The organism is Nitrosospira sp. TNL200 (assembly GCF_055386305.1).
In genome coordinates this window covers 2,128,386-2,243,728 of sequence record NZ_AP041003.1, presented here as the reverse complement: position 1 = coordinate 2,243,728, position 115,343 = coordinate 2,128,386, and the positions used below count along the sequence as shown (strand labels likewise).

Genomic DNA, 115,343 nt, shown 5'->3' with positions numbered 1-115,343 from the left:
AGCTCGCGCGAAGGAGCGCATATTTTCTTTCCGGGATGAATTTGGCCAGTGGGACCCGAAGAACCAGCGTCCCGAATTGTGGGATCTCTACAATACACGCGTGCATCCCGGAGAAAACATCCGTGTGTTTCCCATCAGTAACTGGACTGAGCTGGACGTCTGGGAATACATTGCCCGCGAAGGACTGGAGGTGCCGGAGATATATTTCGCTCATATGCGCCAGGTGGTCAGGCGCGGCAATGGACTGCTGCCGGTATCCCACCTCGTGCAGCTCAAGGAAGGAGAGCAACCGGAAAATCTGATGGTGCGCTTTCGAACGGTGGGTGATATGAGCTGTACCTGCCCGGTCGAATCCTCCGCCGCCAGCGTGGGCGAAATCCTCGCTGAAACCGCTACCACCCGGATTACCGAACGCGGCGCCACGCGCATGGATGACCAGACATCGGATGCATCCATGGAATTACGCAAGAAAGAAGGATATTTCTGAGGTGTCACTTCCGGGCCGGCCCGCAAGACTGGCACGGGAATCCTGAGGCAATCAGAAAATTTCACAAATATTTCCAGAAGGCTTGTAAATGTCGGCCATAGACGATATTTCATTCGATCACGCCGGATTGCTGCGATTTATCACTGCAGGGAGCGTGGATGATGGGAAGAGCACGCTCATCGGACGCTTGCTGCACGATTCCAAATCGATTTTCGAAGATCAGTTGAGCGCCATCACGCACACCACACGCCGGCGCGGAATGGAAGGCGTCGATCTGTCGCTGCTTACCGATGGCCTCCAGGCGGAACGGGAGCAAGGCATTACCATCGATGTCGCCTACCGTTACTTTGCGACCCCCAAGCGCAAGTTCATCATTGCCGATACGCCGGGTCATGAGCAATACACCCGCAATATGGTTACCGGCGCTTCCACGGCGAATCTTGCCATTATCCTGATCGATGCCCGCAAGGGTGTCCTCACCCAGTCCCGCCGTCACGCTTATCTTGCCAGCCTGGTAGGTATCCCCCATCTTGTGGTTGCGGTCAACAAAATGGATCTGGTGGATTATTCCCGGGAGATATTCGACAGCATCTGCAAGGATTTTGCCCGTTTTGCCGCGGGGCTCAAGCTGGGCAGCATCGCTTATATCCCCATGTCCGCTCTTCATGGGGACATGGTGGTCGATCGCGGGGATATGCTCGACTGGTACCAGGGATCCACGTTGATGGATTTGCTGGAAAACATACCGATCGACCATGACCTCAACCTCGAGGATTTTCGCTTTCCGGTGCAACTGGTATGCCGGCCGCAAACCGAGGAGCTACACGATTTTCGGGGCTACATGGGACGCATCGAATCCGGATCAGTCAGTGTCGGCGATGAGGTAAAGGTCCTACCCTCCGGATTGATTTCGCGCATCAAGGAAATCGTCACTTACGATGGCAATGTCGATCGTGCGGCCGCACCGCAATCCATCACCATCACTATTGAAGATCATCTGGATATTTCCAGGGGAGACATGTTCGTAAAGTCTGTTGCGGCTCCGAGAGTTACCAGGGAAATGAATGCGATGCTGTGCTGGTTGTCGGAACAGAGCCTCGATCCTCGGCGCAAGTATCTTATCAAGCACACCACGCGCACGGTGAAGGCGATGGTGAGCGGGATAGATTACCGGGTCGATGTGAATACCCTGGACCATGAAGCGGCGAATACGCTGAAAATGAACGATATCGGGCTGGTGGCGCTCAAAATGCAGCAGCCACTCGTTTGCGACCCCTACCAGCAGAACCATGCGACGGGGAGCTTTATCGTTATCGATGAAGTCAGCAATAATACTGTTGCTGCAGGCATGATCCTCGCGGAAACCGGTTGATCTTCCTCTTGATCGAGCGGTAAGGGAAGGGGAAGTCGTAGTGGTTGTGTTGCATGGGCGACAAGGGGACGAAAGGACCCTTGCCGCTTTTCTGTTTTTTAAAGGGAAAAAGCTTGTTTCCAGAAGGGTTATGAAGGGATCCTCCGTCACAGGCTGCCTTCGTGGAGTATCTTGAGATTGGGAGTTTAGGTCCGATTGCGATTCAACCTGAATTCGGTAGTTGTAGCGAACTCACCACGCAGGTAAACGCCGGGTATCGCGAAAGTCTTTGTGGATCATGGTTTCAAACTAAAAAATGGTCAATTGCCGGATTTGGGTTCAATGGCTTATAGCGAGCAAACGTTTTTGTTTCCTTTGATCATCTTTATTTTATCGATAGCGTTGATATGACAAGTTTACAGATGGCATCTCACACCCCGCCCCATGCCGCATCGGCCGCAGTCGCTTCTTCTCTTGATTTGGGATTCGGCATGGTTTTTGCCGATCTGTATCGTCGCGACGGGTTGGCGAGACTCGATCAGGCGTTCCTTAATTTCCTGCATGCGGGAGATCCGGTATTGCGCCTGCGCCTCGATCAGGCTCGCGCCAATCCCGCCAGCCTGGACCGCAAGGTGGAAGCCGCGCTGCTGATCGAGGTTGCGCCGTGGATGGAGGATTTCATCGGAGCGTTGTTTGGCATCGAAAAAGAAATTGGCGAGCTTGCCTCACGCCATCACCAGCTCGCCCCGCTCTATTCCTGCAAAAGACAATTCGTGCAGCGCCGGGCGATGAACAAAGTAACCGAGGCGGAAGCAGCCGCGGTGGATGGGCCCGCTCTGGAAGAGCAACTGGCGGTGGAGTTCGGGACGGATTTTTCTGAACTGGCTTTCGCCACCCATGTTACCGGCTGGCTGGGGGATGAGGCGGCAAACGAAGAACGGCTCAAGGCTGCGTTGCTCTATGCCGCCTGGGCGTTGAAAACACAGACGGGACGGAAGCGGAGCCAGGGGGGCATTCTGTTCAAGGCTCCCGCCAAGCTGGATTACTTCCATCTGTTATCGACGGATGTGGATCATTCTGCAGGCTATGCCGTTCACAAGCTTCATCATATACGCCGCAGGGAAGGGTTCGCGCTCACTGATCCTGGCACCGACCTGGTTGGCGCCCTGGATGAGGCAAATTACTGCATCTGGTGCCATGAGCAGGGCAAGGACTCCTGCTCGAAGGGGCTGAAGGAAAAACCGAAATCCGCGGATGAGGCGCCATCCTTCAAGAAAAGCCAGCTTGGCGTCCTCTTGACGGGGTGTCCCTTGGAGGAGCGGATTTCCGAGTTTCACAAGCTGAAGACACAGGGTGTCGCCGTGGGAAGCCTGGCAATGATCATCGTGGATAATCCCATGTGCGCCGGCACCGGTCACCGGATTTGCAACGATTGCATGAAGTCCTGCATTTATCAGAAACAGGAGCCGGTCGATATTCCGCAGGCGGAGACACGCACGCTCAAGGATGTGCTCGAGCTGCCCTGGGGTTTCGAAATTTATAGCCTGCTTACGCGGTGGAATCCGCTCAACCTGCACCGGCCGGTGCCGAAGGCGCCGACCGGCAGAAAGGTGCTCGTCGTCGGCATGGGACCCGCAGGATACACGCTGGCCCATCATCTGATGAATGACGGCCACGCGGTGGTGGGAATCGATGGTCTCAAGATCGAGCCACTCGAGCCCAGCCTGTCAGGAGTGAACAGCCAGGGCGAACGTGTGCCGTTCGCCGCCATCCGCCACGCCGCCGATCTTGATGAAAATCTGGATGAGCGCATGCCCGGCGGTTTTGGTGGCGTGGCGGAATATGGCATTACGGTACGCTGGAACAAGAACTTCCTCAAGTTGATCCGTCTGCTGCTGGAACGGCGGGAAGAGTTTGCGCTTTTTGGCGGGGTCCGTTTCGGAGGGACCCTGACGGCTGACGACGCGTTTGCCATGGGATTCGATCACGTGGCGCTTGCGGCCGGAGCAGGCCGCCCGACGGTGCTTGATCTTCCCAACGGGCTGGCGCGGGGCGTTCGCGCTGCGTCGGATTTCCTGATGGCGCTTCAATTGACTGGCGCAGCGCAGATCAATTCGGTAGCGAACATGCAATTGCGCCTGCCAGTAGTCGTCATTGGAGGAGGCCTGACGGCTATCGATACCGCTACCGAGGCGCTGGCTTATTACCCGGTGCAGGTGGATAAATTTCTCCGTCGTTATGAAATTCTCACTGCAGTGCAGGGCGAAGCGGCCATACGCAGCGCCTGGGATGAGGAGGAGCGGGAAATTGCCGAGGAATTCCTTGCCCATGCACGTTCTATCCGGGCGGAACGCAAACAGGCTGAAGAAGAAGGGCGGGCGCCGCGTATTCTGGAATTGCTTCAATCCTGGGGGGGCGCGACCATCGCCTATCGAAAACGGCTCATAGACAGCCCTTCCTACACCCTCAACCATGAGGAAGTCGAGAAGGCGCTGGAGGAAGGCATCTGGTTTGCCGAATGCCTCACGCCCTTGCGGGTTGAAACGGATAGATGGGATCATGCGAAATCCGTACAGTTTTCGGTGCAGTCGCTGGATGAAACGGGATCATGGCAGCAATCCGGACAAGTCGTCCTGCCAGCCCGAGCTGTTCTGGTTGCGGCAGGGACCCAGCCCAATACGGTTCTCGCCAGGGAAGACGACAAGCATTTCAAGCTGAACGGCCGTTATTTCTCCGCCTGCGATGAACACGGCAATCTGGTCAGCCCGGTGCGGGCAAACCCCAAACCAGAGGCGCCGATGGTGTTGCTGAGCCGGTGTGAAGATGGGCGTTTCATCAGCTTCTTTGGCGACTTGCATCCCTCTTATTCGGGTAACGTGGTCAAAGCGATGTCGAGCGCCAAACAGGGCTACCCGGTAGTAAGCAGTGTGCTTGCACGCCGCGCTCCCGCCTCTAACAATCCTGTGTGGCTATTTTTTGCTGAGATCAACGGACGCCTGCGCGCGACAGTGCATAAGGTCGAGCGGCTTACTCCCAACATCATAGAAGTGGTGGTGCATGCACCGATGGCGGTGGAACGCTTCCATCCCGGCCAGTTTTACCGCTTCCAGAATTTTGCCTCGCTTGCAACCACTGCCGGTGGAACGAAGCTGGCGATGGAAGGCATTGCCCTGACGGGAGCTTCAGTTGATGTTCCACGCGGGTTGGTATCGCTCATCGCCCTGGAAATGGGAGGGTCGGCCGATTTGTGCGCCAAGCTCAACCCGGGTGATCCCGTGGTGCTGATGGGCCCTACGGGTACGCCGACTGAGATTCTGCCGAATGAAACTGTCGTGCTGGTGGGTGGAGGGCTGGGTAATGCGGTGTTGTTTTCCATTGGCGCGGCAGCGCGAGCGGCCGGTTCAAGGATTCTGTACTTTGCCGGCTACAAGAAGCTGATCGATCGCTACAAGGTTGCGGAGATCGAAGCTGCGGCGGATGTCGTGGTGTGGTGCTGTGACGAGTCCCCGGGATTCCAGCCATCCCGCCCAGGCGATTTCAGCTACGTCGGCAATATTGTCGAGGCGATGGCGGCGTATGGCAGCGGTGCGCTAGGTTCGCAGAAGATACGGTTGGCCGATGCCGATCGTATCATTGCCATCGGCTCGGACCGCATGATGGCGGCAGTGGGTGCTGCCCGCCACAACAAGCTCCAGCCATATCTCAAAACGGATCACTTTGCCATCGGCTCGATCAATTCGCCGATGCAATGCATGATGAAGGAAATTTGCGCGCAGTGCCTGCAGCCGCACAAGGACCCCGAAACGGGAGAGGTTACCTATGTGTTTTCATGCTTCAACCAGGATCAGCCGCTCGATCAGGTCGATTTCGGAGGACTGGCATCACGTTTACGCCAGAATAGCGTGCAGGAAAAGCTGACCACGCGCTGGATCAGCCACTGCTTGAAGGAGTCCAGCCCGATACAGGCATAGGCCAATGCACCGGGATCGAAGCAATCATGCAATTCCCGGTGCACCAGGCGCAGGTTCATTTATAATCCGGGCTGCCCTGAACAAGGCTCATGCTGTGCTGGCTTCCAGGAGTGTTGTGGGTCGGGTTGCGGCATATGGCAAAGCAGCGGACGGATGCCCATTCCCTTTCCGTGCACCAGACGCGAAGGTGTGCATGGTCGTTCCCCGGCCGGGATGCTCCGGCAGTGTTGTTTGTTACGGTTATTTTTTTGTTTTTGGCCAGTTTTGTCTGCGACGCCTCCGAGGGAGAACTGATCAGAGGTTATCAGAGGTGGGTGAGGCGATTTGAAGTCTGCCAAAAAAGAGCGGTATTGAAGAGATAAGGAAGGGAGATATCGATGCAGATAGGCATACCCGCTGAGATTCGGGGGGGAGAAACCCGTGTTGCGGCCACACCGGAGACGGTAAAGAAATATGCAGCCAAGGGGTTGCATACCGTGCTGGTACAGTCCGGGGCAGGGAAGGGTGCGAGCATACCCGATGAGGCATACCGTGAAGCCGGCGCAAGTATTGTAGCCGATGCCTCAGCACTTTACGCTCAGTCCCGTATCGTGCTCAAGGTGCGCAGCCCGGAACCCGGCGAATTGGCAATGATGCAAAAAGATGCCATATTGCTGGGCCTTCTTTCGCCCCATCAGGCGGAAGGAATCGAGACGCTGGCCAGGCACGGCATTACCGCCTTTGCGATGGAAAAGCTGCCGCGTATTTCGCGGGCGCAAAGCATGGATGTGCTGTCTTCACAGGCGAATATTGCCGGCTATAAGGCTGTGCTGCTGGCCGCCAATATCTACCAGAAATTCTTTCCCATGCTCATGACTGCCGCGGGTACGGTAAAAGCAGCCAGGGTTCTGATCCTCGGAGCCGGGGTCGCGGGCTTGCAGGCTATCGCTACCGCGAAACGGCTGGGGGCCGTCATTGAAGCTTTCGATGTAAGGCCGGCCGCAAAAGAGCAGGTTGAAAGCCTCGGCGCGAAATTCGTCGAGGTACCGCTTAGCGAGGAAGAAAAGGCGCAGGCAGAAACGGCGGGTGGATATGCCCGTGAAATGTCCGACGACTACAAGCGGCGCCAGGGCGAACTGGTCCATCAGCGCGCTGCGGCAGCCGACATCATCATCACCACCGCGCTGATTCCAGGGCGCCCTGCGCCGGTGCTGATAAAGGCAGAGACGGTCGAGGCGATGAAACCGGGATCGGTGATCGTCGATATGGCGGTGGAGACGGGAGGCAACTGTCCTTTGTCGGAGCTGGACAAAATCGTGATAAAACATGGAGTACATCTGATCGGCATTGCGAATCTGCCGGGGCTGGTGGCGGCCGATGCCAGCGCCTTGTATGCGCGCAATCTCATGAATTTTCTCAATCTGATGCTGGATGCGAAGAGCGGGGAGTTCAATCTCAACCGTGAGGATGAGATTATCGCCGGTACACTGGTTTGCACCGCCGGAGAAGTCGTCAGGAAGGCCTGATTCAGGTTCAGGGTTTAATAATCGAAGTCTGGAAGGAGCGATCATGATTGGAGAAGTCGACCCGACAATCATCAATCTCACCGTGTTTGTGCTCGCGGTGTTTGTAGGCTATCACGTCGTATGGAACGTGACGCCGGCCCTGCACACGCCGCTCATGTCTGTAACCAATGCCATTTCAGGGATTATCCTGGTTGGGGCAATGCTGGCCGCCGGTCCCGCTGAAACGGATTGGGGGGTATGGCTGGGAGCGGTGGCAGTGACGCTGGCCGCAATCAACGTATTCGGCGGATTTCTCGTCACGCAGCGGATGCTTGAAATGTTCAGGAAAAAAGAGAAAAAAGGAAGCTAGTACATGTCAGCAAATTCAGTCGCATTCGCGTATCTGATCGCGTCGGTTTTTTTTATTCTCGCGCTAAAGGGCCTGAGCTCGCCGCTCACCGCCCGCCGCGGCAACCTGTTCGGCATGGTGGGCATGGCCATTGCGGTCGCTACCACTTTGACCGTTACCAGAAATTGGGCGCTGATACTTGTCTGCATCGCAATCGGCGGCACAATCGGCGCCATGGTCGCGCGGCGGGTCCAAATGACCGCGATGCCCGAACTCGTTGCCTTCATGCATTCACTGGTTGGTCTTGCAGCCGTATTCATCGCCATCGCGGCAGTCAACAACCCGGCCTCGTTCGGCTTGCCGGCCGTGTTGCCGATGGGAAGCAAGCTGGAGCTCTTTCTCGGCACTTTCATCGGGGCGATGACCTGGTCGGGTTCGGTCATTGCGTTCCTCAAGCTGTCCGGCCGCATGAGCGGCGCCCCCGTGACGTTTGGCGGGCAGCACATGGTCAACCTGATACTGGCGGTTGTCATGGTGGGTTTCGGCCTCTGGTTCTTTTTCAGTGAAACCACCAACTGGACCGCTTTCGTCGCAATGACGGCAATTGCGTTCGTGCTGGGCTTTCTGATCATCATTCCCATCGGCGGCGCGGATATGCCGGTAGTCATTTCCATGCTCAACTCGTACTCAGGCTGGGCAGCAGCGGGAATCGGTTTTTCGCTCGGCAACCCGATGCTTATCATCGCGGGGTCGCTGGTAGGCAGTTCCGGGGCCATTCTCTCCTATATCATGTGCAAGGCGATGAACCGGCCATTTCTCTCGGTCATACTTGGAGGTTTCGGCAGCGAGGGGGGGGCGGCCGCTGTAAGCGATGGGACACAGAAAACCTATCGCAGCGGCAGTGCCGATGATGCGGCATTTCTGATGGGCAATGCCGACAGCGTAATCATCGTTCCGGGTTATGGCCTGGCGGTGGCGCGTGCGCAGCATTCCGTCAAGGAGCTCGCGGAAAAATTGCACTCCAAGGGCGTCAACGTGCGCTTTGCCATACATCCTGTGGCCGGCCGCATGCCGGGACATATGAACGTGCTGCTCGCGGAAGCGGAAATACCGTACGAACAGGTGCTTGAAATGGATGAGATCAACAGCGACTTTTCGAATACTGACGTGGTGCTGGTACTCGGCGCCAATGACGTGGTAAACCCGGCGGCGAATGTGCCGGGCAGCCCGATATACGGAATGCCCATTCTGGAGGCGCATAAAGCCCGCACGGTCATGGTCGTCAAGCGCAGCATGGCCGCCGGTTATGCCGGCCTCGACAACGACCTCTTTTACATGGATAAGACCATGATGGTGTTTGGCGATGCCAAGAAGGTCGTGGAAGATATGGTAAAGGCGTTATAAGCGCCGGCTCGGACTGGCGGCACGGCAATGGCGGGCAGGATAGAGAGGTAGAGACCAAGGCAGTGCATCGGCTGAGCTAACGGAAGTCATTGTCACTGGGTGCAGGGACGACATGAGCGCCATCCGGACTTTTCGTGAGGAAATATTCTCAGCTGATGGCCGTTCGCTTACGCTTTTCAGAAAAGGAACAGGTCCGGCCGTTATTCTCCTGCATGAATTGCCGGGGCTGACTGCAGAAACAGTCGAGTTTGCGGAATTGATCGTGGAGGGTGGGTTTCACGTGGTGATGCCGCTTCTGTTCGGTGCGCCGCTGCAGAACCCCATGATCGGGCTCCTGAAATCCCCGGTAATGTGTATCCGGCGGGAGTTCAACAACCTGGCGGCGGATAAATCGAGCCCGATCACGGCATCTTTGCGGGTCTTATGCCGGAAGCTGCATGGGGAGCATGGCGGTCCCGGCGTGGGCGCTATCGGAATGTGCTATACCGGCGGCTTTATTTTTGCCATGATGGTGGAACGATCTCTTGTCGCGCCGGTAACCGCGCAGCCTAGCCTTCCGTTATTCCAGCCCGCAGCCCTGGATGTCGAACCCGAGAAATTGATGGCGGCATCTCACCGCGACGATGCGGCGCCCCTGCTCGGTCTTCGTTTCGAGGATGACGACCGGTGCCCCGCGGCGCGATTCGAATCATTGCAGGCTGCGCTGGGAGCCGGGCCGGGATGTGTCGGGCGCTTTCGTCCTGTCGTGATACCCGGAAGAGGGCATTCGACCCTGACGTTCGATTACCAGGCAGCGCTCGATAGGGGAGTCGACACCCGTGACCTCGTGCTCCAGCATTTGCGGGCGCGCTTGTTTCCCATTGATCACTCTGGGTTACCCTGATTGCCTTGAGCTCTCTTTCCTAAGGTATACTGGTGAAAAAATTTCCACCCGTTCTTTCAATCTGAATCGGGCAGTTGGACAGGGTGGAGTGTGCGGTTTTTGGGTGCAGAGCAAGGTGCTGCGACGCGTAATGGCCATTCCATTGCAAGGAGTTGCAATTGCAAATCCGCCTTGCAGCGAACTCGCCGTATAGATGAACGTCGAGCACCGTGGAAAGTCTTTGTGGGTCATAGCTCCAGACCAGAAATGAGCGCTTTCTTAGGTTCAACAAGTGAAATAGATATGGTCCTGAAAAATGCTGATTGGCCTTCCTAAAGAAACGAAGGATCACGAATACCGAGTAGGCCTGACCCCCAGCCTGGTCAGAACCTTGGTGCGGCGGGGACATCAGGTGCTGGTTCAGGCGGGAGCGGGGGAAGGCAGTTTTCTCTCCGATGAGGAATATCGCCTGGCCGGGGCCCGGATCGTTCCGCATGCGGACGACGCCTGGGCGGCGGAAATGGTGGTCAAAGTGAAGGAGCCCATCGCGTCCGAGTATCGGCACCTCCACCGGAATCTCATTCTTTTTACTTATCTCCATCTTGCTTCGGACAGGCCTCTTGCCAGCGCTCTGCTTGAAAGCGGCACCACGGCGATAGCCTACGAAACCGTCCAGACCGAGGGCGGGAAATTACCGCTGCTCACGCCCATGAGCGAGGTGGCGGGCCGTATGGCTACCCAGATCGGTGCAACCTATCTTCAGAGAACTTACGGTGGCCGCGGCGTATTGATGGGGGGCGTTCCCGGCGTGGCGCCGGCGAATGTCGCCATCCTGGGTGCCGGAATCGTGGGAACAAATGCCGCTCGCGTCGCGGTGGGATCCGGCGCGCAGGTTACCGTGCTCGATGTGAGCCATGATCGCCTGAAATATCTGGACGACATTTACCACGGGCAATTACAAACGCGTATCAGTGATGAGTATAATATAGAAGAGGTCGTCTGCAGCGCCGATCTGGTCATTGGCGCGGTACTGATACCCGGCGGCCGGGCGCCGTGGCTGATTACCGCCGACATGTTGCCAAACATGCGCAAAGGTTCCGTGATCGTGGATGTGGCGGTGGATCAGGGAGGATGCGTGGAAACCACCCACCCCACGACTCATAGCGATCCCATTTATGAAGTGGACGGCGTGGTGCACTATTGTGTCGGCAATATGCCCAGCGCGGTTCCCCGTACCAGCACGTTTGCGCTCAACGCCCAGACCGCGTTCTATATCTTTCTTCTTGCGGATGAAGGCCTGGATGCCGTGCGGAAAAATACGGCGCTACAATACGGCCTCAATACATACGGCGGATCGTTGACCTATCCCGCGGTCGCAAAGGAATTCGATTTGCCCCATGTCAATGCCGTACAGGCGCTTGTTTGAACAGATAATCAAAACCGGGAGAATGAAATGAAATTCACTTGTCATCATCTGTTTCTGGGAGCGCTGGTTGCCGCCGCCTCGCCGGTTTCAGCGAATATAGATATCCATTTTGATTATCGCTACGATAGCACCGGTTTTTTCACGGGAGCCAATAGTTCGCGGCAAAGCATACTGGAGGCCGCAGCTTCGACATTCGAGACGCGTTTCCAGGATAACCTGACTGCGGTCGTCTCGTCGGGCTCGAATAATTTCGATATACGGTTTTTCCAGCCGGATGCCGACAAGAATATTACCTTGCCGAACTTCAGCGTGCCTGCTGACCAGATCGTGGTTTTCGTCGGAGCCCATGATCTGGGGCGTTCGCTGGCGATAGGCGGCCCAGGAGGCTTTTCCAGCACCAGCAGTTCATCCGATTTCCTGGATAACGCAGCCAGCAGGGGGCAACCCGGCGCGCTTTCAGCGGCGCAAACCGATTTCGGCCCCTGGGGCGGCTCGATTTCCTTCAACAGTGCTTCCAGCTGGTATTTCGATCCCAACACTCGCACGGACGAGCCTTTTACAGGCTATGACCTGTATTCCGTAGCGGTGCACGAGCTTGGCCATGTACTGGGTTTTGGCGATGCGAAATCTTTCAATAATCTGGTCGTCAACAATGTTTTTACGGGCTCCGCAGTTCATGATCTGCTCGGCTACGACCCCACGGTAACCAGCGGACACTGGGTGGAAGGGCTGCAATATGGCGGGGTGGAAACGGCCATGGATCCCACGATTGCGCAGGGGGTGCGCAAGCATTTTACGGAGCTTGATTACGCTGCCATGAAAGATATGGGCTGGCAGGTTTCCGCCATTCCCGAGCCCGAGACCTGGGGGATGATGCTGGCCGGACTGGGATTGCTGGGATGGCGTCTTCGGATACGGCAGCATAAGGCACATAAGGCAGCATAGGCAATATAAGGCAGCATAACAGCCGGGAGTTCATGATAAAGCCGGATTCCCGGGACTTGAATCAGTCCTGGATGCGAGTGGATGACCATATCGCCATTCTGGCCAGATCAGGTTCTTTTCCAGTCGCTGCGCCTTCCTGAATCCCCGTCTCGCCCAGCCGCTGTCCCGCTCTTGCTGGTAAACTCGAAGACTGTTTCTTCATGTTTCAAGCGGCGAATACATGCCTCACAGCGTCACCTTAATCACGACCATCGCGGTGAGCCTGGGGCTTGCCCTGCTCATGGGGCTGCTGGCAAACCGCCTGAAGCTGCCGGTATTGGTCGGTTACCTGACCGCCGGCGTCATTATCGGAACACATACGCCGGGCTTCGTGGCCGATATGGAGCTATCGGCGCAACTTGCGGAGATTGGGGTAATCCTGCTGATGTTCGGCGTGGGGCTGCACTTCTCGCTGGAGGATTTGCTTGCCGTGCGGCGGATTGCCTTGCCTGGCGCCATCGTCCAGATAGCGGTGGCCACCGCCCTGGGAACCGCCGTCGCAATGGCCTGGGGATGGGGCTCCGGAGCCAGCATCGTGTTTGGCGTAGCGCTTTCTACTGCGAGCACCGTGGTGTTGTTGCGGGCGCTGGAACAGCGTCAGTTGCTCAAATCGGTCAACGGGTCGATTGCCGTTGGCTGGCTGATTGTCGAGGACCTTGCGATGGTTCTGGTTCTCGTGCTGATGCCACCGCTCGCCGACTGGTTGGGAACCGGCGGCATCGACAGCGCGGTGGCGGATCCCGATGCCTCTGGCCTCATGGCTACCCTGCTGATCACCTTCGGGAAGGTTTCTCTTTTCGTCGCACTCATGCTAATCGTCGGGAAGCGCGTGTTTCCCTGGCTGTTGTGGCATGTCGCGAGCACCAATTCCAACGAGCTTTTCATTTTGAGTGTAATTGCTGTTGCCATAGGCATCGCCTATGGCTCCGCAACCCTTTTTGGCGTTTCATTTGCTCTTGGCGCTTTTTTTGCCGGTATGGTGATGAGAGAATCCGCTTTGAGCCATCGCGCTGCCCAGGACTCTCTACCCTTGAGGGATGCGTTTTCCGTTCTGTTCTTCGTTTCGGTAGGGATGCTATTCGACCCGAATGTGTTGATAGAGCAGCCACTTCGGGTTCTTTCCACCCTCGCCATCATTATTATTGGCAAATCGGTGGCCGCCTTTCTGCTGGTGCTTGCATTCCGCTATCCACTCAATACCGCGTTGACGGTCTCCGCAAGTTTGGCGCAGATCGGGGAATTTTCTTTTATCATCCTTGCGCTTGGCGTTTCTCTCGGTCTGATGCCGGTGGAAGCTCAAAGCCTTATACTTGCCGGAGCATTTATCTCGATTACGCTCAATCCGCTTGTATTCAAGATTATCGAGCCAGCGCAGGCCTGGATACGTTCTCGTTCGAGTCTCGCCCGTGTTCTTGAACGGGTGGATGACCCGCTTGCGGAACTGCCCATGACGGTCGCTTCCAGCTATGTCACCAATCACGTGGTCGTTGTCGGATATGGCCGCGTGGGTGGGCGCATTGGCGAGGCGCTTGCGGAGCAGCGGGTGCCGCTGGTGGTAGCGGAACAAAACCGTGAAACGGTCGAAGGATTGCGCAAACGGGGAATTCATGCGGTGGCAGGGGATGCGGCAGATCCGGCAGTACTGATACAGGCCCATATCGCGCGCGCAGCCATGCTGGTGATAGCGGTGCCGGACACGCTGCGTGCAAGGCGAATGATCGAAACAGCACGTATTCTTAATCCTTCCATCCAGATAATCGTTCGCACTCACAACGACGAGGAAGCGGCATTGCTCCGGAAGGAAAGCGGGGGAGAAGTATTTGTTGGTGAGCACGAGCTTGCGCTCAGCATGCTTCGCCACGTGTTGAACAGCGTGGCGCCGGTGAAGTGATACCGATGGCGGATGACGTCTCCGTCTCCGTGCGGGGAACGACTACAGGAGAAATGGTATGAGTGATAAACTAGTCGTGTATCAGAAACCCACCTGCAGCAAATGCAGGGCGACTTTGGCGCTTCTCAAGGATAGCGGCGCTGAGTTCGACGCCATCAATTATTATGAAACGCCTTTGAGCGCCAACGGCTTGCGCGAATTGATCGGCAAGCTCGGCGTGCCGGTCCGCGATGTGCTTCGCGCCGACGAACCGTTGGCCCAGTCATTGAAGCTCGATGAACGGAACTTGTCCGATGATGAACTGATATCCCTGATGGCGGAGAACCCGGATCTGATCCAGCGTCCGATCGTTGTGCGTGGAAATGAGGCCGTATTGTGCCGGCCTCCCCAGAATGTAATGAAATTGTTGTGAAAACCTAGGGAAGCGCTGAACAAATCCTCGCTGAGCGCGTTGCTGGTAAAATCGGGATGATCATAAGGCGCGCGACGAAGGCCGTAGCTTGGACTACGATGCCAAGGAGCGCAACGCCATGAGCGCCCGATTTTACCGCAACCCTTATGGGACGGGGCTTTGCGGGTGGTCTGCCTTGTCAGGCTTCTAGCGAAGGGGATCAACCATTCGCGTCGTCGCCTTTCGCGCATCCCATCCCGCAAAGCCGCCGTCGCGCCAGCGGAGATTTATTCAGCGCTTCCCTATAGCAGCAACGGGAGTAGCGGAAGAAGGCGTGGACGTATTCCGCCCACCTCGTATCGCCTGCTGCAGCGCGTCTGATTCCTGGCGCAAACGGTATGCAAGGAAAAAGGAAGTACTGAATACCTAATGAAGAAGCCATTTTCATTTATATTATCGCTGGCTATCCTGTTTGCGCCTGCCAGCTTTCTCGTCCTGCCAGCGCTGGCCCAGGCAGGTGTGTGCTCAGGCTGCCTGTGTCCGGGAAATCCCTGCGGCTTATGCCCATTGCCCCCGGTGAAAGACGCTGCTCCGATTGCTGGTGAATCCGATACGTGCCGTAAAATTCGCGAGATCGTTGCGCCGGTATCCAAGAACACCGAGCCCAATGAATATTACGCCAGCAAGGATAAATCGATTCAGGAATGTGTAAGAAACGGGGGCGATGTCATTATCAACTCCGGCCGGAGCAAGGAATTTCCATCCAGGCATTATTGCAAACCTTATGACACCTCCCCCCGGGGTGGTGCGGAGCCAGTTCGTTCCCGGCAGAATTAGGCAGCGCCAGACCAGGTGCTTCCATGCGCAGGCTGAAGCAAACTGATTTTCCGGGGAGCCGGTCAACGGCCGGATGATGTTTATCCGTGAGCTGATTGTTCGGCGCCAACTGATCAGTTCCGCTCTTTGCCCGATGTGCGGGACGTCTACAGGAGCGGGAGCGTCGACGAAATCGTTCCGGTTCCTCGGCGATTGGTATAAGCTTCTGGTTTCAGACCGGGATCTTTTGTATCGGAGATAATCGGAGATACAAGTAGAGAAGAAAATGATTGCTCGCGCTGAAGCCCCAAGGCAGGAGAACGGGGTTGCTGCCGCTTCATTGTCGCGTTTGCAACGCAAGCCTAATTCCTTCCTGAAGCTGATTTTGCTCGGGTTTGCGCTTGTGGGCCTGCCGCTCATCATCGCACTGATCAACAGCGCGCTATCCATTGACCAATTGGCGGACCAGAGCCGCAAGGCTGTATATCAGGCTGCGCGAATCGCCCATAGCAGCCGTGCCCTGGCTGACGAAATTGCGACGATGGAGCGTGCGGTGCGGCAGACGCACATTCTCGGTGATTCTTCGCTGCTCGAAGGTTATTTTCGGGCCCATCAGCAGTTCGAACATACTGCGGCAAGTCTTTTCGAGCTTTCGCTGCACGCCGAGCAAAGGCAGCTATTGGTGCAACTGCAGGCGCAGGAAGCCTCGCTTTTTCTTAAAATCACCGCGGTGAGGCAGTCACCGGAGGAATTGCGGGACCTCATCGGCAGTTTCGTTACGCTTCGGGACTCGGCACGGGCGTTCTCAACCCTGGGATACGCGTTGATCGAGCGGGAGGTGAGTGAAATGCAGGATATGGCTGGATATGCCCGTTTTACCGTGGGGTGGCAGTTGCTTGCGCTCATTCCGTTTGCGGTGCTGCTGGCATTCATTTTTTCGGTGTGGGTGGCGCGGCCCATCCGGCAGATCGATGAGGCAATACGCAACATGGGCCAGGGCGAACTGTTCAAGGCCATTCGTGTGGAGGGGCCTCGAGACCTGGTATATTTTGGCGAGCGGCTGGATTGGATGCGGCGCCGGTTACTCAAGCTCGAAGAGCAGAAGACCCGGTTTTTGCAACATGTCTCGCATGAGCTCAAGACTCCTCTGACAGCAATGCGGGAAGGCGCGGACCTCCTTGCGGAAGGAGTGGCTGGCGAGTTAAGCGAAGAACAGCAGCGGATCGCAAAAATTCTCTATAGCAACAGCGTGCAATTGCAGCGCCGCATCGAGGATTTGTTAAGCTACAGCGCTCTTCAGGCAGAGAAGGCCGCGCTGGTAAAAACGGAAACGAATTTTGCAAAAATCCTGGAGGCGGTTTTGCATGACCAGCAGTTGATTATCAGGAGCAAAGCCTTGAAGACCGAGGTGTCCTGCCCTGACCTGCCAATCGAATGCGACGAACAGAAAACCAAGGTGATTATCGACAATCTGTTATCCAACGCGGTGAAATTTTCTCCCCCCGGCGGCCGTATCGACATTTGGGTGAGCAAGGGTGAGGACACCGTTGCGCTTGATATCCTGGATAGTGGCGAGGGGGTCGACGAAGCGGATCGGGACAGGGTATTCGATCCCTTCTACCAGGGGCGCCGCGTCCTCGATAGCCATGTGCGGGGCACCGGATTGGGATTATCCATTGCGCGCGAATATGCGCTGGCTCATGGCGGCAATGTAGAGCTGGTATCGGGTCCCGATGCAGGAGCGCACTTTCGTCTGACGCTTCCCATTCGCGATGCGGAGCGGGGGGCATGGGCATGATGTTCAGAAAGCCGGGTTTCATTTCAGCCGTGATAGTATGGATGCTGGGAGGCTGCGCAATCGTGCCGCATACCCCCTCCATCGAACCATCATCACAGCGGGAGATCGTTCTTACCGGCCAGATGGACGATATGATGGAATTTTACGAGTCTTTGCGTAAATTATCAGCGGCCGAACTTTCGCGGGTGTACGACAAGGTAAAACAGAATTTCGTACAGAACAAGAGCGATTCCAACCGCATCCGGCTGGTGCTGGTTCTCATCATGCCTCATACCTCCTTTCGCGACGTGAATTCCGCCCTCTATCTGCTCAATGAGTGGCCTCGAGGGGAAGCAAAGACTTTCAACCACCTCTTGAGCTTCAGAAATCTGCTGGCGGCCCAACTGGGGGAGCAGCAACGCCTGGGCAACAGCGTCGACGAATTGTCCCAAAAATTGAAGGATGAGCAAAAGCGCGTGGAAACGATGCAAAACCAGATCGACGCCATCAAGAGCATGGAAAAAAACCTTCTCAGAGAGCAGCCTTAACCCCACATAGATGCCTGATAACAAAACTAAAATTCTTATTGTCGACGACGATACGGATCTGCTCGAATTATTGGTGATACGGCTGACCGCGGCTGGCTACAAGACTGACGCGGTACAGAGCGCGGAGGCCGCGCTTAATTATCTGGCCGTGTCCTGCCCGCAACTGGTCATCAGCGATATGCAAATGAGCGGCATGGACGGGATGGCTTTGTTCGATCATATCCATCGCACGTTGCCTACCCTGCCGGTAATCATTCTCACGGCGCATGGAACGATTCCGGACGCGGTCGCCGCCGTTCAGCACGGCGTCTTCGGCTATCTTGCGAAACCTTTCGATAGCAAAACGCTTCTGGCGAATATCAATCAAGCTCTAAGGCTTGCCCCTGGCGCGTTGCCACAAAACGAAACATCGCAGGCGGATTGGCGCAAGAGTATCATCACCCAAAGCGCTGTAATGGAAAATCTTCTTACGAAATCGGGACTTGTGGCGGAGGGTGATGCCAGCGTGCTCATTTACGGGGAGAGCGGCGTAGGCAAGGAATTGTTCGCGCGGGCGATACACGAATTGTCCAAGCGCCGTCAGCATCCTTTTGTAGCGATCAATTGCGGCGCTATACCCGAGCAGCTGCTCGAGTCAGAACTGTTTGGCCACGTAAAGGGCGCTTTCACCGGCGCCATGCGCGATCATAAGGGTTTGTTCCATCTGGCGGAAGGCGGTACGCTGTTTCTGGATGAGATCGGGGACATGCCTCTTTTGCTGCAGGTGAAGCTGCTGCGCGTACTGCAGGAGCGTCAGGTGAGGCCGGTGGGTTCGACGCAGTCGATTCCCGTGGATGTGCGCATCATTTCCGCAACCCATCGGGATCTCAAGGCGGAGATAGCTTCGGGAAACTTTCGGGAAGACCTTTATTACAGACTGGATGTCGTGGCGCTGACGATTCCCGTACTATCCCAGAGGCGAGAGGACATTCCGTTGCTGGCCAAGCATTTTCTCGGCACATTTTCGACAAAGTACGAAAAAAATATCAATGGATTCGCTCCCGAGGCGATGGAAATGCTGATCAGTGCTTCATGGCCGGGGAATGTGAGACAGCTGATGAATGTCGTCGAGCAATGCATTGTCCTGAGCACCGCTCCGCTGATTTCGCCCATGCTGGTCTATGATGCGATGCATAAGGAGGAGGAGCAGCTTGTTTCATTTGAGGACGCGCGCAGGAGTTTCGAGAGAGACTACCTGGTGCGCGTGCTGAAGATAACGGGAGGGAACGTCACGCAGGCAGCGCGTCTGGCGAAACGCAACCGTACCGAGTTCTACAAACTTCTTCAACGATACCATCTGGAACCGTCGGCTTTCAAGCAATCCCAGACATAAGCGGGGATCGGGCAGCGGCGGGGGTGTCAGACCGCGTCAGGAATTCCATCCCGAAAAGTCCCCGTCGCGTCCCGCGAAGGCGGGTTCAGGGCTTCCCTGGGGCCAGGAAATCGCTGAAGCCGAACGTTTCGGCTGGAGCTGGCGTTCCTATGAGGAAACCCTGCGCGTAATCGACCTGCATTTTTTGCAGTATGGCGAGCGTGGCCGCATTTTCAACAAATTCGGCAGTGGTTGTTTTTCCAAACCCTCGTGCCACATCACACAATGCTTTCACGAGAATCTGGTCATCGGGACTGTCGGCGAGATTTCGTATGAATGAGCCATCGATTTTCACCACATCGATGGGAAGCTGCCTGATGTAATAAAAGGAAGAGAATCCCACGCCAAAATCATCCAGCGTAAACCTGCATCCAAGTTTCCTGATCGTTTCCATTAGCTCCCGTGCTGCGGGAAGATCTTCCAGCGCCGCGGTCTCGGTTATTTCAAACATGAAGCTCGATGGGTCCGCCCCATGTTCGGCGAAAGCTCCCTCGAGAGTGGGCAATAGCTCCGGGTCGTGAAATGCGTGAGCCGACAGATTTATCGAAAAACGAACCGCCCTGCCGTTGTGGCGCAGTTGCGCGGATTGAGCGATGGATTTTCGTAAAACCATGTGATCGATGGCATGAATAAGGCCGGTTTGTTCGGCAGCAGGTATGAAGAGATGCGGAACAAGTATTGTCCCGTCATGATCGAGCATGCGCAGCAGTACTTCATAGTGATCTATGCTCTTGTTTGCAATATGCATTATCGGCTGGAAATAGAACAGGAATTGCTCATGCAGGAGGGCATACTCAATTTTTTCCTTCCAGTACACCAGGGTGTGCATGCGTTCCCGTGTTTTCTCTTCATCCGAAAAAATATGCCAGCTGCCCCGGCCTGCCTCTTTTGCCTGATACATGGCGAGATCCGCGGCTGCCAGCAGATCGTGCACATTGTTTCCATGTTCGGGAAACAGCGCAATGCCAATACTCGCGGAAGCTTTGTGGGTTCGTCCATTTACCGTGATTTTCCCCTGGTTCAAGCCGGCCAGTGCATTTTTTGCGACCTCTATCGCTCCTTCAGGGCTCGTTTGGGGCAGAATCACTGCGAATTCATCCCCGCCGAGACGGCCGAGTATGTCAACGCTGCGGATACTGCTCAGCAACGTGCGGGCCACCATTTTCAATAGCGCGTCACCCGCCTGGTGGCCGCTGGTGTCGTTGATATACTTGAACTGGTCGAGGTCGAAAAAGAGCAGAGCGCCGGAATAATTGTAGCGGGCAGCCAGGTTGAGCATCTGCTCCAGTTCCTCCTGGAAGCGGCGCCGGTTGAAAAGATCCGTAAGGGGGTCATGATCAGCCAGCCATGCCAAGCGTCCTTCCGCACGTTTATGTTCCGTCATGTCGAGGCCTACCGACAACATCGCGGGATCATCCGCCGTGAGCCGGGTCAGGCGCGAATGCAGCCAGAGAATGTGCCGTATCGATGAATCCTTGCACAATACATTCGCTTCATGGCGCAACTGATCTCTTTCACCGGTAAGCAGTTCCTCGAGATGAGCAGGAAGATCCTGCAGATCTCCTTCCAGGGAGAGAAGGCCAATGAAGGGCTTGCCCTGAAGTTCTTTTTCGGTATACCGGATAAGTGCTTCTCCATGGGCATTCAACGTGATGATTTCACCATTGGCATTTTGCGTAATCACGATGACCTGGGCAATATCCATCAGGTGGGTGATGAAGTCGCGTTCCTTGCTCAGTTCATCCATTTTTCTTGCCAGAATCCGCGTGCGGTCGGCAACCTGATTCTCAAGCCTTTCGAGTTGATGAGACAGGGCAACCGTTGTTTCATCCAGCATATCGATTTCATCTTTCAGCCATCGTTTCTCGCTGGCGGAACGAAGCGACGACCGAAAATTGCCGAAGCTGCTGCGTGCCAGCAACGGCAGGGTAAAGACGATATGTTTCAGCCGGGACAGCGGCCTGGTCAGGATCAAAAACAACAGTATTTCGGATAGCATGAGTCCTGCCAGCCCGATTACCATATTCTGCTGTGTGGAATTGCGTATGGTCTGGACAGTGGAGGTAATATCCGTAATGACTACCAGCTGAGCTTTATTGGAGGCGTTTATCTTTTGCAGCGGAAGCAATTTTATTTGCTGGTATCGTCCTTGCCAGAACACCTGGACACCCTGTTCAAGCCTGCCAAGATCTGGATAGTCCCGGGAAATTTTGTCCAGAAGGAAGCGGTTTTTCTCGCGATTCGTCAGGATCGTGATCCGGATCCGCCAGTTGGGAATCTTAATATCGCTATTTTTTCCTGTGTTCCCTTCATCCCTTACGAACAAGCCGATATCGGCGCCGGAAATGTTTTTGAAGCCTACCACCGCGTCCACCAGCGGGGCGCCTATCACCACGACGCCCACGCTTTGTCCCTCTACCAGCAGGGGAACCACGGCAAATTGCATGCAGCTTCCATCGCAACTCAGGGGACTGGAAAACCGTTCTTTTACATTGACTTCACGCACCCAGGACTTTATTGAATTGTTCCGTTGAAAGGATGCCTCGGCGCTGCCCCATTTCGCCAGAAGCTGGTTCGCATGATTGTAAAACTGCACCACTTCGATGCCTTTGTTGATCTGTAACAGCGCCCAATACGGATCAAAGATTTCCGCCAGTTTTTCCGGGTCACCGGCGATCAGGCTTTCCGTCATCCCTTCCATGAGAGGTATCAGTTCGGCAATCTGATGCAGACTTTGAGAAGTTTGTTCTATCAGGCCTTCGACTTCGCTGGTATAGCGCTCATGCTGCATGAGCCGCTGATTCTCGAAGTCATTCATCAGGCTGACGTAGGTGATGCCGGTGAATGCAGCGACGATCGCTATCAGTATCAGGCTGCTGAGCAGCAGCACTTTCCATTTCAGGCCAAGGAAACGGTGCTCGAGGATTTTTTCCGCATCTTCAAGCTGAGACATGCCTTTATGGAGCTTATTTTCCATCAGGATGGCCGCTAGAACCGGTATGAGCCAAGAATTGTAAACAGATCCCAGCGCTGAGACAGGTCACCGCGGTTCGGATTGTCCAGCGTCGAGAGCCAGCCGGTCCCATTCACATTGTGATACTCGGCACGAAGCATGAATTCGGGCGTAACATTCCAGCGAATGCCGACAGTAATATCCTTGGCGAAGCGGCTGAAACCCTGCCCTGCCCGTTGGACAGGTTGCTCGGCCACCCATTTTGTTCCATGAGGATCGGATTTGTCCGCCAGATAGACATCGTAACGGACAAAGCCTTCCCAATCGGGGGTGAAACGGTAGGCTCCCTGAAAATAATAACTTTCGCCCCAGATATTCATGTCCTTGAAGGCAACGAAATTATCGTATTCAAGGTGGCGCAGCGCATATTCCGTAGTGAGGCTCCAGCGCTCCGCATTGTATTGCGCCGAGAAAATTACCGGCGTAAAGCGGATGGTGCCGGCATGCACCGGATCAGCCGCGCCCGGGACATAGCTCATATTCAGGTGTGAGGCGCTGACCGCGAAACGGACACGACCGCCATCGAGGTCATAGTTCACCCGGCCCGTATAGGAAATATTCGGCGACAAGTGGCCAGGGAACTGCCTCCCGAACACCGCTGCCTCCGCTTCGTCGCCTCTTACTAAAGGGCGCACCACGCCCCCCTGAAATGAAATGTCGCCAAAATCCGACCGATATTCACCGTACAGGTGCATGCCATCCGCCGCAATCGCGAGCTTGCGCGTGCGATCGAAGTAGATCGACTGAGGCAGCAGTATGCTTGGCCGGGTGAAGGGAACGTCACGGGTATCGTTATAGAAACCCAGGGGAGTCTTCATCCTTCCCAGGCGTATACCTAGTAGACTCGCTTCCCCCGAAAAGTATGTGTAGTCCATGAAGCCGTAATCCAGACGGATATTGCCGGGACTTCCTTTTCCGGCAGTACGCGATATCATTTGCGCCGAGAATTGCAGCCGGGAGACCGGCCGCATGGATGCGTTTAGCCCGAATTCCCGAAAGTCGAAACTTCCGCCGTCGGAACTGCTTTTGCCGAAAAAATTGTTCTTGTCCGAACTGATCAGCCAGGACTGGCTGGCGAAGCCATGAATCTGGAGGTTATGCGGCAATGGCGGCAATGATGAGAGAAACGGAAGTTTTTGAGCCGGCACCGGAAAGCTCCACAGGATGATGGGCACGGCAATCAAGAGGATTGCTCGCCGATAAAGCAAACCCTGGTCTTTACTTGATCTGGAGCACATTGACTCTATCATCCATTCTGGATTTATATAAATAACCGATAGCTCCCGGCGTGCTCGCGACTTTTGTTAACATCTCCTCGGGGGAGTTGACGATATCCGGAGCTTGGCCTGTTCCCGAAAATACCAGCCGATCCCATGCGAGGCGTAGCTGATATGGGAAGACGTTGAGTTTTTCCTTGGAAAAGGCGATATGCAAAGGGGCGTCGTCCGGCAGGACAAACACTCTTATTGCGCTCCCGTCGGGCCAGGCATGGAGGCGCATGCCAAAAATAGCGCGTAGCGAGCTCTTGGAGATGGTTTTTTCCGCTACGCTGGGATTGGCAATGATTTCATAACCTTCATCCGCCCCAGCGGAACTGCAGTGAATCATGCTGAACAACAGCCAAACGAGTGTGATCCAACACGCAGGATTTTTTCTAATTGTCACGATTTTATATGGCTAGTCCGATTTATTGGATGCCGCGCAGACGGGGTTATGATGTCCAAGACAGAAAACAAACATGAGCAAACCCGGATAAGGCCAGTTCGCGGAGCGGACTGGCCACTGGGCTGTTACTTTATCAGCCGCGATCAATCATCTTGATAACGGACGTCGTGAAGAAAGCTGTAGAAATCCGGATGGCTATTGCCTGGTTTCAGCATGCTTGGAATCAGGTATCGAATTTCGTTTGCGTTCGCTTGCTATCGGTTTGATTCTGCCGAAGTCGGTAACCAGTTCCCAAAACTGGATATGCTTCTGGTGCATCCTGTCCAGCATCTTGGTCAGGTCGACATAATAAGGTTGGCGTTGGCCGTGATGCTCAACGATCGGGCCGGCTGGATCAAGCTCCAGGCCATAAAGGCCAAGCAACCGGTTCAGCGCGGGCTCCATCACCGATAGCCAGTGAGTGACATTATTTGCCACGGACATTCTTATGACGCCCACCGCCAACGCCAGAATGGGGTGGGGAAAGCGGCGCAGGCGTGTTGGAGTCCATTTTTCCACTGTCGCACCCTCCTGGAATGCGTGGAGCAGTTCATCCCTGCGGCGGTTGAATTGGCGTACGATAACCAATCGGGATATCTCGCCGATATCCTGCCTCGACAGTTTTTTGATATCGATGAGGGCTGGATCGAGCCTGGTATGTTGCTCGGTGGGAAACAGCTTTTGAGGATCGAGCGGATCAGCCAGTATCAAGCGCGCGGTGCCCACGAAGGCTCCCGAGGGGCGATGCCGCAAGAGCATGTGAGCGGAGTGGCGATCGTAGCCATCGCTCTCCATTTCCTCAGGATAGCTGGATGCTTCGAAGCCAGGAGCGCGTTGTTCGATACAGTAAACCTGATAGCGTAGGCGAAATACGGTACGCAACAGCTCAGGAGAATTGGCGTCGATTATTTCAAAGTATTCGTTAAAGGCCGCCACGACGTCATTCATTTAAAGGCTCATGTAACTTTAATGGAGATCGGGTTTTTAAAATGATTCGATCCGTGCATGGTAATGGCGCAAGTCCACCGCCCTTTGCGGATCCGTTTCAGGCGAACAGCAATCGGATCGAGTCTCAAGCGCACTTGTTCCAGTCGTGAGCGGGGATTCAAGACGTTCTATGAAACAACGGATTGAGAATGTTGAATAGCTGTAAGATCTTACAGCTGGAAATCGACGGGTGGAGCGTAACTTGAGCTACATTCGATATCGGGCCAATGAAAAAGGCTGCTGTTGCACTGTGGTTCCCGTGTCGGGATGTCAGAAATGCACGTTCCCGGTGTGCCGCTGTCGTTGCTTGCTATAATCCTAAATTCGGCGGTTGACCGCTCATTTCCGGTTTAGAGTTATGATTCACAAAAACTTTCCGCGGTACCCGGCATTCATCTGTATGCTGTATGGTGAGTTCGTTACAGGGCGGATTTTGTGATTGCAGCAGGCGGGGGATAGCCGTGCTTATCGTGGTGCCCAGAAGAGGACTCGAACCTCCACAGTGTTGCCACCGCTAGGACCTGAACCTAGTGCGTCTACCAATTCCGCCATCTGGGCGATGCGCGCTCTGTCCCGAACATGGACAGAGGCGCCAATTTTATAGGAAACCACTGCTTTGTCAATGAACAGGAAACGTGGACTTCGGCAGCTTGATCCTTATCTCGAACGCGAGAAAGAGCGTTACGGCCATGCTTTGCCCAGCCGGGAGTTCATCCTGCAAGTACTCAAGGATCAGGGTGTTCCCATTGGCGAGGAAATATTGCAACAGCTTCTCGCCATCACGGAAAAGGAAAGCGAGCTTTTCAGCCGGCGGGTGTCTGCCATGGAACGCGAAGGCCAGATCATGCGCAATCGCAAGGGCGATATCTGCGTTGTGGAGAAACTGGATCTCGTCAAGGGCACGGTCCAGGGGCACGCGGACGGGTTCGGATTTCTGATTCCCGATGACGACGGTCCAGACTTGTTCCTGAGCGCCAAGGAAATGCGCAAAGTGCTGCATGGCGATCGTGCCATGGTGCGCGAGATCGGTATCGACCGCCGCGGGCGCAAGGAAGGGGCCATCGTGGAGGTGCTGGAGCGGGCGGTGGCCCGGCTGGTGGGAAGGTTGCACGACGATCATGGCATCCTGTTTGTGGAAGCGGAAAACAGGCGCATCAGCCAGGATATCCTGATACCCAGGGGAGAGTCCATGGGCGCGAAAGCGGGACAGGTGGTCATGGTCGAGCTCATCCAGCAGCCAAGCAAGAGTGCCCAGCCTATAGGCCGCATTTTCGAGATCCTCGGGAATTACGCCGCTCCCGGCATGGAAATCGAAATTGCGCTGCGTAAACATGAATTACCCTATCAGTTTCCGCCGCAGGTGAAAAGGCTTTCGGGGAAATTTCCATCTGACGTCCTGCAATCCGAGCTTGAGGGGCGCATCGATATCCGTCATCTGCCGCTGGTGACGATAGACGGCGAGAGTGCGCGGGATTTCGACGACGCGGTGTATTGCGAGCGCGATGGGGCGGAATATAAATTATATGTCGCCATCGCGGATGTCAGCCATTATGTGCATCCCGGCGATGCCCTGGACCAGGAGGCATTGAATCGGGGTAATTCCGTGTATTTCCCGCGGCGCGTGATTCCGATGCTGCCGGAAGTGCTGTCCAACGGACTGTGCTCGCTCAATCCCCAGGTGGCGCGTTTGTGCGTGGTATGCGAAATGAGCCTCGATTCGGCAGGTAATTTTCGTAATTATGAATTTTATCCTGCAGTGATGTATTCCCATGCCCGGCTGACCTATACCGAGGTGGCGGCGATGCTCGAGAATCCTCGTGGAGAAGAAGCCAGACGGCACCGCAAGCTGCTTCCCCACATACGGCTGCTCAACAGACTGTTCAAGGTTTTGTTGAAAGCAAGAAAGAAACGAGGCGCCATCGATTTCGAAACCATCGAAACGCAGATGGTTTTCAATGACCAGGGGAAAATTGACTGTATTCTGCCGGTCAAGCGCAATGATGCCCATCGTTTGATTGAAGAATGCATGCTTGCAGCCAATGTCTGCGCATCGGATTTTCTGAAGAAACACGAACAGCCCACGCTGTATCGCATCCACGAGGGTCCGACCCCGGAAAAGCTGGTGGCATTGCGCGACTTTCTCAAGGAATTCGGTTTGCAGCTTGGCGGTGGGGATCGGCCGAGCGCGAAGGATTATGCGAAGTCGCTCGAAAAAATAAGGGATCGGCCCGATGCCCAGCTGTTGCAGACGGTGATGCTGCGATCGTTGCGCCAGGCAGTTTACAGTCCGGATAACGTCGGTCACTTTGGCCTTGCTTATGAGTCCTATACTCACTTTACTTCGCCTATCAGGCGGTACCCCGATCTGCTCGTCCACCGCGCCATCAAGGCGGTGCTCAGGAATAAGAGATATTCTCCGGGGGACTGGCACGGGCTGGGCGTGCATTGTTCCCAGACAGAGCGCCGTGCAGACGATGCGACCCGGGATGTGGAGTCATGGCTTAAGTGCTATTACATGCAGGACAAAATCGGAGAGGATTTTTCGGGAGTCATCAGCGGAGTGACGGGCTTCGGCCTTTTCGTCGCCCTGGATGGAATATATGTGGAAGGATTGGTGCATATTTCAGAGTTGCCCAGCGATTATTTTCATTTCGATTCCGCCAAGCACATGCTGTTGGGGGAGCGCAGCGGAAAGCGTTATCGCCTGGGTGACAGGGTCAGAGTTCGGCTGGTGAATGTCGATCTGGAGTCCAGCAAGATCGATTTCGTGTTGGCCGGAGAGGTCGAATAAGGATGTCCAGCATCCGCTTCATATTCGGCTTTCACGCCATTCTTAGCCGCCTGCGGCAGAATCCCGATAGTATCAAGGACATTTTTCTTGATTCGGCTCGCCGGGACCAGCGAGCGCGCGACCTGGTGAAATCTGCGGAAAGCCAGAATGTGCGCGTGATTTCATGCGAGGATGCAAGGCTGTCGGCGATGGCGGGAACCGCCCGGCATCAAGGCGTGGCCGCGGCCGTCGATACATCCCGCAGTTATATCGATATTGAAGATATTCTCGATACGCTGATCGAGCCGGCTTTGCTTCTGGTTCTTGACGGCGTTGTCGATCCGCATAATCTTGGCGCATGCCTGCGAGTCGCGGATGCTTTTGGCGCACATGCGCTGGTCGTGCCCAAGGACCGTGCCGTCGGACTGACCGCTGCCGTGCATAAAGTGGCGAGTGGAGCCGCCGATACCGTGCCATTTGTCGTAGTGACCAATCTGGCCCGCACCTTGCGCGACCTGAAGGAGCGGGGAATTACGGTTATCGGGGCTGCCGCCGACGCGGACCATGATCTCGACGCGGCCGAACTGCGCGGTCCCCTGGCATGGGTAATGGGCGCAGAGGGAAAAGGCTTGCGCCGGCTGACGCGGGAAGCCTGCGACCTGCTCGTTTCCATCCCGATGCTGGGCAGCGTCAGCACGCTCAACGTGTCCGTCAGCGCGGGGATATGCCTGTTTGAAACACGTCGGCAGCGCCGGCAGCATGTATCCGGCCCGGCCTTCGCCACCCGCGCTGCGAGACGCCAATGACGCGGGAATCCAGGCACGGGCCATGACATCGGGCTGGACGCTATCATGCTTTTATAATTGATATTTTTTCTCCGGTTCAGTATAGTACCGACCTCTTCAACCTTGCCTCACCGTTTCCGCATTGCGGGAGGCTTTACCCATAAGGACTCCTATGCGACATTACGAAGTGGTTTTTATCGTGCACCCGGATCAGAGCGAGCAGGTGCCCGCAATGATCGAACGCTATCGAGGGATGGTAACGGCAAGAAATGGCCGGATACATCGCCTGGAAGACTGGGGACGCCGGCAGCTTACCTATCTGATCCAGAAAGTCCACAAGGCGCATTACGTATTGATGAACATCGAATGCGATCAGGAAACCCTGGATGAGCTGGATCATGCATTCAAGTTCAGCGACGCCATATTGCGTCATCTCACCATAAAGATGGACGGACCGGTCACCAGTCCCTCGCCGATGATGCGCGAAGAAAAATCCAGGCCGGCCCCCAGCACCACGGAGGATAGCCGGGAAACGACTCTCGCCACCTAGCGGGATTCGTTGAACTGCAATCAAACCGTGATCTGCGGCAAGATAACGGAGATATCCGGCTTGCGCTACACGCCGGCAGGCGTGGCAGTGGCGGAATTCAAAATCGATCATGCATCCCGGCAGGTTGAAGCAGGCAAGGAACGTCAGGTGGGATGCGAACTATCTGCCGTGGCGCTAGCGCAACTGGCGGAAAGAGTTGGCGGCATGGTGCCGGGTATCAGGGTCAGGCTGACCGGTTTTCTGGCAAGAAAAAGCCGCATGAGTCTGCAGCTGGTGCTGCATGTAAACAATCTGGAACCTATTTAGAGAAACAGGAAAAATCATGGCGCGTTTTACGTCAAAGCGAAAAGACAGCAAGGATAAAGAGAAGGAAAAGAAAGCAAGCAGGCCGCTGTTCAAGCGCAGGAAATTCTGCCGCTTCACGGCGGAGGGCATCAAGACCGTGGATTACAAGGATATCGAGTTGCTGAAGGATTTCATCAACGAAAACGGTAGAATCATTCCTGCACGCATAACCGGAACCAAATCGCGCTACCAGCGCCAGTTGGGCGTTGCCATCGAGCGTGCACGTTTTCTGGCGCTGCTTCCGTATACCGACTTGCACTGAGGATTGACATGCAGATCATATTAATGGAGAAAGTCGTCAATCTGGGCCAGTTGGGCGACGTGGTCAAGGTAAGAAACGGCTATGCGCGCAATTTTCTCATCCCTAAAGGCAAGGCAAAGCGCGCAACGCCCTCGGCAATCGCCGAGTTCGAAGCAAAACGCGCGGAACTGGAGAAAACCCAGGCGGAGATCCTGGCTGCTGCCCAGGCCAGCGCGGCAAAGCTGGATGGATTGATGGTCCAGATCACCCAGAAATCCGGGGTGGATGGCAAGCTGTTCGGTTCGGTCACCAATGCCGATATCGAGGAAGCGCTCAAAACCCAGGGTTATGAGATCGAACGTTCCATGATCCGCATGCCTCAGGGGTCGCTAAAACAGGTGGGAGACCATCCTATTGCCATTGCGCTGCATAGCGACGTGGTGGCGAATATCGTGATATCGGTTCTTGGGGATTCCTGAACAAGTTCCATCCGGTAGTAAGTTAAAAGGCTAAAAGGGCTGGTTACAGCCCTTTTGCTTTTTTGTCTCCTGCCCGGTGCTAGAATATCCCTGATATTCATAAGCGTTCATACATACCAAGCGGAACTCATGGTTCAAATACTTTCCGCCACCGCTCCCGACCAACTGCTGGAGTCTTACAAGACGCCGCCGCACTCGGTTGAGGCGGAGCAGTCGGTTCTGGGCGGCTTGATGCTCGATAACCATGCATGGGACAAGGTGGCCGATGTCATCACCGAGGATGATTTCTATCGCCAGGACCATCGCCTCATCTATCGCCACATCTGCAAGCTGGTGGAACACAGCAAACCGGCGGATGTGGTGACTGTTGCCGAGTCGCTCGAAATATCGGCTGAACTGCAAAACGTGGGGGGGCTGGCATATGTGGGCGTCATGGCCCAGAACACGCCTTCCGCTGCCAATATCCGCCGCTATGCGGAAATCGTGCGCGAACGGTCGATCATGCGCAAGCTTGCACGGGTCGGCGCCGAGATCACCGACTCGGCCTATAGTCCTTCCGGACGTTCCGCTTCGAGCCTCCTGGATGAAGCGGAAGCCAAGGTTTTCGAAATTGCCGAGGCGGGAGCACGGGGAAAGGAAGGATTCGTGGATATCCAGCCACTCTTGAAAGAGGTGGTGGAACGCATCGAGACGCTTTATAACCAGGACAGCCCCAACGATGTGACCGGCATCGCTACCGGCTTCCATGATATCGATCAGAAGACCTCCGGCTTCCAGCCGGGTGATCTGATCATCATCGCAGGCAGGCCGTCCATGGGTAAAACCGCCTTCTCCCTCAATATCGCCGAGCACGTGGCTCTGGTGCTGGAGAAACCGGTGGCGGTATTCAGCATGGAAATGGGTGGTGCGCAGCTCGCGATGCGGATGCTGGGTTCCGTTGGCCGCCTGGACCAGCACAAGGTGCGTACCGGGCGTTTGCAGGATGAGGACTGGTCGAAGCTGACCCACGCCCTGGGCAAGCTGAACGATGCCCCGCTGTATATCGACGAAAGCGCAGCACTGAATGCGCTGGAGCTGCGGGCGCGGGCGCGGCGGCTCCATCGGCAGCATGGCGAATTGGGGTTGATCGTGGTGGACTACTTGCAACTCATGTCTGCGACCAGCCAGGGAGAGAACCGGGCTACCGAAATTTCCGAAATTTCACGCTCTCTCAAGGCGCTCGCCAAAGAACTGCGCGTCCCGGTGGTAGCGTTGTCGCAATTGAACCGCAGCCTGGAGCAGCGGCCCAACAAAAGGCCGGTCATGTCGGATCTGCGCGAGTCCGGCGCTATCGAGCAGGATGCGGACTTGATCCTGTTTATTTATCGGGATGAAGTGTATAACCCGGAGACGCAGGACAAGGGAATCGCCGAGATCATCATCGGGAAGCAGCGTAACGGTCCGATCGGCAAGGTTGATCTCACCTTCCTGGGGGAATATACGAGATTCGAGAGTTACGCCCGGACGGGGCAGTATTGAGCGCGCTCTTCCACCCGCCCGATCTCATGGGTCCGCCGGGTGCGCAATACGTCTGCGAATCCTGGGCGCTTGCTCTTGTTGCTGGTTCCGGCCCCGGTTCTTCAGCAGGAATCCGCCATCACAATACTTCAGCTGCGTAATCCGCCAGTCTCGAACGCTCGCCGCGCTGCAGGGTGACGTGGCCGCTGTGGCTCCAGCCCTTGAAGCGATCGACGACATAGGTCAACCCCGAACTGCCTTCGGACAGGTATGGCGTATCGATTTGCGCGATATTTCCCAGACATACTACCTTGGTTGCGGGACCGGCGCGGGTGATGAGGGTCTTCATCTGCTTGGGTGTGAGGTTCTGCGCTTCATCGATGATCAGGAACTTGTTGAGGAAAGTCCGCCCGCGCATGAAATTGAGCGATTTCACCTTGATGCGCGAACGGATGAGATCGCGCGTGGCGGCACGTCCCCATTCACCGGGATCATTATCCGTCTTGTTGAGTACATCCAGATTGTCCTCGAGCGCTCCCATCCATGGGGTCATTTTTTCTTCTTCAGTTCCCGGCAGAAAACCGATGTCTTCGCCCACCGGAACCGTGACACGGGTCATGATGATTTCCGAATAGACCTTATGCTCGAGGGTTTGCATGAGCCCGGCCGCCAGGGTAAGCAGTGTCTTTCCGGTCCCGGCCTGTCCAAGCAGCGTAACAAAATCCACTTCCGGATTCATGAGCAGGTTCAATGCGAAATTTTGCTCGCGGTTGCGCGCCGTGATTCCCCATACGTTATTTTTGTGATGGGTGTAATCCTTGATGGTCTGCAGCACGACCGTTTTTCCGCTTCGTTCCTTTACCTGCGCATAGAATGGCTTGTCGTGCTCCAGATAGACAAACTGATTCACAAGAAAGCCGGCGGATAGCGAGCCGCTCACACGGTAAAATGTTTGTCCGGCTTGTTGCCAGGATTCCATGCCTTTTCCGTGTTTTTCCCAGAAATCAGCGGGCAACTCCTGTATGCCCGAGAACAGCAGATCGCTGTCTTCCAGTACCTTGTCGTTGAAGTAATCTTCCGCCGCCAATCCCAGTGCGCGGGCCTTGATGCGCATGTTGATGTCTTTTGAAACCAGCGCCACCGTACGGTTGGGATGGGTTTCATGCAAATGCTTGACGACGCTAATAATCTGGTTGTCCGCGCTGCCGCTGGCGAGACGCATGGGCAGGACACTGCTGATCGCCTCGGTCTGGAGGAACAGACGGCCGGTTGCGGTCTGGCTCCCGTGCGATTCCAGCGAAATTCCCTCGTCGATGTCGCTTACGGCACTGCATATGATTTCATCCAGAAAGCGGCTGGTCTGCCGGGCATTGCGCGCGACTTCCGACATGCCTTTTTTGTTGTGATCGAGTTCTTCCAGAGTGACCATGGGAATGTAGATATCATGCTCTTGGAAGCGGAACAAGCTGGTGGGATCATGCATCAGCACGTTACTGTCGAGCACAAACAGCTTGGGGTTGGCCCGCAGATGAGTGATCGGCGTAATGGAAGGCCGGGAAGGCGCAGCTTTCCGCGTGCTCATGACGTTGTCCGAGGCAGGGTCTTGATGAATTCCAGCACTTCCATGACATGGCCGGGGATTTTGACCCCTCGCCATTCCCTCCGCAATTCTCCGCTGGCATCGAACACAAAGGTGCTCCGCTCTATGCCGCGAACCTGTTTGCCATACATGTTTTTCATCTTCATCACATTAAACAGGTTGCAGACCGTTTCGTCGGGGTCGCTTAAAAGCTCGAAAGGGAAGTTCATTTTCGCCTTGAACTTTTCATGCGATTTCACCGTGTCGCGGGAGATGCCCACGATATCGCAGTCGAACTGGGTAAATTCCTTATAGGCATCGCGAAAGTCCTGGCCTTCGGTCGTGCAGCCCGGCGTATCATCTTTCGGATAAAAATAGATAACCAGGTTTTTTCCTGAAGCACTGGGAAAACTGAATGCTTTGTTGCCCGTTGACGGAAGCTCAAAATCGTAGGAAGGTTGCGGGGAAAGGCTCATATGATGCGTCCATTGAGAGATAGGGAGGGTCTGCGCCATTTTATCGTTTCATGGTAACAAAAACACCGCATAAAGCAAATTGGCTGGACGGGAAGCGCTGGAGGGAAGATCCTGGCATCAACCTAAGCGGATGGGTCGCGGCCGTAGTGGCGCGACATGCCTCTAACCCGTTCGACCTGTTCGACAGGGGGAATCGGGGCATGCCTGCTCCCGGGTGGCATCGGCCCAGCAATTGGGTGTTTCGAACAAACGCACCTGCTCCAGCCTGAGATGGTTTCCGTAGGTATCGCGGTATGCCGCGTCGAGCACGCGGAATGCGATCAGTGCGAGATTTTCCGCGGTCGGCGGCACATCCAGCACAATCGTCTTGTGATTTTCCAGCGATTCAAGAAATTGCAGCAGCTTCAGGTCGGTGGAACAAACCAGGAAAGCATGGTCCCATTTCTCCACCAGCTCCGCGTTCGCAATGCGCTTTACCTCCGAGTAGTCCATCACCATTCCTTGCTCCGGGGCGCCGGTCTCGGTGATAATGTCGCCGGACAACGTGATTTCCACAGCATAACGATGGCCATGCAGGTGGCGGCATTTGCTATTGTGAGAAGGTATACGGTGGCCGGCGTCGAATTCCAGCCTGCGAGTAATTAACATTCCGGGAATTGTAGCATTGAGGAGCAGCAGCAAACTACTGAACGTTGCCGACCATGACCGCGACAGCGCCGGCCTGACCTACGTATACCCCGTTGTATCGCGCCGGGGGGGAGGGGTATCGATAGGCGTGAATCTGAATCCGAACAATGCCTGCAACTGGCGCTGCGTTTATTGCCAGGTTCCCGATCTTAAACGGGGTACGGCGCCTGCCATTGATCTTGCCAGGCTCGAGTCGGAATTGCGGATTTTTCTGCATGAAATCCTGCATGGCAGATTCATGAAGGACCAGGTGCCCGCGAACGTGCGGCGCATCAATGACATTGCAATATCCGGGAATGGCGAGCCTACGAGCGCCAGGGAGTTCGAGCAGGTGATCGAGCTGATAGCCCGGGTAAAACGCGATTATGATTTGCCCAAGGAACTCAAGCTTGTCTTGATTACCAACGGAAGCCTGATCGACCGCAGCGGCGTGCAGGAGGGCCTGCGCCTGATGGCGGCGCTCAACGGGGAGGTCTGGTTCAAGCTGGACAGCGTAACGCGAGAAGGGCGGCAACGCATCAATAACACACGGATGAGCTTGAAGCAGATGCGTGAAAATCTCCGGACAGCGGCGCTGCTATGCCCCACCTGGCTGCAGACCTGCCTGTTCCAGATCGATGGCGAACCGCCAGACGAGAAGGAATGGGCTGCCTATCTCAAATTCATAGAAAGTTTGCTGCAGGAGGAAGTGCCGCTTAGGGGAGTTCTGCTATATGCGCTCGCCCGGCCGTCGATGCAACCGGAAGCACCGCGTCTTTCAGGAGTCAGCCAGGGCTGGGCTGAGGCGTTCCGCGGGAAAATCCAGTCCCTGGGGCTTGCGGTCACGCTCCATCAATGATCCGGATTCCAGCGAAGCACACAGTGACCGCTTGCAGGCAAAGGAGCGTGATTCAGTCGCGTAAATACACGAAACAACTATCGGGTTACTTTGCCTTGGCAGCTTTTTTCAAGCTTTTGTACAGATCAGGGTTCTGGCTTTTCAGTAACGCGGCCACCATCAGGTCGTCCTTTTTAATCTTGCCCAGATCGATATGCTCCACATGCACCAGGCGCACCAGTTCTCTTACCGGCCGCGGCATATTGCGCCCGCTCTCATAACGGGAACCGCCGCTCTGAGTGACGCCGACCTTGCTCCAGAAATCATGCTGGTTGAGACCGAGTTTTCGGCGGATTTCCCGAGGGTTCGAGATTTCTTCGAAGAGTTTCATGGGTCAGCTCTCTAGGTCATGTTGAAGGGATTATTGCACATACATAAATTTAATTTGTTTTCTTATTCCATGCAAGTGGTAAGTGCTATCTGCCGGACTTTTGGCATAAAATTGATTTATCATTATTGCATATAGTTTAGTTTTCTTTGCTGCAATCGGTTAAAATTATCGGCTTCGTATTTCCATTTTTTTGTTCAGGGTTAATTGATCCGGCATACTGTGCCTTGATGTGCCTGGACGTTCGCGTTCAAGAGGTTGCCCGGTTTCGCAAGACCAGGGATGGCTGGAGTGGCCGGCAGGCTGGATACTCGACACATACATATCGTGGCTCTTTTTGTTCAAAAATACGGCGGTACTTCGGTTGGCAGCACCGAGCGCATAAAAAATGTCGCCCGGCGCATAGCAAAATTCCGCGCAGCCGGCCACCAGGTCGTGGTGGTGGTTTCCGCGATGAGCGGGGAAACCAATCGGCTCATCGCCCTGGCCAGGGAATTCCAGGCCATCCCGCACCCGCGTGAACTGGATGTCATGGTATCGACAGGAGAGCAGGTTTCCGTTGCGCTGCTTTCCATGGCGCTGATAGATCGCGGCGCGAAAGCAAAGAGCTACACGGGGGCACAGGTAAGGATACTGACAGACAACGCCTATACCAAAGCACGCATTCTCAGGATCGACGAGGAGAGGCTGCGTGCCGATCTCAAGGAAGGATACGTCGTGGTGGTCGCCGGATTTCAGGGCGTGGACGAGAACGGAAATATCACCACGCTGGGACGCGGCGGATCGGATACCACCGCGGTGGCGCTGGCCGCGGCGCTCGGGGCCGACGAATGCCAGATATATACCGATGTGGATGGCGTTTATACGACCGATCCCCGCATCGTACCGGAAGCTCACCGGCTCTCGACGGTCACTTTCGAGGAGATGCTTGAAATGGCGAGCCTGGGTTCCAAGGTGCTGCAGATCCGTTCGGTCGAGTTTGCAGGGAAATACAAGGTCAAGTTGCGGGTCCTGTCCAGTTTCGAGGAGGAGGGACAGGGCACCCTGATTACTTTCGAGGAAGACAAGGACATGGAGCGGGCTATCATTTCAGGTATCGCGTTCAATCGCGATGAGGCCAAGATTACTGTTTTGGGTGTCCCGGACCGGCCAGGCATCGCATACCAGATTCTCGGCCCGGTAGCGGATGCGAATATCGATGTGGACATGATCATCCAGAATGTCGGCCACGATGGCATGACGGATTTCTCTTTCACGATCAATCGCAATGAATTCGAAAGGACCATGGATATCCTGAAGAACCAGGTCCAGCCTCACATCGGCGCGCGCGGCGTGGTCGGCGGGAACCGGATAGCCAAGGTCTCCATAGTGGGAGTGGGAATGCGCTCCCATGTCGGCATCGCCAGCAAAATGTTCCGTACCCTGGCGGAAGAAGGAATCAATATCCAGATGATCTCCACTTCGGAAATCAAAATTTCGGTGGTTGTGGACGAAAAATACATGGAGCTCGCGGTGCGCGTCCTGCACAAGGTCTTTGAGCTGGATCAACCGTCCTGAAACTGCTGAAAAGCGGCATGGCGCCGGTTCGCCCCCCTTATTTGACCTGGTGGGCAAACGGTATGAATGTCATACCGGCAAGCGTCATGCCGGCAAAAACCAGTATCCGGCGTGTTTGAAACATGCGGAAACATACCGTTTGCCGGCTTGGGGTTATTCCGGGTCAAGTCCCGGAATGACGGGATGTGTGATTTTCAGCCGGATCAATAGTTTGACCGTGAAATGTTAAAACGCTATTCTATTGCCTCTTTTTAGAAGAGGCTTCGGAGAGATGGCCGAGTGGTCGAAGGCGCTCCCCTGCTAAGGGAGTATAGGCTCAAAAGGCTTATCGAGGGTTCGAATCCCTCTCTCTCCGCCAATTGAAATCGCTTGCTCGAAAGCCCTCCTAACACCTTGAAGGGTAATGGGGTATCGGCGGTTCTAAGTCCTGAATTCCGGTGATATTGAAATCCATCCGGAAATGCGAGTTTAAGCACGGCATGACGCTCGGACAGTCGCCCGGAACTCCAGAGTTTATGCGGCTTAGCGATAAAATCGAGACTGGTTCTAAGTGCCGCATCGAATGAACGCATCGGGCGCAGCGATTGACCGGATTTTTCTACCAGAACGGCCCTGTTGGTTTCGAATTTCTTGATCCGGGTTTCATACGCCTTGACCATCGAATCGCTGTCCGTTTCGATCAGCCTGTCCATCAACTGTTCGATCTTATCGCCCAGCTTGCGTATTTCATCCTCAAGCGCTTTTCCGCGCTGCGCGGTCTGCGCTTGGCGGTAATTCCACCATGTCTCGAACATCTTGGTGGCGGTTTTGAATAAAGGTGCGGCAGGTTCGAGTGTGTGCAGCAGGGCTTCAAACTCCCTTCGATCTTCTCGCGTTGGATGGCCTTGTCGTAGCTCTCGCAGCGTTTGGTAGTAAAGCAATAGTAATACGGATAGTGCTTACTGCGCCCCTTGGTCCAGCAAGCAGTGAGCGGGTTGTCGCACTCAGCGCACCGTACCACTGATCTCAACGGAAAATCCTCGTTCAAATTTTTACGCGCAGGGATTTTGGCTTTTTCCTGCATGCGCATCTGGATTTTCTGGGGTGTCATACACGCCTGAAAAGCTTAAACCCGCTGACCACGCGCGCGGCGCAAGATGTGCGCTGTACTACAAAATGTGCCATTTTTCTGTCCAGCGCATCTTGGCAAAGGGGCCGCTGCCCCTGTTGCATACCCCCGGCTGTGGCGCTTCCGTTCGACACTCTCGCGCCATGCACCGTCTGGCCGTTGCATCACCAGTCAGAGGAACCTTCAAGCTCCCCCGACGCCCGCATGACCGAGGGAGACTTCCGCTCTCCCTTGGAACCCATCGAATAAGGGGAGACTTCGGCTCTCCCATGAGCCCCTATCTACCAATCCTGCCCGGTTGGATACGTGTCTACATTTCGCTATTGGATGACCTGATCGGGTAGCTTTCGCGCTGCCTGTCGCTTATCGGGGAAGCAGCGTTTATTCCCTAGATATGCTGGCCGTTGTCGAGCTTTTCCGGGACTAGGCGGTAGCCAAGCGCGTTCATGATCGAATTGACATTATCGAAGCGCGGATTCCCCTTACTAGACAATGCATGCTGAATGCCTTGGCGCGTCAACCCGGTCTCCTCGGCAATGTTGCTGATGCCTTTTACCTTGGCGATGATGCGCAAGGATGCCAGCAGGGAAGCCGAATCGTGATCCTCCGCATAGGCATCGAAAATCTCGTCAAGGTAGGGGTCGATTTCCTCGGGGTGGTTGCGGAAATACTCTTCCTCCACATCTCTGAATTGTCGGTATGTCCGTTTAGCCATGATCTTTGTACTCCTTCCAATACGCTTTCGCTGCTTGTATGTCTCGCTCCTGACTGGATTTGTCGCCGCCGCACAACAGAACGACGATGCAATCAGCCTCTTCGCCAAAATAGATCCGATAGCCCGGTCCAAAAAATATCCGAAGCTCTGAAACACCTTCGCCGACAGATCGGCAATCACCAAACAGACCTTGTTCCAGCCTGCCCACACGGTCAGGATGGAGCGACGTCCTTTCTGGTCACGCAGGCCATGGAGCCACTCCGTGAAAGGCTCTTTGCCTCTCGCATCCTGATAGACAATGACTGTTTTTGGTTCTGTAGGCTGCACTGTTTCCTCATCTTTTACCATAGCACATGCCAAATATATTTGGCAATAGATTTGTGAGGGTGTATTCCTCTTATGTGTATAGGGGAAAGCCTTCCCCCTGCTGCAACCGCAGCGTTACCGCGTTTTCCGGCACCCCCATCAACGGGGACACCCGTCATTCCCGTGGCGATCTGGATTCTGGCTTCTTCGACCGATGGCAGATTTTTTTCATCGGTAAGATGGGCAACGGCTAACCATGGATTCTGAACAGATGTTGCGAATGCTGTTCAACGCGAATATTGCCAAAACGATTCAATAAGCGACCGAATCGTGCAATTTTTTTCTCGATCTCCGCGATGGGGATCGGGGGAAAGCGGTGGTCGTGATAGGAAAGTCTGTTGGGGCCAGGGCGCCGCATGTTCAGGTTCGTGACAGCAGCCTTCAGCTTCGCGAACGCCCATCCCTGGGCACGGGTTCCCATGGGTGTTGCGGGGGGCTGGTTTTTGCCATAGCCGCTCTCTTCGAGGATATCGACAATGCGTTCGCAGGCCAGGCGCCCATTTTGGGCCGTCAGATAGTAATCGATGAGCGTCCTGCGTTCTTCGCCTCCGGGGGCGCCGAGCTTGCCTTCAAGAATTCGAGCCAGAGTGTCCTGCAATTCCGAAAAATTGAAGGACTGATAGCTTAGTTTGGTGGGCAGGCCCTGGAAGTCATAGTCATAGAATTCATTGAATGTGGAAAGATACGATATGGCCGGCACCTCAAGCGCATATGCCTCCAATCCGGTTGTACACCCGTTATGTATCATGGTTTTTGACGCCAGGAGCCAGGGAATGACGTTGCCTTCATGAATGACTTTCACCCGTTTGCAGTTTGCGGCAATATCGTTGTACACCTTGAAATTTTCGCTCGGGTGGGGGCGGACCACGATGGTCAGATGGGGAAAAGCCTGTTCGAGGGCCGGAATGAGCTGCTTGAAATCTTCGAGTATGGCGTGTTTATGATCCCACAGCCCTTCGGCAAATTCGCGGCTCACGCCAAGTCCGGACTGGCCGCGCCGGGATGTCTTGCGTCCGTCTTTTGCAGGCACGAACAGGCCAATATTGGGAATAAAGGGATTTACCTCGGTAAAATTGGTATTGATAAGAATGAAGTCCCCGTGAAGCTTGCGTAGTCTTTCCACTTCCGTATCGAAATAGGGACGCATTTCCGGCCGCAATATGTCGCCGCGTGGATTTCCCGTGATATGAATAGGCAGTTTTTCGGGCAGTTTCGGGTATTGGTGGAGCAAATCCACATTTTCCTGCCCCCAGGCAAATATGTGGGACACGTTACCGATCGTCGTGGGGGATAGCCGCAGCGAAAAATAGGTTTCAGCCGGAGGATGGACCAGGGCTTCTTCTTCCCATGCCACAATTTCATGCCCAAGCATGCGCAGAATCCTGAACATCGAATTGCTCAGGCTGCGCATGCTTTTCGCCAGGTACACGCCCCGTGGAAACGACGCCGCCTCGAAATGAACAAACGCACGGGAGCCGATGATCACCGGAAAGCCGCGCTCCGCGGCGACACAGGAGAGCAGGAGTTTTGCATCCAGTTCGCGGACCTGATTTTCAACCGGGATGATGAGGGTTGAAGGGCAATTTTTCATATTTTTCGAGAGACTCAGCTTGGTAATATTTTACTATTCATGCGATGCATGCCGGACAGGGATTCGGATGGATTCGTGGTTCACGGATGATCCGGGAGCTTCGAACTGGAAAGCTGGTGTGTTCGAGTTGTCCCCTGGCTGGCCGCAATCACGCGAATTCACTTCCGGACCTTGTCCCGCTTTCGCTTGCGCTTCCAGCAACGCTACGTAACGAGGTAATACATCCGGTCCTCCAGCATTGAGCATTTCATTGATGAAGCGCTGCCGGTGGTCCTCCACATAGAAGGAATCGCAACCGTTGGAAAGAAATCCGTCTATCTTTTTGTATACGTCATCCCGGCACCTCAATTCTGTCTCAGGCATGAAGTGGGCCAGCGCAGAACGGCCGGCATGCAGATAATCGGCTGCCAGTACCGGTTTTTTTGCTTTGACCGCTTCAAATACAACGGAGGTTGCGAGATCGATAATCACATCCGCCCAATTCATCAGGTGGATGGAATGTACATTTTCTTCCGCAACACTGACGTTTGGCATTTGACGCAATGAGGATTTAGCGGTCAGAGGCTGCCTCCAGCCACCGCGCGTATGAGGCTTGATGATCAATTTCACTCCGGGAAAAGCAGCGATCATCTCCACCACTTCGCTGACTTCTTCCCAAAATATGGTGAAGTCGCTCTTCCTCAGGAACATCACGATCTTGAGCCGGTTGCCCGAGTTGCCCGGGCTGGTTGGCGGCACGACAGGAGAAAATTGCGCGAGTTTGCTCAACCATTCGTCACAGTAGCGGGGAGAGCCCAGTATCGCGATTGACTGATCATCTAAAAACGGCTGGAAGCGGCGGGCGCACAATACATTGGGTACCACAAGTTTGTCAAATATCCGCGCAGCAGCGAATAAAGCATCCGGCTCGAGGATCCATTCACCGTGACGTATCAGTTGATTGACATGCGGGCTATCCCCATGCGGCAATGATACCGCGCTAAAGCCCATGGCGCGCGCGGTGGATACGACCATTTCCACCCATTCCAGGGAAACCGGCGAATCCCTGGTAATCCAGTCGAAAACGACCACGCCCTCGCCAATACCTGTGAAACTCCGTTCCAGCAAACGCCTGGCGGTGCTCCGCCAGACCGGTTCACGCTTTCTGGCATCATATGCATTGGCCAGTATATTGATAAATGGCCCGATGAACGTACGGCGCAAAGTACCGATCAAGAGCAGTATCTGCAAGCGCCATTTCAGAAATTCGAGCAGCGGCAATAGATCGTGAATAGGCGCAATTCGCACCCTGCCGAGCTTATTCAGGAATTTTATACGGTAGTCGTGGCGAAATTTCGGGTTGCCAACCAGGATGACATCACATTGATGTCCCGACTCAATCCACTTCGAAATGACCGGGGTAATGTGGTCTATATCATTATAATGGCGAAGGAAAAAAAGCGCTTTCATACAGGAAGTCCGCTGAACGCTTCTACTGGCTGTCCGGCCAGCACACACTGGCAGACATGAGCTGCAAAGACTTTAGCGGAGTGGCTCAGGCGATCAACCAGTTTCCATTCAAGCAAAACTCAAGCTTCAGCTTATTAAAGGGTCCAAGCGGTTCCTCCTGCAGCTCGAAATAATGAATATCTCCGATCGGGTCATGCTGATAGGCCCAGTTCCGGCGTAGATATGATTTCAGGAAGCGGGCATTAGCGGTTCGGCCATCTATCAGAATGAGCGTGCCCGGCTCGAAGAAAAACTCGAATCTCAAAATATCTGCGGACATCGGCATTCTTGCCTTGCTGTTAAACGAGAAGCCGTTTATCTCCTGCGTAGTGGCGAATTGGGAAGGACCATCGAGATAAATGAAGTCGGGGGAGATGTTGGGCAGCCTGGTATATATGCTTGCAATTCTGTTGTCGTGAATCAAAACCTCGACAGAGCTGCGGGAGACAGTAGCAAACGTTTGAAGTTCCGGTCCGAGTCTTGATTGCGTGATCTCCAGGAAACGCTGTTCTTCTTCAACTGCATATACATGAAAGGGGTTGTCGCTGCGTATGGATTTACTGGCCCACATGCCAAAATGTTCGTGAAGTATGCGCATTGCATCGGCGAGGATTGCTGTGCTGTAGCCGCTGCCCAGCTCGAGAATGTTGATTGCTTTACGGCTTAACGCGATCCAGTGAAGGCGGCATAGATCGCCGTATTGGGGTTCAAAAGGCTTTTCTTCGAACGCAGAGACGCATTTTTCGAGCATGGAGTTCCTGCTCTCCAGCCGATCTGCTTCCAGCGTCTTGCATACGGTTCGCAGGGAGAATAAATCGACATATTCCTCGACCTGTTCCGAATCCTGAAAACATGGCAGTGAAAATCTTTTTAATGTGTCCTCGACGGCCTGAAACGATGATGACAAGCCAGTATCGGAAATCTTGCGCTGGCTGGCGAAGGTGGCTATGGACATGGGGTATTTGCTTATCCTTGTGATGGAATGACTTGCGTAACCAGGCTCTCGCCATCGATCCATTGAAGAGAGCCGCGATTATCCGCCAATGTATCGTGCATGACATCCATTAAAAAAGTATAAGAAGGGGATTCTGACGCAACGATGTCGGAATGATTACAAATCTGTAATGTTCGGAGGCTGGCACGGAACCGGCAACGATATGATTGATCTATGTCTGCAAACAGTGTTTGTTTACACAATCGAGCCGGATTCAGGTTAAGGAAGCGCTGAATAAATCTCCGCTGGCGCGTTGCTGGTAAAATCGGGATGATCATAAGGCGCGCGACGCAGGTCGTAGCCGGGACTACGATGCCAAGGAGCGCAACGCCATGAGAACCCGATTTTACCCCAACCCTTATGGGGCGGGGATTTGCGAGCGGTCTGCCTTGTCAGGCTCCTGGCGAAGGAGCGCCCCAGAGCGTCGCCCGAGGGGCCCCGCAGAGCGGGGATCGGGCAGCGGAGGGGATGCTTCGACCGCACCTCAGTATTGTTGGGGCGCAGGCATCCCGCTACGGGGTCGCATCTTCCTTTCGGAAAACACTGCTCCGCCCTGCGCGGTCGCACCATTCGCGTCGTCGCCTTTCGCGCATCCCATCCTGCAAAGCCGCCGCCGCGCCAGCGGAGATTTATTCAGCGCTTCCTTAAAGAGAACCCAGGCGCCCAGTGAAGGGGAGCGGGAGAGCGCGAAGCGGGATCAGGGATGGATCTGGAAGCGCAAAAATCCGGGATGAGCGGGTTTCGATTGCAGGGGAAGGCGATGAGGCGCCATGAGGACCGCTATGCCGGAAAGAAAACCTGCACGGAAGTGCCTTCGCCAATGGCGCTTTTTATTCCGATCCTGCCACCGTGGAGGTTCACAATGGATTTCACGATGGCCAGTCCCAGTCCGGCGTCATCTGTTTTAGGATTGCGGGAAGGGCTGATCTGGTAAAACCGGTCGAAGATTCTGGACAAATGTTCCTGCGCGATTCCTGTCCCGCTATCGCAGCAGGTAACTTCGACCCCGTTGTCCACATCCTGGATGGAAAACACAATTTTCCCGCCGCTCGGAGTGTAGCGCAGGGAGTTCGAGAGCAGGTTGCTGATGACTCTTTGAAAAAGAACGGGATCGGCGTCCATCACTCCATCTCCGGCGCACGTTACCGGTACTTTCCGCTCCGCGGCCAATGCCTCATAAAAATTGATGACTTTTGTGATTTCCGTACGCACGTCGATCCGGCTGCGGGCAAGCATCGCCTGCGCGCTCTCGGCCCTGGCCAGGAACAGCAGGCTGTCCATCATGCGTGACAGGCGCTCATACTCCTCGAGGCTGGACGCAAGAATTTCGCGATACTCCTGCTCCTCCCGAGGCTTGGAAAGCGCTACTTCCGCTTCTCCCCGCAGATTATTGATCGGGGTGCGCAGTTCATGCGCCAGATCAGCCGAAAACCGGGAAAGGCGATCGAACGAATCCTCCAGCCGATCCAGCATGCCGTCGAATGCCCGCGCCAGCGACACAAGCTCCCGAGGCCACTCTGCCGCGCCAATGCGCTCATGCAGCTGGTTTGCGGTGACGCGCTCAGCGGCTTTGGCGATATCGACCAGCGGTTTCATGCCGCGCCGCGCTATCACGGCTCCCATGGCTGCGGATGCCAAAATGCCGATCAACAGGATAGCCGCCAGATAGCGCTCGTACTGGCTCATCAATATCTCTTCATTGGTCTCATCGAGTGCTACCTGGATTTGCCGTGTGGATCCGCCGGCATCATCGCGTCCTGCCTGGGCGGCAATTAGCTGATAAGTTTTATTGCTGGCGGAAAGCCATCTTTTTGTTTTGCCTTTTGAGCGGCCCGCACTGGGGAATACGGCGGATGGAATCTCCTGATCCATTCCTGGAGCTTCATAAAGCGTAAGCCCCGATTCGTCCAGGATGCGGCTGTAGGTATGATATTGGGAATTGGTAAATCCTACATTTTCCAGGTCGATTTCATTTTTCAGAGCTTCCTTGCTACCTGTGCGCAAGATGCGATCGAGGACTTCGATGCGGCTGTTGAGAAACTCCTCATCCTCTTTTTCCAGCGTCGCAATGAGAACCCAGTACAGGAATCCCGAAGCAAAGATGAGCATGGTGGAGGCCGACAGCGTATAAAGCCAGGTCAGCCGCCAGGTAATCGACCAGTACGATTGGCCGGGGGCGGTCTTAACCTGGCCGAGACTATCGGTCTTCAAATACGTACCCCACGCCCCGCACGGTATGGATCAATTTTTTTTTGAATGGGTCATCAACCTTGCTGCGTAATCGGCGTATCGCCACGTCGATGACATTGGTATCGCTGTCGAAATTGATGTCCCAGATCTGTTCGGCAATCAGCGTGCGGGACAAAATCTCTCCCTCGCGCCGCGCCAGCAGCGATAGAAGCGCGAATTCCTTGGATGTGAGATCGAGGCGGCTGCCGCCGCGGCTTGCCCTCTGGCGCACGAACTCGATCTCCAGATCGGCAACTTGCAAGGTTTCATTATGCCGTTGCGGGGTACGCCGCAATAGCAGGCGAACCCTGGCCAGCAATTCGGAAAATGCAAAAGGCTTGATCAGGTAGTCATCCGCGCCGAGTTCCAGTCCTTTGACCCGATCGGGCACCATATCCCTGGCAGTGAGGAAAAGCACAGGCATCTTCCTTCCCGCCCGGCGCAGCGTCTCCAGAATGGACCAGCCGTCCCGGCCGGGCAGCATGACGTCGAGGATGATTAAATCGTAATCGATATCGAGCGCCAGAAGCAGTCCCTCATCGCCATTTCCCGAGGTGTCGACAACGTATCCCGATTCGGTTAATCCTTTTCTGACGAAGGAGGCGGTTTTTTCTTCGTCTTCGATAATCAGGATATGCATAAATTGAAGTAAAGCCGCAATAGTCAATAGTCACTATGGACTAATCCGAGAGCTGATCTCTGACACATTAATTGTAATGCGTGTCAGGTAAGAATTGTAGCGTGCGTCAGGTAAGCACAGCGATCCCTCGGCTAACCTTGAGACGCACTCCCATTCTTGAAGCGAACTCACAAGCTGGAGGATTTCTCCATGTATGTCAAAAAGATTGCTGTATTATTTTCAGTTTCATTTGCACTGGTGGCATCCCGCGGCATATACGCCGGGGAGCATAGCGAGCATCATTTTCCTTCGGAACATCGAGTGCGGCACGTGTTGCTGATAAGCGTGGACGGGATGCACGCAATCGATGTCGAGAATTACATCCAGAAAAATCCGGGCTCGACTCTGGCGGCATTGACCCAGCATGGCGTGCGCTACACCAACGCTTCCACGTCGAAGCCATCTGACTCGTTTCCCGGTTTATTGGCGCTGGTGACGGGCGGGTCGCCGAACTCGACGGGCGTTTTTTACGACAACAGCTATGATCGCACTTTCTTTGCGCCGGGCAAATGCGGCGGTACTCCAGGAAGTGAAGTTGTGCTCGACGAATCGATCGATAACAGCACGAATGATGGTATTGATCCAGCCAGGCTCCCTTTGGGCCCTGACTGCAAGCCGGTGTTTCCACACCAGTTCGTGCGGGTGAACACGATTTTTGAAGTCATCAGGGATCATGGCGGCCGCACAGCATGGGCGGATAAGCATCCCGCTTACGATCTGGTGAATGGACCATCCGGGAAAGGCGTGGATGATCTGTATACCCCGGAGATAACGATTCCCAATGGCCTCGATGCAACCACCAGCGTCGTGACGACTGTTGCAAACGACAATCTCAAGGTCAATGCCATAATCAACGAGGTTCGCGGCTTCGATCACACGGGGAAAAAACAGGTTGGCCGGCCGATTATTCTTGGAATGAATTTCCAGGCGGTGAGCGTGGGGCAGAAAATTGCATCGGACAACGATCCGCGTCCGCAAGCCAGCCTGAAAGGCAAGCGTGGCGGCTATCTCGATGCATCAGCCACGCCATCCGAGGTGTTGACGTTTGGGCTGGACCAGACGGATGCTTCACTGGGCAAGATAGTCAATGCACTGAAAGAAGAAGGAATCTACAATTCGACTCTGGTTATTGTCAGCGCCAAGCACGGCCAGGGGCCTATCGATCCGGCCAAAGTGAAAAAAACCGGTAATCTGGAAAACAAAGTCAGCCCGGCAATCGCCGACGCATTCGCCAAAATTACCGAAGATGATGTCGCGCTTATCTGGTTGAAGGACCAAAGCCAGACCCGGACTGTGGCTGATTACCTGCGTGCCAACCAGCAGGCGCTTGACATCCAGGATGTGCTCGCCGGCGACTTGTTAAGACTCAGGTTCAACAATCCTATGCATGACAGCCGAACGCCCGATATCATGGTGCTGCCGACTCCCGGCGCCATATACACGGCATCGAAGAAGAAAATCGCCGAGCATGGCGGCTTCAGCAATGATGACACCAACGTAGCGCTTATCGTGTCGCACCCCGGCCTGGGAAGGAAGATAGTCAAATCGCCGGTTGAGACCACGCAAGTCGCTCCCACGATTCTTGAAGCGTTAGGCATAGATCCCGAGGAACTGCTGGCCGTTCGCAAGGAGAAGACTACTCCCCTGCCAGCACTTCGTGGCGTTGATGATCAGGATTCATAATTTCCCATAAAATTCCTGAAATAGTCGAAGGACCCGCACTCGGGAAAGCATACCTGCCTCATACGCGAGCTAGCCTCAACGCGCCCACCACGCGAGCCGCCTCTTGGGCCCGATGTGGTGGGGCGTCTTTATGGATCATGGTTCCAAGCCAAAAAAAGCGATCAACTGCCGGATTCATGGGTTGATAACGCTATCGATGTCATTTACACTTTACCTTATTGAGCGAGGCATTTTCTTTCTTCGAATCAATAACTCAGGCGAGGAGATATGATGACGGCCGATCAGATTGTCGATACCGCGGTTGAGCTTGGCGAACGGAATTCATGGGAAGCCGTGCGGCTGAATGATGTGGCGGCGCTGCTGGGCATTACGCTGGACGATGTGCGCGCGCACTTCCGTGAAAAGGAAGACATCGTCGATGCATGGTTCGAGCGTGCCGACGCCGCCATGCTGCGGGCGGCGCAAGGCCCCGATTTTGCTTATCTGAATCCACGCCAGCGCTTGCATCGCTTGATCATGACTTGGCTTGGCGCCCTTTATCCCTATCGCAAGACGACGCGCCAGATGATCTACGGCAAGCTTGAGCCGGGACACATTCACATCCAGATACCGGGCCTCATGCGCATCAGCCGCACGGTTCAGTGGATGCGGGAGGCCGCGGGCCGCAATGCCACCTATATCCGGCGCGCGCTGGAAGAGACTGCGCTGACCAGCATTTACCTTGCGACGTTCGTGCACTGGATGAACGACAGTTCCTCCGGTTCGGCCGGGACAGGCCGATTTCTGGACCGGTGCCTCGCCATCGCGGAAAACGCGGACCACATGGTGTTCACCCGGCGCGGCGTTGCGGATAACGGGAGCGAAGAAAACGCGGCTCATAGCACTTGATGCCCGGCTTCCCGGATACGATCCTTCCATTCATGGCCTTCGGCGCGCCCGGCATGATCCGGGCAGCGTGACCCGGCAAGGGAGAATCCTGGCCGGGTGGCGCCATGGGAGTGGATAGTGTAGCTGGCCATATGCAATCCAGGCGCTATCAAAAAGTTCCAGCCAGAGTCAGGCAATGAACGGCATTCCGCGGCCCTATGTAGCCTGTGTACCCTGTGCAGCATGGGGCTGCCGTTGCAGCCTGGTGAATCCCGCAATGTATTTTTGGTCTTCCGCATGGATACCCTGACCCATGCCTTAAGCGGCGCCCTGGCGGCACGTGCCATTGCGCCAGCAATGCCTCGCCCCGATGAGCTGAAGCCGCGGGACCGCATGATCTATGGCGCCATCGCGGCGGCGTTTCCCGATAGCGACATCCTGCTGCGCCTGTTTGGTTCCCTTGTTTATATCGACCTGCATCGCGGCGTCACCCATTCGATCATCCTGCTGCCTCTCTGGGCGTTGCTGCTGGCGTGGCTGCTTTCACGATTTTCGCGCCACCGTTATTCCTGGCGGGCGATTTATGGCACTGCTGCGCTTGGCATTGGCATCCATATCGCAGGCGATGTGATAACCGCATATGGGACGATGATATTCGCTCCTTTTTCCCACTATCGCGTTGCGTTCCCCTTCACCTTCATAATCGATCCCTATTTTACCGGCATCATCGCATTGGGATTGGTGGCGGCGCTGCTTAAGCGTGGGAGGCGCTACCCGGCTGTCATATCCATGCTCGTTCTGGCGTCCTATGTCGGGTTTCAGGCGTTTCTCCACTCCCGCGCCGTTGAAATTGGCGAGGCCCATGCCGAGGCGCATGCCGCCGGCGGGGAGCCGGCCACGGTTTACGCCATTCCCCAGCCGCTATCGCCTTTCTACTGGAAGATCATCATCAGCCGCGGCGAGGATTACGAAGTCGCATCCATCAACCTGTGGGACACGGCGGATGAGGCCGGAAAGCAAAGCCGCCTCAGTCCGGGAATCATGGGCATGTGGAACAGGATAGCCGCGGGTTACGAGCCGGCTTCGGCGGTGCGATGGCAACATTACAGCCGCTTCGGGGCTGCGCAGGCGCAAAGTGCGCTGGCGCGCGAGGCCTGGGGACAGGAGATTTTTTTACGCTTCCGCGAATTTGCGCAATTTCCTTTTTTAAACTATATCGAGACCAGAGGCAGCGAAGTATGCGTCCGGTTTGCGGATTTGCGTTTTACCGTTCCTTCCCTTTCTCCTTCCCTCGGATTTGGCGTATGCCACGATGCCGGCACAGGCATCTGGCGGCTTGAACAGGATTGAGAATGAAATCTGTTTTGTCATGGCTCCGCCGAATGCTGCTTTCGGTATCGGCAGGGCGCCGCTGACATCCTGCACTGATCCGGGGGCATCCTGGCTCCTCGGTTTTTCTTCTTTTTTCTTTCCCTTCTTTCCTTTCCCCTTGCCTGAATGTTTCCCATCCCTTGGTTTGGGATAACGCCACAAAGTTGACGCCGATCAAGGTTTTGTTTCCTCCCGCGCCCTACGATTCGATACCGGATAAGAAAGTCCGATTATCTTGAAATGTAATCGATCCGGCCAGGAAGACGGTGTCCGGTGAGATCGGATAGCTGGCAGGAATAATTTACGGTTAAACGCTATTGATGATCCTGAATCCGGCAGTTGACCGCACATTTTTAGGATGGTCGGCCGATGATCAAGTGGGGAGAATATGAATAGCAAGCAGCCATCAACCATCATGGCTTCAATGGCGGTCGCGCTTTATTCCGGGATGGGGATGGCGGCGGCTGATCCGCACCAGTTAAACCTGCCCGAGCCGCAGACGATCATAGCCAGGCAGATATACGACCAGCATACATTGGCGTTATGGGTATGCCTGGCGATATTCATCGTTGTGTTTGGGGCCATGTTTTATTCGGTGCTCAAGCATCGGAAAGACGCGGGGTACAAGGCTGCGAACTTTCATCACAGCACCACGGTAGAGATCATCTGGACCACGATCCCGTTTTTGATTCTGATCGGGATGGCCTACCCCGCCACCAAGACCGTGATCGCCATGAAGGACGCCTCGGGCGCGGACATCACCATCAAGACCACGGGGTATCAATGGAAATGGGGATATGACTACATCACGGGCGAAGGCGAAGGCATCAGTTTCCTGAGCGCGCTGGCCACGCCCCAGGAACAGATCCGGAATGCCGCGCCCAAGGGAGAGAACTATCTTCTGGAAGTGGACAATCCCCTGGTGGTGCCCGTAGGCAAGAAGGTTCGCATACTCCTGACCGCCAACGACGTCATCCACGCCTGGTGGGTACCCGCCCTGGGCTCCAAGCAGGACGCCATACCTGGCTACGTTCGCGACACCTGGTTCACGGCCGACAAGCCTGGGACCTACCGCGGGCAGTGCGCCGAACTGTGCGGCAAGGAACACGGCTTCATGCCCATTGTTGTGGAAGTGGTGGAACAGGACAAGTACGCCCAGTGGGTGGACCAGCAGAAGAAGAAGAGCGCTGCGGCCACGGTAGACCCCAACAAGGTATTCACCCTGGATGAATTGAAGGCCGAGGGCGAGAAAGTCTATGGCGCCAACTGCGTGGCCTGCCACCAGGCCAACGGCAAGGGCATCCCTGGCACGTTTGCCGCCCTGGATGGATCGAAGGTAGCCACCGGGCCGAAGGCGGATCACCTCAACATTGTAATGAACGGAAAGACTGGCACAGCAATGGCTGCATTCAAGCACTTGTCGGACGTACAAATCGCGGCGGTGGTCACCTACGAGCGCAACTCCTGGGGCAACACGACAGGAGACGTAGTGCAGCCATCAGAAATCAACGGACTCAGAAAATAGCATCAAGGAGGAAAAAATGGTGGCTGCGGGCACGCTCTTTGTTGCCCGGGCCGCCGATATTTCTGATTCGCTCCGCCGCCGGCTGGCGATCAGGGATCGATCACATCGTACATTCATTTAAAAGAGCATCGAGGAGAGAGCTATGGCAGTAGTACAAGACGACATCGCGGATGGTACGCATGGACATGCCCACGATCATCATCCCACCGGGATGATGCGCTGGCTGACCACCACCAACCACAAGGACATCGGCACCATGTACCTGTGGTTCAGTTTCATGATGTTCCTGACCGGAGGCGTGATGGCGCTGACGATCCGCGCCGAGCTGTTCCAGCCGGGCATACAGATCGTCAATCCCGAGTTCTTCAACCAGTTGACCACCATGCATGGCCTGGTGATGGTGTTTGGCGCCATCATGCCGGCTTTCGTCGGCTTTGCGAACTGGCAGATCCCGATGATGATCGGCGCGCCGGACATGGCGTTCGCGCGCATGAACAACTGGAGCTTCTGGCTGCTGCCCCCGGCGGCGCTGCTGCTGATCGGTTCATTCTTCGCTCCGGGCGGCGCGCCCGCGGGAGGCTGGACTTTCTACCCCCCATTATCGGTACAAATGGGAATAGGCATGGACATGATGATCTTCGCCGTGCACATCCTCGGCGCTTCATCCATCATGGGGTCGATCAACATCATCACCACGATACTGAACATGCGCGCGCCGGGCATGACGCTGATGAAGATGCCGCTGTTCGTCTGGACCTGGCTCATCACCGCCTACCTCCTGGTGCTGGTGATGCCGGTGCTGGCAGGCGTCGTTACCATGCTGCTGACCGACCGTAATTTCGGCACCAACTTCTTCAATGCGGCGGGCGGCGGCGATCCGGTCATGTTCCAGCACATCTTCTGGTTCTTCGGCCATCCGGAAGTCTATATCATGATCCTGCCGTCGTTCGGCATCGTCTCCGAGATCATCCCGACCTTCGCGCGCAAGCCGCTCTTCGGGTATTCCTCGATGGTGTACGCGACCGCGTCGATTGCCATCCTGTCATGCATCGTATGGGCGCATCACATGTTCACCGCCGGCATGCCGGTCACCGGTCAGCTGTTTTTCATGTATGGCACGATGCTGATTGCCGTGCCCACGGGAGTGAAGGTGTTCAACTGGACCGCCACCATGTGGCGCGGCTCCATGACCTTCGAGACACCGATGCTGTTTTCCATTGGATTCATTTTCCTGTTTGTCATCGGCGGCTTCAGCGGCGTGGTCTGCGCCATCGTGCCGATCGACGTCCAGGTGCAGGATACTTACTATGTCATCGCGCACTTCCATTACGTGCTGGTGTCGGGCTCCCTTTTCGCGATATTTGCCGGGACATACTACTGGCTGCCGAAATGGACCGGGCACATGTATGACGAGACCCTGGGCAAAACGCACTTCTGGCTGTCGATGTTCTTCTTCAACCTGGCCTTCTTCGTGCAGCACTTCCTGGGACTGGCGGGCATGCCGCGCCGTATTCCGGATTATGCGCTGCAGTTCGCGGACTTCAACATGATCTCGAGCATCGGGGCGTTCGGTTTCGGCACGACTCAGTTGCTGTTCCTTTACATCGTGCTGAAGTGCATCCGTGGAGGCGAGAAAGCGCCGGAAAAACCATGGGAAGGGGCAAAAACACTGGAGTGGACGCTGCCGTCGCCGGCACCCTACCATACCTTCGAAAAACCTCCCGTTGTCGAATAAGACGCTGACAAAGGAGCGGACCATGGCACAGAATATGCATCTGTCAAAAAATATGGACATGCCGCGGAACAGTGATGCAACCGAACGGTCAGAGCTGGAGAGGAGGCAGGGGGCCATCAGGACGGCACTGTTTCTGCTGGCCCTCTCCCTGGCGGTGCAGGTGGTGGTCCCATATCTGTGGTTCTAGCGAGGCCGTGACCATGCGCATGCGATCGATACTGTCGAGGAGGAGATTGAAGTGAGCCAGGAAGCAGGCCATCGCTATTACGTTCCAGCCCCATCGACATATCCCATTACCGGGTCGATAGCGCTGCTGTTCATGGGTTTTGGCGCCGCGTTTTCAGTCAACCGGCTTCCGCTGGGCTACGGCCTGCTGACGATCGGCTTTGCCATTCTCTTCTACATGATATTCGTCTGGTTCCGCACCGTGGCGCGCGAGAGCGAGAGCGGCAAGTTCAACAAGCAGGTGGACAAATCGTTCCGCTGGGGGATGAGCTGGTTCATCTTCTCCGAAGTCATGTTTTTTGCGGCCTTCTTCGGCGCGCTCTACTACATGCGCGCATTTTCCATTCCCTGGCTCTCCGACATGGAGCACAAGCTGTTGTGGCCGGACTTCACCGGGGAATGGCCCACGGCGGGTCCGGGCATCAAGGAGAAGTTCATGCCCATGGGGCCCTGGGGGCTGCCCGCGATCAACACCCTGATCCTGCTGACATCGGGCGTGACCGTGACCTGGGCGCACTGGGCGCTCAAGCTGAACAAGCGTGGCCAGCTCAAGCTGGGCCTGTTCCTGACCTTTGCCTTGGGATTCCTGTTCGTGGGCCTGCAGGCGTATGAATACGGCCATGCCTACTCGGATCTCAACCTCAAGCTCACCACCGGGGCATATGGCGCGTCATTCTTCATGCTGACCGGATTTCACGGCTTCCACGTGACCCTGGGCTCGATCATGCTGGTGGTCATCTATTGTCGGGTGCTGGCGGGGCACTTCACGCCCGAGAATCATTTCGGCTTTGAAGGCGTCGCCTGGTACTGGCACTTCGTGGACGTGGTGTGGCTGGGATTGTTCATCTTCGTCTACTGGCTGATATAAAGCGGAATAAAGTGGAAACATCCGGACAATAACCTGCGATGATTTTGTCCCGCACCACCCAATACGCCATCCAGGCGCTGATTTACATGGCCACGCAACCAGCCGGGGTCGCGGTATTGAACCGCACCATCGCGGAACACCTGAAGTCGCCGCCGACTTATCTGGCGAAGATTTTGCAGGAATTATGCAAAGGTAATCTGCTATATTCCTTCCGTGGCAAACAGGGCGGTTTTTGCCTGCGGGAAAGCAGCGCTGAAATCAACCTGATGCAGATCGTGGAACTCACGGAAGGCTCGGGATTCACGGAAGAGTGCGTGCTGGGACTCAAGGTTTGCAGTGAAAAGACGGCTTGTCCGCTGCATTCCCGATGGTGGCCGATCAAGCAGGAGATAGTCAGGCTGCTGCAGCACCAGACCCTGGAAATGCTTGCAGCGGGCGTGACGAGCGGCGAATATCAGTTAACGGATATGCCCTGCGCCCTGCTGGCCGGGCTGCCTGCGAAGGATGGCGTGAAAGCGGCAACAAGCCAGCAAATCTACTTGAACGAATGGTGAATGAAGGGTGAATGATATGTCGGAAGTATCGAAAAGAGCGCCGGTCGCGGAAGTCCCTGCAAGCGTGCCCCAGGATTGCAGAAATTGCGGCGCGTACAAGCTGTGCATGTCGCTCTGGCTGAAGAGCGGCGATGCGTCGCTGCTCGATCGGGTGGTGAAAAGGAAACAGGTGCTCAAGCGCGGAGAAACCCTCTATCGCATGGGACAGTCCGTCGAGTATCTGTATGTCATTCGTGGTGGATCGGTCAAGACGTGCATCACTACCGAGGATGGACAGGTTCAGATAATAGGCTTTCATATAGCGGGAGAATTGCTGGGGCTGGAGGATATGGAAGCGCGGGAACACAACTGCGAGGCACGGGCGACCGGACTGACTTCCGTTTGCGAAGTGTCCATCGACCGCTTTGAAGAACTGACCAGGAAGGATTCAGCCATCCAACACGAGATATTCAAGATCCTGAGCATGGAGGTTCGCCATGCGCAGGAACTGGCGCTGCTGCTTGGCAAGCACAACGCCGAAGAGCGCCTGGCGGCTTTCCTGCTCAGCCTTTCAAAGCAGTTTGCGCAGCGCCATTGCTCGGCCAATGAATTCGACCTGAGCATGTCCCGCAGCGATATCGGAAACTATCTGGGAATTGCCGAAGAAACGGTGTGCCGGGTATTCGCGCGCTTTCAGCACAGCGGACTTATCAGCAGCGACTACCGTCACGTCAAGCTCAACGATCTGGAGCGCCTGCAGCAGCTCGCTCATCATCGCCTTCCTGGGGAATCGCGGAGGACAGACATCGGCCGCCCCATGCTTCTGGCTGCGGCCAAGGCCTGATTCCGTTCCCGCATTCCAGCCGGATCCACTGTTCCCGTTGAACCCATCTCCCAGGCGGACACGGTTCTTCATCCCTGTTCATATCTGTTCGGCCACGCTGGACTGATCCATTTCCGAAGAAATCCACTCCCTCCCGTTCGAGGCCCAGGGCGTTCCTGTACAAGTCTTCCGGGATTCCCCGAGTATCTTTCGGCGAGGCAAAGCTATTGCTTGCCCAAAGATAACCGCCAGCAAGATGATATTGGTCAGGGTTCTCCCGCGCGTTGCGCAATATGATGATCAACGCAAACCGGATAGTGATGTTGCAATAAGCGCAGACAGCATTCGTCCTTTGCTTTCGATCAATCCAGGAGAATTCATGAAAAAATCACTCATTTTCATCGCTGCTCTGGCGGCATTCAGCGGCTCCGCCTACGCGGCAGTCAACATCAATACGGCGACCCAGGAAGAGCTCCAGACCCTTAAGGGCATCACTGCTGCCAAGGCGAAGGCCATCATCGATTATCGTTCCAAAGCCGGGTCATTCAAATCGCCTGACGACCTGGAGAAGGTCGAAGGCGTCAACGCGCGTTTCGTAGATATGCAGCAGCTCCGAAAAGATATCACCCTGACAGGACCCACCATTGTCAGAAAGGAGAGTCAACCCGCAGGCAAGTAGGCCGCTTGCCGGCGCATAAATATGTTTCATTCATGCCGCCGGCGCTGCTGAGAATCAGCGAGGGAGCAAATACATTTTCCGAGAAATTCGAGGGTAGACATCGTGATCAGGATTCATTTCTTATCGCCTCGTGATTTATCCAGCCAGGGACTGCGGACTTCGTGGACTTATTGGCAGAAAACCGCCGGTTATTTTCATGGCATAGTCGCTGCGAGCGCCGTTTCGATGGCCGGGAACGCTGGCAAAGATGAAAAAAAACAAGACCGGCATCGCGAGAGAGCGTCAGTCCGGTGTGGCTGTTCTGGCTGTTCTCCTGGCTGTGACAGCAAAGCTTCCTTTCACTCGTGCTGGGAGCAAGTAGATAAGGCTCATCCTATCCGCGAGCTTGCGCAGGGTGGGTGGAGCAAAGCGTAACCCATCATTTCCTGGTGCTGGATAGATGTTTTCTGATGGGTTGCGTTTCACTCCACCCATCCTACCGTTGCTACAGTTGCTCACTGCACGGCCTGCCCCTTTCAGGGGGCAGGCCGCCTTGCGCAGCCTGGCCGCCGTATCCGGTATCTGATATCTGGCAGGGCTGGGCTGTTCCGGGTTCCTTCCCCTCAATTTTTACTCCATCCAGTCCTTGATTGCCCCCGCGGCGGCAATTTCCCGTTATGCCAAGGCGCATGGAAGATGACATGCGTCAGGTTCTTTTTCTCCAGTGCGCCATATCATCCATTAGCGGATATAAAAATCCGATTGTCTTGAATAGGCGGCCGATCTGCTAGTTACAATGGAGGAAAACAGTGAAACGTGATTCTGAAAAGATGCGCCAGGCTGGCGGTGTGAGCGCTGCTCTGCTCGCCCTTGCCATGACGATGATCGCGTGGCCGGCACTGGCCGGGGATGCAAGAACAGAAGCGCTGGAGCAGTCGCTGAAACAACTGGAAGCAAGCATGCAAGCCATCCGGAACGAGCTGAACCAGTTGAAATCGGAGTCCGCTCGCGATACGCAGAAACTGATGAAAATCGAGGAAAGATCGGTTTCCGTGGAAAAACGGCAGGCGGCGGAAGCGCAGAAAGTGGCCAAACTGGAAGACGCCGCGGCAACAGTGGAAAGGCAGCCGGAGAGCAAGATGCACATGCTGTTTTTCCGTGGCGGTTTTGCGCACAGCGATCACCTGCGTAATGGTGTATCCATACAAAGCAGCGGTCTTGGAGGTCCGGGGGGTCAAGCGGGCAGGGATGCCTGGTATATCGGAGCCGGTTTTGATTTTAACCTGACCAACGATGCCTGGGGGGCGTTACCCAGGACCAGCGTCATGTCGGAGGTGATGTTCGAATACAAGGAATTCGGCTCGAAGGTGAGGGGCAACGCGCTTCCCGCACCGGGGGCCGGGGTAAACGTCAGCCAGTTCACATTGACGGCGTCGCCGAAGATCAAGTTTCTCGAAGGCTCCAGATTCAGGCCCTGGATCATTCCCGCGGGCCTTGGCATCCATGTGATCAGTCCGCCGTCCGAATCCATTACCGTCCTGATTCCGGGAGTCATGTTCGGCGCCGGGGCCGATTATCGAATCTGGAAAGACTTCTTCGTGGGCGTCGATGCCCGCTATCATCTGACCAGCGGCAGAACGGACGGTGTCAAGATCGACGGCGTGACCGCCGGCGGATATCTCGGAATTGGTTTTTAACTCAAGGAAGCGCTGAACGAGAGAGCTTTTGCCGGTCCTGACACTTGAATGACATCATGGAATGGTATATTTCCGGGTCTGTCGAAACAGGCGGGGCCGGCGCAGCGCGAGGCGCATCCTCCGCCGTTATTTTTTGAACCAATTGCCAGCTATTCCGTCCATGCGTGTTGCGGGCGCACTTTAAGGAAGCGCTGAATAAATCTCCGCCGGCGCGGCGGTGGCTTTGCGGGATGGGGTGCGCGAAAGGCGACGACGCGAATGGTTGATCCCCTTCGCTAGGAGCCTGACAAGGCAGACCGCTCGCAAAGCCCCGTCCCATACGGGTTGCGGTAAAATCGGGCGCTCATGGCGTTGCGCTCCTTGGCATCGTAGTCCAAGCTACGACCTGCGTCGCACGCCTTATGATCATCCCGATTTTACCAGCAACGCGCTCAACGAGGATTTATTCAGCGCTTCCTTAAGGTCCAGCAACGCGCTCAGCGAGGATTTGTTCAGCGCTTCCTTGCGACTACCTGATATAATCCCGCGCTTTTCCGTACCGACCGAGGTTTCCGATGCTTCGTCCCATTCGCAATATCGCCATTATCGCCCATGTCGACCATGGCAAGACCACCCTGGTCGACAAGCTGCTGCATCAGGCAGGTTCTTTCGCGGCTCACCAGCACATCGCGGAGCGCGTGATGGACTCAAACGATATCGAGCGCGAACGGGGCATCACCATTCTTGCCAAGAACTGCGCGGTCGACTACCAAGGGGTGCATATCAACATCGTGGATACGCCGGGCCATGCGGACTTTGGCGGGGAGGTGGAGCGCGTTCTTTCCATGGTGGATGGCGTCCTGTTGCTGGTGGACGCGGTCGAGGGCCCGATGCCGCAGACACGGTTCGTAACCAAGAAGGCGCTGGCCCTGGGGCTGCGTCCTATCGTGGTCGTCAACAAGGTGGATCGCCCCGGCGCCCGCCCGGACTGGGTAATCAATCATACTTTCGATTTGTTCGACAAGCTGGGTGCGAACGAGGAGCAGCTGGACTTTCCCGTGGTCTATGCCTCGGCGCTCAATGGCTATGCCATGCTGGACCTGAAACAACCGGGTCTGGACATGCGCCCTTTGTTCGATACAGTGCTCAAGCATGTTCGCGCTCCGGAGGGAAATCCCGACGAGCCGCTGCAGTTGCAGATCAGCGCGCTGGACTACTCCAGTTTTGTCGGCCGCATCGGCATCGGCCGCATCAGCCGCGGCAGGCTCAAGCCGGGGCAGGAAATCATGGTCCTCGCCGGCGCTGCCGCTCCGAAGAAGGCGAGAGTCAACCAGGTGCTGGGTTTCCGCGGTATCGAGCGGGTGCAGCTCGATGAGGCGCTCGCTGGCGACATCGTACTGATCAACGGCATCGAGGAGCTCGGTATCGGCTTCACGCTGGCCGACATCGATCAGCCGGAGGCATTGCCCATGCCTGCCGTGGACGAGCCCACGCTGACCATGAATTTCCAGGTGAATACCTCGCCTTTTGCGGGCAAGGAAGGAAAGTTCGTGACCAGCAGGCAGTTGCGCGAGCGGCTGGAAAAAGAGCTGCTCACTAATGTGGCCATGAAGCTTGAAGAAACAGCCGATACCGACTCCTTCCTCGTTTCCGGGCGAGGCGAACTGCATCTCACCATTTTGCTGGAAAGCATGAGGCGCGAAGGTTATGAACTGGCGGTCTCGCGCCCCCATGTGGTGATACGGGAGGTGGATGGCGAAAAGTGCGAGCCGTTCGAGATGCTGACCGTGGATGTGGACGAGGCCCACCAGGGCGCGGTGATGGAAGCGCTGGGCGCGCGGCGCGGCGACTTGCAGGACATGGTTTCGGACGGGCGAGGGCGGGTGAGGCTGGACTACCGCATTCCCGCAAGGGGCCTGATCGGCTTTCAATCCGATTTCATGACCATGACGCGCGGCATGGGCCTCATGAGCCATGTGTTCGACGAATATGCGCCCATGCGGCCGGAAATCGCGGCACGGCGCAACGGCGTGCTGATTTCCGCCGAGCAGGGCGAGGCGGTAGCCTACGCGCTGTGGAAACTGCAGGAGCGCGGGCGCATGTTCGTGAATCCGGGGGACCGCCTGTACGAAGGCATGGTAATCGGCATTCATAGCCGGGACAACGACCTGGTGGTCAATCCCATCAAGGGAAAGCAGTTGACCAACATCCGTGCGTCGGGAACGGATGAAGCCGTGACGCTGACTCCTCCGATCCAGCTTACGCTGGAATCCGCGGTTGAGTTCATCGCCGATGACGAACTGGTTGAGATCACTCCCAAAACCATTCGCATACGCAAGCGTTTCCTGCAGGAGCATGAACGCAAAAGAGCCGCGCGCGCGGCTGCCTGAAGCCGCCTTTCGCCTGAGCATATCGCTCCGCCCAGCCCCTCGGCGCCGATGATGGAAAAGACGCTGTGGTATATTGCCGATCCCATGTGCTCCTGGTGCTGGGGCTTTTCGCCAGTGATCGAGAAAACCCGGCTGGAATATGCAGGGAAGGTGAAATTCGAATTGCTGCTGGGGGGATTGCGGCCGGGCACGAAAATTCCCTTGCCGGCGGCGCAGCGTGAGGAAATTCTGGGACACTGGCAGGCCGTCCATCGCACCACCGGGCAACCATTCCGCTTCGAGGGAGCGATGCCGGAAGGATTCATTTACGATACGGAACCGGCCAGCCGCGCCGTGATCGCGGTTTCCCTGCTGGATGGAGAAATGGTTTTTCCTTTCTTCAGGCAGGTGCAATCGGCTTTTTACGCGGAGCAGCAAAACGTGACGGCTCCAGATGTGCTGGGGCGGCTGGCTGGCGCTGCGGGGCTGGATGAACAGCGTTTCCTGCAGGTTTTCGGGTCGGATGCGGCCCGAAGCAGGACGCTGGAAAATTTCCAGGAAGCGCGCGGAAGGGGTGTGGGCGGTTTTCCTGCAGTGATGATGCAGGGTCCTCAAAGGTATGCGGGATATGCGTTGCTTGTGCGAGGCTATTGCCCTTATGAAACACTCCGTTCCCGTCTCGATGCATGGCTGGCGGGGGTAGCGGTATAGGGATGGATGAAAGACCAGGCAAACAACGAGGGGAGTGCTGGCAGGGGAATCAGGAATGCATAAAATTCTTTCGGCTCTTTGCATTTCAACCGCCATAGCCATAGGCATGCCTTTATCTGCTTTCGCCGAAAAGCCGGCATGGGCTGGCAACGGCGGCAAGCATGGCCATTCCGAGGCAAAAGGAAACCAAGGGAACCAGGGCAGGGGTGGTCAGCATGGGTCCGGCCGGACCAACCGGAATTCCGGGCAAGACTGGAATAATCAAGCTGGCAACCGCTACCCCGGTGCAGGGAGTTATCCAGCCCGGAATTTCAACTTCGACAGCCGCCAGCGGACCATCATCCGCGATTATTTCGCGCCGCGCTTCCAGAGCGGCCGCTGTCCGCCCGGTTTGGCAAAAAAATACAATGGCTGCATGCCGCCGGGCCAGGCAAAGAAATGGGCCATAGGCTATCCTTTGCCTCGCAATGTGGTTTTTTATGACCTGCCTCCGCCCCTGCTTGCGCAATTGGGGTATCCGGGCCCCGGATACCGTTATGTGCGGGTTGCGGCGGATATCCTGCTGATTGCTGCCGGAACCGGAATGGTTCTAGCGGCGATGGGGGATTTGAACGCCATGTAGCCCATATCGGGCGTTTCACGTGCTCGGTCCTCGCTGTGGCCTTTGTTGCGCGCCTTACGCCCATTCCGGTCATCCCGATTTTACCGGCAACGCGTTCAACGAGGAGTGTTTCGTTTTTCTCGATTTTTCCCGGAAATGCCGAGCAGAAAATGGATTGATTCCTATCCATAGGAGGCAGTTCTCATGACCATGCATGTCAATTTATCAGCGGAAATGGAGAGCTACATCAAGTCCAAGGTCGCTAGCGGCTTCTATGGCAACGCCACGGAAGTGATTCGCGATGCAATCCGCCGGATGCAAACCGAGGAAAATCGTGCAGCAGCATGGCAGGCGGCAATTGCGAAGGGTGATGCACAACTTGATCGGGCGAAAGTACGCTGTATACACTGGAACTCATGGAGGACATGACACAGTCGGCTATTGCCACGATGCACAGTGACGAGCCCATTGATCCTGATGTCCTCCCATAAACCCCACCTCAAGCTTTCTCCCGCGGCACAGCAGGATTTCACCGGTATCCTGCGTTACACAGGCGAGAGATGGGGACAAGAGCAGTTGCTTGCCTATCGCGGTAAACTAAACGATGCTCTTGTGCTGCCTGGCCGGAATCCGCAGCTTGGGCATCAGAGCAGGGAATTGCCGGACAGGCATCGGCTTTATTTTGTTGGTTCCCATGTCATCGTATACAGGGTTCGGCAAGACACAACCGAGGCAGTGCGCATTCTGCATCAGCGCATGAACATGACGAGACATAATCATCCCCAGAATTTGCCCACCGGGTAACGGAAAGCACCTTCTCGAAACTGCTACTGATAACTACTGCTATCAGATCATCAGAAGATCCCGACCTGCTTGATCATCTTCCTCGCGATTTATTTTCCAGCTTCTCTTTCCGCGAGGCTCATGCCCCCGCGAATAACCCTGAACAGCTTTGCATAAACACCCTGATTCAGGCGCAGGATTGTCGGTTATGCTGACATCGGCGATTTTTAGTCAAATATTGTTATTTAATTTCAATATCTTAATATTTGGCATGGTTGTTGCTTGAGATAGGGTGGGCAAAATACTTTACTTAGAAGAGGAAACGATGAAACTGCAACGAAAGGTAACACAAGGCAATTTTTCAAGTGCGCTGATAGGGCTGGGAATGATTGTCGCGCCCTTGTCCGCCTCTGCTTTGACGATCGATATCAACACCTATGTGACGGGTAATCCGACGTCGGCCAATGCGACCGTTGCTACGCTGACACTGACGCAGAACGGAAACAACGTGGATTTCAGGTTTGACAACTCGGTGAACAATCTTGCCGGGGGCATCGGCGACGACGCCTTTATCTCCCAGCTTCTCTTTTCGTACGATGGAACGCCTCTCCTGACCAGCGCCTCGTTTTCAAACTTTGGGGGAACGCAGCTCGTCAATTCCGCGGCTTTTGACATAAACCCTCCGGGAAAGGATGCGGGCTATGATTTTTACCTGGATCTCGACTACCCGACCAAATCGTCAGACCGGTTCACCAACGGTGAATATACCACCTGGACGATCAGCAACGTCGTGATTAACGACTTTCTCGTTTCTGTATCCGGCAGTGGTCCTGCTGCGCTTGCGATGGTGCATGTCCAGCAGGTTGGCGCCGGGCCGGGTGGTAATGGTTCGCTGAAATATGTGGGAAGCGTGGGTACTCCCCCGTCCCAGGATCCGCAAAACCCTGTTCCCGAACCCGTATCCCTTGCGCTTATCGGTATCGGGCTTATCGGCCTGGGGGCAACGCGCCGCCGCAAGTAGCAAATCGAATGGAGCACGGCTGATTATTCCCTCGTGCTCCATCAGGGCCTGTTGACAGGCCCTGGCCACTTCAAAAAAACCTACCGCTGTACTCATGCTGATGGGATGCGAAGGCCAATTCCGCAGCATTCAAGACATGTGGCCCATCTTGCCGCTCTGATAATCCGCCATCGCCTGGCGGATTTCGCTGGCGTTGTTCATGACGAAAGGACCGCTGCCCACGATTGGTTCGCGGATGGGTTCGCCGGACAGCAGCAGCGCGGTGGCATTTTGGGCACTCTCGATACGGATATGTTCGCCCGCCGGATCGAACCGGGCAATCTCGGCCGCGTCAAGCGTTTCACTTCCTGCATCGCCGCTCGCGATGCGCAGCGAACCCTTCAGCACCGCCAATAGGGTGGTGTAGCCATCGGGCACGGCAAAATCCGTTTCATGCGCGCCATCGAGGCGAACATCCCAGACGTTGACCGGCGTAAATGTGTGCGCTGGCCCTTCGACACCGTCAAATAGGCCTGCGATCACGCGCACGATTCCCTGTTTGTCCGGCAGATTCACGGCGGGAATCTGGCTATTCGAGATGCTTTGATAGCGCGGGGGCGACATCTTGTCCCTGGCGGGCAGATTGACCCATAACTGGACCATTTCGAGCATTCCGCCCTGCCGCGCGAAATCGTGGCCATGAAACTCCTCGTGGACCAGCCCTGATGCTGCTGTCATCCATTGCACGTCGCCCGGTCCGATCTTGCCTCCGCCGCCGGAACTGTCGCGGTGTTCCACTTCGCCGCTATAGACGATCGTTACCGTTTCGAATCCGCGGTGCGGGTGGCTGCCGACCCCGCGCCGTTGTTCCGTGGGCGTAAATTCCGCCGGGCCGGCGTAATCGAACAGCAGGAAAGGGCTGATGGCCTCTCCCAGATTCGAGTAGGAGAAAAGCGTTTGTACGGGAAAACCATCGCCGACCCAATGGCGGCCTGTGCTGCGCTCGACGCGAAGCAGTTTTTTCATCGATTTGCTGGCTTTGGCTGATTGCATGGCTGTTCTCCTCTTCAGTTGCTGTTTACATGTACGAAATACGAGTCAGGAATTCTGGTTGAGTTTTTTTTCAATGCGGCGATCGGGGATTACCCACATAATGGCGGCAGCCACGTACAGGCCGAAGGCAAGCCATCGGCTGAGGAACGCCAGCGGTACGGCAAAAGCATAAATGACCAGGGATGCCTTTCCTTTGAAATCGGCGCCTACAGCCTTGGCAAGCTGTGAATCCTTCCCCTGGACCTTGATGAGCGCGAGCTCCAGGATTGAGTAGGCGATGGCGGCCATCAACAGGACGGTCCCATACAGCGCAACCGGCCAGGTGGAAAAGTGGTTTTCTCCCATCCAGCCGGTAACAAAGGGCAGCAGGGAAAGCCAGAACAGCAGATGGAGATTGGCCCAAAGGATCGGTCCACTTATCTTTTGTATGGCATGAAACAAATGATGATGATTGTTCCAGTAAATGCCGACGTAGACAAAACTGAGCACGTAGCTCACGAATACCGGAAACAGAGGATGCAGCGCGGCCAGATCATCTCCATGCGGCACTTTCATTTCCAGTACCATGATGGTGATGATGATGGCAATCACTCCATCGCTGAATGCTTCCAGCCGATTTTTTCCCATAAAAAAGCTTCCCTGGATGCTTGTCTGAGTACAAATCTTTTTTAGCGCAGGAGATGAAAGCTTGCCATATGACCTGCGCCATTGCCGTACCCGGTACCCGTTTCGATATGGCTGCAAGTTACTCTTTTTCAATTTGCTTCGGAATCCATCCTTCCCCGAAATCAGCGTTTGGAAAAACAGAACAATGCGCTGTCGACTCGATGGTCATGGCCTTCTGCAGGCGATGGCAGCCAGGATGGTGCATTCACATCGACACCAGCATGAGCCGTCGACGGTTTGGTACGAGCACATGCCCGTCATTATTATTTTTGCGACCGGTCGCCCCCAACACTTTCTTGAGCTCCACGTCCCCCCAGGCGTTGATCGTCGAGCGGTCATATGTTGGCAAATCGCCAATCACATTGCGTAATTGCGGTATAGCGGCGCAATATGTGCATGTTCGATGCCCTTACTCATGAATGTCAGAGATATAGTAGCTGAGCCGATCAATCTTAACGATCCTTACAATCTTAAAGAAGTGCTGAACAAATCCTCGCCGATGCAAGCCATTATGTTTAATATAATCCTGAATCCGCCCTGTAGCGAACTCACCATATAGATAAACGTCGAGTATCACGAAGATCTTTGTGCATCATAGCTCTAAACTGGAAATAAGCGGTCAGCTGCCTGATTTGGGATAATATAGGCAGGGCATCGAAAGTAGTGAAAATATGCTGAGACGCGGCACCCGCCGCTGCGCTTGAATCAGGCGTTTCGCGTGGCTGTTGCATTCAGGGGGAAACTGCCCTGAAAGCGGGGGTTGAAGGTTCGTCTTTGTATTTACGGATTTCTCAATCCCGGCAGAGCAGGAGGCAGCATGGTGAGAATCGTTGGAATTACCGGAAGCCTGCGCAGCGGCTCATTCAATACCGCGCTGCTGCGTGCGAGTGCAGGGCTGATGCCAAATGGGGCAACGCTGGATATCGCGACGCTCAAGGGGATTCCGCTTTATGACGGAGACATCGAAGCTAACGAAGGCATTCCCGCGATGGTCGTTGCGTTGCAGGAACGGATTGCTGCCGCCGATGGATTATTGCTGGCTACCCCTGAGTACAATAATTCCATACCCGGGGTGTTCAAAAATACGATCGACTGGCTTTCGCGTCCGCCTGGCGAGATCGCCCGCATTTTTGGCGGGCGTCCGGTTGCGGTAATGGGGGCATCGCCTGGCGGGTTCGGAACGATTCTGTCTCAAAACGCGTGGCTGCCCGTGCTGCGGACGCTGGGCATGCGTCCCTGGTTTGGCGGAAGACTGCTGGTCTCGCGAGCGCAGCACATATTCAACGAATCGGGGGAAATGGTGGATGAGGCGGCGCGTAAGCAGCTTCAGGTTTTCCTGGCCGACTTTGCCGAGTTCGTCCAGGCAAGCGGCAAGCTGCCGAGCTGATGTTATCAGCAACCGGAAATCCCGCAGAGCGGTCTTCTACAGACCGGTCCCTGCCGACCAGCCATAGCGTTCGAGCCATCCCTGGACGACTTCGCTCGAAATGATGAAAGCGATGAGGGATGAGGTCAGGCTCAACAGGACGATGGTGGTGATCAATCTCCAGGGGCTCAGCGTGGAATAACGCTGCCATTGCGCCAGCATGCCTGCATCCTCCGGACTGTCCGGGTCCCTGCTCAATTCGAATTTTGCGAGAATATTGCGCCGCGCTTTGCGCAGCGCGTCGGATACGCCCATGCGGTAGGTGGAATCGAGCAGTTCCAGTCTCTTGGGCTCTATTTCAAAGAGAATGCCTTGCAACTGCGCTTCTCTGCTCAGCTCCCGGTAGAATTCCTGCATGCGATCGAGATAGCGGTTTTCGTCAAACAGATAATCAACCATCTGCTCAACGGTGGCGCCGGCCTCCTTGCGTTGAATCCCGGTACGACCCACGGATCCGGGTTCGGCTTCCCTGGCTATTTCCTGGATGAATTCCTGTTCCTTCGCGCTAATGAGATTGAGCCAGACCTGCTCCGCGGCCTGGGGGGAGGGCGGGTGAAATTTTCCGTCTTCCGAGCGCGCAGATGCGCGGAGATCACCGACTTCCATGGTTGCTTTCGCCTCGCAATCCAGATCGATTGCTTCAAGCCTAGCCCTGAGCGTATTCGTCATCGTCCATTTCCCGAAGCAAGATTCGAATTGAAACGTTACATTTATTACAGTTTAGCGTAATTCATGGAAGAGGTGCAGCGTATGCGTATTGCCGGAGATGGCGGGTGGGAGGCAAGCCTAGGGAAGCGCTGAATAAATCTCCGCTGGCGCGGCGGTGGCTTTGCGGGATGGGATGCGCGAAAGGCGACGACGCGAATGGCTGACCCCCTTCGCCAGGAGCCTGACAAGGCAGACCGCTCGCAAAGCCCCGTCCCATAAGGGTTGCGGTAAAATCGAGTGCTCATGGCGTTGTGCTCCTTGGCGTCGTAGTCCAAGCTACGACCTTCGTCGCGCGCCTTATGATCATCCCGATTTTACCAGCAACGCGCTCAGCGAGGATTTATTCAGCGCTTCCCTAGATCGGCAGCGCGCTGAAGGCATCGAGATCATCGACGGCGGCGGCTGTCCGCCGGATGAGCTCATGGTTGTTTTCCAGCTTCATCATTCCCCCCACGGCCAGCGACACCACCATGGCTTCGAATGGATAAGCCAGATGAGCGCGATACCGTTGCAGAAGATGGCCAAGTTCGATTTCTGTTATTCCGTTATCCTGAAGCGCTTCGGCATAGGCGGCAATCAGCCGTGTTTCATGATTCCGCCTGGTTTCCGGGGTGAGGGAAGTTGCAAGCAAGTACGCGACATCGCTTATTCCTTCTCCAAAGCGCACGAGCTGCCAATCGAGAAGGCCAGGCTGCGTCTCATTCCAGAACAGATTGCCGGGATGGCAGTCGTGGTGGACGAGCGTCGGCGGCGCACCCGAGAGAAAGCGCATTGCCCGCGCGCGCTGTCTGGCATAGCGGACCGCCAGCTTGTGTAATTTCCTGGGCACCAGGTGTCCCGCACAGCGCAATCCTCGCCTCATCAATGGCACTGCCAGAGCCGCGCCCAGCCGGTCTTCCAGGCGGCGCACCGGCCCCGCGAGCCACTGATAGGTCCGCATGAAGTCCGCTTTGTTCCAGAAACGGGCGTGAAGGCGGGCGAGCTGCCTGACCACCAGCAAGGCTTGCGCATCGGTCAGAATATCGCCCGGCTGGCCCGCAATGGCACCCGATTCCGCCACATCGGCGAGAACCAGGATGGCGCCTCTTCCCGGCGCGCTTTGCGCCGCCAGCACGTCAGGCATGGCGATGGGCATGCCTTGGGCCGCCTCGTTATAGAAACGCACTTCGGTATGCAGCAACCTGGGCAGCGCGGTGATCAGCCGGGCGCGCCAGGCGAGCGACGGCAATTTCACGAACCACTGCCGGGGCAGATTCCCCGGGCCGTCGTGCATGACTTCCAGACGAACCCTCGTGGTGGTTCCGGTATCGACCGACCGGATATCCACCCCGGATACCATGACGTTTGGATGGTTTCTGCCGATCACGCGCTGCGCCCAGTCAATCGTGAGGTCGCTGGGATGGCGGGCAAGGATACGCTGTTTCATGGGACCGATGCGCATTCAATCTTTTCAATGGAAATTCGGCTGGGCAAAGAGGCTGTCAGGCGGTACCCGGACGGATACATATCGCATCACAGAATGCAAAAAAAGGGAGCCGTCGGGCTCCCTTTTTCGGAATCAGGCGATCAACGCCTCAGCCGTTATTGCAGCTTCCAATCCGGGTGGAAGTGTGTTTCCTTGGTGGAAAACTCCTTCCATATGAAATCGGGATAAATGATGGGTTTGGTGGGTATGACGAAAGTCACCAGATCCACGACGCCGGTCAACGTGCGCCCTATGCCCAGCACGATGCCCGTAAGCAGCCCGACCGGTATGCCATAGGCAGGACCCTGCTGGTTGGTTTGTATGACCATGTTTTTCGGCACTTCACCTATGCCTGTAACCGTGTTGGCAAGCCCGTGGGCCAGTTTAAGCCCCACTTTCTCGGCATAGCTGTCCGCCGCCATGGCGCCCTGCGAAAAGAATAGTAGCGCAGACAGTATCAGCAGTGATTTCAGCATATTTTTCATCGATACCTCCCTTGAGTAGATTAATTAATTTAAATCCCTACCAATACTAGCATATCGTAAAACGGTTTGGGGTATCAAAAATACACGTTCCGGAACCGCTTGCAAGTAGTGCGCTTGCAGTTAGCCAGAGGGGGTGCGCGTAGCGCACGGGGCTGCGGGGAGCGGGGAGGAGTGGCAGGGATTCGGAAAACAGACTGCTTGCGGGCGGCATAAACGGGCCGTAAATTCACCATTGCGCGCACTCGCGGCAAGGAATGTGCTACCCTCGCGCTGGCGGATTATCAGCCATTTCAATGCTGATTTCACCATTGCCGGCTATGCGCTGGAAACAGTCAAAGGCCGGCAGAAGTCGATGACAAGCATACGGTTCACATAACCACAGATACTACATGCAGTTGCCTATATTACCGGATGCGGCCACCTTTCCATCGTTGCACACTCCCCCGTCACCGTCGTACAGCCCGACTGATACAGCCATCACCTCCAGCCTGAAATTTTCCGTAGTGGTGCCCACGCTCAATGAAGCGGACAACATAGACCCGTTGTTGACGCGGCTGTTTGCATTGCATGTGGCGCGCGACGACTATGAGGTGATCATCGTCGACGATGGCTCGGTGGACGGAACCCCGCAGAAGGTGAGGGAATGGGAGGGGCGCGGGAATGTTCATCTGATAGAGCGGCGGGAGAAGCCGGACCTGACGGGATCGATACTGGCCGGGGCGGCGATGGCTCGTGGCGAGGTCATCGTGGTGATGGATGCCGATCTGAGCCATCCGCCCGAGCGCCTGCCTGCCCTGATCGCGCCTGTCCTGGATGGAAGCCATGACGTTGCCGTGGGCAGCCGCTATGTGCCCGGCGGCAGCACGGAAGGGTGGCCACTGCATCGCCAGCTGCTGTCGCGCCTGGGGGGGTGGCTGGCACGTCCCATCTGCGATGTCAGCGATGCGACTTCAGGGTTTTTCGCCTTCCGGCGCGAACTTGCCACGATCATCGCCCAGCGGGCGCGCGGGTACAAGATCCTGCTGGAATTGCTCATGGCAGGACAGGGCAGGCTACGGGTGATAGAAGTGCCCATCTGCTTTCGCGACCGCACGCACGGCGCTTCCAAGCTCTCGTTCCAGCACCAGTGGACCTACCTGCAGCGGCTGATGACGCTGGCGGGCGGCAACGTCTCGTTCGGCACCGCGAGCCGCTTTGCCGCAGTGGGACTGTTCGGCGTGCTGGTGGATGCCCTGGTGTTCCAGTGGTTCATGAGCCGCGATGCCGGGCTTGCGGCATCGCATATCCTGAGTTTCTTCGCTGCGGCGACGTTGAATTACTCGCTCAATTCCAAATGGTCATTCCGCCACCATCACGACGGGCAGCTGCGCTGGCGCCAGTTCGCGCGCTTTCTCACCGTGGGGATTTTCGCCTTGCTGATGCGCGGCGGGGTTCTGGCGCTGCTGGTTTACGGCTGGCAAGTGCCGGCTTTCCTGGCGATTTTTCCTGCCATTGCCGCGACTGCCGCCATCAATTATCTGGGTTCCGCCTTCTATGTATTTCCCGTTGAGCAGAATGGGCCTTCCCTGGATGTACGCTGGCGCGTTGCCTCGTTTGGCTTGCTAGCATTCGTGCTGCTGCTGCGCCTGATCTACCTGGGAGTGGGACAGCTCATCCCGGATGAGGCCTACTACTGGAACTACGCCCGGCACATGGACTTGAGTTTTTTTGATCATCCGCCCATGGTTGCCTGGCTCATCTGGCTGGGCACGACAGTTTTTGGCGATACCGAGTTCGGCGTGCGCATCGGCGCATTCGTCTGCGGCCTGGTCACAATGGGCTACCTGTATGCGCTGGCTGCCAATCTGTATGACAAGTCGACCGGCATCCGCACCATACTGTTGCTGGCCATCCTGCCGTTTTATTTTGCCACCGGGTTGTTGATGACACCGGATGCTCCGCTCGTGGCTGCCTGGGCGGCAACCTTGTACTACCTGGAGCGCGTGCTGATAGCCAATCGCAGCATTGCCTGGCTAGGGGTGGGCATAGCCTTCGGCCTGGGGCTTCTCTCCAAGTACACGCTGGGTCTGCTGGGCCTGGCGGCGCTTGTTTTCGTCATCCTGGATCCGGTCGCGCGCCGCTGGATGGGCCGGCCGCATCCCTATCTCGCCGCCGTCCTTGCCCTGTTGCTGTTCTCGCCGGTCCTTATATGGAACATGGAGCATGACTGGATTTCAATCATGTTTCAGTCGGAGCGCGCGAAGGGAATAGGCAGGCATTTTTCGGTGCAGTGGCTATTTCTTCATATTCTGGTGCTGCTGACCCCGGTGGGCCTGGCGGCCGCCGTGATTGCGCTGCTTCCGGGAAGTGATGGCGGCGACAGTATTTCGGATCGCAGACGCCGCCTGTTCATTCGGGTATTTGCTGGCGTGCCGCTGGCGGCATTTGTGTGGCTCAGCCTGTTCGGAGCACCGAAATTTCACTGGACGGGTCCGGTATGGCTTGCGTTGCTGCCGACCATGGCCTGGATGCTGGGGCAGGCCAATGGCCAGCGCCCGGTTGCCGGCTGGTTGAGGGCGGCCTGGAAGCCCACCATCGCGCTTTGCATTTTCCTGTACGCTTTCGGGCTGCACTACGTGGTGCTTGGCATTCCGGGCATACCGTACAAGGGATTCAACAACCACTATTACTGGCGGGAAGCGACAAGAGAAGTCGAACATCTCGCTGCGGAGGTCGCGCGTAAGACCGGGCAGAAACCCATTGTCGTAGGCATGACCAAATGGTCGGTGGCCAGCGCGTTGTCCTTTTACGAGCGGAAGGAAGAGCCGATGGATATACGCTCCCGTAATTTTTTTGGTCCCAGCGGCGCCATGTACGATTTCTGGCAAGCGGCGGACCCGCCTACCGACAGGCCCATCATCCTGGTTTCCATGAAGGCCCATTTGCTTGAGCACAATGGGGAGGGATTCAGCCTCGAGCCCATGCTGGCCGGGCTTGGCCCGATAGAGCGGCGGGAAATCACGCGGGACGGAAAACCGCTGAGGGAGATATATTACCGGATAGCGCGCGGATACAAAGGCATCCATCTTCCCGCAGACAGGAATAATCGGGATGAAGACGATCAGTGATGATGGGAAAACCGGTTCTGTCCCGATCGATGCTACGACATCCGGGAGGAAAGAGATTGCCTGGCTCGTCCCCCGACTTGCCTGGATGTGCGATGCCGTACCGAGAAATGCACGTTGATCGCCTAAACTGAACGAGTATTCAAGGTTATTCCGCGAAAACCTTTTCAGGACATATCGTCATGGCCAAGTATCTGATAGCGTGGTTGTTAGGCGTGCCCGCCATAGTCTTACTGATTATTTACTTGTTGTAGGAAGCGCTGAACAAATCCTCGCTGAGCGCGTTGATATGATCTATTAGCATGGACAGTGTTTATCCAGCCAGCGAACCGGCGCGCGCGCAGATCGACGCTCTGGAAGGGCCGGCCATGCTGGAATTTGGGACACCGTGGTGCGGATACTGCCGTGCTGCCCAGCGCTCCATTGCCGAAGCAATGGCCGCCCATCCGGAGGTAAGGCATATCAAGATCGAGGATGGGAAGGGCCGCGCCCTGGGGCGGTCATTCCGCGTGAAGCTCTGGCCGACGCTGATTTTTTTGCGGCAGGGTAAGGAAATTGCCCGGCTGGTCAGGCCAGTGGATAGCATCCCCATCAGGCAGGCGCTGGAGGCGCTCAGCGCGGCATCGGCGTAGTGCGCCATGTTCCGGTGGAAATCGCCAGCGCGATTCGCTGCAAATCGTACGAATCGTTTACCGCGCCACGCAATAAAACGGAGCCACGCATGCCAGAATCCCGGATATGCGGCACGCTGGCTCCGCCCGATTGCTGCTTATCCGCTTATTACTTGTCCGCCGAAGTCACGTTGATTTTCTTCGGCTGGACAGCTTCGCGTTTTGGAATGACGATTTCAAGCACGCCATGATTGGATTTCGCCGATATGCCATCCGGATTGGCTGTATCCGGCAGGCTGAAGCGGCGGTAAAAAGAGCCATAGGTGCGTTCCACCCGTTTATAACCCTCTTTATCGATTGTTGCTTCAGTTTTCTTTTCACCTTTTACGGTAAGTACGCCGTCTTCCATGCTGATATCGATTTCTTCGGGTTTTACTCCGGGAAGATCCGCTTGCAGAATAAATCTGTCCGGCGCTTCCTTGATATCGACCGCTGGCGCCCATTCGGCGGTGGCAGTCGATCCCTCGCCGTTCCCGCCTTCGCGCACGCGGTCCAGTTCCCTGTGCAACTGATGCAGCAGACTCCAGGGTTCATAACGAGCAATAGCCATAAAAACCTCCACGTAAGTTGATTGGTGTCAATACCGGTAATGCCGCAACCGATACCTCATAATCAATATAGTGGCAGCTTGCGTTTTTTCAACCATTCCAGAGAAATTCTGAACAGGAACGGCTGGTTGAGGGGGCGGCTCTTCCGCGAATGGGATGCGAGGGCGGACAGCTACACAATTGGCGTCATGCCAGCGGCAGCTCTCCGCTGCGCATGCCGATTCCTCCAATTTCCCTTACCGCCCTGGCGAAAGCGGGATTCTCATGCAGTTTCGCCAATGAATCCGGATGAGGTTTTCCCCGCATTTGCGCCAGGCGCGCAACGCTGATGGCGGGAATGTCCCAGTGCAATCCAGACAGCAACGCTTCTGCGCCCGCAGGGTTATTGCATGCCAGTATCATGTCGCACCCAGCCTGCAGCGCGAGCTGGGCGCGCTGCAGCATGCCGCCTGCACCCGCGGCACCCTCCATGCTCAGGTCATCGCTGAAGATGCAGCCTTCGAAACCCAGTTCGCCGCGCAGGATGTTTTTCAGCCATATCGTCGAAAATCCTGCTGGCAGCGCATCCACCGCGGGGTAGATGACATGGGCCGGCATGATGCCTGCAAGACCAAAGCCTATCATCTTGCGAAATGGCGACAGGTCGGCGCTTTCGATGGCGGCGTAGGAGCGCTCGTCCACCGGCATCTCGAAATGCGAATCGGCCTGGATATGCCCGTGTCCCGGAAAGTGCTTCCCTACCGCGACCATGCCCCCGAGTTTCAGCCCGGATGCGAGGCTGTGCGCCAGCTCCGTAACCGCCTGAGGGGAACGATGGAAGGCGCGGTCCTTGATGACGCAGCTCTGGCCATAGTCGATATCGAGCACCGGGGTAAAGCTGAAATCCACCCCCGCGGCGCGCAACTCCGCAGCCAGCACATAGCCCGTCTGTTGCGCCAGGTGCCGCGCCCTGTCCGGATGCTCGTCCCATGCATTGCCCAGTTCCCGCATGGGAGGCAGCCGGGTAAAGCCGTCGCGAAAGCGCTGCACCCGGCCGCCCTCGTGATCCACGGCAATCAGCAGCGATGGAGTTCGCAGCGCATGGATCTCCGCGGTCAACTGGTTGAGCTGCGTGAGCGAGGCATAATTGCGCGTGAACAGGATGACTCCGCCTACGAGGGGATGCCGGAGTTTCTCCTTGTCCGCAGCGGTCAGCTCCGTGCCTTCGATATCGAGCATGACGGGTCCAAGCGACATCAGCGGCTCCTGTGGTTGAATGCTTCCATGTTCACTATCTGCGGGTGAATGAGAGGCCATGCCGCGAGAAGCAGCAAGCTGTCATTTTTCGAGGATGACGAAGGCGCAGGCAAGATTCAGTTCGTCGCTGATGGAAAGATGGTGGCCGGTAATGCCTTCATCTTTCACGAAGGCGCTCAATTCGGGATGAAAGGCAAAAAACGGCTTGCCACGAGGATCATGCGTTATGCGGATGCGATGCAAGCTGACCGGATGCCGCAGGCCCGTCCCCATTGCTTTGGAAAGTGCCTCTTTCGCGGCGAAACGCTTTGCCAGGAACAGGGCCGGCTTCCCGCTGCCCAGATATTCGGACCATTCCTCAGCCGCCAGGATGCGTCTTGCGAAGCGCTCGCCGTATTTTTCAAGCAGGCGCGCGATCCGTGATGGTTCAACCAGGTCGGTTCCGATGCCATAAATCATTGCGAGACAGCCTGCATCAACGCCTTCATTTCCCTTACCGCCTGGGGAAAGCCGACAAACAGCGCATGAGCGACAATGGCATGGCCGATATTGAGCTCGGATATTCCCGGTATTGCGGCGATCGGCTGGACGTTTCCGTAATGCAGCCCATGCCCGGCATTGACTTTCAATCCCATCGAAAGACCCATGGCCACCGCCCGCCGGATACGTTCGAACTCCTCCTGCTGTTCGCTATGCGTAGCCGCATCGGCATAGCGCCCGGTGTGGATTTCGATAGCCGGGGCGCCCGCCTGCATTGCTGCTTCGATCTGGCCGGGATCCGCGTCGATGAACAGCGATACCTGTATGCCTTCCGCCCCCATGAGGCGGCACGCATCCCGTACCGGCTCCAGGTAGCGTATGACGTCCAGGCCGCCCTCGGTGGTCAGTTCTTCCCTGCGTTCAGGTACGAGGCACACTTCCTGCGGCTTGATGCGCAACGCGAACCGGATCATTTCGTCCGTTGCCGCACTTTCAAGGTTCATGCGTGTTTTCAGCATTTCCCGCAGGATTTCCACGTCGCGCTCCTGGATGTGGCGTCGGTCTTCCCGCAAATGCAGCGTAATCGCATTCGCGCCCGCCGCTTCCGCGGCCATGGCGGCTTCCACGGGATCTGGATAAACCGTGCCGCGCGCCTGGCGCAGCGTGGCCACGTGGTCAATGTTGACGCCGAGTTCGATCATGATGTTTGCAGTGCCAAAGGTTTCACAATTGATTCCGCGATTATCGCATGGGCGAGGAGGCATGGCGGCCCCAACGCCGAATGCATGGTCTGGACTTACTATAGTACTGAAAAGATGGTTTGCAGAATAGATCGGCGGATGAATCCCGGCAAAGTTTTGCGCAGGGGCGAAATGATGATAATGTTCTCCCTGGGGAGGCGCTTCTCCAGGGAAAGGACACATTGATGCCGAGGTGAGCCGGAATGTCGGATACGCGCATTTTTTTCGCTGCGGAGCGTACCCTACTGGCATGGGTTCGCACCGGTCTTACGGTGATGGCGCTGGGTTTTGTCGTGGCAAGATTTGGCCTGTTCCTGCGGATGATCGCACTCTCCAGTCCGGCTTTGACGAATGCGTCCACTCTTTCCGGCACGCACTGGCCCTCGGCAGCGCTCGGCGTCATTCTCGTGCTTGCGGGCTCCGCGGTGATTTTGGGCGCGCTGCGCAATCACCGGGTATACGTATCCTCGCTTCCGCCAGAAGATGTTCCTCTGCTGTCCATACCGCAGCTCTCATCGTTTCTGTCCTTATCCGTCGCCACGGCAGGGATACTGCTTGCGGTTTACCTGATGTTCTCATGAACCTGATCCTAGGGAAGCGCTGAACAAATCCTCGCTGAGCGCGTTGCTGGTAAAATCGGGATGATCATAAGACGCGCGACGCAGGTCGTAGCTGGGACTACGATGCCAAGGAGCGCAACGCAATGAGCGCTCGATTTTACCACAACCCTTATGGGGCGGGGTTTTGCGAGCGGTCTGCCTTGTCAGGCTCCTGGCGAAGGGGGTCAACCATTCTCGTCGTCGCCTTTCGCGCATCCCATCCCGCAAAGCCACCGCCGCGCCAGCGGAGATTTATTCAGCGCTTCCCTAAATCAGATAGCCTATAAGTCGGATTGGTGAAGCGTAATCCGACAGTCCCCATCACATTCATTTGCTTTCTGTTGTTGGATTACCCTTTGTTGATCCTGCCTGCAAGCAGCAGATGGATGGTTCGGTACAGGCCGCAGTCATAGCTGCTGCAGGTCTTTCAACAGTTGCCGGGTATGCAGCGGCTGCCCGCCCAGATAATGGTTCAGTATGTAACGCATCAGCGCCTTGCTCTGCTGCCGGGTGGTGGTTGCGGAATAGTCGCCTTGCTGCATGTCCAGGAGCGTTTTGCCTCGCAATGGCAAGCCGCGGCCAGGGCGATTTTCGTCCCATGCCACGGGTCCGCGCTCGATTTCATAGCTGTAATTCTGCTGCGGTTCCGTGGGTTTGCCCGACTCGACGTCGCGATCCAGCGTGAGCGCATATCCCAGCTCCCGTAGCATGCGCTGTTCGAATCGCCGCAGTATGGGAATGGTATCCTTTTGGCTGCCTAGCGCTTCCAGCGTCTCCTGATAGTAGACGAATAACTGCTCGTGAGGATCATTGCGGTGCAGTAGACGCACCAGGAGCTCATTCAGGTAAAAGCCGCAAATCAGGCTTGTTCCCTGCAATGGCGCAAGCCCGCCTTGCCATTCCGCTTTATGCAGGGTCCGCAATTCCGATTTGCCTCCCCAGTTGAGCAGCAGGGGCTGAAATGCCAACAACAGGCCGCGCATGGCGGATCTTGGCCGCTTGGCACCCTTGGCCACCAGGGGCACTCTTCCGAAATCGCGGGTAAATGCCTCGACCACGAGACTGGTTTCAAGGTAGGAATAGGCATGCAGGACGAATCCGGGCTGGGCGTCGATGCGGTGATTGTCGGAAGTCATCGCTGCCGTTTCCGCCAGGGCAGCAGAGCAACCCTGCTCATGGCTCGTAGCCCAGACTTTTCAAAACCTGGGCGTCATCGGCCCAGCCGCTTTTCACTTTGACCCAGATATTGAGATATACCTTGCCGCCGAAGTTCTGTTCCATGTCTTTTCGCGCCTGGGTTGCGACCAGCTTGAGCTTTTCTCCCGCCTTGCCGATGACGATAGCCTTCTGGTTGGCTTTGTCGACGATGATGGATGCATGGATTTTACGCAGATCGCTTCCTTCGTTCCCGCCCTCGGCGATGAATTCATCGATCATGACGCTGGTGGAATAGGGGAGTTCTTCTCCCAGCAGGCGAAACAGTTTTTCACGGATCAGTTCGGCGGCGATAAACCGTTCGTTCCGGTCGGTGATTTCGCTTTCCGGAAACAGCGGCCCGCTTTGCGGCAGATGGGAGGCAGCGGCCCGCAGCAAGTCCGGCAGTTGTGTTCCGCGCTCCGCGCTGATGGGAACGATGGCCGCGAAACTGAATTCATCCATCATTTTTTGGAGAAATGGAAGGAGGCGCGATTTGTCAGCCTGCCGGTCGATCTTGTTGACGGCGAGTATCACCGGCTTGGCAGGTTTCCGGTTTCCATCGACGGGCAGAAGCTCGATTACCTGGCGATCGCGGCGGTCGAAATGCAGCGCTTCCACGACCATGATCACTACGTCGACATCGCGAATGCTTTGGGCCACGGCGCGGTTCATGCCGCTATTCAACCGGCTCGCGTATTGGGTCTGATAGCCGGGGGTATCGACAAAAACAAACTGGGCTTCCGGACTGGTGAAGATGCCGTGAATGCGATGGCGGGTGGTCTGGGCTTTTTTGGAAGTGATGCTGATCTTCTGTCCGACCAGTTTGTTGATCAGCGTCGATTTGCCGACGTTTGGCCGTCCGACGATAGCGACGTAACCGCTGCGATAGCCGGAGGGATCGCCGGGATTCGGAGTCATCGGAGGAAGCCGTTCAGGGAATCGTTGAACAAGTCTGATCTGGCCGCACGTTCACTGACTCAGCTTGCGCATCGACTGTTCGCATGCCTGTTTTGCTGCATCCTGCTCCGCGCTGCGGCGGGAAGCCCCCGTTCCCGTGGTTCGAATATCGAGCTGGGGAATCAGGCATTCCACAGTGAACTGCTGCTGGTGGGCTTCGCCCATGATGGCGGTGACTGCATATTGCGGCAGCGCCAGCTTCCGGCCCTGGAGATTTTCCTGCAGCAGCGTTTTCGGGTCCTTGCCCAGGGTTTGCGGTTCCAGCTCCTGGAGCAGCGGAGCAAAGAGCATAATCACTGCTTTTTCCGCCGCGGCGAACCCGCCGTCGAGATAGATCGCGCCCAGCACGGCCTCCAGCGCATCGGCGAGAATGGACGGGCGGCGCTCGCCTCCGCTTTTGAGCTCTCCTTCGCCAAACCGGATCAGCCTGCCCAATCCAAGTACTTGCGCCAGTTCCGCCAGCGCCTGCTGATTGACCAGGTTGGCTCGAACGCGGGAGAGGCTGCCTTCGCTGAGGTCGGGAAAATGCCTGAATATCAGCCCCGCAACAGCGCAATTCAGCACGGCGTCTCCGAGGAATTCAAGGCGCTCATTGTGCGGAATGCTATGGCTGCGATGAGTCAGGGCCTGGCAGAGGAGGGCCGGCTGATTAAAGCTGTAGCCGAGCTTCCGGCTTAATCCTTCGTTGCTCATGGTATGCACCCGGGCTTTCGCCGGTTTCCCGTCTCCCGTATCGGGCCCGGCCTGGCAGTGCGGCTGGTTAGTGCGCTGAACGAATCCTTAATCAATGGATAGCCCGATTCGTTTCAGGTCGCCGAAATTCCACCAGATCATGAACGCCTTGCCCACGATGTTGCGCTCCGGAACGAATCCCCAGTATCGGCTGTCGCTGCTGCTGTCGCGATTGTCGCCCATGGTGAAGTAATTGCCGGCAGGAACGGTACAGGTAAATCCATCGTCATTGTAGGCGCAATGGTCGCGCAGGGGAAAAGGATGGACGCTGGGAAGATGCATGTCGGGGACATTCCGGTTGATAAGGATGTTATACGTATGCTCGCCCAGTGTTTCGGTGAAACGGTCGCTGTATATGTAACTCAAGCCGGATTCCACGTAAGCATATTCCCCATCCGGCTGCGTCTTCACCGGGACATTGTTTACGGTCAACCGCTTGTTCTGGTAGGTGATGGTATCCCCCGGTACGCCTATGATGCGCTTGATATAATCCATCGAAGGGTTTTCGGGATAACGGAATACCATGACTTCGCCCCGTCTGGGTTCCTGCACGTCCATGATCTTGACATTGGCTACCGGCAGGCGTATGCCATATGTATATTTGTTCACCAGGATGAAATCGCCCACCAGGAGAGTCGGAATCATGGAGCCGGACGGAATCTTGAAAGGCTCGACGAGAAAGGAGCGCAGACAGAATACAACGAGAATCACCGGAAAAAAACTTTTCGGGTATTCGACCCACCACGGACCCTGGGCCTCCGGCGGCCGTTTGTGGCGCAGCGCCAGGCGATCGAACAGGGAGATGCCGCCGGTGATGACCAGCAGCACCAGCATGATGAGTGGAAAGTTCATTCCGTTTCCTTCAAAGGAATATAAGGGTATCCCGAATGGATTCGTCTTCTATTTATCGCCCACTTGCAGAATGGCGAGAAACGCTTCCTGCGGGATTTCGACATTGCCAACCTGCTTCATCCGTTTTTTACCTGCCTTCTGTTTCTCCAGCAGCTTGCGCTTGCGCGTGATATCCCCCCCATAGCATTTGGCGAGCACATTCTTGCGCAGCGCCTTGATGCTTTCACGCGCGATGATATGCGAGCCTATGGCGGCCTGCACCGCGATGTCGAACATTTGCCGGGGGATCAGCTCGCGCATCCGCTGGGCCAGCTCCCGTCCGCGGTACTGGCTGTTGCTGCGGTGAACAATCAGCGACAGCGCATCCACTTTTTCCCCGTTGATGAGTATGTCGAGCTTGACCAGGTCGGAAGCGCGGAATTCCTGGAATTCATAGTCCAGCGAAGCATAGCCGCGGCTGGTGGATTTCAGCCGGTCGAAGAAGTCCATGACGACCTCATTGAGCGGCATTTCATAGGTGAGCATCACCTGCCTGCCCATGTATTGCATGTTTTTCTGCGTCCCGCGCTTGCTGATGCAGAGCGTGATGACCGATCCGACATATTCCTGCGGCACCAGGATGGTCGCCGTAATGATTGGCTCGCGGATTTCCGCTATTTTCGAGGGATCGGGCATGCGCGAAGGATTCTCGATTTCGGTGGTGGAACCGTCCCGCATGACTATCTCGTACACGACCGTAGGGGCGGTAGTGATGAGATCCATGTCATACTCGCGCTCCAGCCTTTCCTGCACGATATCCAGGTGCAATAATCCGAGGAAGCCGCAGCGGAAGCCAAATCCCAGTGCCTGCGATGTTTCCGGTTCATATTGCAGCGACGAGTCGTTGAGCTTGAGTTTTTCCAGCGCGTCGCGCAACGCGTCGTACTGGTTGGATTCGACAGGATAAAGCCCCGCGAACACCTGGGGCTTGATTTCCTTGAAGCCGAGCAGCGGCTGGGCGGCCGGATGATCCGCCAGGGTGACGGTGTCCCCCACCTTGGCGGATTTCAGTTCCTTGATGCCAGAGATGATGAATCCGACTTCTCCCGCGCTGAGCGATTCCCGGTTCTTCGATTTTGGCGTGAAGACCCCCACCTGTTCGCACAGGTAGGATGCCTTGCTCGCCATCAGCAATATCCTGTCCTTCGGCTTGAGGACACCGTCCAGCACGCGCACCAGCATGACGACGCCCACGTAGTTATCGAACCATGAATCGATGATCAGGGCCTTTAAAGGCGCGGATGGGTCCCCCCTGGGGGGAGGCATGCGTTCGATCACTGCTTCCAGGATATCCTCCACGCCCTCTCCGGTCTTGGCGCTGGCGCGCAAGGCCTGCTGCGCGTCTATGCCGATGATGTCTTCTATTTCCTTGATAACCCGCTCCGGTTCGGCCGCCGGCAGGTCGATCTTGTTCAGCACCGGCACGACTTCCACGCCCTGTTCGATGGCGGTATAGCAGTTGGCCACGGTTTGCGCTTCCACGCCTTGCGAAGCATCCACTACCAGCAGCGCGCCCTCGCAGGCCGCAAGGGATCGCGAGACCTCATAGGAAAAATCCACGTGGCCAGGGGTGTCGATCAGGTTCAGCAGATAATGGCGGCCATCGCGCGCCCGGTATTCCAGGGCCGCGGTCTGCGCCTTGATGGTAATCCCACGCTCGCGTTCCAGGTCCATCGAATCCAGCACCTGCGCTTCCATTTCCCGATCCGACAGGCCACCGCACAGATGGATGATCCGGTCAGCCAGTGTGGATTTGCCATGGTCGATATGGGCGATGATGGAAAAATTGCGGATATGCTGCATCGGAACCGGGACGGATTATCGGCGAGTGTGGTTGTTGGCAAAGCGATATACTAAAAAAGGGCACAAACCGTGCCCTCTTGAAGTTATGGCGGGAATGCGCCACGCCTGTGGCGCGGGAATTCGTCTGCGTTATTATTGGGAAAAGAGCATTTTAGCGAATTTTACCGAAATAAGCATCTAGCCTATTCAGGGCTTCAGGTTTTCTCCAGAAACCGGGCCAGTGCCGCCTGGTCGAGATGATAGCGGCAAATTTCCTTGCCTTCCCCCACGAGAACCGGGACAAGCTCGTTGTAGCGCGACCTGAGCGCCTCGTCCCCGTCGATATCCACGATATCGAAACGAAAAGGAAGCCGCGCCTGGAGTTCCTCCAGGGCGGCTATCATTTCATGGCAAAGATGGCAGTGCTGGCGGCCGTAAAGAGTAAGGGAAACCCTATCGGCCGCCGCCGGGCTACTTGCCATCCTGCTTGTTGTCGCCATTTATTTTCATCGTGATGAAGGTAGCGGTGTCGCCGCGCCTCACCAGCAGGGCGATGTTATGGCCTTTCGGCGCCTTGTTGAGCAACTGGTTGAACTGGTCCACGCTCTTGACATCCTGGTTATTGATGCTGAGGATGACATCGCCCGGACGAATGCCCGCACGGCTTGCGATGCCAGGCTGCATATCTTCCACCAGCAACCCGTTTGCAATTTCCAACTGCTGCTTCTGCTCCGCGGTGAGTTCGCTCAGCATCAGCCCGATGCGGTTCGAGGTATCCGGCGCCTTGCCGCGCTTGCTCCCCCGGCCAGGAGACTTTTCATCCGGTGGAAGCTCATCCACGGTTACGGTCAATTCCTTGATGGCGCCGTTGCGCCATACCTGTACCGGCACTTTTGATCCGGGCTTGGTTGCGCCCACGATACGCGGCAGGTCACCGGAAGCGGTCACGGTTTTGCCATCGAATTTCAGGATGACGTCACGCGCATTGATACCGGCCTTGTCTGCGGGGCCGCCTTTCTGCACCGATGCCACCAGGGCTCCGGTTGGTTTTGCCAGCCCGAAGGATTCGGCGAGTTCCTTCGTTACTTCCTGTATCAGCACGCCTATCCTCCCACGGCTCACCTTGCCGCTCGCGATCAACTGGTTCGCAATATCCATCGCCACGTCGATGGGGATGGCGAAAGACAGTCCCATGAAGCCGCCGGTGCGGCTGTAAATCTGCGAGTTGATGCCTACGACCTCACCCTTGAGATTGAACAGGGGCCCCCCGGAATTGCCGGGATTGATTGCCACATCCGTCTGTATGAAGGGCACAAAGTTTTCCTGCGCGAGGGAGCGCCCCTTCGCGCTCACGATGCCCGCCGTCACGCTGTTTTCAAAACCGAAGGGGGAGCCGATTGCCACCACCCATTCGCCGACCTTGAGCTTTTCCGGATCGCCCTGGATGATTTTAGGCAGGCCCGTGGCATCGATTTTAAGCAGCGCGATATCGGTTTTGCGGTCCGACCCGATCAGCTTGGCGCGGAATTCGCGCTTGTCGGTGAGCTTGACGTTGATCTCCTCGGCGCCATCCACCAGATGGGTATTGGTCAGGACGTACCCATCCGGGCTGATGATGAATCCTGAGCCCATCGATTTGGCTTCGAAGTCTCGCGGCTGCCCATGCGGCTGCAAATGGCGGCGGAAAAACTCGAAGAAGGGATCGTCTTCGGGGATATTTGGCATGCCGGGTAAACCGCGGCTGGATGCCATGCTGGGAGCCTGAACCGTGCTGATGTTCACCACGGCATGTCCCTGCTTTTCCACGAGCTCGGTGAAATCCGGCAATTGCGCGGAAGCCGCGGTGGATAGTCCCAGCAATATCGCCAGTATGAATTTAGCCATCATGCTATGCCTTTGATAAAAAATTAAACAAATGACCAACTGCCTGAAAACGCCAATTGCATAAGACAGGGATCGATGCAGCCGGCAGGAGTCGTTGAAATGGTTGTAAATGGTTGTAACAGCCTATACAGCCTATACAACGATCCGGCGCGCGTAAGTGCGCTGGCGCACGGCTGCCGCCGCCGGCTATCAGGAAAAGCGGGGAGACAGGTAAAAACAAGGCTGGCATCGACCCACGTAGCGGAGCGTTTATACGGATGTGCGAGGTTCAATCCGCGTATCTGATCAGATTATCTGCTTGTCACGGAGTTGCCGATCTGCATTACGGTGGCCGGAGGGACCTCTCCCACGGTGGTCACCATATTGTCTGCCACCGTGCGGGTATAGATGTTTATCGCGCCCCGGCTATGATAAAGGCCTTCGCCAGGACGGGAAATTTTCTTGGACATCGGCTCGATGAAAACCGATACCGCGGCGAGGCCATCGGATAACGCGATATGGCTCACCGGGCGGGATTTATCCGAGAGATTGCGCTTCATTTCCACGATTTTCCTGAATCCGCGCGGGGGGTCCTTGATCTCCCAGCCCAGCTTGCCGCTTCCCGTGCTGGAGGAGACGAGATTGGTGGTGCGCCAGCGATCGGCCTGCGCCAGGTATTTCGATTTCAGCAATTCCTTGTCTATGTCCCCGCCGATTTTCAGTTCGGTAAAGACGAATTGCTCCACTACCTGATCCTTGTCCATCACCGCAGCCTTGAGCAGCAAGCCGGTATTGGCATCCACCCATAATTTCTGGCCATAGCGCTTGTCATCTCTCGGTTCCAGCGTGATGACCTGGCACAGGTAATCGCTGATGCGCTCCTGCCCCCCTTTCTTGACGACGTAATTTTCGTCGAGGTTGGTGAGCGGCTGGGGCAGCAGGGAAGGAAAGACTTTTCGCAGCCAGCGTTTCTCCGTCACTACCGTCTTGCTATCGGGAAGATAGCATTTCATCTCGTCGTTATTGCGGATTATCTCTCGCGGCGCTCCATCGAGCACTTCGCTTTTTTCATGCTCGCCGCCCTCGTTCACGAGATGGATGATGCGCGAAGTTTCAATATCGCCGCCGGATGAATAGATAAAGGTGCCGACGTAGTTGTAGTGCCGGGGGGCGGCGGCAATTTTTTGCAGCCATTCCAGTGCTTCAGGGGATGAGGTTGGTTGTTGCGACGAACTTTGTGGGGATGAACTCGGCTGATTTTGGGCAAACACAGGCTGAACCACTGCTGCCAGCAGCAGGGCGGGCAGGGCGTACCGGATCATCTGGCGGATAGTTCGCGCGATTCCGCAACCGCTCGCACGTAGGGTACAGCTCCGGGCATGGCGGTGCCGGGGGAAAACGCCCGGTGCGCCAGCAGATAGTCGTTGATATGGACCGGGGTCGAGGCTGAAACGTAAGTGGCCGGAATCGGTGGCAATGCGGTGGCAACGGTCTGGGCCGGAGCGGGGGACGCGGGGGAATTATCCGCCACGAGCTGGGCCGGCTGCTCGGCCACCTGCAGGTTCATCCACCCAACCACCGCCGCGGCTGTTATCGAGGCCGCAATGGCGTAGGCTTTCATCCTTTGCTTCGGTACAGCCACGGAGCGTGGCGCGAGAACGGTAGGCTCGCCCGCCAGCCTGGTGCTGACCCGCCGCGAGATGTCGGCGGGTATTGATCCTGTGGTTTGCCCCGACGACTGGCCCATCACATCGCTGATCATGTGATAAATCGCCCATTCATCGCGAAACCGATCTGTTTTTCCGAACTGGGCGACCATGCTTGCCGCATCTGCCGCATCCAGTTCCCCGTCCATCAGCGCCGAAATCTTGTCTTCCATCTTACCACCTCTTATCTTTTCCAGTCCCCAGCAGGGGACGCAATTTTTCCGCTATAGCCTCGCGCGCGCGGAATATGCGCGATCGCACGGTGCCAATTGGACAGTTCATGATGCCTGCAATTTCCTCATAACTCAGTCCTTCGATTTCCCGCAAGGTAATTGCTGTACGCAATTCTTCAGGCAGTTCTTCCAGAGTCTGGTTTACCGTTTGAGCGATTTGTTTGCTAGTGAGTTCACTTTCCGGTGTATTCATTTCTCGAAGATTGCTGGCTTCTTCGAAGCCTTCCGCATCTTCGCTGTCAAATCCGCCCGATGTAGTGGGCGCCCGGCGGCCCTGTGCCACCAGAAAGTTTTTCGCTGTGTTGATCCCGATCCTGTAAAGCCAGGTATAAAACGCGCTATCGCCGCGAAACGAGGGTAAAGCCCGATAAGCCTTGACGAAGGCTTCCTGCGTCACGTCTTCCACTTCAGTCGAATCGCGGATGAACTGGGATAGCAATCGCGCGAGTTTCCGCTGATATTTGACCACCAGCAGATCGAACGCATGTTTGTCACCCTGTTGCGCGCGCTCCACCAATTGCTGATCGACTTCCCGGTCACCCATCCCTGATCCCTGAATGTTATTTTATACCATGGCCTTGCTACGTTCAGCATGGCTGACCAAGTATACCCGTTCAGGGGGTAATCGGGGAATGTCATCCGCTGGATGCCTTAACTGTGCCCGTTTTGATGCACAGACAACGGGCAGTATGGATTAGTTCAGATGAAAACGTGGTTATTACACAAAAAATTGAAGGAGAGTGCGCGGTTGAACCACGATAAATACGTGGCTGCGGCGGTTCTGCCATGACTCTGCTATGATCTTGATTCTGGCTTTCTCAAAACAATGTCATGCAAACCCAGCTGGATCGACTCCGTTTCGATACGCTCATCATTGGGAGCGGGCTGGCCGGGCTCACCCTTGCGCTTCACCTGGCGCGTAGCGGAAAGGTCGGGCTCATCACCAAGGGCGCGCTCCTGGACGGCGCCAGCGGCTGGGCGCAAGGAGGGATCGCCGCGGCGCTATCGGAAGAAGATTCACCCGCAGCCCATATTCGCGACACGCTGATCGCCGGCGCCGGCCTTTGCGATGAAGCGGCCACGCGTTATGTGGTGGAAAACGGTCCGCAGGCCATCCAGTGGCTCATCGAGGAGGGCGTGCCTTTTACCCGGGACCAGGGCAGCGGGACCGGCTATCATCTGACCCGCGAAGGGGGCCACAGCGTGCGGCGGGTCATCCACGCGGCCGATGCGACCGGGCAGGCGGTGCAGGCCACGTTGAGCGAAAAGGCACGCACCCATCCGGATATCACGGTGCTCGAACACCATGTCGCCATCGATCTCATCACCGACATGAAACTGGGCCGCGCGAGCGCACACCTGAGCAATGGCGCCGGCCGCTGCCATGGGGCTTACGTACTGGACAAGGCGGCGGGCAAGGTCAGGACCATTGCCGCGCACAGCACCGTGCTCGCCACCGGCGGCGCCGGCAAGGTGTATCTCTATACAACCAATCCGGACACGGCGACCGGCGATGGCATCGCCATGGGCTGGCGCGCTGGCTGCCGCATTGCCAACATGGAGTTCATCCAGTTTCACCCGACGTGCCTCTACCACCCTCACGCCAAATCGTTCCTCATCAGCGAAGCGGTGCGCGGCGAGGGCGGGTTGCTGAAGCTCCCCGATGGCTCGCGTTTCATGCTCTGGCACGATGAGCGGGCGGAACTCGCGCCGCGCGACATCGTCGCCCGGGCGATCGACTTCGAAATGAAAAAACGCGGCCTCGATTGCGTTTATCTCGATATCTCGCACAAGTCCGCCCATTTTCTCCGCGAGCACTTTCCCAATATCTATAGCCGCTGCCTGGAATTCGGGATAGATATCACCAGACAGCCCATCCCCGTGGTGCCTGCGGCGCACTACACCTGCGGGGGCATCATGACCGACCGCAATGGCAAGACCGACCTGGACAATCTGTATGCAATAGGCGAGACCGCCCATACCGGCTTGCATGGGGCCAACCGCCTGGCAAGCAATTCGCTGCTGGAGTGCCTGGTTTTCGGCCAGGCCGCGGCGCGGGATATCCTGTCGCGGACCCCTCCGCCGGCCATCGAGCTGCCGCAATGGGATGAAAGCCGCGTGACCAATGCAGACGAGGAAATCGTCATCTCGCACAACTGGGATGAACTGCGGCGCTTCATGTGGAGCTATGTCGGCATCGTGCGCACCACCAAGCGCCTGCAGCGCGCGCGGCACCGCATCAATCTTCTGCGCGAGGAAATCAACGAGTATTACGCGAATTTCCGCGTCACCAGCGACCTGCTGGAACTGCGCAACCTGGTGGACACCGCCGACCTGATCGTGCGAAGCGCAATGATGCGCCACGAAAGCCGCGGTCTGCACTACAGCCGCGACTATCCCGAGTTATTGCCGGAGGCGCGGAATACGGTGCTGAGGCGGGGAGACTGAGTATCGTGTAAGAGGCATGCGGCAGCTGATTGGGAATCTCACTCCACCCCGCATGCCTTTCCAATATCGATCGAAAAATCGCATGGCTGCGGGGGCGCCTCCTTCCAGCGCGCGCGGTCCATGGGGCCGGTGCATCCTGCATCTTCCAGCAGCGCGCGGGCGCCGGTCGCATTGCATACCAGCACTGCGGAATGGCGGTCCTGGCGCAGCACCCGGACCTGGTAGCCCCTGAAATTTTCCAGCAGCGCGGGGTCGTGGCGCGTGGCGAAAACCAGCAATTCCTGATTCCCGAGAGCGGATGGCGGGTTCTTGTAGCGGACAGCCGACTCCACCGCCGCCGACAGCTTGGTCAGGGCGGAGGCTTTGATATACATTTCCTCGGCATCGACCTGATCCGGGCTGGATGCGCAGCCGGACAGGAGGAAAATTGCAAGCGCGACGATGATCGCGCTCGCATTGGTTGTACCCGCCGCCTTCACGCCTGTTTCTCCCAGTAGACGTAACGGCCTTTATCGTCCCTTCCGGTATCGAGGTTCCAGTTGACGGCTGCGTTCCGGTGAGTGTCATCGCTTTTGAAAACAGCACTCGAAATGGATGACCATGCGTTCAGCACGTTATTCATGGCGCGCTCGAATATCTGGTCGTAGTGCATCGGGCCGAGCGGTGTGGCCAGGCCTTCCAGATACTGGGCATCGATATCGTCGATGGCAGGATAGGTCAGGCCGATGCCGGCCGCGACGTGACGCGCAAAGGGAGGCAGCAGGTTGCCTTCTTCCGCCTTGTCGACAATAAACCTGAATGATCCGTGCCAGTTGTCGATGATAGGCGGCCTGGACTGGTAAAGGTCGGGATAGGTTGCTTCGAGCATGCCTTGCCAGATACTCACGATGAGCGGATCGAGCCTTCCGCTGCCCGGCGTATCGCAGCAGCCCCAGATGCCGGAATCGAGATGCTCGCTCAGGCCTATTTCCCCGATATTGAGGCGCTGAAAAATATGGGCGTCCTGGTGCATTTCGCAGATCCGGTGCTTTCCCTTGTTTTTCTGGTATTCGCCCACCTTCAGTTCGACGACCGGGTGTATGGTCACGTCGGTAACGACATGGCTGGCATATCCCAGCAGCCATGAAAAGGCTTTCTGGCGGGATTTGCCTTCCATCCGCCTGGCCAGGCCCACTCCTGCCTTCACGACCTCGCCGGTTTTCTGGTAGTGCATGCGATCTGCCCATTCGCAGGCTTCGGGGTGCGCAATGTCCAGGTAGGGATAATCCGGGCTGACGGCGCCAAGCTCGCAAAAACGGAAATAGTCGAGAACCGCAGTGATCGCGTCCCCAGTAAGGCCGTGGCTTTCCAGCCGTGCCGGTTCCCGGATCAGGTTGACGAGCGTGAGATGAGCATAGGCGCCAGGCATGGCGTGGTTTTCCTTGGAATTGCTGGTTGTGCAATCACTGATGACCCTGGCCGGGGAGGCGCGGGGCAAATCTGCGCCGCCGCGCTAGAGAATGCGTCAAGGTTTTTCCGCTTCGAACAGTATGGCCTGCATGGGATAGCGCATGGGATTCGAGCCATACTCTCTTGCCAGCGCTTCCGCCAGCGCCTCCACTATCCTCTCGGGCTCGACTCCTCCGCGCTCTCTTATTTCCTCGATCACAGGGCTGAACACCAGCCCCCGGGCGAAGGCCGTGACGTCCAGAATATCGTATTCCCGCCGCTGAACCGAGATGACGATCCGGTCAAACCCCGAACGGCCGAGCGCTTCCTTGATAGGATCGATCTCGAAGCAGGAAACAGGAAGTTCCAGGAAACCTGGCGGGTTCGACGGAAAGAACTGCTTCAGCACCTCGAAAGTCATGCTGGCGAAGGGATTGTAGCGCCGCGAATCCCACACGCTGAAGAGATATTTCCCTCCATGCCTCAGCGTGCGGTGCGTCTCGCGGAACGCCGCGTCTCTATCGAAGAACATCACCCCAAACTGGCACACCACGGCATCGAATACCTCGTCCTCGAAAGGCAGCGCTACCGCATCGGCAACCTGGAATGTGACCTGCTCGTGGGGAAGAAACTTTGCGCGTGCCACATCCATCATGGAATCGCTGATGTCGATCGCGGTCAGCGACGCGTCCTTGGGGAGCGCATCGCGCAGTTGCCGGGTGACTACTCCCGTGCCCGCCGCGATTTCGAGCACGTGGCGGACCGATCTTTCCGTTGCGCGCCGTGCGATGTCGATCGCATAGGGCTGGAAAAGCACGGGGCCGAGATCACGATCGTATGCGGTGGCGACATCGCCAAAATAACCCACCATTGCCAATTCTCCGGAAAATGTAACTCATGTGGGACAAGAGATGCCACGAAGCTGATCGGGCATCTCCTGAATTGGGGTTGGACCATCGCGCTACCCATGCGCTACCCATGACCCGCTACGCCCGGTCCATACGGATACAAACATGAATCCCTTTAGAAAACACAGGATTCGCCGTCCTCTGGCACCAATACGCGTTGCGTCATGCCCTTTTCATCGATGAATTCACGCAATTCCTTTCTGGAAAGCATGGCATGGTTCACGGATTCCATATGGCTTGCAATAATGGTCGCCTTGGGGGCCGCTTTAAAAACCTCGTAAACATCCTTCTTGTCCATGATGATCGGTTCATAACCCAGGACCTGAGCGTCTCCGCTGTTCAGGACAACGACATCTGGCTCGTATTTCTTCAGGTTTTCCTCGACTCCCTCATACCAGACGGTATCGCCAGCGATATACACCGTTTTTTCATCGGGATGCTTGAATACAATACCGGATACAAGGCCTAATAGCTCAGCGTATTTTTCAACAGTTTTTTCTCCGCCATGCCTCCCTGGGGTTTTGATGAGCGTGATGTCATCAAAAACCGTGTTCTCCCCCATAACCCGAATGTTCTTGAAGCCTTGCCCCTGGATTACCGCTGCATCGTTCTCGTTTTGCGTAAAAATAAGCATGTCCTTGGGCACCAGCTTTATGGCCGCATCGTCCCAGTGATCCGTATGAACATGGCTAACAATGACTGCGTCCACATCAAGAATCTCATCCATCGGAATAGGCAGATCCACGATGGGATTGGCTATGTGGCTGTTGGGCGTACCTTCAAATCCCGGAAAAGCTCCCTTTTCTCCCAGCATGGGATCAACTAGAAATTTTTTCCCCGCATATTCGATAATGATCGTTGCATTTCGTAGCTGTTGGAATTTCATGAGAATCTCCTTAAAGTTTTCTAAAGATATGCAAAACGATTGCCGCCGCAACCGCGGCCAGCAGGGGCCAGAATTGAGCGGCGTTTCCGTACCATGGCGTTCCCACCGTGATAGGGATTTCCAGCATGAAATCGGACTGATTCCCGTCTTTTCCCGATAGGTAAAGCCTGTATTCACCCGTTTCGCCGATACGCAATACCTGGGTGATGGTGCCAGCCCCGTAGACTGCCTCAGGAATCGTCATCAATGTTTTCGACGGCGTGCCGCCTTCCATTTTTGCGAGCCTCATGGCCAGGGGCCAGTCACGCGCAGCTTCCGGGTAAAGAAGATCGATCGTGACATCCAGCGTTCCGGGAGCAGGTATTTTTCCGCACAGGACAGGAACGGACATCGCGCTGTTCGCATTCTCGGGAATTTCATAATCCCCTGGAATGAAATAACCGGAGTACCCTATCACCAGGGACCCCGATTCTATGGTGCACGTGCCGCCGCGAAAACCCTTCGGATAGGTGTTTGACTGATCCCCCTGCGAGCTTACGTGAAACTGCAGGCCAACCGCGACAATCACCGCGAGGGATCCGGTCAGGATCAGGAAACGGCGCATGCCTGTCGATAAATTTGCCCAGATACTATCCATTGATTTCTCCTGTAAAAATTTTGACTAAGCCGATTCTCCGGTGACGGCCCTGGCCTTGACGGAAGATGCCGGATCTGAATCCGCCGGAAGGGAGGGGGTTTTCGCGAGGGAGGGCGCGTACTCCACGCACCGCAAGATATCCCCGGCGGCGAGCCGCGCGATATAGGCGGCCTGGCTGCTTTGGGTGACCATGGCAGTGATGATTGCGCCCTCGATGATCAGGCCCAGTTTCTGGGTGACGATGTCGGGATCTATGGCGCCGCTTTCCACAACCAGTGCCCTGAGCTTTTCAATTATCTGGTCCCGGTACGTACCGGCCATATCCCTTACCCAGTTGCTGTCCTTTTCGTGCTCTGCCACGGCATTGACGAATATGCACCCGAAAAAGTCTTCTTTCTCGAACCATTGCCCGAGAAGGTTGAACAGGCCGAGAATGCGTTCCCTGGTGGAGCACTTCAGATGCGGCAAATCCTGGTCGAACCAGCGAAACCACATGTTTGCCTCCGTATCGAGCACCGCCTTGAGCAGATTTTCTTTCGAACCATAATGCGTATACAGGCTGGCGCGTGCCACGCCGGCCTCCTCAAGAATCCGTGAAATGCCAGTTGCATGTATTCCGGCCTGGCAGAACAGGCGGCGCGCGGCCAGCAGCAACTTTTCCTCTGGCGGTTTGCGGGTTGCCTTCGTCAACTTATTTCTCCACGATCCGCATTGATCGATGCGTGCCCGGCCGTTCGGGGATGCCACGAGCGGCTGGTTGTTTCCCAATTTTTCTTGCGATCCTGCCCGATTCCAGGCGAATTTCCCGCAGCAGGCCACTCAGGGGGTTGACATGCCCGATAAAATACAGCCGCGGAGCATCGGGAAATTCCTGATCCCCCATAACCTCAGGCCTGTCGTCCTGGGTGGTAATGCCGGGAACCCGGACCAGTTCGGTGAGGCCGGTACGAAAACCTGTTCCGGCGACGATCGCGTCCACGCTCAAGGCTGTTTCCCTTGCCTGTCCCGGAGATTGTGTTTCGACGGAATGAAAAACATGTACGGTCTGCTCACTGATTTTCCTGATCGGTCCAACGACGCGGATGCGTCCCGCACGAATATCCTCCACAAAAGGGTAGTAGAGTATTGGCACCACCTGGGTCCTGGCAAACTGCTGGGATACCCGGGATGAAGGAAAAGGAAGGCCGTGGGATGTCAGGTCGCCTATGAACAACCGCCGCAACGCATGCAGGAGGCTATCCACCCATGCTAGCGGCAGGGAAGCCGTCGCCACGCCGATTCCAGCCAGTGGAAAGCCGAAAACGCTTTTAGGGAGGATGTGCGGCGGCGTTCTGACGGATATCGTCACTGTTCTGGCGTGCTTAGCGAGCCTGCTTGCAATTTCGGCGGCGGAATTTCCGCTTCCGACCACCAGTACGTTCTTTCCTGCGTAAGTTTTCGCATTCCTGAATTTCGAGGAATGGATAATTTCTCCAGGAAACGTTTCCTTGCCTTCCCATTCAGGGATGACAGGAATGCGTGCGCCGCCCGTTGCGACAACCACGGCGCGCGATTCGAATGTTTCCCCATCGTGGCTGGAAATAACCCAGATGTTCCGCTCGCGGTCATACTCGATTTTCTCGATGTTGATGCCGGTTCGAACCTTGAATCCTCCCCGTTGGGGAAATGTTTCAAGAATGCGTACGACATCGTCGCGCGAAGGCCACGCGCCGGCCGATCGGGGAAACGGATTCCCTGGGAATTGCGAAAAGAAGCGCCCCGTGTTCAGGCGCACGCCATCGTAATGATTGCGCCAGACATCTCCCACTGCCGCTGTTTTTTCCAGCACCAGCGGATCGAGGCCGATTCTTTTCAGCTCATACGCTGTCGACAATCCGGCGGGGCCGGCGCCGATTACTGCGACATCATGTACACTGGTCATCTTCATTCCACCTCAGTGATCGCATGTGATTACGTAAGCTGAGCCGCTGGTTCGGTTTCCCTGCAGCTGATCTCGACATCGAGCGGGACCGGGCGCATGATCGTATCCGGAATCGGGGCGTTTTTCAGCAGCCTGTCCATGATTTCCTTCACTTTGCCGGAGGGGGAGCTTGTCTGGATATCCACCGCCACCCTGATGCTCTCGTACCCCGGATTGCCGGTTTCAAGGCCGAAGGCAGCACGGAAATTCACGCGACCGGAAACATCGAGCTGCAGTGATTTCACCGTGATGCCCGCGGCGGACAGTCCGCTAATATAGGTGGCGACAAGGCAGCCGCCGATTGCGCTGAGCAGCATGTCTTCCGGCGTAATGCCGTCTCCGCAGCCGCCGTATTGTTCGGGTTCGTCGCCGATGACTTCCTGACCATCCGCCGCACAGGATATGGTGCGGAACCCGTTTTTCCAGACAATGGTCGATTCGTACCGGGGATGGGCGAAAGGCCCGTCTGCATCCGCCTTGATACGATCCCGCGTCGCCCGCAATCTGTCGACGTCAATTCCATTCACGCATTTCATTGCTATCGTTCATCTCCTTGTCATCACTAAGAATACTGATGCCATTTTTGTTCTCCATACATCCAGGAGAACATTAAATAGACCGATCAGTCTAGTTTAATTTTATACCCTGAAAATAGACATTACAAGAGGAAGGGATATAAATTTTTTGAAGCGGTGAATCGCCGTGGTGCGGCCGGATACAGGAAGCAATCGCCGAGGGCGGGGGCGATCCCCGCTGGCGGATTCACGGTTGCAGTGTGGCCCCGATTTCGTTTATTGTTGTTCCTTGTCCCTTTCTCTTTGCTGCAGTCGCGCTTCCCGCTATGAGCCGGGCAAACCGGTTGTGCTTCCAAAGTCCTGTCTTTCAGGCGCGCGGTAAACTCCTCCCAGCGTATCGCGTACCATCCGGGCGATTGCATTTACGGATGGTTTGCTTCACGCTCCATTCGCAGGTTTCCGGCACTGGACGCGTTCCGCCGCCTGATATTGCAACCGTATAACTTCAGTCGTTCCCCCAAGTTGCCGGAACGCTCCGCAAGATTATCCAGAGATCCTTATGTTCACTCATTTCGAAAAAAAGATTCACCCTTATCCAGAATCTGGCAGCAGGATTCCGCCCAAAAGCTTTCTCGCTTTCGTCTGGGAAGCCACCGATGGCGTAAGGCGGCATCTGGTGGCGATGACTCTGATTACCGCGTCCATAGGCGCATTTGAAGCGCTGCTGTTCGCCATGCTGGGCAAAATCGTGGACTGGCTGAAAGACATTCCCCCCTCTTTGTTGTGGGAGCAGGAGCGGCATATGCTCATCCTGTTCGCGGGGTTGCTGGCGGCAAGCCCGCTGCTGGTGTTCGCACAAAATCTTTTCAAGCACCAGGTGCTTGGCGGAAATTTTCCCATGCGGCTGCGCTGGAATTTTCACCGATTGATGCTTGATCAGAGCATGAATTTTTACCAGGACGAATTTGCGGGACGAGTGGCGGCCAAGGTCATGCAGACGGCCCTGGCGCTGCGGGATGTGTGTTTCATCCTGGGGGACATCCTGGTTTATGTGACGATCTATTTTTTTACGCTGGTCGCGGTTGTCGGCACTTTCAATTCATGGATGCTGCTGCCTTTCCTGGGATGGCTGATGCTTTATGTCATCACGTTATGGTATTTCGTGCCGCGCATGAGCCGTGTTTCCCAATCCCAGGCCGATGCGCGCGCGCTGATGACCGGGCGCATCAGCGACGCCTACACCAATATCGCCACGGTAAAGCTGTTTTCCCACGCTGGCAGGGAAGCGGGCTACGCCAGGGCCGCGATGCAGGATTTCCTGCAGACCGTGCACAGCCAGATGAGGTTGATCACCAGTTTCGAGGTCGTCAATCAGGTCATGGGCGCAGCCCTGATCATCGGCGCGGTGGGCGTGGCGTTGCTGCTATGGGTGGAAGGCGATATCGGCGTGGGCGCGGTTGCTGCCACCGGCGCCATGTCGCTCAGGCTCAACGGCATGTCCCACTGGGTGATGTGGGAAATGGCTTCGCTGCTCGAACAGGTGGGCACGGTGCGCGACGGCATCACCACGCTGACACGCCCGCACGTAGTGACGGATGAGCCGGGCGCACAGCCGCTCGTCGTCAAGGACGCCGACGTGCGGTTCGACGATGTGCTGTTTTGCTACGGGGGTGCGACGCCGGTAATCGATCGACTTTCGCTGCATATCCGGTCGGGCGAAAAGATCGGCCTGGTCGGGCGCTCGGGCGCGGGCAAGTCGACGCTGGTCAACCTGCTCCTCCGGTTTTACGACATCGAGCAGGGGCGCATATCGATCGATGGCCAGGACATACGGCAGGTTACGCAGAACAGCCTGCGCGCGAGTATCGGCATGGTGACGCAGGACACTTCGCTGATGCATCGTTCGGTGCGGGACAATATCCTTTACGGGCGGCCCGACGCGACCGATGCGGACATGATCGCGGCGGCAAAGCGGGCCGAGGCACATGATTTCATTGCAGGCCTGACCGATCCCACGGGGCGCCGGGGCTACGATGCGCATGTGGGCGAGCGCGGCGTCAAACTTTCCGGCGGCCAGCGCCAGCGCATCGCCATTGCCCGCGTCATGCTCAAGGATGCGCCCATACTGCTGCTGGACGAAGCCACCAGCGCCCTGGATTCCGAGGTGGAATCCGCTATCCAGTCCAGCCTTTACCGGCTGATGGAGGGCAAGACCGTCGTGGCGATTGCGCACCGCCTGTCTACGATTGCGGCAATGGATCGGCTGATCGTGATGGATCGCGGCCGCATCGTGGAAGAAGGGAACCACCAGTCGCTTATCGCGCTGAACGGGCTTTATGCCAGATTATGGGAACACCAGAGCGGCGGATTCCTGGGGGAATACGTATGACAACGGAGCATGTCCTATATCCGCGCGGTTATGCGGGTCCCAGTTCTGCTTCCGCTGGCCTGACACTCGAGCGTATGTCGGATTCGGTGAGCGAGGGCAGGCAAAGCTCGATGAACCGGTAGGCATAGCCGCGCAGGTAGTGCCCGCGCCGTACCGAGATGTTCGTGATGTTTTTCTGGAACAAGTGCGAGCTATCGAGCAGGTGCAGGTGGACATCGCGCGCCGGGTTGAACGCCATGGATGCAACGATGCCTATGCCCAGTTCGAGTTCCACATAGGTCTTGATGACGTCGGCATCGAGCGCGGACATGGCGATATCCGGTATGATTCCTTCCCTTGCAAAGGCTTCGTCTATTCCCGCTCGTCCGGTGAAGCCTTCGTGATAGGTAATGATCGGGTATTCGGCAATGGCATTGATGGTGAGCGGATGAATGGATTCCAGCGGATGACCGTGCGGGACGATGATGGCGTGATGCCAGGAGTAGTATGGGAAAGAAGCCAGCTCGCTGACGCTTTCCAGCGCTTCCGTGGCAATGCCGATATCCGCTACCCCATCGAGCAGCATGGAGACGATCTCTCCGGGACTGGATTGGTGCAGGATGAGATGCACTTGCGGGAATGCTTTCTTGAATTGCGTCACCACGGGGGGCAGAGCGTAACGCGCCTGGGTATGCGTGGTAGCGATGGTCAGGTGCCCCTGTTCCTGGTCGCTGAATTGCTGTGCCAGGCGCTTGATATTCCGGGTATCCAGCAGGATGCGCTCCACGATCCTGGCCAGTTCCTTTCCAGGATCGGTCAATCCCAGGAGCCTTTTCCCCTTGCGCACGAACAATTCCACGCCTAGTTCGTCCTCCAGGTCCTTGATATGCTTGCTGACCCCGGATTGGGAGGTGTAGAGGGCATTTGCGGCATCGGTCAGGTTGTAGTTCTGCCGGACCGTTTCATGAATGATGCGCAGCTGCTGGAAATTCATGGGATTCCAGGTTGTTTATCGATCAGTGCCATTGTTCACCTTTTCGTCAAGCGGAGGGAATGGGCCAGCATGAAAAGCCCGGCGATTTCTAATGATTCCTAATCATAGCGGCTGCCCTGCAGCCGGCGCAGGGCAGCCACCAGCGCATCGACATCGGCGTAGGTATTGTACAGCGCCAGCGAGGGCCGCACGGTGCTTTCATGGCCGAAGCGGCGCAGGATCGGCTGGGCGCAGTGATGGCCGGCGCGCACGGCGATGCCTTCCCGATTCAGTGCGCTTCCCACTTCCTGCACATCGAATCCCTTGAGCACGAAGGACAGCACGCCTGCCTTGTCCTGCGCGGTACCGATCAGTCGCAGTCCGGGAATGGAGCCGAGGGCGTATGTGGCATAGGCCATCAATTCGTGTTCGTAGCGGTTTATGTTGTCGATGCCGATACGTTCCACGTAGTCGATTGCCGCGCCCAGTCCGACGGCATCCGCGATATTGCCGGTGCCGGCCTCGAAACGCGCAGGCGCCTCGTGGTAATCCGTCCTTTCGAATGTGACGTTCTGTATCATGTTGCCGCCACCCTGCCATGGAGGAGTGTTGTTGAGCAGGTCTCTTTTACCGAACAGCGCGCCGATCCCGGTGGGCCCGAACACCTTGTGGCCGGAGAAAACAAACCAGTCGCAATCGAGCTGCTGCATGTCCACGCGCATGTGGGAGACCGACTGAGCGCCGTCGACCAGCACGCGTGCGCCGACGCGGTGCGCCATTTCGATCATCTGGCGGGCCGGAGTGACGGTGCCCAGCGCGTTGGATACTTGCGAGAAGGCCACGAGCCTGGTCCGGGAGCTCAACAGTTCCTGATATTCATCCAGCATTATCTGCCCATCGCTGTCCACCGGAGCCACGCGCAGTTTCGCGCCTGTTTCACTGCACAGCCGCTGCCAGGGTACGATGTTGGCGTGGTGTTCCAGCCAGGTAATGACGATCTCGTCGCCTTCCCTGATATTTTGCCGCCCCCAGCTCTGGGCGACGAGGTTGATTGCCTCGGTTGTTCCCCTGAGAAAAACGATCTCATCGGCCGATGGCGCGTTGAGAAAGCGACGCACCTTTTCCCGCGCATCCTCATAGGCATCGGTCGCGCGTGCTGCAAGCTCATGCGCTGCGCGATGGATGTTGGAGTTTTCGTGCTGATAGAAGTACGTAAGGCGATCGATGACGGTCTGCGGCTTTTGCGTGGTGGCAGCATTGTCCAGCCAGATCAGCGGACGCCCGTTGACCAGTTCGCTCAGGATCGGGAAATCCCGCCGGATGGCGTTGGCGTCGAAGGCGGGATGCGCCCTTGCGGTTCCTGGGGTCACCGATGCCCGTGCTCCGCTGCCAAAAGGTAGGTGAGGTACGGGAGGAACCACGCCTTCCAGGAAATAGAAAGATGGCTCACCGGCCCCTGGAAGCGGCAGGGCGTCCGCAACAGCCGGCGAGCGGGCGTGGATACCGGGAGCTTCCTGGGATGGAAGCCCGGAAGGCAAACCTGCGAATCCGGCAAACGGGCCGGTATCGGCATACGGAATGCCGCTATCGAATACGGATAGTTCCCGCGCAGCCGCGCCAGCATAGGGAATGGCGGAATGCGATTTTCTCCCTGGCATGGGGAAGGGCGCAAAACCCCGGCCTGGGCCGGCAGCAGCCGATGGCGGGACGCCATACGGTCCCTTGGGAGCAACGGGTGTCGGCGCGGGCGTACGCGAGAACGGCGAGGTGGACGCGGAAGGGGGAATAGGGTATGGCCCCTTGGGCGCCACCGATTGAATTGCGTTTGCACCGGGATAGGAGGCAACAGCGTCCGGATCAGGAACCTCGGATGGTATCCCTGCAGGACGGCTATCCAGAAAAGACGGCGCAACGTGGGCGCCCGCCGCAGAGTGGGGAACATTGTCCGGCGTTCCGAGGGCAGGGAAAGGAGACGCGGGCCAGGGCACGAAGTCGTCCGTCCCGCGTGGCAGCCAGTTACTTTCGCCTGCGGGTTTCCCGGCGATGCGCTGTCCGGGCGGAGTGGAGTATCCCGGCGGAGTCGAATAGAATTCGTTGGCAAGGCGCGTAAGCCCGGCGACATCGGGAAGGCCGTCCGGTACTCCCACTCCATTCGATGCGCCCGTGCCAAAGGGATTACCTGGCGTATACATGCTTGTAGTCATGGTATTTGCCCACCTCGACATCTTCAAGTATGCCGACCGCATCCTCGGTGAGAACCGCCAGCGAGCAATAGAGCGAAATCAGGTACGACGAGATCGCTTTATGATTGATGCCCATGAAGCGCACCGAGAGGCCCATGCCCTGTTCTCCCGTCAACCCGGGTTGATACAACCCGACTACGCCCTGGCGGCTTTCTCCGGTGCGCAGCAGCAGGATGGCGGTCTTGCCCTCGACGACATCGATCTTGTCGCAGGGAATAAGGGGAAAGCCGCGCCAGGTGAGGAATTGCGAGCCAAAAAGCGAAGTGGTGGGCGGGGGAACGCCGCGGCGCGTACATTCGCGCCCGAATGCGACGATGGCCACGGGATGCGCCAGGAAGAAAGCCGGTTCCTTCCACACCCGGGCAATCAGCTCATCCATGTCGTCCGGCGTAGGCGCGCCGGTACGTGTCTTTACCTTCATGCTGTCATCGACATTTCTCAGCAATCCATATTCCTCGTTATTGAGAAGCTCCCGTTCCTGCCGCTCCTTGACGATTTCGATGGCCAGGCGCACCTGCTCGTGAATCTGGTTGTGCGGGCTGCTGTACAGGTCGGAAACGCGGGTGTGGATGTCAACCACCGTGTTGACCGCGCTCAGGTAGTATTCTCGCCCCCACTCCTCGTAATCCACGAAAGTCGTATTGAACTCGCGCTCTTCTTCCCTCTGGGAACAGTCCACGATAATCTTGTTGGGGTCCTTCACTTTGTTGACTCGATAGATACCGGCTTCGACCGGTACCCAGCTAAGCATATGGGTAAACCAGCGCGGCGTGATCAGCCGCAGTTGCGGAACAGTTTTGGTGGCATTGGCAAGTGTACGCGCCGCCATGTCTCCCAGTGCGCTATGCCCCTGATGAATATCCGCCATTCTTTCCTCCTGCTGTTTTGTTGAGTGGATAACGATGCCCGGCGCTCCGTTGTTTTCGCAGCCACCGATAAGTTATTTACAAACCGTTCCAGGGGTCCTCATATCCGGAATTTACCGGCAAAAAAAGGCGCCAGCCCCGTGCCGACGCCTTGAATAAAGGAGAAAACAGTTGCAGAGTTGAAGTTATCAGTTATTTTATATATCGGAAACCAAGAATAATTCATTTGGTTAGAATTTTTATATATATAGGGTTCGGGCAAGGGAATATCGCGAAAAACTGATTGTCTTGCTGTTGGGGCGGGAATCCGGCAGGACGAATAAGGGGGAAACGGAAGCGCTTCAGCTCTCGTTGGATCAGAAGTGGTGGTTGAGCTGGAGAGAGATGATATGCACACCCGTGTCGAAGGAGCCACGGACAACCTGGAGCGACGGGTTGGGGAAGCTCGGACGGTTGATTTCGGCGCCTTCGAAGAACACGTGCGCGTATCCGACGTCGATCGACGTCCGGTCGCCCACCTTCTGGTTGAGGCCCACTGCAAGCCAGAAACGGTCGGAGTCCGGCAGCCGGACAGTCCGGTCCAGGGAGTTGCGCACGGGCGACCGGTCGTAGGCGAATCCAGTATGGAATCGCAGGCGTTGTGTATATTGATATTGCGCCCCAAGGCCTACGCGGAAGCTGTCTTCAAACCCCAGCCGTTCGTTCGCCAGGACGGCGCCGGAAGCCTGGCTTTTGGCTACGATGGCCGGCAGGCTGCCCCAGCCCGTCCAGGTCAGGTCAGCGAGCAACCGCAAACGCTCATTCATCATGTGCGAGATGGCCAGGGATGCGCTGCCGGGCAGCTTGACAGGAACTAACGCGGGAATGGCGACGCCAGGGGCGCTGAGGTGTCCATCCACTTTCAGATCCACCGCTGATCGATAGGTCAGCCCCACGCGCGTGGATTCGGACAGCCGGAACATCGCTCCCAGGTTATAGCCGAAACCGACATCGTCTCCCTTCAGCCGGGTTTGGATGTCCACCGGAACTGGCAGTAGCGAGGTCACCGGCGCCATGTTGCGCAAGTCCGCATCGAACATGACCACGTTGAAACCCACGCCAACCGAGACGTCTTCGTGCAGCTTCCAGGCAATGCTGGGATTGAAGTTGACGGTCGTTATCTCTGATTTCACCCCCTGGTAGCGGCCGATAAAAGTTTTGCTCCAATCCGTGGCGTTGCCGAAGGTCGGCGATACTCCGAGTCCCACGCGAAAGGCGGAACCCAGCGACATGCTCCAGTAGACCGCAGGAATGACCGAAAGACCTCCGGCCTGGCCGCCGTTATCCCCCAGGGGGTAGCTGAGAAAGGCGCCGCTGCCCGTATCGCTGAATCTCAATGACCGGATAAGCAGGTTTCCTGCACCGGAGATATGGTGGCCGGGAGCAAGGTAGGTCATCCCGGCAGGGTTGAAATAAATGGTGGAGGCGTCTTGCGCCACGGCCGCGGCGCCGGCGTAAGCATAGCCGTTTCCGGCGCCGTTCTGGTTTTGCAGCGCGAATCCTGCCGCTACGGCACTGCCGCTGATGGACATGCCCCCTGTCAGCAAGAGAGCCATTAATAATCTGGATGGCTGCATAGTCATTTACGTGTATTCTCAAAGGAGAAATGAAAGGCAGAGCTTCGCGGTGACTTATCGCAACGGGTTCAAAATGGCTCTCTCGAATCATGCATCAGTTTATTTTTAGCTCGAAAGTATCACAACAATCTATTTGTAGCTCAAAAATTGCGTTCTGCCAGAAAGCAAGTTCCATTAACCGCCTGGTTCCGGCGCACTCATGCGCGGATCCGGTAGGAAAATGCGTTACGGCGGATAGGCTCGCGTATGCGAGAGCGGAATGGCGAATAAAAGGAAAAGCGGGGCGTCAGGCGGGTTCTTTCCACTTCCAGCGCAACAATACCCGCAACTGCCGAAATGCTTCCGCGTCGATGGAATCCGGCAGAATCACCAGGCTGCGCGGAAAAAGTTTCTTGCGGTTCTCCCACCAATTTCTCCAGCCCGCCGGTGCCGTCGCGCTCGTGTCTTTGCTTCCCTCCGGGGGGAGGTGGAGCGGCTTCAATTCGAGCACTGTCAGGTAAGGTGCGACAAAGCTGCTGCCAAGTATCCTGCAGGCAGTATTGCCCTCTTTTGTTACGAGGATGCAATTCATATCCTCGGTCAGTTCGAAACCGAGGATAGACCCCCGCGCGCGCCGCGCGATATGGTCCCTCAAATAAAGAACCAGGCTTGCCGCCAGCATGGCGCTGCCTGCGAGTCTAGCCTCTATCGGCAGCGAGAGGGGCCACAGCAGGCCGATAGCCGCGAAATGGGCCATGCCCAGGATGGCAGCCAGGCGGAGGGAGGGTTTCAGGCGCACTGCAAGCAGAGGGGCCGGCGATGCCGGTTTGGCCGGGATGGCGGGAGCAGGCATGGCGGGAGTGGCGGCGGGCGAGGGGACACGAGGGACGGACATGCTGCCATTATCCCGTTTGGCGCAAATCGGGCAAGCCCTGCTGCAGCAAACGGTTCGACGGACGCGGCTGGATACCGCCGGCGCGATTAACGGCGGGACCGGCGTCTATGGAGAGACCATATTGGTTATAATACTTTTCGTGAGTTCCTTTTCTGTTCATAACCGCAGTAAATCGTTCCTGCGGCATTCCGTGCATGGACCCTAGGTGGCAGGCGCATCTCCAAAGCTGTAACGCAAGCATTCAGGATGGCTGCGTTGCGCATTTCGGCAATGGCGCGGCCGAACTGAAGAGCATGGGCTCAGCCACCATCATGGCCGATCTGTCGCATTTTGGCGCGATCCGGTTTTCGGGTGAGGATGCGCAATCGTTTCTTCAAGGCCAGTTGAGCTGCGATGTCGCGGAACTCGACGGCTCAACCGCCGTTTATGGGAGCTATTGCAACCCCAAAGGCAGAATGCTGGCGAGTTTTCTGATCTGGAAAGATCATGGCGGTTTCATCATGCAGTTGCCACGGGAGCTGCAGGCAGGGATTCAGAAACGCTTGTCCATCTACGTGCTGCGGTCCAGGGTCAAACTTGCTGACGGCGGCGATGCGCTGATACGGATCGGCCTGTCTGGCGAACAGGCGCAGGCGCTGGTTCTGGAAGCGGTGAATGAGGTTCCGCCCATGAAAGAGGGTGTTCCTTCGAAGCTGGGTGCGGTTCAGGGGGATAGTGCCGTTGTGCTGCGCCTGGCGGCGGATCGGTTCGAACTCGTTACATCCGTGGAGCACGCCCCAGGGCTATGGGATCGCTTGAGGCACGTTGCCATGCCGGTGGGAGCATCGTGCTGGAGCTGGCTGGATATCCGGGCGGGCATTCCGGTCATCACGTCCGTCACCCAGGAACAATTCATTCCGCAGATGGTAAACCTGGAGGCCATAGGAGGAGTCAGTTTCCGTAAAGGCTGTTATCCCGGGCAGGAGATCATCGCCCGCACCCAGTATCTGGGTAAAATCAAGCGGCGCATGTATCTGGCAAATATCAGGCCGCATTCCGCATCCTCGCCGGTTGCAGCCGGCGATGAATTGTTCGCCGCGGAGATGGGAGAACAACCCGCGGGCATGATAGTCAATGCCGCGCCTTCCCCCGGGGGCGGGGTGGATGCATTGGCGGTAATCCAGGTAGCCGGCATCGGGGAGGGGAGGGAGGATAAAATCAGGTGGAAGTCGCCCGATGGACTTCCGCTTGCGTTCATGCCTTTGCCTTATCCCGTGGAGGATGGTACCTGAATCCGGCAATTGAACGCTGACCGCTCATATCCGGTTTAGAGCCATGATCCACAAAGACTATCCGCTTACTCGACGTTCACCTGTATGATGAGTTCGTGGTGAGCTCGTTATGGGGCGGATTGCGCGATTTTTGCGGCACATGGCGGCGTTGCGGCTGCCTGGAATGGAATGGCCATTGCGTGGCGTTGCGCCTTGCCCTGCGCTTCAGAAACCGCACACTCGACCCTGTCCAACTGCCGGATTCAGGTTGAACCCTGCGGGTGTTCTTGTTCTTGTCTTGTTCAGCGGCATTCCGGGATGAGTTTGTGTTCGGGCTTGCCGTACATTGCTTGTTGCCGCGATAATGGCCGGGTGCTGGATAAAGGACCGCGAAGGGCCGTATCAGGCGCGGCCCATGTGCCGCGCATCGCTCACCATGTGACCGTAGCGCTTCGAGACGCCATGCCGCCTACTATCCAGGGCAGGCCATTCCATTGTCGCGCTCATGGCCCATGATCGTCACCTTCCTGAAGCTTGCAGACAGGAATGGGGAACGGTTGAACGGTCTCCGTCTCCTCTGTCGCCATCATGTCCATAACGAAAGCCAGAGATGTTGAAAAACAGAATGCCTTCCTTCCATTTTCCTGACAAGCCTGCCATGGGATCCCGGAGATCCCGGAACTTCCCGTTGTGCCTGCTGGCGATGGTTCTGGCAGCCTGGCTGGCGGCGCAGCCGGCATTTGCCGAGGTGCCGGCGCTGGAGGATCGCGATATCGTTTTTTACTATGGCAGCCGCCCGCCCGTGGAGGATTTGCGCCACTATGATCATATCGTCATACAGCCGAGCCAGATTCTGCCGCACGAAAGGACTGCGCTGCTGAACCTGGATTCCCTGGTTTTTGCCTACGTCTCTTTCGGCGAGATTGCGCGCAACAGCGAGGACATGGAGCGCATCAAAACCAAATGGTCGATTGGGGTCAATCCTGCCTGGAACAGCCTGGTGATGGACATGACCGATCCCGCCTGGCACCAATATCTGCTGGAACATCACTTCGATCGCCTGTGGCGCGACGGATACCGTGCTTTTTTTCTGGATACCGTTGACAGCTATCTGATCGTAACAACCGAAGGCAAGCAGCGCGAGGAGCAGGAAAAGGGCCTCGTCGCCCTGCTGGCGGAGATAAAGCAGCGCTATCCGGAATGCAAGCTTATCCTCAACCGTGGCTTCGAGGTTCTGGACCGGGCCGCACAGTATGCAGATGGCATGGTTGCGGAATCGCTGTTTCACGGCTTCGATCCCGTGACAGGCAAGCACGCGCCCACCAAGGAGGAAAACAGGACCTGGCTTATTCAGGCACTGAGCCGCGCGCAAAACGAGTTCAAGGTTCCGGTGATCGTGCTTGATTATGTCGATCCGGGAGATTGGGCCGAAGCCGAGAAAACGGCACGCGAGATCATCAAGCTCGGGTATATGCCATGGGTGGCGAATGGCGACCTGATCTGGCTGGGACAGGGGCGCTTGCGTCTTGCTCCCCGGCGGGTGCTCGCCGTCATCAATGGCACCCCGGCGCAGCAAATGGATCACGAGCTGTTCAAGCATGCCGCCATGCCCCTGGAGCATCTTGGCCTGGCGATCGACTACTGGTACATCGACCATCTTCCTCTTCCTATCGAACCCCTGGTGGGCCGCTATTCCGGTGTAATCACCTGGCTCGATGAGGACAGGCTGGGGCGTTACGAGAGTCTTTGCGCGCGCCTGAAATCGGAAGTGGATGCGGGATTGCCAGTCGTGTTCATGGGTCATCTTCCCGCCGGCGTGGCCTGCCGCAGCATCGTCGGGTACGAAGGAGAATTGCAGCCGACCACGCATCCGCTGTCACTGGAGACTTCCCATGAGCGGCTGGGAAGGCCCGCGGCGGCACCGGTCGTGGGCAGCGGAACGCCCGATATCCGCAATCCCTCTGGCGCACAGCCGTGGTTGACGTTGAGCGACGGAAGCAGCCAGTTTCATCCGATCGCCATTGCTCCGTGGGGAGGCTTTGCCTTGAATCCGCATGTGATAAGCGAAAGCGCTTCGGGGCGGCATGAATGGCTGCTCGATCCATTTTTCTTTTTCAAGAGCGTCTTGCGGCTGCCGGAGCAACCCGTATTCGATCCGACAACCGAAAATGGACGGCGGCTGGGCATTGTGGAAGTTCGCGGCGACCGCCTGTTCGAGAAGGACGATCATGGCGTGGAGGCGATCGACCGGCTTCGGGAGTGGATCGAAAGAAATCCCGCACCGGTAACGCTGGGTGTCATTGAAGCGGAAGTGAATAGCGAAGCGCATTTCGCCAAATTGCAGCAGTTCGCGGAAATGCCCATGGTGCGATTGGCAAGCCACACTTACAGCCATCCATTTTATTGGGGGATCTTCGAGGGCAAGACCGATGCCGATGAGCAATTCTACCGCTACGGCGTGTTCATGGAAGGCTATGCTGCCGAGATGACGCGGGAAACCGAGGGAACCATCGGCTTCATGCAAAAAGTCGCACCCAGCTCCCCGCTGCTGCTGATCTGGTCCGGCGACGGCAATCCTGGCCCGGCTCCCCTTGCGGCCGCGCAGAAGGGAGACCTTCCTCACTACGGCGGTGGCGGGCTGCACTGGCGCAGCGGGCGGCTCTCCCTGGCGGATCTCTCGCCGATGCTGCGGCCTACGCAGTGGGGCACGCAGGTATTGACACCCTTGACGGCCGAGCCTCTGTTCGCCAGGCTCTGGTATGGCGAGGCGCTGAATTTCGGAAAAGTGCGCGAGTGGAACCAGCAGCTCGACGCCGAACGCCGGCTGCGCATATCTTCGATCTCGATCAACGCCGATGCGCTGTTGAATGCGAGAGGAATGGAATTGCTGGACCAGCTTGCCAGCGAGCAGCGCAACGGCGCTGTTCTTCCCCTGTGGGTCGATGAGTATGCCCGGCGCGCGCGCGCATTCCAGACGGCGAGCATTGCCCGCACGCTCGACGGGAACTGGTCGCTCTTCGGGGATGCGCTGAGAACCGTGAGATTGCCTGCCGCGGCGATGACGCCACACATCTCCGACGATGTCACGGGGTATACCGACCGCAATGCCGACCGCTACATACACCTTGCGCGCAATCATGCCATTCTCAGCCCTGGCCAAGGCAAGGAACGCGCCGCATCGCCGCTGCGCCTGATCAGTGCGGCCGCACCCCTGCAGTCGTGGCATCTCAATTCCGACGGTTCGGCGACACTTTTTTTCGAGCCGCGCGGAGACCTGGCGGTGGAGGTGCCGCGTCCCTGCATATTGAGCGTGGGCGGCGCCGCATTGCCCGCTCACCCGCATGGTTCCCATTCCATGTTCGTGGCGCCCGCAGACGCCGCCTCAGGGGAATTCCGTCTTGAATGCTGAAATACAGCGTGAATCGCTATTGAACGGTCCTGCGCTCATGTTCATGAGCGTGGTGCTGTTGATCGCGTTCTGGGTCCTGTTTCCCCGCCAGCCCGCATTCAGGGATCCCTCCAATCTTTCGGCGAAGGACGCCTTGTCCGTTGCGTACCTTCGCGTTCTTGTCCAGTCCGACCCGAATAATGCGCCGCTGCGCCTGTCGCTGGTGCAGGTATTGACAGAAGCCGGCCTGACCGAGGAAGCGGTCGAGGCCATCGAGCCGCTGAAGCGTGCGCCGAGACCGGATCTCGCCTACGAGATCGGCATGGCGGAGCTCAAGCTGAGCCTGCAGCAACTCTACCGCCACCCGCCGCAGGATGCCGAGAGGATGTTGCGCGGTCGTATTGCCGAGCTTATACCTTCATTGCTCCATATGGCTGCCGATGGTCGCGAGCTGACCCAGGTCGTCACGCTTGCGGAGCAGTTTGCCGAGCCCGCAGTGCTGGCTGAAACTTTCGAGCAGTTGCTGGTGATACGCAACGAAACTGACGAACGAAAGTCGAACTGGCTCATTTTTGCTGCGAAACAGCGCATTGCCGCGGCCCAGCCGCGGCTGGCGGCGCGCGACCTGTTCAAGGCGTTCGCGCTCGAACGGTCGCTCAAATCGAAAAGAGAAACGGCGAAATCGGGTCTTCGCGCCTATCTTCAGGCGGGTATCGACAGCGAGGCGCTCAAGGCCGCGGTGCGGGCGCTGGATACGCTTGGAACCGAAAATGATGTCGGCAGGAACGGTGCCGATGCGGAGCTTTTGCTGCTGGCGGCGAGCATCGCGGAGCCGCTGGCGGATAACGCACACGCCCTGGCGTGGCTGAAGGAGGCCGGCGCGCTGTTGCCAAACGACAAGGCCCTTGCCGAGCGCATCGTGCGGTTGCAGGTATCGATGGGCCTGCTGGAGGAAAGCCTGCCTTATGCCGAGCGCCTGATGCCTGCCGCTCCCGGCAGCAAGCGGCAGAAGTTGCTGGCCCATATCCTGGATTGGACCGCACATCCGGACCAGGCCCTCTCCCTGTGGCTGTCTTTTGCCCGCGCCCGCGGGGACAGCGAGGCAGAAGCGCGCGCCTTTGCGCTTGCCAGCGCAAAACCGGACCATCATGCCATGCTGCAATTGCTCGAAGCCGTCATGGAACGCCGCAAGTTGACCCACGCCGAGGCGGAAGCCTATATCACTGCCGGTCTCGCGGTGACGCAGCCCTCGCACGTGGAACAGGCGTTGCGCCGGCACGCCGCACGTTTCAACAATCCCCCGGAAACGCTGAAGGCGTTGACGGAAGTGCTGGTCCTTCAGGGCAAACCCCAGGCGGCACTCGACGTGCCGCAGGGCGAGCCGATGGCGATGAGCGGACGCGAACGGCTGGCGCTGGCCGCGCTTTATGAGGAAGCAGGGGAAACGCAAAAAAGTTTCGAATTGCTTACGCGTGAACCGGCGACGTCGAATGCAGCCGATGCCGAGGCCTACTGGTTTTTACTCGCAAGGGTGGCTACCCAGCTAGGCAAGGACCCGCATGCCGAAAAAGCCTATGAAAAGCTGCTGGAGCTGCGCCCGAACGATGTGAATGTGCTGGAAAATCTCCAGCGCCTGGCGATACGCCACCGCGACGATAAAAAAAGCGAGCGCCTTGCCCGTTACGGATGGGAGCGATTGAAGCGAATCGAGGATTTGCAGCGCCTGATGCTTTTTTCATGGAAGCGAAAGAACTGGCAGGAACTCGAGCAGTGGCTCGCGGCGGCCGACAAACTTGCGGCAGCCAACCCCGGACTGATCGAGCAGGCTCCGGATTACTGGTATTTCCGGGCGATAGGCAAAATGACCAGCGGCGACCGGGATGCCGCCCGCGACGCATTGCGCCGGATCTTGAAGTTGCGCGGCGCGGATCCGGAAAATACCGAGGCGATGATCTGGCTGCTGTTGTCGGATAAAAAGATCGATAGCACGCTGCTCGAAGCCGCGGTTCAGCCGTACCGCAGCCAGGCGAGCAGCAAGGCACCGGTAAGCCCTCCGCTGATGGAGGCGTTGGCCGCGGCGGAACATGTCCTCGGAAAGCCCGCGCAGGCGGCCGCATGGTATCTGCGCACGCTGGAGGCGCGACCCAGGGATTTTTTGTGGACGCTGGTGCTGGCCGACAACATGGAATGGGCGGGCTGTTCCGCCAATGCGAATCATGTGCGTTACAGCGCATTGAAGATGTTTGCCGCGCAGCATTTCCAGCAAGCCGGGGTACGGCATTATGAACGCCTTGCCGATTATTTTTCCGGCGCGCAAGCCGGTACTGCGGATGAAACGAAAAAGCTGCAATCGCTGGAACAGCGCTGGGGTTTCGCCAAGGCGATGGACAACGCGCGCTATTTTGCGTTGAACCGCCTGAGCAGGCGGCTTTCATTGCCGCTGTGGCTGGAATTTGCCGATGCGGTCAGCGGCAACGACACCAAAATGATAGCGGCAAAATTGGCGGCTGTTTCCGACCATCTGAATCGCGAGGCAGGATCGCCGGTACCCGATGGCGTACTTCCGTTATCCGTGGACGATGTCGAGCGGGCTGGCCAATGGATGGCGGGAGAGGGTGCGTCCGCTCGAACTTCCCTGAATGACGAGCCGGATGTGTGCCGCCAGACTCTTTCCAGAATCAGGGCGCTGCAGCAATACCCGGCGCCCGACAAGAAGCAGGAAAGCCCATGAAAAAGCCCTGGCTCGAAGGCATCGAGATAGTCAATGTCAACAGCCCTGATTCGGCGTGGGGAGGCTGGCTTGAAACTTTCATATTGACCGCGCTGGTCATCGCAGCATCCTTCGCCACCCAGCAGGACCATGATCCGTTCCGCCTGGGCGGCGGTTTTCCCTGGCCGATACTGGCGCCTTTGCTGGCGGGGCTGCGCTACGGCTTTGCCTATGGTTTTGTCAGTGCATTGCTCATATTGGCAACGCTGGGCGTGGCTATCAACCAGCAATGGCAGCAGGCAGCGGGGTTTCCTCTGGCCTGGTCGCTGGGCGCGGTGGCCGTGGCAATGGTAGCGGGAGAATTCCGCGACATGTGGGGGCGCCGCCTGCACCGGCTGGAGGGCGCCTACCAGTATCGCGCCGAGCGCCTGGAGGAATTTACCCGGAATTACCAGTTGCTGCGGCTTTCCCATGACCGCCTGGAGCAGGCCGTGGCCAACAGCGGTTTTTCGCTGCGGGAAGGTATCATGCATTTGCAGCCTGTGCTGGAGGCCGCCGTGGCGGAGGATCGCCCGGCTCCCGCCGCTTTCCAGAGTCTTATCGAGTTTCTCGCTGATTATGGCGCGGTCACCCAGGCCTGCATCGCCGGTATTTCGACGGAACGTCTCGACGCCACCCAGGTATTGGCCCAGGTGGGGGAGCGGTTCGAAATCGACCCCGATGATCCGGTGCTGGCCGCTGCGCTTGAAAGCGGCGAACTGGCGACGGTAAACCTTGCGCCGGAGGAGGTGATGGATCAGGGTCAGTTGCTGGCGGCCATACCCCTGGCTGACTCGACCGGAGAGATCCACGCTATGCTGCTGGTGAGATCCATGCCGTTTTTCGCGTTCCACGAAAACAATCTCAGGCTCATTGCCGTGCTTGCAGCGCATGGCATCGATCATCTGCGTTTCGGTGCAGGAGGTTCTTCCGTTACGCGATTCATCATGTCCTTCGAACGGGCGTATCAGGATTTTTCACGATTCAAGCTGGATGCTTCACTTCTGACGCTGTCCGGAAATCCATCCGACGTGCTGGCGGCATACGACAAGCTGCGCTCGATGGTCCGCGCAATCGACATTGTCTGTATTGCCCGCCGTGCGGGGCATCCGGTTGCGCTGGTTCTGATCCCTCTTACCCCCCGCGCTGGCGCGCAAACGTGGATGGATCGGACAGGTGATGTTCCGGAGCAGGTGTCGAAAGAACTGATTTCCATACAGGATGCCGATCCGCAAGCAATCCGTTCGCTGGAGGAATATTGATGCAGCGGCTTCCGTTTTTTTACGCCTTGCCGGCAGGCGCAATGGTGGAAGGCCTGGCCGTGGCGTCGCTCTGGCATGGGGTTGGCGGCTTGGGGACCCTGCTTGCCGCTGCCGCGCTGCACACGCTTTCGTCGTATTTTCTGGCGCGAGGCCTGTGGCGGCTGCTGCCCCGCGGATACAGGCTACCTGCCCCGAAAACTCTTGGATTCCTGTTCGTGATCGTGTGGATACTGCCCATCATCGGTCCGCTGGGCTTGCTGGTGACCCTAAGCAGTATCCTGAAGCATCCTCGCGGCAGTTTTGCTGCAAAAGCAAAAATCATTGCCTTGCCCGAGTTGCCGTTTTCTCCCCCTGTCGTCTTCCCGGTTCCGCCGTACAGCATGGGCGCATTGCGCCAGATCGTGCATTTTGCCCAAAGGCCGTTGAAGCGCCTGAAAGCAGTAATGGCGACACGGCAAATGGCGCCGCGCGAAGCAATGAAAGTATGGTCCAGGGCGACCCGCGATCCGGTCGATGACGTGCGGCTACTGGCTTTTGCCATGAGGGACAACAGCGAAAAGAAACTGGTGGATCGCATCCAGGCGCTGACGGAGGCGCTGCCCCATGTTCCGCTGCACCGGCGCGGCCACCACAAAGCCATTTCGGCATTATGCTGGGAACTGGTGTATCACCGTCTGGTGCAGGGGGCGGCCCGGCGGCACTGGTTGCAACTTGCCCGGCATCACATCGAGTATGTGCTGGATCCAGCCGCTCCGGAGCCATCCCGTGCGCAGGGTTCAGCGCCGGCTGCTCGCGGCGGCGCCCCGGGGGAGCCAGCGCTGGTCCACGATGCCAACAGCTGGCTGCTATACGGACGGATCCTGCTCGATTCGGCCGATGAAGAGCCAGATGACCTGATTCCGGCGAAAAAGGCTTTCGACAATGCACTGGCCTGCGGAGCGGATGCGCAAAAAATCCTGCCATGGCTCGCCGAAATCGCCTTCAGGGAAAGAAAATTTTCAAGGGTGAGACGTTGCCTGCAGGCGTTGAACCGCCCGGGCGAGAAGGGAAGAGACCTGGCGCAGGTAAGAGCGTGGTGGATCGCATGAATCAGGGCATGCCGGAGCGGGAGGAGCAGGCACCGCAGGCAACCGTGCCAGCGGCAGGTCCGGCAGGTCTGGCGGACGGGGCCAGTGTCCTGGTCCGGGCGCGGGCAGGGAGGGAAACGGTCGCGGATATCGCGCTGCTGCTCGAAGGCACCTACCCCTACATCCGTGGGGGTGTATCCGCCTGGGTTCACCAGATTATCAGCGGCCTGCCGGAAATCAGGTTCGCCGTCGTTTTCATCGGCGGCGAAAAAACGATGTACGGGCCTGCGCAGTATGCCTTCCCGCCCAACGTGACGCATGCCGAAACACACTATTTAATGAGCCCGGATGCTCCTTCCAAGGCGCGTGCACGCAAGGGCAACCGCAAGGCTTTTCTGGAAATGGCGGAATTTCATGCGCTCTTGCGCGCATCGGGGCAATCCGGATATATGCCGGATGAAAAAATGGCCGGCGCGCTGGCGCAACTGGGTATTGCGGGCGGCATCCGCCGCGAGGATTTTCTCCATAGCGAAAGCGCCTGGAGCTATATCACGAGCCAATATCGGGAGCGCTGCACCGAGCCTTCCTTCGTGAATTATTTCTGGGCGGTGCGCGCGATGCATGATCCCCTGTTCGTGCTTGCGGATATTGCGTCCGGCTTGCCGCCTGTGGGGGCGGTGCATGCCATTTCCACGGGATATGCCGGCTTGCTTGGCGCGATGATACGCCTGCGGCGCTCCATACCCTTTCTCCTTACCGAGCACGGCATCTACACCAAGGAGCGAAAAATCGACCTGGCCCAGGCAACCTGGATTCACGACCACAGCGATGACGTAGGCAATACGCTGCACGACGAAATGGGTTATATCCGCGGCATGTGGATCAGTTTTTATGAGCATATCGGCCGCATCGCCTACGGGCAGGCGTTGCAGATCGTCAGCCTGTATGAGGGCAACCGCAAAAGGCAGATTGCGGACGGCGCCCCGGCCGGAAAGACTCGCGTCATTACCAATGGAATCGATCTGCAGCGATATTCAACTGTGCTCCAGCGCCGGCCCGCCGAAATTCCCGCGGTGCTCGGCCTGGTCGGGCGGGTGGTGCCCATCAAGGACATCAAGACCTTCATTCGCACGGTGCACGCGCTCGTGAATGTGCGGCACGATGCAGAGGGCTGGATTGTCGGTCCGGAAGATGAAGATCCGGCGTATGCGGCGGAATGCAAGGATCTGGTTGCAAGCCTGGGACTAGGCGGCCATGTGAAATTCCTCGGTTTCCAGAACGTGGCGGAGATACTGCCGCAGCTGGGGCTGATGGTATTGACCTCGATCAGCGAGGCGCTGCCGCTCGTCGTGCTGGAGGCGTTCGCCAGCGGCCTTCCATGCCTGGCCACGGACGTCGGTTCCTGCCGCGAACTCATCGAGGGCCGCACCGAAGAGGATCGCGCCCTGGGGGTTGCCGGAAGCGTGGTATTCATTGCCGATCCGGAAGGCGCGGCGCGTGCGGCGCTCGAGCTGCTTAACGATGCCGGGCGCTGGCACGCAGCCCAGAAGGCCGGCCTCGATCGCGTGCGGCGCTACTACAATGACCGCCTCATGTTTGATTCCTACCGCGATCTTTATACTCAGGCGCTCGACAATCCGGCGCCCCCGTCATCCCCTTCAGCCGGAGCCGGTTTTCCATCCCCGGAAAATTCTCCGACGATGGAAGCCTCGTAATGTCCGGTATCGGTTCCGAAATC

At 56.8% G+C, this 115,343-nt stretch carries 102 protein-coding genes and 2 tRNA genes (2 of these 104 cut by a window edge); 55 read left to right on the top strand and 49 right to left on the bottom strand.

Annotation, left to right across the window (positions count from 1 at the left end):
- The 15 genes from cysD to ACZ5CE_RS10010 all read left to right on the top strand — a co-directional run.
- A protein-coding gene (cysD, locus tag ACZ5CE_RS10080) for a sulfate adenylyltransferase subunit CysD (RefSeq protein ID WP_464577485.1) crosses the window boundary here: on the top strand, positions 1–487 show its 3' portion. 461 nt of this gene lie to the left of the window's left edge; the window shows 487 of its 948 coding nt (coding positions 462–948); the start codon falls outside the window, past its left edge; it ends in the stop codon at positions 485–487.
- A gap of 88 nt (positions 488–575) precedes the next feature.
- The gene (cysN, locus tag ACZ5CE_RS10075) at positions 576–1,859 is read left to right on the top strand and encodes a sulfate adenylyltransferase subunit CysN (protein WP_464574773.1); all 1,284 of its coding nucleotides are present in this window, start codon (positions 576–578) and stop codon (positions 1,857–1,859) included.
- 386 nt (positions 1,860–2,245) lie between these two features.
- The gene (locus tag ACZ5CE_RS10070) at positions 2,246–5,809 is read left to right on the top strand and encodes an FAD-dependent oxidoreductase (RefSeq protein WP_464574772.1); all 3,564 of its coding nucleotides are present in this window, start codon (positions 2,246–2,248) and stop codon (positions 5,807–5,809) included.
- A gap of 377 nt (positions 5,810–6,186) precedes the next feature.
- On the top strand, positions 6,187–7,314 hold the full coding sequence (locus tag ACZ5CE_RS10065; RefSeq protein WP_464574771.1) for a Re/Si-specific NAD(P)(+) transhydrogenase subunit alpha: 1,128 nt from the start codon (positions 6,187–6,189) through the stop codon (positions 7,312–7,314).
- A gap of 43 nt (positions 7,315–7,357) precedes the next feature.
- Positions 7,358–7,663 (top strand): NAD(P) transhydrogenase subunit alpha part 2, encoded by a 306-nt coding sequence (locus ACZ5CE_RS10060; protein WP_464574770.1) that lies wholly within the window; start codon positions 7,358–7,360, stop codon positions 7,661–7,663.
- Positions 7,664–7,666: 3 nt separating this feature from the next.
- On the top strand, positions 7,667–9,046 hold the full coding sequence (locus ACZ5CE_RS10055; RefSeq protein ID WP_464574769.1) for an NAD(P)(+) transhydrogenase (Re/Si-specific) subunit beta: 1,380 nt from the start codon (positions 7,667–7,669) through the stop codon (positions 9,044–9,046).
- A 112-nt stretch (positions 9,047–9,158) separates the two neighbouring features.
- Positions 9,159–9,929, top strand: coding sequence for a dienelactone hydrolase family protein (locus tag ACZ5CE_RS10050; protein WP_464574768.1), 771 nt, complete (start codon positions 9,159–9,161; stop codon positions 9,927–9,929).
- 295 nt (positions 9,930–10,224) lie between these two features.
- The gene (gene ald / locus ACZ5CE_RS10045; RefSeq protein ID WP_464574767.1) at positions 10,225–11,334 is read left to right on the top strand and encodes an alanine dehydrogenase; all 1,110 of its coding nucleotides are present in this window, start codon (positions 10,225–10,227) and stop codon (positions 11,332–11,334) included.
- A gap of 27 nt (positions 11,335–11,361) precedes the next feature.
- Positions 11,362–12,279 (top strand): matrixin family metalloprotease, encoded by a 918-nt coding sequence (locus ACZ5CE_RS10040; protein ID WP_464574766.1) that lies wholly within the window; start codon positions 11,362–11,364, stop codon positions 12,277–12,279.
- Between the two features lie 220 nt (positions 12,280–12,499).
- Positions 12,500–14,209 (top strand): cation:proton antiporter domain-containing protein, encoded by a 1,710-nt coding sequence (locus ACZ5CE_RS10035; protein WP_464574765.1) that lies wholly within the window; start codon positions 12,500–12,502, stop codon positions 14,207–14,209.
- A gap of 58 nt (positions 14,210–14,267) precedes the next feature.
- Positions 14,268–14,621 carry an arsenate reductase (glutaredoxin) gene (gene arsC / locus ACZ5CE_RS10030; protein ID WP_464574764.1) on the top strand — a complete coding sequence of 118 codons (354 nt, stop codon included), beginning with the start codon at positions 14,268–14,270 and terminating at the stop codon, positions 14,619–14,621.
- Positions 14,622–15,029: 408 nt separating this feature from the next.
- Positions 15,030–15,437 carry a hypothetical protein gene (locus tag ACZ5CE_RS10025; protein ID WP_464574763.1) on the top strand — a complete coding sequence of 136 codons (408 nt, stop codon included), beginning with the start codon at positions 15,030–15,032 and terminating at the stop codon, positions 15,435–15,437.
- 265 nt (positions 15,438–15,702) lie between these two features.
- A complete protein-coding gene (locus ACZ5CE_RS10020; protein WP_464574762.1) occupies positions 15,703–17,214 on the top strand; it encodes a sensor histidine kinase in 1,512 nt (503 codons plus the stop codon).
- The gene (locus ACZ5CE_RS10015) at positions 17,205–17,741 is read left to right on the top strand and encodes a dihydrolipoamide acyltransferase (protein ID WP_464574761.1); all 537 of its coding nucleotides are present in this window, start codon (positions 17,205–17,207) and stop codon (positions 17,739–17,741) included. Before ACZ5CE_RS10020 ends, ACZ5CE_RS10015 begins: the two co-directional genes overlap by 10 nt.
- Before the next feature lie 10 nt (positions 17,742–17,751).
- Positions 17,752–19,113 carry a sigma 54-interacting transcriptional regulator gene (locus ACZ5CE_RS10010; RefSeq protein WP_464574760.1) on the top strand — a complete coding sequence of 454 codons (1,362 nt, stop codon included), beginning with the start codon at positions 17,752–17,754 and terminating at the stop codon, positions 19,111–19,113.
- An 85-nt stretch (positions 19,114–19,198) separates the two neighbouring features.
- Here ACZ5CE_RS10010 and ACZ5CE_RS10005 read toward each other — a convergent pair whose 3' ends face one another.
- The 5 genes from ACZ5CE_RS10005 to ACZ5CE_RS09985 form a co-directional block, all read right to left on the bottom strand.
- On the bottom strand, positions 19,199–22,129 hold the full coding sequence (locus ACZ5CE_RS10005) for a bifunctional diguanylate cyclase/phosphodiesterase (protein WP_464574759.1): 2,931 nt from the start codon (positions 22,127–22,129) through the stop codon (positions 19,199–19,201).
- Between the two features lie 11 nt (positions 22,130–22,140).
- Entirely contained in the window at positions 22,141–23,403 is a 1,263-nt protein-coding gene (locus ACZ5CE_RS10000; protein WP_464574758.1) for a porin family protein, read from the bottom strand.
- Positions 23,384–23,773 (bottom strand): hypothetical protein, encoded by a 390-nt coding sequence (locus ACZ5CE_RS09995; protein WP_464574757.1) that lies wholly within the window; start codon positions 23,771–23,773, stop codon positions 23,384–23,386. Before ACZ5CE_RS09995 ends, ACZ5CE_RS10000 begins: the two co-directional genes overlap by 20 nt.
- Before the next feature lie 252 nt (positions 23,774–24,025).
- Entirely contained in the window at positions 24,026–24,817 is a 792-nt protein-coding gene (locus tag ACZ5CE_RS09990; RefSeq protein ID WP_464574756.1) for a PEP-CTERM/exosortase system-associated acyltransferase, read from the bottom strand.
- A 510-nt stretch (positions 24,818–25,327) separates the two neighbouring features.
- A tRNA-Leu gene (locus ACZ5CE_RS09985) sits at positions 25,328–25,414 on the bottom strand.
- Between the two features lie 64 nt (positions 25,415–25,478).
- Between ACZ5CE_RS09985 and rnr the strand changes: the two genes are divergently transcribed.
- From rnr to dnaB, 7 genes are all read left to right on the top strand, one after another.
- Positions 25,479–27,647 (top strand): ribonuclease R, encoded by a 2,169-nt coding sequence (gene rnr, locus ACZ5CE_RS09980; protein WP_464574755.1) that lies wholly within the window; start codon positions 25,479–25,481, stop codon positions 27,645–27,647.
- 2 nt (positions 27,648–27,649) lie between these two features.
- On the top strand, positions 27,650–28,432 hold the full coding sequence (gene rlmB, locus ACZ5CE_RS09975; RefSeq protein ID WP_464574754.1) for a 23S rRNA (guanosine(2251)-2'-O)-methyltransferase RlmB: 783 nt from the start codon (positions 27,650–27,652) through the stop codon (positions 28,430–28,432).
- Positions 28,433–28,583: 151 nt separating this feature from the next.
- Complete coding sequence (gene rpsF, locus ACZ5CE_RS09970; protein WP_464574753.1) at positions 28,584–28,961, top strand: 30S ribosomal protein S6; 378 nt, start codon at positions 28,584–28,586, stop codon at positions 28,959–28,961.
- A gap of 9 nt (positions 28,962–28,970) precedes the next feature.
- On the top strand, positions 28,971–29,267 hold the full coding sequence (gene priB, locus ACZ5CE_RS09965) for a primosomal replication protein N (RefSeq protein WP_464574752.1): 297 nt from the start codon (positions 28,971–28,973) through the stop codon (positions 29,265–29,267).
- A 16-nt stretch (positions 29,268–29,283) separates the two neighbouring features.
- Positions 29,284–29,568, top strand: coding sequence for a 30S ribosomal protein S18 (gene rpsR, locus ACZ5CE_RS09960; RefSeq protein ID WP_464574750.1), 285 nt, complete (start codon positions 29,284–29,286; stop codon positions 29,566–29,568).
- 8 nt (positions 29,569–29,576) lie between these two features.
- The gene (gene rplI / locus ACZ5CE_RS09955; RefSeq protein ID WP_464574748.1) at positions 29,577–30,026 is read left to right on the top strand and encodes a 50S ribosomal protein L9; all 450 of its coding nucleotides are present in this window, start codon (positions 29,577–29,579) and stop codon (positions 30,024–30,026) included.
- A 129-nt stretch (positions 30,027–30,155) separates the two neighbouring features.
- A complete protein-coding gene (gene dnaB / locus ACZ5CE_RS09950; RefSeq protein WP_464574747.1) occupies positions 30,156–31,544 on the top strand; it encodes a replicative DNA helicase in 1,389 nt (462 codons plus the stop codon).
- A gap of 118 nt (positions 31,545–31,662) precedes the next feature.
- Here dnaB and ACZ5CE_RS09945 read toward each other — a convergent pair whose 3' ends face one another.
- The 3 genes from ACZ5CE_RS09945 to queD all read right to left on the bottom strand — a co-directional run bounded on the left by ACZ5CE_RS09945 (position 31,663) and on the right by queD (position 34,226).
- Positions 31,663–33,006, bottom strand: coding sequence for a PhoH family protein (locus ACZ5CE_RS09945; RefSeq protein ID WP_464577483.1), 1,344 nt, complete (start codon positions 33,004–33,006; stop codon positions 31,663–31,665).
- Positions 33,007–33,101: 95 nt separating this feature from the next.
- Positions 33,102–33,578 carry a peroxiredoxin gene (locus ACZ5CE_RS09940; protein ID WP_464577481.1) on the bottom strand — a complete coding sequence of 159 codons (477 nt, stop codon included), beginning with the start codon at positions 33,576–33,578 and terminating at the stop codon, positions 33,102–33,104.
- A gap of 162 nt (positions 33,579–33,740) precedes the next feature.
- Complete coding sequence (gene queD, locus ACZ5CE_RS09935; RefSeq protein WP_464574746.1) at positions 33,741–34,226, bottom strand: 6-carboxytetrahydropterin synthase QueD; 486 nt, start codon at positions 34,224–34,226, stop codon at positions 33,741–33,743.
- 16 nt (positions 34,227–34,242) lie between these two features.
- On the opposite strand from queD, the gene ACZ5CE_RS09930 reads away from it, so the two are divergent.
- The gene (locus ACZ5CE_RS09930) at positions 34,243–35,103 is read left to right on the top strand and encodes a radical SAM protein (RefSeq protein ID WP_464574744.1); all 861 of its coding nucleotides are present in this window, start codon (positions 34,243–34,245) and stop codon (positions 35,101–35,103) included.
- Between the two features lie 85 nt (positions 35,104–35,188).
- Here the strand turns inward: ACZ5CE_RS09930 and ACZ5CE_RS09925 are convergent, their stop codons facing one another.
- Entirely contained in the window at positions 35,189–35,473 is a 285-nt protein-coding gene (locus ACZ5CE_RS09925; RefSeq protein ID WP_464574743.1) for a helix-turn-helix domain-containing protein, read from the bottom strand.
- A 324-nt stretch (positions 35,474–35,797) separates the two neighbouring features.
- Between ACZ5CE_RS09925 and ACZ5CE_RS09920 the strand changes: the two genes are divergently transcribed.
- Together ACZ5CE_RS09920 and ACZ5CE_RS09915 are read left to right on the top strand one after the other, a co-directional pair.
- Positions 35,798–37,027 carry an aspartate kinase gene (locus ACZ5CE_RS09920; protein WP_464577480.1) on the top strand — a complete coding sequence of 410 codons (1,230 nt, stop codon included), beginning with the start codon at positions 35,798–35,800 and terminating at the stop codon, positions 37,025–37,027.
- 265 nt (positions 37,028–37,292) lie between these two features.
- Positions 37,293–37,385: transfer RNA gene (locus ACZ5CE_RS09915), tRNA-Ser, on the top strand.
- Positions 37,386–37,718: 333 nt separating this feature from the next.
- Here ACZ5CE_RS09915 and ACZ5CE_RS09910 read toward each other — a convergent pair.
- The 7 genes from ACZ5CE_RS09910 to ACZ5CE_RS09880 form a co-directional block, all read right to left on the bottom strand.
- Positions 37,719–38,090, bottom strand: a complete 372-nt coding sequence (locus ACZ5CE_RS09910; protein WP_464577478.1) for a recombinase zinc ribbon domain-containing protein — start codon at positions 38,088–38,090, stop codon at positions 37,719–37,721.
- Positions 38,091–38,523: 433 nt separating this feature from the next.
- Positions 38,524–39,198 carry an addiction module antidote protein gene (locus tag ACZ5CE_RS09905; protein WP_464574742.1) on the bottom strand — a complete coding sequence of 225 codons (675 nt, stop codon included), beginning with the start codon at positions 39,196–39,198 and terminating at the stop codon, positions 38,524–38,526.
- Between the two features lie 208 nt (positions 39,199–39,406).
- Positions 39,407–40,807 carry a surface carbohydrate biosynthesis protein gene (locus tag ACZ5CE_RS09900; protein WP_464574741.1) on the bottom strand — a complete coding sequence of 467 codons (1,401 nt, stop codon included), beginning with the start codon at positions 40,805–40,807 and terminating at the stop codon, positions 39,407–39,409.
- Between the two features lie 33 nt (positions 40,808–40,840).
- Positions 40,841–42,256, bottom strand: coding sequence for a hypothetical protein (locus ACZ5CE_RS09895; protein ID WP_464574740.1), 1,416 nt, complete (start codon positions 42,254–42,256; stop codon positions 40,841–40,843).
- A gap of 85 nt (positions 42,257–42,341) precedes the next feature.
- On the bottom strand, positions 42,342–43,250 hold the full coding sequence (locus ACZ5CE_RS09890; protein ID WP_464574739.1) for a hypothetical protein: 909 nt from the start codon (positions 43,248–43,250) through the stop codon (positions 42,342–42,344).
- Positions 43,251–44,069: 819 nt separating this feature from the next.
- Positions 44,070–45,500, bottom strand: a complete 1,431-nt coding sequence (locus ACZ5CE_RS09885) for a heavy metal sensor histidine kinase (protein ID WP_464574738.1) — start codon at positions 45,498–45,500, stop codon at positions 44,070–44,072.
- The gene (locus ACZ5CE_RS09880) at positions 45,487–46,158 is read right to left on the bottom strand and encodes a heavy metal response regulator transcription factor (protein WP_464574737.1); all 672 of its coding nucleotides are present in this window, start codon (positions 46,156–46,158) and stop codon (positions 45,487–45,489) included. The genes ACZ5CE_RS09885 and ACZ5CE_RS09880 overlap by 14 nt, the downstream gene beginning before the upstream one ends.
- Before the next feature lie 189 nt (positions 46,159–46,347).
- On the opposite strand from ACZ5CE_RS09880, the gene ACZ5CE_RS09875 reads away from it, so the two are divergent.
- On the top strand, positions 46,348–47,880 hold the full coding sequence (locus ACZ5CE_RS09875; protein WP_464574736.1) for an alkaline phosphatase family protein: 1,533 nt from the start codon (positions 46,348–46,350) through the stop codon (positions 47,878–47,880).
- Between the two features lie 267 nt (positions 47,881–48,147).
- On the top strand, positions 48,148–48,768 hold the full coding sequence (locus ACZ5CE_RS09870; RefSeq protein ID WP_464574735.1) for a TetR/AcrR family transcriptional regulator: 621 nt from the start codon (positions 48,148–48,150) through the stop codon (positions 48,766–48,768).
- Here ACZ5CE_RS09870 and ACZ5CE_RS09865 read toward each other — a convergent pair.
- Positions 48,756–48,899 (bottom strand): hypothetical protein, encoded by a 144-nt coding sequence (locus ACZ5CE_RS09865; protein WP_464574734.1) that lies wholly within the window; start codon positions 48,897–48,899, stop codon positions 48,756–48,758. The genes ACZ5CE_RS09870 and ACZ5CE_RS09865 overlap by 13 nt on opposite strands.
- Before the next feature lie 145 nt (positions 48,900–49,044).
- Between ACZ5CE_RS09865 and ACZ5CE_RS09860 the strand changes: the two genes are divergently transcribed.
- From ACZ5CE_RS09860 to ACZ5CE_RS09790, 15 genes are all read left to right on the top strand, one after another.
- Entirely contained in the window at positions 49,045–50,097 is a 1,053-nt protein-coding gene (locus ACZ5CE_RS09860) for a metal-dependent hydrolase (protein WP_464574733.1), read from the top strand.
- Positions 50,098–50,542: 445 nt separating this feature from the next.
- Positions 50,543–51,643 (top strand): cytochrome c oxidase subunit II, encoded by a 1,101-nt coding sequence (gene coxB, locus ACZ5CE_RS09855; RefSeq protein WP_464577477.1) that lies wholly within the window; start codon positions 50,543–50,545, stop codon positions 51,641–51,643.
- A 142-nt stretch (positions 51,644–51,785) separates the two neighbouring features.
- Positions 51,786–53,378: a cytochrome c oxidase subunit I gene (gene ctaD / locus ACZ5CE_RS09850; protein ID WP_464574732.1), complete on the top strand. Its 1,593-nt coding sequence runs from the start codon at positions 51,786–51,788 to the stop codon at positions 53,376–53,378.
- Between the two features lie 22 nt (positions 53,379–53,400).
- The gene (locus ACZ5CE_RS09845) at positions 53,401–53,565 is read left to right on the top strand and encodes a hypothetical protein (protein ID WP_464574731.1); all 165 of its coding nucleotides are present in this window, start codon (positions 53,401–53,403) and stop codon (positions 53,563–53,565) included.
- A 51-nt stretch (positions 53,566–53,616) separates the two neighbouring features.
- The gene (locus tag ACZ5CE_RS09840; protein ID WP_464574730.1) at positions 53,617–54,471 is read left to right on the top strand and encodes a cytochrome c oxidase subunit 3; all 855 of its coding nucleotides are present in this window, start codon (positions 53,617–53,619) and stop codon (positions 54,469–54,471) included.
- Positions 54,472–54,509: 38 nt separating this feature from the next.
- The gene (locus ACZ5CE_RS09835; protein ID WP_464574729.1) at positions 54,510–55,025 is read left to right on the top strand and encodes an RrF2 family transcriptional regulator; all 516 of its coding nucleotides are present in this window, start codon (positions 54,510–54,512) and stop codon (positions 55,023–55,025) included.
- A 16-nt stretch (positions 55,026–55,041) separates the two neighbouring features.
- Complete coding sequence (locus ACZ5CE_RS09830) at positions 55,042–55,848, top strand: helix-turn-helix domain-containing protein (protein ID WP_464574728.1); 807 nt, start codon at positions 55,042–55,044, stop codon at positions 55,846–55,848.
- 358 nt (positions 55,849–56,206) lie between these two features.
- On the top strand, positions 56,207–56,506 hold the full coding sequence (locus ACZ5CE_RS09825; RefSeq protein ID WP_464574727.1) for a ComEA family DNA-binding protein: 300 nt from the start codon (positions 56,207–56,209) through the stop codon (positions 56,504–56,506).
- An 854-nt stretch (positions 56,507–57,360) separates the two neighbouring features.
- Complete coding sequence (locus ACZ5CE_RS09820; RefSeq protein ID WP_464577476.1) at positions 57,361–58,182, top strand: porin family protein; 822 nt, start codon at positions 57,361–57,363, stop codon at positions 58,180–58,182.
- A 554-nt stretch (positions 58,183–58,736) separates the two neighbouring features.
- Positions 58,737–60,551 carry a translational GTPase TypA gene (gene typA, locus ACZ5CE_RS09815; protein ID WP_464574726.1) on the top strand — a complete coding sequence of 605 codons (1,815 nt, stop codon included), beginning with the start codon at positions 58,737–58,739 and terminating at the stop codon, positions 60,549–60,551.
- A 48-nt stretch (positions 60,552–60,599) separates the two neighbouring features.
- Positions 60,600–61,241 (top strand): DsbA family protein, encoded by a 642-nt coding sequence (locus tag ACZ5CE_RS09810; RefSeq protein WP_464574725.1) that lies wholly within the window; start codon positions 60,600–60,602, stop codon positions 61,239–61,241.
- 55 nt (positions 61,242–61,296) lie between these two features.
- Positions 61,297–61,863 carry a hypothetical protein gene (locus ACZ5CE_RS09805; protein WP_464574724.1) on the top strand — a complete coding sequence of 189 codons (567 nt, stop codon included), beginning with the start codon at positions 61,297–61,299 and terminating at the stop codon, positions 61,861–61,863.
- A gap of 183 nt (positions 61,864–62,046) precedes the next feature.
- A complete protein-coding gene (locus tag ACZ5CE_RS09800; RefSeq protein WP_464574723.1) occupies positions 62,047–62,271 on the top strand; it encodes a type II toxin-antitoxin system ParD family antitoxin in 225 nt (74 codons plus the stop codon).
- A 48-nt stretch (positions 62,272–62,319) separates the two neighbouring features.
- Positions 62,320–62,646, top strand: a complete 327-nt coding sequence (locus ACZ5CE_RS09795) for a type II toxin-antitoxin system RelE/ParE family toxin (protein WP_464574722.1) — start codon at positions 62,320–62,322, stop codon at positions 62,644–62,646.
- A gap of 304 nt (positions 62,647–62,950) precedes the next feature.
- Entirely contained in the window at positions 62,951–63,646 is a 696-nt protein-coding gene (locus ACZ5CE_RS09790) for a PEP-CTERM sorting domain-containing protein (protein WP_464574721.1), read from the top strand.
- 129 nt (positions 63,647–63,775) lie between these two features.
- On the opposite strand, the gene ACZ5CE_RS09785 is transcribed toward ACZ5CE_RS09790, so the two are convergent.
- Both ACZ5CE_RS09785 and ACZ5CE_RS09780 read right to left on the bottom strand, forming a co-directional pair.
- Positions 63,776–64,651 (bottom strand): pirin family protein, encoded by an 876-nt coding sequence (locus ACZ5CE_RS09785; RefSeq protein ID WP_464577475.1) that lies wholly within the window; start codon positions 64,649–64,651, stop codon positions 63,776–63,778.
- A gap of 72 nt (positions 64,652–64,723) precedes the next feature.
- Positions 64,724–65,305, bottom strand: a complete 582-nt coding sequence (locus ACZ5CE_RS09780) for a TMEM175 family protein (protein WP_464574719.1) — start codon at positions 65,303–65,305, stop codon at positions 64,724–64,726.
- An 856-nt stretch (positions 65,306–66,161) separates the two neighbouring features.
- Between ACZ5CE_RS09780 and ACZ5CE_RS09775 the strand changes: the two genes are divergently transcribed.
- Positions 66,162–66,731, top strand: a complete 570-nt coding sequence (locus ACZ5CE_RS09775) for an NADPH-dependent FMN reductase (protein WP_464574718.1) — start codon at positions 66,162–66,164, stop codon at positions 66,729–66,731.
- A 36-nt stretch (positions 66,732–66,767) separates the two neighbouring features.
- On the opposite strand, the gene ACZ5CE_RS09770 is transcribed toward ACZ5CE_RS09775, so the two are convergent.
- From ACZ5CE_RS09770 to ACZ5CE_RS09760, 3 genes are all read right to left on the bottom strand, one after another.
- The gene (locus ACZ5CE_RS09770; protein WP_464574717.1) at positions 66,768–67,439 is read right to left on the bottom strand and encodes a hypothetical protein; all 672 of its coding nucleotides are present in this window, start codon (positions 67,437–67,439) and stop codon (positions 66,768–66,770) included.
- Positions 67,440–67,833: 394 nt separating this feature from the next.
- A complete protein-coding gene (locus ACZ5CE_RS09765) occupies positions 67,834–68,904 on the bottom strand; it encodes a phosphotransferase (protein ID WP_464574716.1) in 1,071 nt (356 codons plus the stop codon).
- A gap of 155 nt (positions 68,905–69,059) precedes the next feature.
- Entirely contained in the window at positions 69,060–69,428 is a 369-nt protein-coding gene (locus ACZ5CE_RS09760) for an exosortase system-associated protein, TIGR04073 family (protein ID WP_464574715.1), read from the bottom strand.
- A 389-nt stretch (positions 69,429–69,817) separates the two neighbouring features.
- Between ACZ5CE_RS09760 and ACZ5CE_RS09755 the strand changes: the two genes are divergently transcribed.
- The gene (locus tag ACZ5CE_RS09755; protein WP_464574714.1) at positions 69,818–72,535 is read left to right on the top strand and encodes a glycosyltransferase family 39 protein; all 2,718 of its coding nucleotides are present in this window, start codon (positions 69,818–69,820) and stop codon (positions 72,533–72,535) included.
- A 299-nt stretch (positions 72,536–72,834) separates the two neighbouring features.
- The gene (locus ACZ5CE_RS09750; protein ID WP_464574713.1) at positions 72,835–73,164 is read left to right on the top strand and encodes a thioredoxin family protein; all 330 of its coding nucleotides are present in this window, start codon (positions 72,835–72,837) and stop codon (positions 73,162–73,164) included.
- Positions 73,165–73,312: 148 nt separating this feature from the next.
- On the opposite strand, the gene ACZ5CE_RS09745 is transcribed toward ACZ5CE_RS09750, so the two are convergent.
- From ACZ5CE_RS09745 to pdxJ, 4 genes are all read right to left on the bottom strand, one after another.
- Complete coding sequence (locus tag ACZ5CE_RS09745; protein ID WP_464574712.1) at positions 73,313–73,753, bottom strand: Hsp20/alpha crystallin family protein; 441 nt, start codon at positions 73,751–73,753, stop codon at positions 73,313–73,315.
- A gap of 184 nt (positions 73,754–73,937) precedes the next feature.
- Entirely contained in the window at positions 73,938–74,987 is a 1,050-nt protein-coding gene (gene nagZ, locus ACZ5CE_RS09740; RefSeq protein WP_464574711.1) for a beta-N-acetylhexosaminidase, read from the bottom strand.
- An 81-nt stretch (positions 74,988–75,068) separates the two neighbouring features.
- Positions 75,069–75,446, bottom strand: a complete 378-nt coding sequence (gene acpS / locus ACZ5CE_RS09735) for a holo-ACP synthase (RefSeq protein WP_464574710.1) — start codon at positions 75,444–75,446, stop codon at positions 75,069–75,071.
- Positions 75,443–76,168 (bottom strand): pyridoxine 5'-phosphate synthase, encoded by a 726-nt coding sequence (gene pdxJ / locus ACZ5CE_RS09730; RefSeq protein WP_464574709.1) that lies wholly within the window; start codon positions 76,166–76,168, stop codon positions 75,443–75,445. The genes acpS and pdxJ overlap by 4 nt, the downstream gene beginning before the upstream one ends.
- Before the next feature lie 242 nt (positions 76,169–76,410).
- Here pdxJ and ACZ5CE_RS09725 point away from each other — a divergent pair, with 242 nt between their 5' ends.
- Positions 76,411–76,788 carry a YidH family protein gene (locus ACZ5CE_RS09725; RefSeq protein WP_464574708.1) on the top strand — a complete coding sequence of 126 codons (378 nt, stop codon included), beginning with the start codon at positions 76,411–76,413 and terminating at the stop codon, positions 76,786–76,788.
- Between the two features lie 425 nt (positions 76,789–77,213).
- On the opposite strand, the gene recO is transcribed toward ACZ5CE_RS09725, so the two are convergent.
- From recO to rpoE, 10 genes are all read right to left on the bottom strand, one after another.
- On the bottom strand, positions 77,214–77,942 hold the full coding sequence (gene recO / locus ACZ5CE_RS09720) for a DNA repair protein RecO (protein ID WP_464574707.1): 729 nt from the start codon (positions 77,940–77,942) through the stop codon (positions 77,214–77,216).
- Positions 77,943–77,979: 37 nt separating this feature from the next.
- Positions 77,980–78,921: a GTPase Era gene (gene era / locus ACZ5CE_RS09715; protein WP_464574706.1), complete on the bottom strand. Its 942-nt coding sequence runs from the start codon at positions 78,919–78,921 to the stop codon at positions 77,980–77,982.
- A gap of 51 nt (positions 78,922–78,972) precedes the next feature.
- Positions 78,973–79,653, bottom strand: coding sequence for a ribonuclease III (gene rnc / locus ACZ5CE_RS09710; RefSeq protein WP_464574705.1), 681 nt, complete (start codon positions 79,651–79,653; stop codon positions 78,973–78,975).
- 87 nt (positions 79,654–79,740) lie between these two features.
- Positions 79,741–80,544, bottom strand: coding sequence for a signal peptidase I (gene lepB / locus ACZ5CE_RS09705; protein WP_464574704.1), 804 nt, complete (start codon positions 80,542–80,544; stop codon positions 79,741–79,743).
- 48 nt (positions 80,545–80,592) lie between these two features.
- Complete coding sequence (gene lepA / locus ACZ5CE_RS09700; protein WP_464574703.1) at positions 80,593–82,386, bottom strand: translation elongation factor 4; 1,794 nt, start codon at positions 82,384–82,386, stop codon at positions 80,593–80,595.
- A gap of 194 nt (positions 82,387–82,580) precedes the next feature.
- Positions 82,581–82,865 carry a glutaredoxin family protein gene (locus ACZ5CE_RS09695; RefSeq protein WP_464574702.1) on the bottom strand — a complete coding sequence of 95 codons (285 nt, stop codon included), beginning with the start codon at positions 82,863–82,865 and terminating at the stop codon, positions 82,581–82,583.
- On the bottom strand, positions 82,837–84,252 hold the full coding sequence (locus ACZ5CE_RS09690; protein ID WP_464574701.1) for a DegQ family serine endoprotease: 1,416 nt from the start codon (positions 84,250–84,252) through the stop codon (positions 82,837–82,839). Before ACZ5CE_RS09690 ends, ACZ5CE_RS09695 begins: the two co-directional genes overlap by 29 nt.
- Positions 84,253–84,539: 287 nt before the next feature.
- Positions 84,540–85,550: a MucB/RseB C-terminal domain-containing protein gene (locus ACZ5CE_RS09685; RefSeq protein ID WP_464574700.1), complete on the bottom strand. Its 1,011-nt coding sequence runs from the start codon at positions 85,548–85,550 to the stop codon at positions 84,540–84,542.
- Entirely contained in the window at positions 85,547–86,107 is a 561-nt protein-coding gene (locus ACZ5CE_RS09680; protein WP_464574699.1) for a sigma-E factor negative regulatory protein, read from the bottom strand. The genes ACZ5CE_RS09685 and ACZ5CE_RS09680 overlap by 4 nt, the downstream gene beginning before the upstream one ends.
- Position 86,108: 1 nt before the next feature.
- Entirely contained in the window at positions 86,109–86,711 is a 603-nt protein-coding gene (gene rpoE / locus ACZ5CE_RS09675; protein ID WP_464574698.1) for an RNA polymerase sigma factor RpoE, read from the bottom strand.
- Between the two features lie 287 nt (positions 86,712–86,998).
- Between rpoE and nadB the strand changes: the two genes are divergently transcribed.
- Complete coding sequence (gene nadB / locus ACZ5CE_RS09670; RefSeq protein WP_464574697.1) at positions 86,999–88,615, top strand: L-aspartate oxidase; 1,617 nt, start codon at positions 86,999–87,001, stop codon at positions 88,613–88,615.
- Positions 88,616–88,653: 38 nt separating this feature from the next.
- Here the strand turns inward: nadB and ACZ5CE_RS09665 are convergent, their stop codons facing one another.
- From ACZ5CE_RS09665 to ACZ5CE_RS09630, 8 genes are all read right to left on the bottom strand, one after another.
- Positions 88,654–89,094 carry a hypothetical protein gene (locus ACZ5CE_RS09665; RefSeq protein ID WP_464574696.1) on the bottom strand — a complete coding sequence of 147 codons (441 nt, stop codon included), beginning with the start codon at positions 89,092–89,094 and terminating at the stop codon, positions 88,654–88,656.
- The gene (locus ACZ5CE_RS09660) at positions 89,091–90,023 is read right to left on the bottom strand and encodes a zinc dependent phospholipase C family protein (protein WP_464574695.1); all 933 of its coding nucleotides are present in this window, start codon (positions 90,021–90,023) and stop codon (positions 89,091–89,093) included. The genes ACZ5CE_RS09665 and ACZ5CE_RS09660 overlap by 4 nt, the downstream gene beginning before the upstream one ends.
- Positions 90,024–90,119: 96 nt before the next feature.
- Positions 90,120–90,914, bottom strand: a complete 795-nt coding sequence (locus tag ACZ5CE_RS09655) for a class I SAM-dependent methyltransferase (RefSeq protein WP_464574694.1) — start codon at positions 90,912–90,914, stop codon at positions 90,120–90,122.
- 152 nt (positions 90,915–91,066) lie between these two features.
- Positions 91,067–91,837 carry an MBL fold metallo-hydrolase gene (locus ACZ5CE_RS09650; protein WP_464574693.1) on the bottom strand — a complete coding sequence of 257 codons (771 nt, stop codon included), beginning with the start codon at positions 91,835–91,837 and terminating at the stop codon, positions 91,067–91,069.
- 10 nt (positions 91,838–91,847) lie between these two features.
- The gene (locus ACZ5CE_RS09645; RefSeq protein WP_464574692.1) at positions 91,848–92,474 is read right to left on the bottom strand and encodes a hypothetical protein; all 627 of its coding nucleotides are present in this window, start codon (positions 92,472–92,474) and stop codon (positions 91,848–91,850) included.
- A 24-nt stretch (positions 92,475–92,498) separates the two neighbouring features.
- Positions 92,499–93,164: a TetR/AcrR family transcriptional regulator gene (locus ACZ5CE_RS09640; RefSeq protein ID WP_464574691.1), complete on the bottom strand. Its 666-nt coding sequence runs from the start codon at positions 93,162–93,164 to the stop codon at positions 92,499–92,501.
- Position 93,165: 1 nt separating this feature from the next.
- Positions 93,166–94,395 carry a flavin-containing monooxygenase gene (locus ACZ5CE_RS09635; RefSeq protein ID WP_464574690.1) on the bottom strand — a complete coding sequence of 410 codons (1,230 nt, stop codon included), beginning with the start codon at positions 94,393–94,395 and terminating at the stop codon, positions 93,166–93,168.
- A gap of 29 nt (positions 94,396–94,424) precedes the next feature.
- Entirely contained in the window at positions 94,425–94,961 is a 537-nt protein-coding gene (locus tag ACZ5CE_RS09630) for an OsmC family protein (protein ID WP_464574689.1), read from the bottom strand.
- Between the two features lie 547 nt (positions 94,962–95,508).
- On the opposite strand from ACZ5CE_RS09630, the gene ACZ5CE_RS09625 reads away from it, so the two are divergent.
- Complete coding sequence (locus tag ACZ5CE_RS09625) at positions 95,509–97,338, top strand: ABC transporter ATP-binding protein (RefSeq protein ID WP_464574688.1); 1,830 nt, start codon at positions 95,509–95,511, stop codon at positions 97,336–97,338.
- A gap of 28 nt (positions 97,339–97,366) precedes the next feature.
- Here ACZ5CE_RS09625 and ACZ5CE_RS09620 read toward each other — a convergent pair whose 3' ends face one another.
- From ACZ5CE_RS09620 to ACZ5CE_RS09600, 5 genes are all read right to left on the bottom strand, one after another.
- Positions 97,367–98,311, bottom strand: coding sequence for a CysB family HTH-type transcriptional regulator (locus tag ACZ5CE_RS09620; protein WP_464574687.1), 945 nt, complete (start codon positions 98,309–98,311; stop codon positions 97,367–97,369).
- A 98-nt stretch (positions 98,312–98,409) separates the two neighbouring features.
- Positions 98,410–100,494: a family 2A encapsulin nanocompartment cargo protein cysteine desulfurase gene (locus ACZ5CE_RS09615; protein WP_464574686.1), complete on the bottom strand. Its 2,085-nt coding sequence runs from the start codon at positions 100,492–100,494 to the stop codon at positions 98,410–98,412.
- Positions 100,466–101,401, bottom strand: coding sequence for a family 2A encapsulin nanocompartment shell protein (locus tag ACZ5CE_RS09610; RefSeq protein WP_464574685.1), 936 nt, complete (start codon positions 101,399–101,401; stop codon positions 100,466–100,468). Before ACZ5CE_RS09610 ends, ACZ5CE_RS09615 begins: the two co-directional genes overlap by 29 nt.
- 354 nt (positions 101,402–101,755) lie before the next feature.
- Complete coding sequence (locus ACZ5CE_RS09605) at positions 101,756–103,021, bottom strand: OmpP1/FadL family transporter (RefSeq protein WP_464574684.1); 1,266 nt, start codon at positions 103,019–103,021, stop codon at positions 101,756–101,758.
- Positions 103,022–103,301: 280 nt separating this feature from the next.
- A complete protein-coding gene (locus ACZ5CE_RS09600) occupies positions 103,302–103,889 on the bottom strand; it encodes a protein YgfX (protein WP_464574683.1) in 588 nt (195 codons plus the stop codon).
- A gap of 194 nt (positions 103,890–104,083) precedes the next feature.
- On the opposite strand from ACZ5CE_RS09600, the gene ygfZ reads away from it, so the two are divergent.
- From ygfZ to pelG, 7 genes are all read left to right on the top strand, one after another.
- Complete coding sequence (gene ygfZ, locus ACZ5CE_RS09595; RefSeq protein ID WP_464574682.1) at positions 104,084–105,160, top strand: CAF17-like 4Fe-4S cluster assembly/insertion protein YgfZ; 1,077 nt, start codon at positions 104,084–104,086, stop codon at positions 105,158–105,160.
- Positions 105,161–105,749: 589 nt separating this feature from the next.
- Positions 105,750–108,548, top strand: coding sequence for an endo alpha-1,4 polygalactosaminidase (locus ACZ5CE_RS09590; protein ID WP_464574681.1), 2,799 nt, complete (start codon positions 105,750–105,752; stop codon positions 108,546–108,548).
- The gene (locus tag ACZ5CE_RS09585; RefSeq protein WP_464574680.1) at positions 108,538–111,258 is read left to right on the top strand and encodes a tetratricopeptide repeat protein; all 2,721 of its coding nucleotides are present in this window, start codon (positions 108,538–108,540) and stop codon (positions 111,256–111,258) included. The genes ACZ5CE_RS09590 and ACZ5CE_RS09585 overlap by 11 nt, the downstream gene beginning before the upstream one ends.
- Positions 111,255–112,538: a protein PelD gene (locus ACZ5CE_RS09580; protein WP_464574679.1), complete on the top strand. Its 1,284-nt coding sequence runs from the start codon at positions 111,255–111,257 to the stop codon at positions 112,536–112,538. The genes ACZ5CE_RS09585 and ACZ5CE_RS09580 overlap by 4 nt, the downstream gene beginning before the upstream one ends.
- Positions 112,538–113,626, top strand: a complete 1,089-nt coding sequence (locus tag ACZ5CE_RS09575; RefSeq protein WP_464574678.1) for a protein PelE — start codon at positions 112,538–112,540, stop codon at positions 113,624–113,626. The genes ACZ5CE_RS09580 and ACZ5CE_RS09575 overlap by 1 nt, the downstream gene beginning before the upstream one ends.
- Complete coding sequence (gene pelF, locus ACZ5CE_RS09570) at positions 113,623–115,320, top strand: GT4 family glycosyltransferase PelF (protein ID WP_464577474.1); 1,698 nt, start codon at positions 113,623–113,625, stop codon at positions 115,318–115,320. The genes ACZ5CE_RS09575 and pelF overlap by 4 nt, the downstream gene beginning before the upstream one ends.
- Positions 115,320–115,343: the 5' end (the start) of an exopolysaccharide Pel transporter PelG gene (gene pelG / locus ACZ5CE_RS09565; RefSeq protein ID WP_464574677.1), read on the top strand. 1,347 nt of this gene lie beyond the right edge of the window; the window shows 24 of its 1,371 coding nt (coding positions 1–24); it begins with the start codon at positions 115,320–115,322; its stop codon lies beyond the right edge, outside the window. The genes pelF and pelG overlap by 1 nt, the downstream gene beginning before the upstream one ends.

Bases quoted from the DNA above. Each gene is read 5' to 3' on its own strand.
- cysN (WP_464574773.1), top strand. From the start codon at position 576: ATGTCGGCCATAGACGATATTTCATTCGATCACGCCGGATTGCTGCGA.
- ACZ5CE_RS10070 (WP_464574772.1), top strand. From the start codon at position 2,246: ATGACAAGTTTACAGATGGCATCTCACACCCCGCCCCATGCCGCATCG.
- ACZ5CE_RS10065 (WP_464574771.1), top strand. From the start codon at position 6,187: ATGCAGATAGGCATACCCGCTGAGATTCGGGGGGGAGAAACCCGTGTT.
- ACZ5CE_RS10060 (WP_464574770.1), top strand. From the start codon at position 7,358: ATGATTGGAGAAGTCGACCCGACAATCATCAATCTCACCGTGTTTGTG.
- ACZ5CE_RS10055 (WP_464574769.1), top strand. From the start codon at position 7,667: ATGTCAGCAAATTCAGTCGCATTCGCGTATCTGATCGCGTCGGTTTTT.
- ACZ5CE_RS10050 (WP_464574768.1), top strand. From the start codon at position 9,159: ATGAGCGCCATCCGGACTTTTCGTGAGGAAATATTCTCAGCTGATGGC.
- ald (WP_464574767.1), top strand. From the start codon at position 10,225: ATGCTGATTGGCCTTCCTAAAGAAACGAAGGATCACGAATACCGAGTA.
- ACZ5CE_RS10040 (WP_464574766.1), top strand. From the start codon at position 11,362: ATGAAATTCACTTGTCATCATCTGTTTCTGGGAGCGCTGGTTGCCGCC.
- ACZ5CE_RS10035 (WP_464574765.1), top strand. From the start codon at position 12,500: ATGCCTCACAGCGTCACCTTAATCACGACCATCGCGGTGAGCCTGGGG.
- arsC (WP_464574764.1), top strand. From the start codon at position 14,268: ATGAGTGATAAACTAGTCGTGTATCAGAAACCCACCTGCAGCAAATGC.
- ACZ5CE_RS10025 (WP_464574763.1), top strand. From the start codon at position 15,030: ATGAAGAAGCCATTTTCATTTATATTATCGCTGGCTATCCTGTTTGCG.
- ACZ5CE_RS10020 (WP_464574762.1), top strand. From the start codon at position 15,703: ATGATTGCTCGCGCTGAAGCCCCAAGGCAGGAGAACGGGGTTGCTGCC.
- ACZ5CE_RS10015 (WP_464574761.1), top strand. From the start codon at position 17,205: ATGGGCATGATGTTCAGAAAGCCGGGTTTCATTTCAGCCGTGATAGTA.
- ACZ5CE_RS10010 (WP_464574760.1), top strand. From the start codon at position 17,752: ATGCCTGATAACAAAACTAAAATTCTTATTGTCGACGACGATACGGAT.
- ACZ5CE_RS10005 (WP_464574759.1), bottom strand. From the start codon at position 22,129: ATGGAAAATAAGCTCCATAAAGGCATGTCTCAGCTTGAAGATGCGGAA.
- ACZ5CE_RS10000 (WP_464574758.1), bottom strand. From the start codon at position 23,403: ATGTGCTCCAGATCAAGTAAAGACCAGGGTTTGCTTTATCGGCGAGCA.
- ACZ5CE_RS09995 (WP_464574757.1), bottom strand. From the start codon at position 23,773: ATGATTCACTGCAGTTCCGCTGGGGCGGATGAAGGTTATGAAATCATT.
- ACZ5CE_RS09990 (WP_464574756.1), bottom strand. From the start codon at position 24,817: ATGAATGACGTCGTGGCGGCCTTTAACGAATACTTTGAAATAATCGAC.
- rnr (WP_464574755.1), top strand. From the start codon at position 25,479: ATGAACAGGAAACGTGGACTTCGGCAGCTTGATCCTTATCTCGAACGC.
- rlmB (WP_464574754.1), top strand. From the start codon at position 27,650: ATGTCCAGCATCCGCTTCATATTCGGCTTTCACGCCATTCTTAGCCGC.
- rpsF (WP_464574753.1), top strand. From the start codon at position 28,584: ATGCGACATTACGAAGTGGTTTTTATCGTGCACCCGGATCAGAGCGAG.
- rpsR (WP_464574750.1), top strand. From the start codon at position 29,284: ATGGCGCGTTTTACGTCAAAGCGAAAAGACAGCAAGGATAAAGAGAAG.
- rplI (WP_464574748.1), top strand. From the start codon at position 29,577: ATGCAGATCATATTAATGGAGAAAGTCGTCAATCTGGGCCAGTTGGGC.
- dnaB (WP_464574747.1), top strand. From the start codon at position 30,156: ATGGTTCAAATACTTTCCGCCACCGCTCCCGACCAACTGCTGGAGTCT.
- ACZ5CE_RS09945 (WP_464577483.1), bottom strand. From the start codon at position 33,006: ATGCATGATCCCACCAGCTTGTTCCGCTTCCAAGAGCATGATATCTAC.
- ACZ5CE_RS09940 (WP_464577481.1), bottom strand. From the start codon at position 33,578: ATGAGCCTTTCCCCGCAACCTTCCTACGATTTTGAGCTTCCGTCAACG.
- queD (WP_464574746.1), bottom strand. From the start codon at position 34,226: ATGTTAATTACTCGCAGGCTGGAATTCGACGCCGGCCACCGTATACCT.
- ACZ5CE_RS09925 (WP_464574743.1), bottom strand. From the start codon at position 35,473: ATGAAACTCTTCGAAGAAATCTCGAACCCTCGGGAAATCCGCCGAAAA.
- ACZ5CE_RS09910 (WP_464577478.1), bottom strand. From the start codon at position 38,090: ATGCAGGAAAAAGCCAAAATCCCTGCGCGTAAAAATTTGAACGAGGAT.
- ACZ5CE_RS09905 (WP_464574742.1), bottom strand. From the start codon at position 39,198: ATGGTAAAAGATGAGGAAACAGTGCAGCCTACAGAACCAAAAACAGTC.
- ACZ5CE_RS09900 (WP_464574741.1), bottom strand. From the start codon at position 40,807: ATGAAAAATTGCCCTTCAACCCTCATCATCCCGGTTGAAAATCAGGTC.
- ACZ5CE_RS09895 (WP_464574740.1), bottom strand. From the start codon at position 42,256: ATGAAAGCGCTTTTTTTCCTTCGCCATTATAATGATATAGACCACATT.
- ACZ5CE_RS09890 (WP_464574739.1), bottom strand. From the start codon at position 43,250: ATGTCCATAGCCACCTTCGCCAGCCAGCGCAAGATTTCCGATACTGGC.
- ACZ5CE_RS09880 (WP_464574737.1), bottom strand. From the start codon at position 46,158: ATGCATATCCTGATTATCGAAGACGAAGAAAAAACCGCCTCCTTCGTC.
- ACZ5CE_RS09875 (WP_464574736.1), top strand. From the start codon at position 46,348: ATGTATGTCAAAAAGATTGCTGTATTATTTTCAGTTTCATTTGCACTG.
- ACZ5CE_RS09870 (WP_464574735.1), top strand. From the start codon at position 48,148: ATGATGACGGCCGATCAGATTGTCGATACCGCGGTTGAGCTTGGCGAA.
- ACZ5CE_RS09865 (WP_464574734.1), bottom strand. From the start codon at position 48,899: ATGGCCAGCTACACTATCCACTCCCATGGCGCCACCCGGCCAGGATTC.
- ACZ5CE_RS09860 (WP_464574733.1), top strand. From the start codon at position 49,045: ATGGATACCCTGACCCATGCCTTAAGCGGCGCCCTGGCGGCACGTGCC.
- coxB (WP_464577477.1), top strand. From the start codon at position 50,543: ATGGCGGTCGCGCTTTATTCCGGGATGGGGATGGCGGCGGCTGATCCG.
- ctaD (WP_464574732.1), top strand. From the start codon at position 51,786: ATGGCAGTAGTACAAGACGACATCGCGGATGGTACGCATGGACATGCC.
- ACZ5CE_RS09845 (WP_464574731.1), top strand. From the start codon at position 53,401: ATGGCACAGAATATGCATCTGTCAAAAAATATGGACATGCCGCGGAAC.
- ACZ5CE_RS09835 (WP_464574729.1), top strand. From the start codon at position 54,510: ATGATTTTGTCCCGCACCACCCAATACGCCATCCAGGCGCTGATTTAC.
- ACZ5CE_RS09830 (WP_464574728.1), top strand. From the start codon at position 55,042: ATGTCGGAAGTATCGAAAAGAGCGCCGGTCGCGGAAGTCCCTGCAAGC.
- ACZ5CE_RS09825 (WP_464574727.1), top strand. From the start codon at position 56,207: ATGAAAAAATCACTCATTTTCATCGCTGCTCTGGCGGCATTCAGCGGC.
- ACZ5CE_RS09820 (WP_464577476.1), top strand. From the start codon at position 57,361: ATGACGATGATCGCGTGGCCGGCACTGGCCGGGGATGCAAGAACAGAA.
- typA (WP_464574726.1), top strand. From the start codon at position 58,737: ATGCTTCGTCCCATTCGCAATATCGCCATTATCGCCCATGTCGACCAT.
- ACZ5CE_RS09810 (WP_464574725.1), top strand. From the start codon at position 60,600: ATGATGGAAAAGACGCTGTGGTATATTGCCGATCCCATGTGCTCCTGG.
- ACZ5CE_RS09805 (WP_464574724.1), top strand. From the start codon at position 61,297: ATGCATAAAATTCTTTCGGCTCTTTGCATTTCAACCGCCATAGCCATA.
- ACZ5CE_RS09800 (WP_464574723.1), top strand. From the start codon at position 62,047: ATGACCATGCATGTCAATTTATCAGCGGAAATGGAGAGCTACATCAAG.
- ACZ5CE_RS09795 (WP_464574722.1), top strand. From the start codon at position 62,320: ATGTCCTCCCATAAACCCCACCTCAAGCTTTCTCCCGCGGCACAGCAG.
- ACZ5CE_RS09790 (WP_464574721.1), top strand. From the start codon at position 62,951: ATGAAACTGCAACGAAAGGTAACACAAGGCAATTTTTCAAGTGCGCTG.
- ACZ5CE_RS09785 (WP_464577475.1), bottom strand. From the start codon at position 64,651: ATGAAAAAACTGCTTCGCGTCGAGCGCAGCACAGGCCGCCATTGGGTC.
- ACZ5CE_RS09780 (WP_464574719.1), bottom strand. From the start codon at position 65,305: ATGGGAAAAAATCGGCTGGAAGCATTCAGCGATGGAGTGATTGCCATC.
- ACZ5CE_RS09775 (WP_464574718.1), top strand. From the start codon at position 66,162: ATGGTGAGAATCGTTGGAATTACCGGAAGCCTGCGCAGCGGCTCATTC.
- ACZ5CE_RS09770 (WP_464574717.1), bottom strand. From the start codon at position 67,439: ATGACGAATACGCTCAGGGCTAGGCTTGAAGCAATCGATCTGGATTGC.
- ACZ5CE_RS09765 (WP_464574716.1), bottom strand. From the start codon at position 68,904: ATGAAACAGCGTATCCTTGCCCGCCATCCCAGCGACCTCACGATTGAC.
- ACZ5CE_RS09760 (WP_464574715.1), bottom strand. From the start codon at position 69,428: ATGAAAAATATGCTGAAATCACTGCTGATACTGTCTGCGCTACTATTC.
- ACZ5CE_RS09755 (WP_464574714.1), top strand. From the start codon at position 69,818: ATGCAGTTGCCTATATTACCGGATGCGGCCACCTTTCCATCGTTGCAC.
- ACZ5CE_RS09750 (WP_464574713.1), top strand. From the start codon at position 72,835: ATGGACAGTGTTTATCCAGCCAGCGAACCGGCGCGCGCGCAGATCGAC.
- ACZ5CE_RS09745 (WP_464574712.1), bottom strand. From the start codon at position 73,753: ATGGCTATTGCTCGTTATGAACCCTGGAGTCTGCTGCATCAGTTGCAC.
- nagZ (WP_464574711.1), bottom strand. From the start codon at position 74,987: ATGTCGCTTGGACCCGTCATGCTCGATATCGAAGGCACGGAGCTGACC.
- acpS (WP_464574710.1), bottom strand. From the start codon at position 75,446: ATGATTTATGGCATCGGAACCGACCTGGTTGAACCATCACGGATCGCG.
- pdxJ (WP_464574709.1), bottom strand. From the start codon at position 76,168: ATGATCGAACTCGGCGTCAACATTGACCACGTGGCCACGCTGCGCCAG.
- ACZ5CE_RS09725 (WP_464574708.1), top strand. From the start codon at position 76,411: ATGTCGGATACGCGCATTTTTTTCGCTGCGGAGCGTACCCTACTGGCA.
- recO (WP_464574707.1), bottom strand. From the start codon at position 77,942: ATGACTTCCGACAATCACCGCATCGACGCCCAGCCCGGATTCGTCCTG.
- era (WP_464574706.1), bottom strand. From the start codon at position 78,921: ATGACTCCGAATCCCGGCGATCCCTCCGGCTATCGCAGCGGTTACGTC.
- rnc (WP_464574705.1), bottom strand. From the start codon at position 79,653: ATGAGCAACGAAGGATTAAGCCGGAAGCTCGGCTACAGCTTTAATCAG.
- lepB (WP_464574704.1), bottom strand. From the start codon at position 80,544: ATGAACTTTCCACTCATCATGCTGGTGCTGCTGGTCATCACCGGCGGC.
- lepA (WP_464574703.1), bottom strand. From the start codon at position 82,386: ATGCAGCATATCCGCAATTTTTCCATCATCGCCCATATCGACCATGGC.
- ACZ5CE_RS09695 (WP_464574702.1), bottom strand. From the start codon at position 82,865: ATGGCGACAACAAGCAGGATGGCAAGTAGCCCGGCGGCGGCCGATAGG.
- ACZ5CE_RS09690 (WP_464574701.1), bottom strand. From the start codon at position 84,252: ATGATGGCTAAATTCATACTGGCGATATTGCTGGGACTATCCACCGCG.
- ACZ5CE_RS09685 (WP_464574700.1), bottom strand. From the start codon at position 85,550: ATGATCCGGTACGCCCTGCCCGCCCTGCTGCTGGCAGCAGTGGTTCAG.
- ACZ5CE_RS09680 (WP_464574699.1), bottom strand. From the start codon at position 86,107: ATGGAAGACAAGATTTCGGCGCTGATGGACGGGGAACTGGATGCGGCA.
- rpoE (WP_464574698.1), bottom strand. From the start codon at position 86,711: ATGGGTGACCGGGAAGTCGATCAGCAATTGGTGGAGCGCGCGCAACAG.
- nadB (WP_464574697.1), top strand. From the start codon at position 86,999: ATGCAAACCCAGCTGGATCGACTCCGTTTCGATACGCTCATCATTGGG.
- ACZ5CE_RS09660 (WP_464574695.1), bottom strand. From the start codon at position 90,023: ATGCCTGGCGCCTATGCTCATCTCACGCTCGTCAACCTGATCCGGGAA.
- ACZ5CE_RS09655 (WP_464574694.1), bottom strand. From the start codon at position 90,914: ATGGTGGGTTATTTTGGCGATGTCGCCACCGCATACGATCGTGATCTC.
- ACZ5CE_RS09650 (WP_464574693.1), bottom strand. From the start codon at position 91,837: ATGAAATTCCAACAGCTACGAAATGCAACGATCATTATCGAATATGCG.
- ACZ5CE_RS09645 (WP_464574692.1), bottom strand. From the start codon at position 92,474: ATGGATAGTATCTGGGCAAATTTATCGACAGGCATGCGCCGTTTCCTG.
- ACZ5CE_RS09635 (WP_464574690.1), bottom strand. From the start codon at position 94,395: ATGACCAGTGTACATGATGTCGCAGTAATCGGCGCCGGCCCCGCCGGA.
- ACZ5CE_RS09625 (WP_464574688.1), top strand. From the start codon at position 95,509: ATGTTCACTCATTTCGAAAAAAAGATTCACCCTTATCCAGAATCTGGC.
- ACZ5CE_RS09620 (WP_464574687.1), bottom strand. From the start codon at position 98,311: ATGAATTTCCAGCAGCTGCGCATCATTCATGAAACGGTCCGGCAGAAC.
- ACZ5CE_RS09615 (WP_464574686.1), bottom strand. From the start codon at position 100,494: ATGACTACAAGCATGTATACGCCAGGTAATCCCTTTGGCACGGGCGCA.
- ACZ5CE_RS09610 (WP_464574685.1), bottom strand. From the start codon at position 101,401: ATGGCGGATATTCATCAGGGGCATAGCGCACTGGGAGACATGGCGGCG.
- ACZ5CE_RS09605 (WP_464574684.1), bottom strand. From the start codon at position 103,021: ATGACTATGCAGCCATCCAGATTATTAATGGCTCTCTTGCTGACAGGG.
- ACZ5CE_RS09600 (WP_464574683.1), bottom strand. From the start codon at position 103,889: ATGTCCGTCCCTCGTGTCCCCTCGCCCGCCGCCACTCCCGCCATGCCT.
- ygfZ (WP_464574682.1), top strand. From the start codon at position 104,084: ATGGACCCTAGGTGGCAGGCGCATCTCCAAAGCTGTAACGCAAGCATT.
- ACZ5CE_RS09590 (WP_464574681.1), top strand. From the start codon at position 105,750: ATGTTGAAAAACAGAATGCCTTCCTTCCATTTTCCTGACAAGCCTGCC.
- ACZ5CE_RS09580 (WP_464574679.1), top strand. From the start codon at position 111,255: ATGAAAAAGCCCTGGCTCGAAGGCATCGAGATAGTCAATGTCAACAGC.
- ACZ5CE_RS09575 (WP_464574678.1), top strand. From the start codon at position 112,538: ATGCAGCGGCTTCCGTTTTTTTACGCCTTGCCGGCAGGCGCAATGGTG.
- pelF (WP_464577474.1), top strand. From the start codon at position 113,623: ATGAATCAGGGCATGCCGGAGCGGGAGGAGCAGGCACCGCAGGCAACC.